Raw genomic sequence first — 114,987 nt, 5'->3', positions numbered from 1 at the left:
GACGGACGAGGCGGGTGGTGCTGAGGAGGAGAACGCGGTTACGCGAGGGCCGGCTCGGCGTTGTCGCCGGTCAGGCTCAGCAGCTCGTGGGCGATGGCCGCCTCCCGCTGGGCCCGCAGCTCGGTCAGTTCCTGCTCCAGGCGGCGCACCTTGGCACGCAGGACCGCGTTCTCCTCGAGTACGCGGAGCTCCGCGGGGGACACGACGGAACCGAACAGGGCCTTGGCCATGGCGGAAACGGCCTTTCCGACAGCGAGAGGGGGTGCCCGCCGCCCCGGGAGGTCGGTCGGCGCGGGCTTCGTGTCCCCAGGGTGACAGCCCCCGACACGCAGGTCAACGCCAAGACTGGAGCGTCATCGTGTCGGGGGGATGTCGTCTCCGTCACGCGGTGGTGAAGCCGCGGACCCCCTGCACCACGCGGTCCTCCTGCACCGTCCCGGTCACCCGGCCGGGGGCGTCCGGGCCGCTCAGCGCGGCGACGACGGCGCGCACGTCGTCGGCCGGTCCCTCCAGCTCGACCTCGACGCGGCCGTCGGGCAGGTTGCGCGCCGAGCCCGACAGGCCGGTGGCCTCGGCCAGGCCGCGGACGAACCAGCGGTAGCCGACGCCCTGCACGCGGCCGGAGACGAGCACGCGCACGCGGACGGCGTCGCTCACGACCGCCTCGCGCGCGGGCGCGGCTGGCACTGCGGGCAGCTGTAGCTCGACCGGTTCATGAACGACTCCCGGAGGATCGGCGTCCCGCACCGCGGGCAGGGCCGGTCGGCCTGGCCGTAGACGGCGAGGAAGCGGGAGAAGTAGCCGCTCTGCCCGTTGACGTCGACGTACAGCGAGTCGAACGAGGTGCCGCCCTGCGCCAGCGCCTCGCCGAGCACGCTGCGCACGCCGTCGAGCAGGTCCGCGACCTGGGTGCGGGTCAGCCGGTCGGTGGGCCGCGCGCCGTGCAGGCGGGCCCGCCACAGCGCCTCGTCGGCGTAGATGTTGCCGACGCCGCCGATCAGCGTCTGGTCCAGCAGCGCCCGCTTGACCTCGGTGCGTCGCCGGCGCAGCGCGGCGCTGAAGCCGGCCTCGTCGAAGGAGGTGTCCAGCGGGTCGATGGCGATGTGCGCCAGCCGCTGCGGGATGCGCTCCCCGTCGGCGTCCTCCACCGCCAGCCCGCCGAACGTGCGCTGGTCGACGAAGCGCAGCTCGCGGCCGCCGTCGGTGAAGGTGAACCGGGCGCGCAGGTGGGTCTCGTCGGGCTGGGAGCGCTTCTCCACCAGCAGCTGCCCGCTCATGCCGAGGTGGGCGACCATCGCCCGGCCGGCGGGCGTGCCGTCGTCCTCGGTGAGCGGCAGCCACAGGTACTTGCCGCGGCGGTGCGCGGCACCGAACGTGCGGCCGGTCAGCGCCGCGACGAAGTGCTCGGCGCCCTCGAGGTGCCGGCGGACCGCGCGCGGGTGGTGCACCTCGACGGCGGCCACGGTGCGCCCGGCGACCCAGCGCTCCAGTCCGCGCCGGACCACCTCGACCTCGGGCAGCTCGGGCACGGGTCAGTCCCCGGCGGCCACGGGTTCGGCGGAGACGGCGCGCCAGGCGGCCTCGGCGGCCTCCTGCTCGGCGGCCTTCTTGGTGCGACCGGTGCCCTTGCCCCGGACGATGCCGGCCAGCGACACCGCCGCGGTGAACGTCTTGGCGTGCGGCGGGCCCTCGTCGGTGACGTCGTAGACGGGGGCGCCCAGGCCGCGGGCGGCGCCGAGCTCCTGGAGGCTGGTCTTCCAGTCCAGGCCGGCCCCGCGGGTGGCGGACTCGACCAGCAGCGGGTCGAACAGCCGGTGCACGACGGCCGCCGCGACCTCCAGGCCCACGCCCAGGTGCACCGCGCCGATCAGCGCCTCGAGCGCGTCGGCGAGGATCGAGTCCTTCTCCCGGCCGCCGGTGGTCTCCTCGCCGCGGCCGAGCAGCAGGTGCGGCCCCAGGCCGCCGTCGCCGAGCCGGCGGGCGACCCCGGCCAGCGAGGTCATGTTGACCACCGACGCGCGCAGCTTGGCCAGCCGGCCCTCGGGCAGGTCCGGCTGGCTGCGGTAGAGCTCGTCGGTGACGACCAGGCCGAGCACCGCGTCGCCGAGGAACTCCAGCCGCTCGTTGGTGGGCAGGCCGCCGTGCTCGTAGGCGTAGGAGCGGTGGGTCAGCGCCAACCCCAGCAGGCCGCCGGGCAGCTCGATGCCGAGGGCGTCGAGCAGCCAGGCGGCCGCGGAGTCGGCGTGCGCCGGTCCCGCCGGCGAACCGCCGTCGGGGACGACCGGCGGGCGGGCGGCGCTGCCCACGTCGTGCCGGGTCAGACCGAGAGGACCTGGCGGCCGGCGTGCTGGCCGCAGTTCGGGCAGGCCTGGTGCGGCGGCTTGAGCTGGCCGCAGGCGCGGTTCGGGCAGGGGGCCAGCGTGGGGGCGCTCGCCTTCCACTGCGACCGGCGGGCGCGGGTGTTGGCGCGGGACATCTTCCGCTTCGGGACGGCCACGATCAGTTCTCCTCAGGGTCGCCCGGACGGTCGGTGACCGCTCCGGTGGTGAAACGGCCGGCGAGGCCGGCCCAGCGGGGATCGACCAGCTCGTGCGAGTGGTCGTCCGGCAGGTCGTCGAGGCGCTGGCCGCAGCCGGAGCACAGGCCGGCGCAGTCCTCGGTGCAGGTGGGCGAGAGCGGCAGGGCGAGCACGACGGCGTCGCGCACCATCGGCTGGAGGTCGATGCGCTCGCCCTCGACGAGGCGGACCTCGTCCTCCTCGCTGGTGGCCTCGGTGGTGCTGCCCGGGTAGGCGAACAGCTCCTGGACGTCGAGGTCGTAGGTGTCCTCGACCGGGTCCAGGCACCGGGCACACTGGCCCTCGACCGGGACCTCGACGTCGCCGGAGACCAGCACGCCCTCCATCACCGACTCCAGCCGCAGCCGCAGGTGGACCGGCGCGCCCTCGGGGACGCCGATCAACTCCAGCCGCCAGCCGTCGGGGGCCGGGATGGTGCGGTCGAGCTCCTGCATCGAGCCCGGACGGCGGCCGAGCTCGCGCAGTTCCACGGCCCAGGGGTCGGCAGCGGGGCGCCGGGCGTCGGAGGACGCGGCGCCGGGGCGGCGGTCGGCAGGTGCGGCAGGCATGTCGGTACTCGCGGTCGTCAGGTGGGAGGGGATCCGGCCGGGCGCGGACACCGGTGGTCGGACCAGCAACCGAGACTACCCGATCCCGCGCCGACGCCGTCCGGCCCTGGCGAGGTGCTGGAACGGCCACCCTTCAGGGGCCCGCGCCGAGCGTGCGAGGCGTGGGGGGAAGGGTGGTCCTCCTAGGGTTCCCGCAGCGTCTCGCGGGCCTTCTCCACCGAGCGCAGCATCCGCTCGAGGGTGGTGCCGAAGTCGGCCAGCCGGGTGTCGACGTACTCGTCGACCTCGGCGCGCATCCGGTCGACCTCGGCGACGGTCTGCGCGCCGAGCTCGTCGGAGCGGGCGACCGCGCCGCGGTAGACCTCGGTCTCGCTGACCAGCCGCTCGTGCTCGGCCTGCGCGGCGGCGAGCACCTCGGCGTGCTGCGCCTGGGCGTCGGCGAGCACCGCCTCGTGGTGGGCCTGCGCCTCGGCGACCAGCCGGTCGGCCTCCGCCTCGGCCCGGGTGAGCAGGTCCTCGGCCTCGGCCTGGGCGCGGGCGAGCAGCTCGTCGCGCTGCCGCCGGGCGGTGCCGAGGACCTCTTCGCGCTGCCGGCGGGCGGAGGCGACCAGCCGGTCGGCCTCCTCGCGGGTGCGGCCGGTGAGCTGCTCGGCCTCGGCCTGCGCCTGCTCGAGGATCTCGGTGCGCTGCTCGACGATGGCGCCGGCCGCGTGCACCTCCTCGGGCAGGTTCTCCCGCAGGTCGTCGAGCAGGTCGAGCAGGTGGTCGCGCGGCACCATGCAGGAGCCGGACATGGGCACGCTGCGCGCGCTCTCGATGACCCGGCTGAGCTCGTCGACGACCTCGTAGAGCCGGTAGACGACCTCGGTCACGACACCGCCCCGTCGTCGCGCTTGGCCAGCAGTCGCTCGAGGACCGCCTTGGGCACCAGCCGGGAGACGTCGCCGCCGAAGGTGGCGATCTGCTTGACCAGGCTGGAGGACAGGTGGCCGACCTGCGGCGCGGTGGGCACGAACAGCGTCTCGACGCCGGCCAGCTCGCGGTTCATCTGCGCCATCTGCAGCTCGTACTCGAAGTCGCCGACCGCCCGCAGGCCCTTGACCACCACCGGGATGTCGTGGCTGCGGCAGTAGTCGACGAGCAGGCCGCTGAAGCTGTCGACGACGACGTTGGGCAGCTCGGCCACCGCGTCGCGCAGCAGCTCCATGCGCTCGTCGACGGAGAACAGCCCGGCCTTGCCGGGGTTGACCAGGACGGCGACCACGAGCTCGTCGTACAGCGCGGCGGCCCGGGTGATGACGTCGACGTGGCCGTTGGTGACCGGGTCGAACGACCCGGGACAGACCGCTCGCCTCACGGGAGGCGACCGTACCGGAGCAACGCCTCCCCGTAGCGGCGGTCGCGGATCCCGGTCAGCGGTGTCGGCCACTCCCAGGGCTCCTCGCGGGAGGACCGCTCGACGACGACGACCGCGTCCGGGGCGAGCCACTCCCCCGTCACCAGCGCACTCAGCACGCCGCGCACCTCCTCGGCCGGGACGGCGTAGGGCGGGTCGGCCAGCACGAGGTCGAAGCGGGCCGGCGGCGCGCCGCCGACGACGGTGGGCACCGACCCGGCGACCACCCGCGCGCCGGGCAGGCCGACGGCGGCGACGTTGGCGCGCAGCACCGGCAGCACGCGGGGGCCGTTCTCGACGAGGACCACCTGCGCCGCGCCGCGGGACAGCGCCTCCAGCCCGAGCGCGCCGGAGCCGGCGTAGAGGTCGAGGACGGCGGCGCCGTCGAGGTCGAGCAGGGTGCCCAGGCTGTTGAACAGCCCCTCGCGGGCGCGGTCGCCGGTGGGCCGCACCCCGCTGGGCGGCACCTTGAGCCGCCGGCCCCCGGCCGCGCCGGAGATCAGGCGGGTCATGCCTTCTCGAGGTAGTCGGCGCGCTCGTCGGTGGCCAGGGCGGCGACCTCGGCGGCCAGGCCCGGGTGGTCGGCCAGCCCGCGCTCGGTGGCCAGCAGCGCGGTCGCCTCGGCGCGGGCGGTGGCGATGAGCTCCTCGTCCTCGAGCAGGGACAGCAGCTTGACGGTGGAGCGCCGCCCGGACTGCGCGGCGCCGAGGACGTCGCCCTCGCGGCGGGTCTCGAGGTCCACGCGGGCGAGCTCGAAGCCGTCGGAGGTGCCGGCGACCGCGGCCAGCCGCTGCCCGGTCGCCGTCGTCTCGCGGGCCTCGGTGACCAGCAGGCACAAGCCGCGGTGTTTACCGCGGGCGACGCGGCCGCGCAGCTGGTGGAGCTGGCTGACGCCGAAGCGGTCGGCGTCCATGACCACCATGACGGTGGCGTTGGGCACGTCGACGCCGACCTCGACGACGGTGGTGGCGACCAGGACGTCGACCTCGCGGGCGGCGAAGGCCCGCATGGTCGCCTCCTTGGCCTCGGGCGTCATGCGGCCGTGCAGCACCGCCAGCCGCAGCCCGGCGAGCGGGCCCTCGCTGAGCGCCTCGGCGACGTCGAGCACGGCCAGCGGCGGGCGCCGGTCGCCGTCGCCGCCGCTCTCCTGCGGGGCGTCGGCCTCGTCGGGCTCGTCCTCGCTGCCGGTGTCCTCGTCGCCGATCCGCGGGCAGACGACGTAGGCCTGCCGCCCGGCGGCGACCTCCTCGCGCAGCCGCTCCCAGGCGCGGTCGAGCCAGGCGGGCTTGTCGCTGACGGGGACCACCGAGCTGGCCACCCCGCCGCGGCCGCTGGGCAGCTGCCGCAGCACGGAGGTCTCCAGGTCGCCGTAGACGGTCATCGCGACGGTGCGCGGGATCGGCGTGGCGGTCATGACCAGCACGTGCGGCGGCCGGTTGCCCTTGGCGCGCAGCGCGTCGCGCTGCTCCACGCCGAAGCGGTGCTGCTCGTCGACGACGACCAGGCCGAGGTCGGCGAACTCGACGCCCTCCTGCAGCAGCGCGTGGGTGCCGACGACGATCCCGGCGCTGCCGTCGGCCACCGCGGCGCGGGCGGCGCGGCGGGCGGCGGCCTTGAGCGAGCCGGTGAGCAGCACGACCCTCGTGCCGGCGGGGTCGCCGTCGAGCTCGCCGGCGCGGGCCAGCGGGCCGAGCATCGCAGCGATGCTCCGGGCGTGCTGCGCGGCGAGGACCTCGGTGGGTGCCAGCAGCGCGGCCTGCCCGCCGGCGTCGACCACCTGCGCCATGGCGCGCAGCGCGACGACGGTCTTGCCGGAGCCGACCTCGCCCTGCAGCAGCCGGTGCATCGGGTGCTCGCGGGACAGCTCGGCGGCGAGCTCCTCCCCCACCTGCCGCTGCCCCTCGGTCAGCTCGAAGGGCAGCGCGGCGTCGACGGCGTCGAGCAGGCCGCCGCTCCGGCGCGGGCGGGCGGTGCCCGGCTCCAGGGCCGCGGCCCGGCGGCGGGCGCCCAGCACCAGCTGCAGGACCAGCGCCTCGTCCCACTTGAGGCGCTCCTCGGCGCGCTCGACGTCCTCGTCGCTGGTGGGGCGGTGCACGTCGAGCAGGGCGGCGGGGAGGCTGAGCAGCCCGTGGCGGCGGCGCAGGTCCTCGGGCAGCGGGTCCTCGACGAAGCCGAAGCCGCCGGAGGCGTCGAGCAGCAGTCGCACCGACTTCTGGATCACCCAGCTGGAGACCTCCTTGCTCGCCGGGTAGATCGGGATGAGCGCGCGGGCCCAGTCCTCGTCGTCGTCGCCGGTGATCAGGTGGAAGTCGGGGTGCGCGAACTGCTTGGTCCGGCGGTACTCGCCGACCGTGCCGGCGAACAGGCCCCAGGCGCCCTCCTCGAGCTTCCCGAACTTCCGGTTGAAGAAGACCAGCTGCATCTCGCCGGCGCCGTCGCCGACGGTGACCTCGGTGAGCGTGCCGGGCCGGTTGCGCATCCGCCGGCTGGTGACCCGCCGGACCTGGGCGAGCACGGTCACGCGGTCGCCGACCTGCAGGTCGTCGAGGCGGGTCATCTCGCCGCGGCGGGCGTAGCGGCGGGGGTAGTGGCGCAGCAGGTCGCGGACGGTGCGCAGCCCGAGCGACTCGGCCATCGCCTTCGCGGTCTTGGCGCCGAGCACGCGCGCGAGGTCGGTGTCGAGGGTCACCGCCATCGGGCTACTCCACCCCCACCTGCAGCGGCAGGACCGCGCCGGCGTCGTAGCGGACCACCTCGACGGTCGGGTGGACGGCGGCCAGGTGCGCGCAGACGGCGTCGCCGAGCACGGCGTCCGGCCCGACGACGAGCGTGGCCATCTCGCCGCCGGCCGACAGCAGCCGGTCGAGCAGGTCGCAGGCGACCGCGGCGAGGTCGCGCCCGATCACCACGACGTCGCCCTCCGCCGAGCCCAGCGCGTCGCCGGGGTGGCAGAACCCGGCGCTGGTGAGCGCCTCCTGCTCGGCGACGGTGACCTCGGCCCAGCGGGTGGCCGCGGCGGCCTCGGCCATCGCGATGACGTCGTCGCCGAAACGGCGGGCGGGGTCGGCGACGGCGATGGCCGCCAGGCCCTGCACCGGCGAGCGGGTGGGGACCACGGCGACGTCGCGGCCGGCCGCGCGGGCCCGCTCGGCGGCGCGCGCGGCGACCGGGGTCAGCGCGGGGTCGTTGGGCAGGACGACGACGTCGCAGGCGGCCGAGACGAGCACCTCGTCGAGCAGCTCGTCCTCGTCCACGCCGTCGGGCCCGCAGGTGACCACGCGGACGCCCTCGCCGGAGAACAGCTGCGCGAGGCCCTCCCCTGGCACGACCGCGACGACGGCGCGCCGGCCGGGCACCGGGGCGGGCGGGCGGACCGGCGCCAGGGGGGTGACGGTGATCCGGTGCGGCCGGCCGGCCTCGATGCCGGCCTCGATCGCGCCGCCGACGTCGCTGGTGTGCACGTGCACGTTCCACTGCCGGCCGGTGGGGGTGTCGACGCCCACGACGACCAGGCTGTCGCCGAGGGCGGCCAGCCGGGACTGCAGGACGGTGACGGCGGCCTCGTCGGCGTCGGCGAGCAGGTACTGCACCTCGCTGCCGGGGCCCGCCGGCGGCTGCGCCGGGACGGTGGCGGGGTCGGCGGGGTGCGCGGGGCGGGGCACCAGCGGCGGGCGCGCGGGCTCGACGCCGGTGACGGTGGCGACCAGGGCGTCGAGGACCAGGCAGAGGCCGGCGCCCCCGGCGTCGACCACGCCGGCGTCGCGCAGCGCGTCGAGCTGGCCGGGGGTGGCCTCCAGGGCCGTGCGGGCGCCGTCGGCGGCGGCGGTGACGACGTCGGCCAGGGCGGTGCGGCCCTCGGCGACGGCGGCCACGGCGCACTCGGCGCCCGCGCGGGCGACGGTGAGGAAGGTGCCCTCCTCCGGGTCGGCGACCGCGGAGTAGGCGGTGTCGGCGGCCTTCTGCAGGGCCGCGGCCAGCGCGGGGCCGTCGGCGGGCTCCTGGCCGGCGAGCTGGTCGGACAGGCCGCGCACCAGCTGGGCGAGGATGGTGCCGCTGTTGCCGCGGGCGCCGAGGACCGCGCCGCGGGTGAGCGCGGTCCAGGCCGGCTCGCGTCCCCCGGCGGCGTCGAGCTCGGCGACCGCCGCCTGCGCGGTGAGCAGCAGGTTGGTGCCGGTGTCGCCGTCGGGCACCGGGAAGACGTTGAGGTCGTCGAGGCTGTGCCGTCCCGCGGACAGCGCGGTGACCGCGGCGCGGCACCAGCGACCGACCGCGGCGTCGTCCAGCGCCTGCAGCACGGCCGGAGGGTACCCGCGGAGACGGACGGACCCGGTCCCGTGGCGGAGCCGGACCCGGTCCTCCTGCCACCTCGGCGACGGCTCCGCGGAGGAGCGGTTATGCTGGACGACGGTCTCGCGGTCGCCGCCTGTGCGCCGCCGTCTGAAAATCGATTCTCTGGGAGTGATCCACCGTGGCTGCCGTGTGCGATGTCTGTGGCAAGGGGCCCGGTTTCGGTATGTCGGTGTCGCACTCGCACCGCCGCACGCCGCGCCGTTGGAACCCGAACATCCAGTCGGTGCGGGCGCTCGTCGCCCCCGGCAACCGCAAGCGGATCAACGCCTGCACCTCGTGCATCCGCGCGGGCAAGGTCGTCCGCGCCTGATCGCCGGGCCTCCTGACGGAGGCCGCCGCTCGCCGAGGACCCCGGAGGTCGCCGACCTCCGGGGTCCTTCGCGTGCGCGGACGGCTAGCGCGCGCCGATCCCGCGGGCCCGCGCCGCGGTGACCACCAGGTCCACCACGGCCCCCAGCGGCAGCGCCGTCCCGTCGACGACGAGGTGGTAGTGCCGGGCAGCCGCCGGGTCGCACCGGTAGAAGTGCCGGACGTAGGCCTCGCGGGTGGTGTCGTTGGCCTCGAGCTCCCGCCGCAGCTCGTCCGCCGGGCGGCCGTAGCGCGCCACCGCCGCCCGGAGCCGGGCCTCCGGCGGGCCGTCGAGCCGCACGTGCAGGGCGTCGGGCCGGTCGCGCAGCACCAGCGCCCCGGCGCGGCCGAGCACCACCCCGCCGGCGCCGTCGGCGATCTCGCGCAGCACCCGCTCGGTGTGCTCGCGGTAGGCCCGCTCGTCGGGCTGCGTGGTCGCCGGCACGACGCCGCCGACCGGGTCGGGCATGGCCCCGAGCGAGGCCACCAGCCGCCACAGGCCGCGCACGACCCGCTCGTCGTTGGCCTCGGCGTCGTCCTGGGAGACGCCGAGCCGGCCGGCCACCTGGGCCGGGATCGCCCGGTCGTGGAAGGCCAGGCCGAGCCGCTCGGCGACGGCGGGGCCGACCTCCGGCCCGCCCGCGCCGTAGGACGCGGAGATCGTCACGACGCCCACGGCCGCTCCTCCTCGCCGACGAGGTCCCCGTCGATGCGCCGGCCGAGGAACACCGCCCCGGCCTCACCGGCGTAGATGCCGTACCCCGGGACGGGCGTGTATCCCATCGCCGCGTACAGCGCGAGCGCCTCGGGCTGGCGATCGCCGGAGTTCAGCACGACCGAGCGGTACCCCGAGGCGCGCGCGGAGTCCTCGAGCGCGGTGACCAGCACCTGGGCCAGGCCGCGCCGGCGGAAGCGCGGCACGACGTACACGCGCTTGACCTCGACGGCGGCGGGGTCGTCGCCCTCGCCGTGCCGGCGCCACGCGCCGCAGCCGGCCGGCTCGCCGTCGACCTCGGCGACGAGGAACAGCCCGGCCGGGGGCACGAACTCGGCCGGGTCGACGGCGGCGCCGTCCGGGCCGCCGTAGCGGACCACGTACTCCTGCTGCACCCGCTCGACGAGGTCCCGGGCCAGCGGGTCGTCGTAGGGCACCGCGCGCAGCCGCGCGACCGACCCGTCGCGCAGCCGCACCTCAGCCGAAGTGGACATGCCCGGTCCCCTCCGCGCCGACCGCCACCGCGACGTCGGCCGCGGGCTCCCCGCTGACGGACACGCCCGGCTCCCCCTCCTCGACCCGCCCGATCGGCACCCACCCCTCCGGCAGCGCCGCGGCCGGCGGGAAGGTGGCCAGCAGCGCGTGGTCCTCCCCGCCGGTGAGCACCCAGGCCAGCGGATCGGCCCCGAGGGCCGCCGCCACCTGCTGCAGCGGACCGGGCGGCTCCAGCGTCGCACGCACCAGCGCGGCCCGGTCGACGTCCAGGACGACGCCGCTGTCGGCGGCCAGGTGCCCGGCGTCGGCGAGCAGGCCGTCGCTGACGTCGCACATGGCCGTCGCGCCGGCGTCGGCCGCGGCCGGCCCGGCGAGGTACGGCGGGGTGGGGCGGCGGTGCGCGGTCACGGCGGCCAGCGGGCTGCTGAAGCCGCGGCGCAGCACGGCCAGCCCGCACGCCGACCAGCCCAGCCGCCCGGCGACGGCCAGCACGTCCCCGGGCCGGGCCCCCGAGCGCAGCACCGGCGCCCGGCCGCCGAGGTCGCCCAGCGCGGTGACCGACAGGACGACGGCACCGCTGTCGGGCGCCGAGGCCACGGTGTCCCCGCCGACGACGGCGGCGCCCAGCGGCGCGCACTCGGCGGCCATCCCGGCGGCCACGCCCTCCAGCCACGAGGTGGGCGTGTCGGCGGGGCAGGCCAGCCCGACCAGCAGCGCGGTGGCCACCCCGCCCATCGCGGCGACGTCGGCGAGGTTCGCGGCGGCGGCCTTGTGCCCGACGTCCTCGGCCGAGGACCAGTCGCGACGGAAGTGGCGGCCCTCGACGAGCACGTCGGTGGTGGCGACCACCCGGCCGTCGGGGACCCGCAGCACCGCGGCGTCGTCGCCGGGGCCGACCTGCGCGACCCGCGCTGCGCCGGCGCGGGCGACCACCCGGGCGATGACGCCGAACTCCCCCACGACCCGCACGCTGTCGGCGGGGTCCTCGCGCGGCACCAGCGGACGGGGCCGTGTCACAGGCCACCCCGGGTCGCTGGGGTACGTTGCGCTCCGGTCCGTCTGCCGGTGGCAGGCAGCCACCCGCAGAGCCGTCCGAGGAAGGTCGTCCCGTGGTCCACGCCTACATCCTGATCCAGACCGAGGTCGGCAAGGCCGCCCAGGTGGCGTCCACGATCAGCGAGATCGCCGGCGTGACCAAGGCCGAGGACGTCACCGGCCCCTACGACGTCATCGTCCGCGCCGAGGCCGAGACCGTCGACGAGCTGGGCCGCCTGGTGGTCGCCCGCGTCCAGTCGGTCGACGGCATCACGCGCACGCTGACCTGCCCCGTCGTCAACATCTGAGCCGCTGAGCGAGGACACCCCCGCCCCGGACCCGGCACCGGCGCCCGCGCGCGACCCGCTGCGCCGGCTGGCGCTGGTCGCGACCGCCGTGATCGTGCCGGTGCTCGTGGCGCTGCTGGTCCTGGTCCGCGTGGTCGGCGGCGACGAGGACGACGGCGACGAGCCGGTCGCCGACGTCAGCGGCGCTCCCACGCAGCAGCGCGCCGAGGACCTCCCGGTGCTGCCGGTCCAGGTCCCGCCGCCGACGCCGGAGGCCGACGCGACCTGCCCGGCGCTGATGTCCGGCCTCCCCCTGGACCTGACCGGGGAGCCGCAGCGGCTGGTCGACTCGGACACCCCGTACGCCGCCGCCTGGGGCGAGCCGCCGGTCGTGCTGGTGTGCGGCGTGCCGCAGCCCGCGGGCCTGGTCGCCGGCGAGGGCCTGCTGCAGATCGACCGGGTCACCTGGTTCGTCGAGCAGGCCGAGGAGGCGACGACCTGGACCGCGGTCGACCGCGCCGCCTACGTGCAGGTGACCTTGCCGCCCGACGTCGACAGCGCCCCGGTCACCGTGCTCAGCGGCGTCATCGCCGACACCCTGCCACCGCGCTGAGGTCCCTCAGACGGCCGGGAGCCGCTCCAGCTGGGCCCGGACGGCGGCGTGCACCTCGTCGCCCGCCGCCTCTCCGGTGGCCGCCACGGCGGTCACCCCGACGCTGAACACCCCGTGCGCGCACCAGGCGAACGCCGCCGGGCCGGACAGCCCGGTCGCCGGGTCGACCTCGGCGACGGTGAGCAGGCTGCAGCCCTCGGGCAGCGACGACGGGTCGTGCCGCAGCACGCCGTCGTAGAGCTCGGCGTCGTTGCCGGCGAGGTCGTGCGCGTAGGCGGCGGCGCCGGCGGGGTCGGCGAACTGGTCGAGGAAGACGCTGGTGAGCGGGCCGGCCGTGGCGCCCCAGAAGCGCTCCCAGCCGTGCCGGTAGCCGTACTCGCGCAGCACCGCGCGCTCGCGGGCGGGGTCGTCCGAGTAGGTGGCCACGTCGTCGACGGTCTTGGCGCCGGCGGGGGGCTGCAGGTCGGCGTCGGCGATCCGCGGGAGGCCGGAGGGCACCTCGTCGAGCAGCAGTTCCTCCAGCTCCTCGACGCCCTCCGGCGTGGCGGGGGCGGGCGCGGGGGTGGCGCTGGTCGGCGTGCAGCCGGTGGCCGGCACGAGCGACACCAGCCCGGCGAGGACGGCCGCGAGCCGGCCCGGGGTCACCGGGGGGTCCGCTGGTCCCCCGGCCGGCCCGCACGGGTCAGTGCGGAGGTGACCAGCCGGTCCACCAGCTCGGGGTAGGACACCCCGCTGGCCGCCCACATCCGCGGGAACATCGAGATGGGCGTGAAGCCCGGCATGGTGTTGACCTCGTTGACGACCAGCCGCTCGCGGCCGTCGGGCCCGGTGCCGAGGAAGAAGTCCACCCGCGCGAGGCCCTCGCAGTCCAGGGCGAGGTAGGCGCGGCGGGAGGCCTCCTGCACCATCCGCGTCTGCTCGGGCGTGAGGTCGGCCGGGACGTCGAACTCGACGGCGTCCTCGAGGTACTTGGCGTCGAAGTCGTACCAGTCGGTGCCCGGCTTGAGCCGGATCTCGGCCGGCAGGCTGGCCTCCGGCGGCCCGCCGTCGCGGCCGGCGAGCACGCCGCACTCGATCTCCCGGCCGGGCACGGCGGCCTCGACGACGACCTTCGGGTCGACGGCGGCCGCGGTGGCCACCGCCTCGGGGAACTGCGCCCAGTCGGTGACCCGGGTGATGCCGATGCTGGACCCGGCGCGCGAGGGCTTGACGAACACCGGCAGGCCCAGCCGCTCGCGGTCCGCGGCGGTCAGCAGGTCCGGGTCGGCCGACAGGGCGCCCTCGGCGTCGCGGAGCACCACGTGGTCGCCCTGCGGCAGCCCGGCGGCGGCCAGGAGCTTCTTGGTGAACTCCTTGTCCATCGACGCGGCGCTGGCGAACACGCCCGACCCGACGTACGGGAGCCCGCTCATCTCCAGCAGCCCCTGGATGGTGCCGTCCTCGCCGTAGGCGCCGTGGAGCACGGGGAAGACGACGTCGACCTCGGTGAGCACCGGGCCGATCGCGGCGGCCGGCTCGAGCACGGCCAGCCCGCGCCCGGCGGGGTCGCCGACCAGCGACACCGCCGTCCCGCCGGTGACCTCGGGCAGCCGGCCGCCGTCGATGGCCAGCCGCTGGCCCTCGTCGGGGAGCACCCAGCGGCCGTCGCGGGCGATGCCGACGGGGACCACCTCGTAGCGCTCCCGGTCCAGCGCCGCCATCACGCTCCCGGCGCTGACGCAGGAGATGGCGTGCTCGGCGCTGCGCCCCCCGAACACGACCGCGACGCGCACCTCGCCCGTTCCGCTCATCGCGGCCGACCCTAGTCGACCGCCTCCGCGCGTCCCTCCGGCTCCCACGGGGCCGGCACGCGTGCCGTGTGGGAACCTCGACGGCGATGCGGGAGAACGCGGCCCCTCCGGTGGACCCCCGACCTCCGGCGACGACGGCGCACCAGGGGGACGCAGCCGTGCGCCGGCACCCGCTCCCCCTGCGGCTGGCCGGCGCGGCGGTGCACGCCTACACGGCGCTGGGCTCGGTGCTGGCGCTGCTGTTCGTGCTGGCCGCGATCGAGGGCGAGGTCGAGGCCGCGCTGTGGATCGGGCTGGCGGCGCTGGTGGTCGACGGCACCGACGGGATGCTGGCCCGGCGCGCGCGGGTCAAGGAGACGATCCCCTGGTTCGACGGCTCGCTGCTGGACAACATCGTCGACTACCTGACCTACGTCTTCGCCCCGGTCGTCCTGCTGTGGACCACCGGCGTGCTGCCGCACGGGCCGGTGGGCTGGGTGCTGGCCGCGCTGCCGCTGCTGGCGTCGAGCTACCAGTTCTGCCGGGTCGACGCGAAGACCGACGACCACACCTTCCTCGGCTTCCCGAGCTACTGGAACGTCGTCGCGTTCTACGCGGTCGTGCTCGACCTGTCGCAGGTGGCCGTGGCCGTGGTGCTCGTCGTCTGCTCGGTGCTGGTGTTCGTGCCGGTGCGCTACCTCTACCCGTCGCGGACCGAGGCGCTGTGGCAGGTGAGCATGGCGCTGACCGCCGTCTGGTTCGTGTCCTACGCCGTGCTGGTCGCCCAGCTGCCCGACCCGAACCCGTTCGTCGTCGCGCTGTCGTTCGCCTACGTCGTCTACTACCTGGCCTTCAGCGGCTGGCTCACCGCCCGCGCCGCCCACCGCCGCCGCCGGGATGCCCGCGCCGCCAGGTGAGGTGCTGGACCGGCCCTCCTGCAGGGGCCCGCGCCCAGCGGAGCGAGGGGTGGGGGGGGGGCAGGAGGGCCCTCCTAGAAGGGGGCGCGGACGACCAGCTCGACGTTGCGGTCGGCCGGCGTGCCGGCCAGCGGCGAGCCCAGGCCCGCGTACGGCACGTTGGCCGCCAGCTCGCGGTGCAGCGCCGCCAGCGCGGCGGGGTCCCCGGCGGCCGGGTCGTCGGCGGCCGGCGGCCGGGCGGGGCTGTCGTGGTCGACCATCGTGCAGACCAGCGACAGGGTGCCGTCGCCGTTGTCGAGCAGCTCCACCAGCCGGGCCTGCCCGGGCCAGTCGACGACGGCGCAGGTGGTCACCTCCCACAGCCCGCGGCCGGGCTCGTGCGGGTGCGCCCACGGCCGCACCTCGCTGACGTGCGTGTGCCCGTTGAGCCACAGCACCACGTTCGGGTACCGGTGCAGCAGCGCGAGCAGCTCGGGCGCGCCCAGCGCGGTGTCGCCGGCGGCCGGCTGCCCGCCCAGGGCGTCGGAGCGGGTGAGCGTGCCCGACCCGTGGTGCGAGAGCAGGACCACCAGCCGGTCGGCGTTGCCGGTGGCCACCCGCCCGCCGTCGGGACCGGGCGCCGACGACGACACCTCGCGCAGCCGCTCCTCCAGCCACCGCGCCTGCGCCGCGTCGACCGAGCCCGCGGCGCCGCCGGTGACCCGGGTGGTGTCCAGGCAGACGACGCGCACGCCGGGCAGCCCGTCCCAGGCGTAGTAGGCGGTGCCGTCGCGCAGGTTCTCCTCGGTGAACCCGTGGCCGGCCGGTGCCCCGCCGTCGGAGAGGTGCGCGGCGACGAAGGACCGGCGGTCGATGAACCGGCGGTCGGCCACCGGCGTCACCGGGCGGGAGGTGGCGGTGGTGAAGACCTCGGAGCGGTGCGTGAACAGGCGCAGCGCGTCGTCCAGCGGCAGGGCGGGGTCGACGTCGACCGGCTTGCGCCCGGCGCCGAGGACGGCGGCCAGCGCGGGCGTGGGGACGCCGACGCCCTGGATGAGCGCCTCGTGGTTGCCGTGGCAGCCCAGCCACGGCAGCCGCAGCCCCTCGGCGGCGAAGGCCGCGAACGCCGCCTCCAGCAGCCCGGGGCGGGCGGGGAAGCCGAACCGCTCGTGGTGGACGCCGCCGTCGTCGTCGGGCCGCCAGAACAGGTCGTGCGGCCACCCGGAGGCCTGCACGCCGTCGTAGGCGGTCAGCCCGGCCCCGGGTGAGACCACTCCCCCGCGGAGGACGGCGAGGTACAGCTCCAGCTCGTTCCACTGCGCGTTGTCGATGGCATCGCCGGTGGTGACCACCACCTGCAGCGGCTGGCCGGTCCGCGGCGCCCCGGCCAGGCCGTTGAGGGTGCGCACCAGCGCGTCGACGGCGTGCGCGGTCAGCGCCTCCTGCGGCCGGTGCATGGGCACGAGGGCGCGCATCCGCGGGTCGGCCTCGAAGCGGTGGAAGAACTCGAAGCGGGCCGGCGAGCAGACGTCGGCCAGCTGCAGGTCGGTGACGTGCGCGAGGCAGGCGACCGCCCGCACGCCCCGGCGCGGCGGCTCCCACGCCGGCCCGACCAGCTCGCGGCGCACCCGGTGCGGCTCCCCGGCCGCCCACGCGAGCGCCCGGTAGTCGCCGTCCCGGCCGGCGTGCAGCACGGGGCCGGCCGCGAGGACGCGGTCGAGGGTGGTGCGGCTCATCCCGTCAGACGGCGTCGAGCGCGGCGGTGAGATCGGCGACGACGTCATCGGTGTCCTCGATGCCGCAGGAGAAGCGCAGGAAGCCCCCCGGGACGGCGTCCCCGCCCCACTGCGCCCGCCGGTCGACGGTGCTGTGCACGCCGCCGAAGCTGGTCGCCGCGGTCCACAGCCGGCTCGCGGCGAGGAACCGCGACACCGCGTCCTCGTCGGCGAGCTCGGCCGAGACGACGCCGACCGGCCGCAGCATCTGCCGGGTGGCGAGCTCGTGGGAGGGGTCCGAGGGGAGCCAGGGCCACCGGACGCCGGTCACCGCCGGGTGGCCGGCGAGGACCTCGGCCACCGCCGCGGCGGTCTGCGCCTGGCGGGCGAGCCGCAGGTCCAGCGTGCTCATCGACCGGTGCCCGAGCCACGCGTCGAACGCGCCGGGCGTGCTGCCGGTGTGGTCGCGCCAGCCCTTGAGCCGGTCGAACACCTCCCCGGAGGTGGTGCTCACGTGGCCGAGCAGCAGGTCGCTGTGCCCGGTGAGCGCCTTGGTGTCGGCGCCCACGGTGAGGTCGGCGCCCAGCGCCAGCGGTCGCTGGCCGAGCGGGGTGGCGGTGGTGTTGTCGACGGCGAGCAGCGCCCCGGCCGCCCGGGTCGCGCAGGCCACCGCCGCGATGTCGCAGACGTCGAGCTGCGGGTTGCTCGGGGTCTCGAGGAGGACCATCCGGGCGCCGTCGAGGTCCCCGCGGGCGGCGACGTCGCCGATCCCGCTCGTCGGCACGTACTCCACCCGGACGCCGAGCCGTTCGAGCTCGTCGCGGGCGAGCAGCCGGGTCGCGTAGTAGCCGTCGGCGGGCAGCACCAGGCGGTCGCCGGCCGACACCAGCGCGGTCACCGCCGCGGTGACCGCGGCCATGCCGGTGGAGAAGGCGAGGCACCGGCCGCCGTCGAGCTCGCCGACGGCCTCCTCGAACGCCCGGAACGTCGGGTGCTCGGTGCGGGCGTAGGCGTCGGCGCCGTCGGCGCGCGGCGGGCGGTCGCCGAGGTGGAAGGGGGCGGCGAACACCGGCGAGGGGCGCAGCGGGGTGCCCGGCACCGGCGGGGCGTCGCCCGCCCGGACCGAGCGGGTGCCGTCGCCCCACCCAGCGGGGAGCGTCGTCACTCCGGCTCGGCCCGGGGGTGCGTCGTCACTCCGGCTTCGCTTCCCGACTCATGATCTCCTTCACCATCTGCGCGGCCGGCACGCCCTCGTGGCAGACCCGCACGACCGCCTCGGTCACCGGCACGTCCACGCCGTGCGCCCGGGCCAGGTCCAGCACCGGGCGGCAGCTCTTGACCCCCTCGGCGGTCTGCCGGGTGGTGGCCTGCACCTCCTCCAGCGACAGGCCCCGTCCCAGCTTCTCCCCGAACGTGCGGTTGCGCGACAGCGGCGAGCTGCAGGTGGCCACCAGGTCGCCCAGCCCCGCCAGCCCGGCGAAGGTCGAGGACTCCGCACCCAGGGCCACGCCCAGGCGGGTGGTCTCGGCCAGGCCGCGGGTGATCAGGGAGGCCCGGGTGTTGTCGCCGAATCCCATCCCCTCGGCGATGCCGCAGGCCAGTGCGATGACGTTCTTCACCGCGCCGCCGAGCTCGCAGCCGACGAGGTCGGAGTTGGTGTACGGCCGGAAGTAGACGGTGTGGCAGGCGGCCTGCAGCGCGGCGGCCCGGTCGGCGTCGGTGCAGGCGATGACGGTGGCGGCCGGCTGCTCCTCGGCGATCTCCCGCGCCAGGTTCGGCCCCGACAGCGCCGCCACCCGGTCCGGGCCCGCGCCGGTGACCTCGCAGATGACCTCGCTCATCCGCTTGGTCGTGCCGAGCTCGACGCCCTTCATCAGCGACAGCAGCGTCGCGTCCGGGGGCAGCAGCGGCGTCCACTCGAGCAGGTTGGTGCGCAGCGACTGGGAGGGGACGGCGAGCACCACGACGTCGGCGCCGTCGAGGGCCTCCGCGGCGTCGGGGGTCGCCGTCAGCGCGCGGGGCAGCGGCACGCCCGGCAGGTACTCGGCGTTCTCCCCGGTCTCGGCGATCGCCCGGGCCAGCTCCGGCCGGCGGGCGTGCAGGGACACCGTGCAGCCGGCGTCGGCGAGCACCTTGGCGAAGGTGGTGCCCCAGGAGCCGGCGCCCAGGACGGCGGCGCGGGTGCCCCGTCCGAGGCGGTCCAGCTCGCTCACGCAGCGCTCCCCGGGAGGTCGCCGGGCAGCGACCGCCCCGGCCGGGGGGCGAACGAGGCGGGGGCCGGCTCACCCCGGAGGCCGGACAGCAGGTCGCGCACCCGGCCCATGATGAGGTCCGTGGTCTCCCGGAGCAGGTCCGGGGTCAGCGGCCGGCCGGCGCGGACCTCGGCCCGCAGCGCGGACAGGTCGACCGGCTCCCCGACGGCGTAGTCGGCCGGTGCCCGGAAGCGCAGGTGCAGCTTCCTGGTGTGGTAGTCGTGCACCCGGTGCGGGCCCCACTGGGCCACCGGCAGCACCACCGCGTCGGTGGTCAGCGCCAGCCGCGCGACGCCGGTGCGCGCCTGCATCGGCCACCAGTCGGGGTCGCGGGTCACCGAGCCCTCGGGGTAGATGACGACGACGTTGCCCGCCTCCAGGTCGGCCGCCGCGGCGGCCAGGGAGCCGCGGGCGTCGGCGGAGCCGCGGGCCACCGGGATCTGCCCGGCGTGCCGGAGGATCTTCCCGACGACGCCCTTGAACACGGCCTGCTTGGCCAGGAAGTGCGGCACCCGCCCGTTGTCGTAGACCAGCCGCGCGCAGGCCAGCGGGTCGAGCACCGACACGTGGTTGGCCACCAGCAGCACCGGCCCGGTGCGCGGCAGCCGGTCGCCGTCCCGGTAGCGCAGCCGGAACACCAGCGACGTGGTCGGGTAGATGAGCGCGACCGCCAGCTTCAGCGACCACGGCAGCCGGCCACGCTCGTGCAGCGCGCGCCGCTGTACCGCAGTGGTCCCGGAGGACTGCTCCTCGGTCACCGGCACACCTCCGCTCGGTCGTGACGACCGGCACATGATCGACCCTGCGGCCGGTCCGGGTGCGCACCGGGGTCCTCCGGCGTCCGCGGCGGGCCGTGGCGGTGTGCTCACATGGTGCCCGTGCGGTGGTCCCTGATCGTCCCGGCGAAGCGGCTGTCCGCGGCCAAGACCCGCCTCGTGCCGCTGACCGGCGGCGGTCCCGGGCTGCACGCGGACCTGGTGCTGGCGCTGCTGGCCGACACCGTCGCCGCGGCCCGCGCCTGCCCCGCGGTGGCCGACGTCGTCGTCGTGACCGACGAGGACCGCGCGGCCGCCACCGTCCGGGCGCTCGGCGCGCGCACGGTGCCCGACGAGCCCGACCGCGGGCTCAACCCGGCGCTCGCCCACGGCGCCCGGGCCTGCGGCGGGCGCGCCGTCGCCGCCCTGTCGTCGGACCTGCCGGCGCTGCGGCCGGCCGAGCTGGCCGCCGCCCTGGCCGCGGCCGCGGCGGCGCCGCGCTGCTTCGTCGCCGACGCCGCGGGCACCGGCACCACCCTGCTCACCGCGGCCGGCGTGCCGCTGGACCCGCGGTTCGGCCGGGACTCCGCCGCCGCGCACGCCGCCGCCGGCGCGGTGCCGCTGGCCGGCGACTGGCCGGGACTGCGCCGCGACGTCGACACGCCCGCCGACCTGGCCGCCGCCGCCGGCCTCGGCGTCGGGACGGCGACGGCGGCGCTGCTGCCGCGGCTCCCGCGCCCGGCCGCCTGACGGGACCGCGCAGGGGCACCGGTCGTTCACGTGCGTGGGGCACGATGAGCGCCGTGGCAGCCGAGACGACGTCCTCGATCACCGGGCCCGAGACGCCCGTGCCCGCGGAGCAGCCCCCGCTGCTCGCGGACCGCTTCCTCAACCGGGAGCTGTCCTGGCTGGACTTCAACGCGCGGGTGCTCGAGCTGGCCGAGGACGCGTCGATGCCGCTGCTCGAGCGGGTCAAGTTCCTGGCGATCTTCGCGGGCAACCTCGACGAGTTCTACATGGTCCGCATCGCCGGGCTGAAGCGGCGGCTGAGCACCGGGCTGACCGTGCGCTCCCCCGACGGGCTGACCATCCGCGAGCAGCTCGCCCGGGTCACCGAGCGCACCCAGGAGCTGGTGCACCGGCACGCCGACTGCTTCGAGCGGGACGTCACGCCGCGGCTGGAGGCCGAGGGCATCCGGATCGTGCACTGGGACGACCTCGCCGAGACCGAGACCCGGCGGCTGCGCGAGTACTTCCGCGACCAGGTGTTCCCGGTGCTCACCCCGCTGGCCGTCGACCCGGCGCACCCGTTCCCCTACATCAGCGGCCTGTCGCTCAACCTCGCCGTCGTGGTGCGCGACCCGGAGACCGGCGCGCCGCGCTTCGCCCGGCTCAAGGTGCCCAACAACGTGCCGCGGTTCGTGCCGGTGGGGCCGGTCGACTCCCAGGCGACGTTCCTGCCCCTCGAGGACCTCATCGCCGCGCACCTGTCGCTGCTGTTCCCCGGCCTCGACGTCATCGACCACCACCTGTTCCGCGTCACCCGCAACGCCGACCTGGAGGTGGAGGAGGACCGCGACGAGGACCTGCTGCAGGCCCTCGAGCGGGAGCTCGCCCGCCGCCGGTTCGGCCCCGCGGTCCGGCTCGAGGTCACCGAGACGATGGACCCGCAGATCCTCGACGTCCTCGTCTCCGAGCTCGAGGTCAGCCCGCAGGACGTCGTCACGGTGCCCGGGCTGCTGGACCTCGCCTCGCTGTGGGCGCTGTACGACATCGACCGCCCCGAGCTCAAGGACGAGCCGTTCGTACCGGCCACCCACCCGCGGCTGTCGGAGGGCGAGACGCCCAAGAGCGTGTTCGCCACGCTGCGCGAGGGCGACGTGCTGGTCCACCACCCGTACCACTCGTTCGCCACGAGCGTGCAGCGCTTCATCGAGCAGGCCGCCGAGGACCCGCACGTGCTGGCGATCAAGCAGACGCTGTACCGCACCTCCGGCGACTCCCCGATCGTCAACGCGCTGATCACCGCCGCGGAACTCGGCAAGCAGGTGGTCGTCCTCGTCGAGATCAAGGCGCGCTTCGACGAGGAGGCCAACATCACCTGGGCCCGGTCGCTGGAGCGGGCCGGCTGCCACGTCGTCTACGGCCTGGTGGGCCTGAAGACGCACTGCAAGACGGCGCTGGTGGTGCGCCGGGAGAACGGCGTCATCCGCCGCTACGTGCACATCGGCACCGGCAACTACAACCCGAAGACGGCGCGGCAGTACGAGGACCTCGGCATCCTCACCGCCGACCCGCGGGTGGGCGCCGACCTCACCGACCTGTTCAACGTGCTCACCGGCTACTCGCGGCAGACCACCTACCGGCAGCTGATGGTGGCGCCGCACGGGATCCGCGCCGGGCTGGTGGAGAAGATCCGCCGGGAGGCGCGGCACGCCGCCGAGGGCCGCCCGTCGGGCATCCGGTTCAAGGTGAACTCGCTGGTCGACGAGCGGGTCATCGACGCGCTCTACGAGGCCTCCGGCGCCGGGGTCCCGGTCGAGCTGTTCATCCGCGGCATCTGCACGCTGCGCCCGGGCGTGCCCGGGCTGAGCGAGACGGTCCGGGTGCGGTCGATCGTCGGCCGGTTCCTCGAGCACTCCCGGGTGATGGCGTTCGAGAACGCGGGCGAGCCGGAGTGGTGGCTCGGCAGCGCCGACCTCATGCACCGCAACCTCGACCGCCGGGTCGAGGTGCTGCTGCGGGTGTGCGACGACACGGCCCAGCGGGAGCTGCAGGCGTTCTTCGACGCCGCCATGGCCCCCGGCGTGCGCTGCTGGGAGCTCGGCTCCGAGGGCCAGTGGACCCGCACCGGCACCCGGGACTACCAGGCCGCCCTCATGCACCGGGTGACCGAGCATGCCGGCTGAGCGGACGGCGGTCGTCGCGGCCGCCGGCGGGGTGGTGTGGCGGCCGGCCGCCGACGGCGGCGTCGAGACCGTCCTCGTGCACCGGCCGCGCTACGACGACTGGTCGCTGCCCAAGGGCAAGCTCGACGCCGGGGAGAACGCCCTGTCCGCCGCGGTGCGGGAGGTCGTCGAGGAGACCGGCCTGCACATCGCGCTCGGCCGCCGCAGCCTGCGCACCCGCTACGAGGTCGCCGCCGGGCCCAAGCACGTGGACTACTGGCTCATGCGGGCGGTCGGCACCGAGCACCCGTTCGAGCCCAACGACGAGGTCGACGAGCTGCGCTGGCTGCCCCTCGACGACGCCTCCGCGCTGGTCACCCACGAGCACGACCGGCGCGTGCTGGCCGACCTCGCCCGTGACGACGTCCCGCGGGCGCCGACGCTGCTGCTGGTGCGCCACGCCAAGGCCGGCAGCCGCAGCGACTGGGACGGCCCCGACGACGAGCGGCCGCTGGAGACCAAGGGGTGGCGGCAGGCGCAGCAGCTGGCCGACGTCCTGCCGGCGTTCGGGCCGGTCGAGCTGCTCACCGCCCCGCGGGTGCGCTGCCGGCAGACCCTGGAGCCGCTGGCCGAGCGGACGGGCCTGCCCGTGCGCGACCTGCCGGAGCTCGGCGAGGAGGAGTTCGCCGCCGACCCGCAGGCGGGCCTGGCCGTCGTCGAGCGGCTGCTGGAGCCGCGGGAGGGCGCCGGGGTCACCGTGGTGTGCAGCCAGGGCGGGGCGATCCCGTCGGTGCTGATGAGCCTCGGCGTCCGGTGGGAGGGCGTCGCCGGGCGGCTGTACCCGCCGGCGGCCAAGGGCAGCGTGTGGGCGCTGGGCGGCCGCCCCGGCGCGCTGCTGGCCGACTACTACCGCGACCTCGGCCCGGACCCCGACGCCCCCGAGTGAGGGGCGCCGGGGCCCGCGGGCGTCAGGCGGGGAGGGCCGGGAGCGCCTTCGGCAGCCAGGACGGGCGCTGCGCCTCGTAGGCCTCGATGTCGGCCAGGTGCCGCTCGGTGAGGCCGACGTCGTCGAGCCCCTCCAGCAGCCGCCAGCGGATGTAGTCGTCGACCTCGAACGGCACCGTGGTGTCGCCGTAGGTGACCGTCTTGGCCTGCAGGTCGACCGTCACCGGCAGCGCCGGGTCGGCCTCGACCGCCTGCCACAGCGCCTCGACGTCGGCCTGCGGCAGGACGACGGTCAGCAGGCCCGACTTGGTCGAGTTGTTCCGGAAGATGTCGGCGAACCGCGAGCTGATCACGACGCGGAAGCCGCCGTCGAGCAGCGCCCAGCAGGCGTGCTCCCGCGAGGAACCGGTGCCGAAGTCGGGGCCGGCCACCAGGATCGAGGCGTCGGCGTGGTGCGGCTGGTTGAGGACGAAGTTCGGCTCGTTGGTGCGCCAGGCGACGAACAGGCCGTCCTCGAACCCGGTGCGGGTGATCCGCTTCAGGTACTCGGCCGGGATGATCTGGTCGGTGTCGACGGCGCTGCGGCGGAGCGGGGCCGCGGTGCCGGTGTGCGTGGTGAACGGCTGCATCTCAGACTCCAGCGGGGACGTCGGCGAGGTCGGCGGGGGCGGTCAGCCGGCCGGTGAGCGCGGTGGCGGCGGCGACGGACGGCGACACGAGGTGCGTGCGCCCGCCCTTGCCCTGCCGGCCCTGGAAGTTGCGGTTGCTGGTCGACGCCGACCGCTCCCCCGGCTCGAGCTGGTCGGGGTTCATGCCCAGGCACATCGAGCAGCCCGCGCCGCGCCACTCGGCGCCGGCCTCGGTGAACACCCGGTCCAGGCCCTCGGCCTCGGCCTGCAGCTTGACCCCGATCGACCCGGGGACGACGAGCATCCGGGTGTGGGCGTCGATCCGCCTGCCGCGCAGCAGCTCGGCGGCGGTGCGCAGGTCCTCGATCCGGCCGTTGGTGCACGAGCCGAGGAAGACGGTGTCCACCTCGATCTCGCGCAGCGGCGTGCCCGGGGTGAGGCCCATGTAGGCCAGCGCCTGCTCGGCGGCGCGGCGCTCGTTGTCGTCGGCGAAGTCGGCCGGGTCGGGCACCCGCTCGGTCAGGGGCAGGCCCTGGCCGGGGTTGGTGCCCCAGGTGACGAACGGCGAGAGCTCCGCGGCGTCGAGGACGACCTCGGTGTCGAAGACGGCGCCCTCGTCGGTGCGCAGCGTCCGCCAGTGGGCGACGGCGGCGTCCCAGTCGGCGCCCTGCGGGGCGTGCGGGCGGCCCTGCAGGTAGGCGAACGTCGTCTCGTCGGGGGCGATCATCCCGGCGCGGGCCCCGGCCTCGATCGACATGTTGCAGATCGTCATCCGGGCCTCCATCGACAGCGCCTCGATGGCGCTGCCGCGGTACTCGATGACGTGGCCCGCGGCGCCGTTGGTGCCGATCCGCGCGATGACGGCGAGGATGACGTCCTTCGACGAGACGCCCTCGGGGAGCTCGCCGTTCACCGTGACCGCCATCTGCTTGGGCCGGTACTGCGGCAGCGTCTGGGTGGCCAGCACGTGCTCGACCTCGCTGGTGCCGATGCCGAACGCCAGCGCGCCGAACGCGCCGTGGGTGGAGGTGTGGCTGTCGCCGCAGACGATCGTCGTGCCCGGCTGGGTAAGCCCCAGCTGCGGGCCGATGACGTGCACGATGCCCTGGTCGCGGTCGCCCATCGGGGCCAGCCGGATGCCGAACTCCGCGGCGTTCCTCCGCAGCGCCTCGACCTGCGCCCGGCTGACCGGGTCGGCGATCGGCGCGAGGACGTCGAGCGTCGGGACGTTGTGGTCCTCGGTGGCCATGGTGAGGTCGGGCCGGCGGACCGGGCGGCCGGCGGCCCGGAGCCCGTCGAACGCCTGCGGGCTGGTGACCTCGTGCACGAGGTGCAGGTCGATGTAGAGCAGGTCCGGCTCGCCCGCGGCACTGCGCACGACGTGGGCGTCGTAGACCTTCTCCGCCAGGGTCTTCGGCACGGGGTCCCTCCCGATCGGGTCATCCCACGGTGGCGTCTCATTGAGTGGGATGGGAGTATCGCTGTGTGGGACAGCCTAACCCCGTCGCCGTTCTGGACAAAGCAGTGGCCATCCTCCGCGCCGTCGCGCAGGAGCCGGCGGCGCTCGCCGACCTCGTCGCGCGCACCGACCTGCCGCGGGCGACCGCCCACCGGCTGGCCGTCGCGCTCGAGGGCCACCGGCTGCTCCGGCGCACCCCGGCGGGCACCTGGGCGCCCGGTCCCGCCCTGGCCGAGCTCAGCCACGGCAGCGCCGACCTGGCCCGGGTCGCCGGCCGGCACCTCGCGGCGCTGCGCGACGCCAGCGGGGAGAGCGCCCAGTTCTACGTCCGCGAGGGCGGGTCGCGGGTGTGCGTCGCCGCCGCCGAGCGGGCGCACGGGCTGCGCGACACGGTGCCGGTGGGCGCGCGGCTGCCCATGACGGCGGGGTCGGCGGCGCACGCGCTGCTGGCCTTCGCGCCGCCGGAGGAGGTCACGCCGCTGCTGCCGCAGGCGAGCTTCACCGCCCGCACCCTGCTCGACGTCCGCCGGCGCGGGTGGGCGCACAGCGTGGCCGAGCGCGAGGCCGGGGTCGCCTCGCTGTCGGCGCCGGTGCGCGACCCGGCGGGCGCCGTGCTCGGCGCGGTGTCGATCTCCGGCCCGGTCGAGCGGCTGGGCCGCCGGCCGAGCCCCGAGGTGGTCGGCGCGGTCCTGGAGACGGCGGCGGCGATCGCCCGCGCCGCCTCCTAGGAGGTTCTCCCCGGCGGCCGCGGGGCGGAGACTCCTCCCATGACCGCCACGGAGCCCCGGCAGCGCGGGCGGGCCCGGATCGCCGGGCCCGGTGAGGGCATCGGCCTGGACGAGCTCGCGCTGGCCACCCGCAACCACGGCCTGCCGCTCGAGGCGCTGCGCTACGACGTCACGCCGCCGGGCCTGCACTACGTGCTCACCCACTACGACATCCCCGCCGTCGACCCCGCCACCTGGCGGCTGGAGGTCACCGGCGCGGTCGAGCGGCCGCTGCGGCTGGACCTCGACGACCTGCGCCGGCGGCCGGCGGTCACCGCGCGCGTGCTGCTCGAGTGCGCCGGCAACGGCCGCGCCCGGCTCGAGCCCCGCCCGGTCAGCCAGCCGTGGCTGCTCGAGGCCGTCGGCAACGCCGAGTGGACCGGCACGCCGCTGGCGCCGCTGCTGGCCGAGGCCGGCGTCTCCCCCGCCGCGGTCGACGTCGCCTTCACCGGCGCCGACCACGGGGTCGAGCGCGGCGTCGAGCAGGACTACACCCGCGGCCTGCCGCTGGCCGAGGCGCTGCGGCCCGACGTGCTGCTGGTGTGGGCGGTCAACGGCGCTCCCCTGCCGCCGCAGCACGGGGCGCCGCTGCGGCTGCTGGTGCCCGGCTGGTACGGCATGGCGCACGTGAAGTGGCTGACCCGGGTCGAGGTGCTCGAGCACCCCTTCGACGGGTTCCAGAACGCGACGGCCTACCGGCTGAGGACCGAGGCGCACGAGGCCGGCGTGCCGGTCACCCGGATCGCGCCCAGGGCGCTGCTGGCCCCGCCCGGCTTCCCCGACTTCATGACCCGTGAGCGGTTCCTGCGGCCCGGCCCGGTGACGCTCACCGGCCGGGCGTGGTCCGGCCGCGCCCCGCTGACCGGCGTCGAGGTGAGCACCGACGGCGGGGCCACCTGGACACCGGCCGACCTCGCGCCGCCCGACCCGGCGCACCCGCACGCGTGGCGGGCGTGGACCTGCACCTGGGACGCGGGGCCCGGCGGGTACGAGCTGGTCGTGCGCGCCGCCGACGCCGAGGGCCCGCAGCCGGTCGAGCAGCCCTGGAACCGCCAGGGCATGGCCAACAACCTCGTGCAGCGGGTGCCGGTCACCGTCCTCGACGACTGAGCCGGCCGGGACGACCGGGCCGGCGGGCCGCCCGGGATACGCCCCGTCGCGTATTCCGCGCGGTCCGGCGCGGGCGGACCGTCGTGGTCCCCGGTCACCCACCGCCGGGTCGGCGCATCCCAGGGACGGCCCCGTGCCGCACCCGGAGGGGCCTCCCGATGACCACCGCCACGCACGGCCCGGCCGCCGCCTGGGCCGCCGCCCACCGCTCCCTGCTCGTCCTCTTCACCGTCGTGGCCACGCTCGCCGTCGTCGCGGCCGTCACCCTGACGGTGCTGCTGGCCACCGACGACCCGGCCCCGGTCGCGCCGTCGCCGGCGCCGGCCGAGGAGGCCTGCGCCCTGCCCGGCGCCATGACGGTCGCCCTCGCCAAGCCGTTCTGCTGACGGCTCCGCGACCGGACCAGCGCGGCCGGACCAGCGCGGACCGGGTCAGCGCGGACCGGGTCAGCCGCTCCACCGCACCACCGGCTGACCCGGCCCCGGCCCGTACGGCAGGCACCGGGCGGCCGCCTCGGCGACGGTGTGCGTCCCGCACTTCTCCCGGATGTGCTCGGTGTGCTTGCGCACCGTGCCGACGGCGATGCGCAGCGCCGCGGCGATCTCCTCGGCGTACAGCCCCGCGCCGGCCAGGCCGAGGACCTCCCACTCGCGCGCGGTCAGCCGCGGCACGCCCGCCCGGCGGTGCTCGGCATCCAGCCACAGCTCCAGCAGGTGCGGCCGGGCCAGCTCCAGCAGCCGCCGGTCCCGCTCGCCGAACGGGGTGCGGCCGGAGCGGAGGAACAGCAGCACCGGCGCCTCGCCGAGCGGCGCGCGCAGCGGCACCACCAGCTCGCCGGGCACGTCGGTGGTCACCTCGGGGTGCTGCGGGCCGCCGCCGTCGCCCGGGGAGAGGTCCGCGGACGACAGCACGCGGCGCAGGACGCGCTGGGGCTGCGGCCCGACCAGCGGCGAGCGCAGCCCGCCGGAGGAGCCGGTCAGCGCGTCCTCGCCGGCGCGCTCGACGCCGCGGGTCCCGTCGGCCAGCACGCCCTGGACGACGACGGTCCGGAGGTCCCGGTGGTCGACCAGCCGGGCGGTCAGGTCGAGGTCGGCGGGGACCAGGCGCAGCAGCCCCTCGAGCAACTCCCAGGGCAGCACCGGCCCGGGGTCGAGGGCCCGCGCCGCCCGGAGCAGGGCGAGCAGGTCCTCGGCGTCCCGCGCGCGCAGGTGCCCCGAGGCCATGGCGGACCCCCCGTCGGCCGTGCCGGTCACGCTAGGCCGCCCGGCGGCGCCCGCGGGATACGCACTCTGACGTATTCCGCCCGCCGCGGCGGAGGCGCAGCGTCGTCGTCCCCGGGTGTGCCACGCCCGGGCCCGGCGCCTCAGGGGCGGCACGGCCGCACCCGGAGAGGGGCTCCCGATGACCGTCCCCGTCCACCACCCGGCCGGCGCGTGGGCCTCCACGCACCGCATGCTCATCGCCGTCGTCGCCGTCCTCATGGCGGCCGCCGTCACCGTCGGCATCGTCCTGCTCGTGCAGCTGAGCAGCGACGAGCCCGTGACCGGGACGACGCCCCCGGCCGTCCCCGTCGAGGACACCGGCGGCGTCCCGCCCTCCGTGGAGACGTGCACCAACCTGAACGGCGTGCAGTCGGTGGCCGCCGCGCTGCTCTGCTGAGCGGCGCCCGGGCCCGCCGTCCGTGGGGGACGGCGGGCCCGGGGGGTCAGTGCCCGGGGACCGTGCGGCCGCTGCCGTCGTCCTCGGGGTCCTGCCGGTCCGGCGGGGCCTCGACGACGATGGGGCGCAGCCGCGACCACAGCGCGAACGCGGCCGCGAACACGAGCATGGCCAGGCCCGCCCACAGGTTGGCGTTGACGTCGCCGGTCTTCTCCTGCTCGGCCGGCGAGTTCCCGAACAGGCCCGCGAGGACCAGCACGACGCCGTAGAAGCCGATGAGTGCGGCGATGACGTTGCGGACGTCGAACGCGCCCGCCTGGTGCGCCGGAGCGCCGGAGCGCGAGGTGCTGCTGCTCATGACCGGACTCCTGCCGTCAGCGGAAGATGACATTGAGGATGATGACCATCACCAGCGAGATGCCGGCGAGCTTGGTCGGCGACTGGTACCAGGGCAGCCGGTGCGCGTCGGGGTCGGTCCGCTGCTCCTTCGGGGTCTCGGAGTAGACCAGCCCGGCGAGCTGGGCCACCGGCTTGGGCGCGGTGACCTGGCTGACCACGACGCTGACCACGATGTCGACGAGGAACGCGGCGCTCGCGGCGACGAAGCTCGCCCCCTGACCGCTGAGCGGGAGCACGCCCAGTGACGCCGTCCCGAACGCGTCCTCGCTGAGGAACGCGACCGTGACCGCGGCCAGCGTCCCGGACACCAGGCCCGCCCAGCCCGCGGTCGGCGTCATCCGCTTCCAGAACATGCCGAGGATGAACGTGGCGAACAGCGGGGCGTTGAAGAAGCCGAACAGCGTCTGCAGGTAGTCCATCAGGTTCGTGTAGCCCGACGCGATGATCGCCGTCCCGATGGCGGCCACGGTGGCGCCGACGGTCGCCCACCGGCCCACGACCAGGTAGTAGTGGTCGGGCCGGTCCTTCTTCACGTACTGCTGCCACAGGTCGTAGCTGAAGACCGTGTTGAAGGCGGAGATGTTGGCCGCCATGCCGGCCATGAAGGCCGCCAGGAGGCCGGCGAGCGCGACACCGAGCAGGCCGTTGGGCAGGGTGTCGCGGATCAGCATGAGCAGCGCGTTGTTGTAGTCGAACTCCGCGTCGGCGTTGGCACGGGCCTCGATGACCTCCGGCACCAGGACCGTGGCGATGATGCCCGGGATCACCACGATGAACGGCACGAACATCTTCGGGAAGGACCCGATGACCGGCGTGCTGCGCGCCGCGGACATCGACTTGGTCGCCATCGCCCGCTGGACCTCGACGAAGTTCGTCGTCCAGTAGCCGAACGACAGCACGAACCCGAGGCCGAAGACGATGCCGATCACCGACAGGACCGGGTTGCTGATCCCCGACAGCTCCGTGGCCGGCCACGAGCTGAGCTCCTCGGCGCGTCCGGCGTCGGTGACCTTGTCGACCAGACCGTCGACGCCGCCGACGCGGTGCAGGCCGATGAGGGTCAGCGGCAGCAGCGCGGCGATGATGACGAAGAACTGCAGGACCTCGTTGTAGATCGCCGCCGACAGCCCGCCGAGGGTGATGTAGCTGAGCACCACGGCCGCCGCGACGATCAGCGACACCCACAGCGGCCAGCCGAGCAGGGCGTTGACGATCGTGGCCAGCAGGAACAGGTTGATGCCGGCGATGAGGATCTGCGCGGTGGCGAAGCTGAGCGCGTTGACGAGGTGGGCGCCGGTGCCGAACCGGCGGCGCATGAACTCCGGGACGCTGCGGACCTTCGACCCGTAGTAGAAGGGCATCATCACCACGCCCAGGAACAGCATGGCCGGGACCGCGCCGATCCAGAAGTAGTGCACGGTGCTCATGCCGTACTGCGCGCCGTTGGCCGACATGCCGACGATCTCGACCGCGCCCAGGTTGGCCGAGATGAACGCCAGGCCGGTGATCCAGGCGGGCAGCGAGCGGCCCGACAGGAAGAAGTCCAGGCTGTCGGACACCCGCCGGCGGGCGGCGGCGCCGATCATCAGCACGACGGCGAAGTAGACGGCCACCAGCAGGTAGTCGACGAACCCCGCGTCCAGTCTCAGGTCGTCCACTCGGGCCTCCCTCGGGTCAGGTCAGGACAGGCGGCGGGCCCCCGCGGAGGGGACCACGACGTAGGAACGGGTGGCGCCGGCGCGCCCGGTGACCGCGGCGGCGACGTCGTCGACGGCCGCGGCGTCGACGAGCGCGACCGCGCTCCCGCCGAAGCCGCCGCCGACCATGCGCGCGCCGTGCGCCCCGGCGGCCAGCGCCGTCTCGACGATCGCGTCGAGCTCGGGCACCGACACCTCGAAGTCGTCGCGGAGTGAGGCGTGCCCGGCGGTGAGCACCGGGCCGACCTCCCGAGGGTCGCCGCCGGCGCGCAGCAGGCCGACGACCTCCTCCACGCGGGCGTCCTCGGTGACCACGTGGCGGGCCCGGCGCAGCAGCAGCGCGCCGCGCCCGGTGCTGTCGTCCAGCGCCGCGAGGGCGTCGACGCCGGGCACCTCGCAGAGCAGGCCGACGCCGAGCCGCCGGGCGGCCTCCTCGCACTCGCGGCGCCGGTCGCCGTAGCCGCCGTCGGCGTGGCTGTGGGTGGTGCCCGAGTCGACCACCAGCAGCGCCAGGCCGGCCGCCTCCAGGTCGAGGGGCACCTGCTCGCTGCCGCGGTCGCGGGTGTCCAGGTACAGCGCGTGCCCGGCGGTGCACAGCACCGACGCGGACTGGTCGAGGATCCCGGTGGGCGCGCCGACGAAGTCGTTCTCGGCCCGCCGGGCGACGTCGACCAGCTCGTCCGGGCCGAGGTCGAGGCCGAGCAGGTCGCGCAGGGCCACGGCGACGGCGCACTCCAGCGCCGCCGACGACGACAGCCCCGCGCCGGCCGGGACGTCGCCGTCGACCAGCAGGCTCAGGCCCCCGGGCACCGCCTCGCGCAGCTGGTGGACGACGCCGGCCGGGTAGCCGGCCCAGCCGCCGGGGGTGCCGGGCTCGAGGTCGGCGACCGCGACGTCGGCGTCGGCGCCGGGGTGCTGGGCGGAGACGAGGACGAGGCGGCCGTCGTCGCGGCGGGCGACCGCGGCGCGGGTGGTGTGCGGCAGGGCGACCGGCAGCACGTGCCCGCCGTTGTAGTCGGTGTGCTCGCCGATGACGTTGACCCGCCCGGGCGCGGCCCAGACACCCTCGGGCGGGGCGCCGAACCGCTCGGTGAACGCGGCGACGGCGCGGGCCGCGGCCTCCTCGTCGGTGGGCAGCCCGCTCACGGGACCACCACGTTCCGCAGCTGCTCGGCGACGTCCTCGGGGTTGGTGTCGGTGATGAACGCGCCCATGCCCGACTCCGAGCCCGCCAGGTACTTGAGCTTGCCCGGCGCGCGGCGCAGCGAGAACAGCTGCAGGTGCAGCCACCAGTCCTCGCGGCCGGTGCGCACCGGCGCCTGGTTCCACGCGGCGATGTAGGGCATCGGGGTGTCCATGCGGTGCGCGAAGCGCCCCAGGACGTCGAGGTAGACCTCGGCCAGCGCGTCCCGCTCCGCGTCGTCGAGGGCGGGCAGGTCGGGCACCCGGCGGGTGGGGAACAGCTGCACCTCGTAGGGCCAGCGCGCCGCGGCCGGGACGAAGGCCACCCAGTGCTCGTTCGCCGCCACCACCCGCGGCCCGGTGCGCTCGGACTCCACGACCTCGGCGAACAGGTCCCCGCCGGTCTCCTCGCGGTGCCGGCGCACCGAGGCGAGCACCTTCTCCACCCGCGGGGTCACGAACGGGTAGGCGTAGATCTGCCCGTGGGGGTGCGACAGCGTCACCCCGATCTCCTCACCCGAGTTCTCGAAGCAGAAGACCTGCTCGACACCGTCGATGCCGCCGAGCTCCGCGGTGCGGTCGGCCCAGACGTCGATCACCAGCCGCGCGCGGTCGCGGCCCAGCCCGGCGAAGCGCTGGTCGTGGTCGCTGGTGAACAGCACCACCTCGCAGCGGCCGAACCCGGGGCGCAGCTCGGCCAGCGGGGCACCGGGCGCGGTGGGCGGCACGTCGCGGTCGACGGCGGTCGCCAGCGACGGGAAGCGGTTCTCGAAGACGGCGACCTGGTAGTCGGCCTCGGGCACCTCGGTGGGGCGGCCGGGCCGCGACGGGCACAGCGGGCACTGGTCGGCCGGCGGCAGGAAGGTGCGCGTCTGCCGGTGGGCGGCGATCACGACCCACTCGCCGAGCAGCGCGTCCCGGCGCAGTTGCGAGTGGGTGCCGACGGGGGGCAGGTCGCGGGTGTCCTCGGCGACGCGGGCGGGCGTGCCGTCCGCGTCGAAGTAGACGATCTCGCGGCCGTCGGCCAGCCGTCGACTGGTCCGGATCACCAGGTCCGCCTCCGTTCCCGGCCCGGGATGGGGCCCTGGGAACGCTACGTCCGCTCGCGATCATGGGCCACTCGGGGCCCGGAACGGCGCAGGGCCCCGGCCGGGTGGCCGGGGGCCCTGCTGCGCTGGTAGCCCCGAAGGGATTCGAACCCTCGCTACCGCCGTGAGAGGGCGGCGTCCTGGACCGCTAGACGACGGGGCCGGACGGTGACCATCCTGCCACGCCCCGCACCGGCACCCGCGACCGGGTCCGGGCGGCCGGACCCGGGAACGGCGAGAGCCCCCGGTCGCTGACCGGGGGCTCTCGCTGCGCTGTAGCCCCGAAGGGATTCGAACCCTCGCTACCGCCGTGAGAGGGCGGCGTCCTGGGCCGCTAGACGACGGGGCCGTGCGGTGGTGCTGGTCGTGCTGTTGAGGAGGTGGTGCTTCCTCGCTGGGGTACCAGGACTCGAACCTAGACTAACGGAGCCAGAATCCGTCGGGCTGCCAATTACCCCATACCCCAAGGTTTGGCGGGCACCTCGCGGCGCCGGAGAAGACGATACCCGACGTTCCCGGAGCACGTGTCACCACCCCCCGGTCCGCGGGTCGGCGGCCGGGACGCGCAGGTCCTGGGCCCCGGTCAGGGTCTCGACCCGCAGCCGGCGGCGGGAGGCGGCCACGACCGCGACGTAGGCACCCATCGACACGAGCGTGACCAGCAGGTACAGCAGCCCGACGCCGGCCGGGACCTCCTCCGTGGCGACGTCCTCGCCGAGCGTCCCGGCCAGGAGGAACACCAGCACGTTGTTGACCGCGTGCAGCACGATCGCCGCCTCGAGGCCGCCGGTGAGGAAGACCACTGCCGAGGCGGCCAGCCCGAAGGCGAACCGGTCGAGGAAGGTGACGACGTCGCCCGGCGCGTGGGCCAGCGAGAACAGCGCGGCGGTGACCACGGCGGCCACCACCGCGCCCGTGCGGGGGCTGCGGATCCAGCCGGCGATCGCCTGGCTCAGGTAGCCGCGGAAGACGTACTCCTCGGCTGCCGACTGCAGCGGTGTGGTGAGGACCACGACCAGCAGCAGCCAGGCCAGGTCGTCGACCGGCCCGGTGACCTCGCCGTCGTCGAGCAGGTAGCCGAGGGTGACCGAGAGGGCGATGCCGACGCCGAGGGTGGCCAGCGCGCGCAGGGTGAGCGGCGCGAACAGCCGCCAGCGCAGCCGGGCGAGCACCGAGGACGACCACCCCGGCGCCATGCCGTGGGCGGCCACCCAGGCCAGCCAGACGATGGGGATCGCCACGATCAGCGAGAGGTTGGTGAGCAGCAGCACGCCGGGGTCGACCAGGTCGAGCAGCTGCAGGTCCGGCGAGACGCCGGTGAGGAGCACGGCGAGGACCACGACGAACGCGGCGACCCCGTAGGCGACGGTGAACAGCAGCAGGCCCAGCAGCGGCCGCCACCAGCCCCAGTCCCGCGCGCGCATCGCGAGCAGGTAGGGCTGCGGCTCGTCGTGCGGCGGCGTCCCGGGCGGCGGCGCCAGCGCGACACCGGGCGGGAACGGCGCGGGCGGGAACGGGGCGGGCGGGAACGGGGCGTACGGGTGGGGGCCGGGCGGGAACGGCCCCGGGGGGAACGCACCGTGCCCGGCCGGGCCGTGCGGGCCGGGCGGCAGCGGCACCGGACCCAGCGGCCAGGGCACCGGCCCGGGCCCTCCTCCCCCGGCCGGCGCCCACGGGGCCGCCCCCGAGCCGTACGGCGTGCCCGGGACCTGCGGCGGCGCCCCGTACGGGCCGGTGGGCGGCGGGCCGGTGTAGGGCTCGTCCTCCGGGGCCGGCGGGCGGTCCGGGGGCGGCGGTCCCCAGGGCGGGACGGTCACCCCGCCGTGTCCCCCGTCGGGCCCCCCGTCGTCGCCCGGGCCGCCGCCAGCCGGGCCAGGGTGCGCTCGCGGCCGAGCAGCTCGATCGACTCGTACAGCGGCGGGGAGACCGTGCGGCCGCTCACCGCCACCCGCACCGGCCCGAACGCCTGCCGCGGCTTGCGGCCCAGGCCCTCGACCAGTGCCGCCTTGAGCGCCTGCTCGATGCCGGCGGGGCTCCAGTCGGCCAGGTCGCGCAGCGCGTCGGCGGCGGCGTCGAGCACCGCGGCGTCGTCGGGGCGCAGGTTCTTGGCCGCCGCGGCCGGGTCGACGGCCACCTCCTCGGTGAAGAGGAAGCCGAGCAGGCCGACGGCGTCGGAGAGGACGACCGTGCGCTCCTGCGCCATCGGGGCGATCGCGCGCAGCACCCGGTCCTGCTCGGCCGTCGGCGGGTCGGTGACCAGCCCGGCGCCGGCGAGGAAGGGCACCACGCGGGCCACGTACTCCTCCACCGGCAGCTCGCGGACGTGCGTGGCGTTGATCGCCTCGGCCTTCCTGACGTCGAAGCGCGCCGGGTTGGCGCTGACCCGGGTGACGTCGAAGGCCGCGACCATCTCGGCGGTGGAGAACACGTCGCGGTCCTCGGCGATCGACCAGCCCAGCAGCGCCAGGTAGTTGGCGAACCCCTCGGGCAGGAAGCCGCGCTCGCGGTACACGTCGACGTTGGACTGCGGGTCGCGCTTGGACAGCTTCTTGTTGCCCTCGCCGGTGACGTAGGGCAGGTGGCCGAAGCGCGGGGTGCCGCCGGCGACGCCGACGTCCTGCAGCGCCGCGTAGAGGGCGAGCTGGCGGGGGGTCGAGGACAGCAGGTCCTCGCCGCGCAGCACGTCGGTGATGCCCATCAGGGCGTCGTCGACGGGGTTGACGAAGGGGTACAGCGGCACGCCGTTGCCGCGCACGAGGACGAAGTCGGGCACCGAGCCCGCCGCGAAGCGGACCTCGCCGCGGACCAGGTCGGTCCACACCAGGTCCTCGTCGGGCATCCGCAGCCGCAGCACCGGGTCGCGGCCCTCGGCGCGGAAGGCGGCCTTCTGCGCGTCGGTGAGGAAGCGGTCGGCGTTGTCGTAGCCGAGCTTGGGGTCCTGGCCGGCGGCCAGCCGCCGCGCCTCGACCTCCTCGTTGGTGGAGAAGGACTCGTACGCGTGCCCGGCCGCGAGCAGCTTCGCCGCGACCTCGCGGTAGACCTCGTGCCGCTCCGACTGCCGGTAGGGGCCGTGCGGGCCGCCGACCTCGGGGCCCTCGTCCCAGTCCAGGCCCAGCCAGCGCAGGCAGTCCAGCAGGTGCCGGTAGGACTCCTCGGAGTCGCGGGCCGCGTCGGTGTCCTCGATGCGGAAGACGAACGTGCCGCCGGTGTGCCGCGCGTGCGCCCAGTTGAACAGCGCGGTGCGCAGCAGGCCGACGTGCACCATCCCCGTCGGCGAGGGGCAGAAGCGGGTGCGGACGGTGCTCGTCGGGGTGGTCATCGCGCACCGCCCGCGGTGGAGGCGGTGTCCGCGCCGCTGACCCCGTTGGTCAGCGTGCCCAGGCCGTCGATCGAGCACTCGACCCGCTGCCCGGGCCGGATCGGCCCGACCCCGGCCGGGGTGCCGGTGAGGACGACGTCGCCGGGCAGCAGCGTCATCACCTGCGAGATGTAGCTGACCAGCGTCGGGACGTCGAACAGCAGCTGGCTGGTGCGCCCGGCCTGCCGCGGCTCGCCGTCGACGGTGCAGGTGATCTCCAGGTCGGCCGGGTCCTTGCCCAGGCCGCGCAGGTCGGTCTCGATCCACGGGCCCAGCGGGCAGAACGAGTCGAAGCCCTTGGCGCGGGTCCACTGCCCGTCGGCCCTCTGCATGTCGCGCTCGGTGACGTCGTTGGCGATCGTGTAGCCGAAGACGCTGCCCGGGACCTGCTCGGGGGTCAGGTTGCGGGCGCCGCGGGCGCCGATGACGACGGCGAGCTCGACCTCGTGGTGCACGTTCGTGCTGCCGGCGGGGATGCGGATGGCGTCGCCGGGGCCGATGACCGACGTCGAGGGCTTGAGGAACAGCAGCGGCCGCTCCGGGGCGTCGCCGGTGTTCATCTCCTTCACGTGGTCGGCGTAGTTCTTGCCGACGCAGACCACCTTGCTCGGCAGGATCGGCGAGAGCAGCCGGACGTCGGCCTGGGCGAACCGCTGGCCGGTGAAGGAGATGGTCCCGAACGGGTGGCCCTCGATCTGGGCGACCTGGCCGTCGCCGTCGAGGACTCCGAAGGACATGCCCGAGGGCGAGGCGAAGCGGACGATGCGCACGACGTCGAGGCTACTGACCCCGCGCGCCCCCGCCGCCCGCCCTACGGTGACCGGGTGGCCTGCCGCCTGAGCGAGATCGTCGTCGACAGCCGGGACCCCGAGGCGCTCGCCGCCTGGTGGGCCGAGGTGCTCGGCTACCGGGTGCTCGGCCGCGACGACGACGGGGCGGTCGAGATCGGCCCGGAGGCCGGTTTCGGCGGCGCCGCCCCCACGCTGGTGTTCGCCCCCGTCGCCGAGCCCGCCCCCGGCAAGCCGCGGCTGCACCTGGACGTCAACGCCACCGACCGTGACCAGGACGCCGAGCTCCAGCGCCTGCTGGACCTGGGCGCCACCCGGGCCGACGTCGGGCAGACCGGGGAGGAGAGCTGGCACGTGCTCGCCGACCCGGAGGGCAACCCCTTCTGCCTGCTGCGCCGCCGGCTCGACCCGCTGTGACCCTCGCCCCGCTCCGACCCTCGACCCGCTCCGACCAGAGGAGACCCCGTGATCCTGATCGTCATCAAGTTCCCCGTCCGGCCCGACAAGATCGACGAGTTCCGGGCCAAGGCCGACGAGTACGCGGCGGCGGTGAACGCCGAGGAGGGCAGCCTGTTCTTCGAGTGGTCCCGCAGCGTGCTGGACCCGAACACGTTCGTCTGCATCGAGGGCTTCCGGGACGCCGACGCCGGCGCCTCGCACGTGGCCACCCCGCACGCCAAGGCCGCCTTCGACTGGATGTCGGACCTCGTGGCCGAGCAGCCGCAGATCATCTACATCGACGAGCCGTCGGTCCCCGGCTTCGGCCCGATGGGCGAGGTCGAGCCGAGGAGCTGACGCCGCGCGCCGAGCACACGGCAGTGGCCCCCTCCCCCGCCGGGAGGGGGCCACTGCCGTGTCGTCGGCCCGGTGGTTGACCCCGGCGCGGCGACGGCGCGACAGTGACCGGGTGACCCGCGCGCTCGCGGTGCTGACCCTGCTGGCGCTGCTCACCGTCGCGGTCGAGGCCACCGACGACCCCCACCCGCTGCTCGCCGTCGCCCTCGGGACGACGTACGCGGCGCACAGCCTGGTGGCGTTCCCGTGGCTGTCCCGCCAGCCGGCCCCGCGCCGGTACTGGCTGACCGCCGGGCACGTCTGCCTGCAGCTGCCGCTCGAGGTCCTGCTGTTCGGCGCGGCGCACGCCGGCGTCGGGGCGACGCTGCTGCTGCTCGTGCTGGTGGCCCAGTGCGTGCTGCTGCTCCCCCTGCCCGCCGCCGCGGCGGTCACGCTGCTCGTGCCGCTGGTGCACCTCGGGATGGGGTGGGCCGACTTCGCCCGCAACGCGCTCGGGCTGCTCGGCGCCGCGGTGTTCACCGCCGTCGTGACCGCCCTGCTGCAGCAGGCGCAGCGGGCGCGGGCGGAGCTCGCCGAGGCCAACGAGCTGCTCCGCGGGTACGCCGCCCAGGCCGGGGAGCTCGCCACCACGCGCGAGCGCAACCGGCTGGCCCGCGACATCCACGACGGCCTCGGCCACCACCTGACCGTCGTGCAGATGCAGGTGCAGGCCGCCCGCGCGGTGCTGCCGACCGATCCCGCGCGCGCCGACGAGGTGCTCGCCAAGGCCCAGTCCCAGGCGAGCGAGGCGCTGGCCGAGGTGCGCCGGTCGGTGGCCACGCTGCGGGCGCCGGTGCCCCGACCGCCGCTGCGGGTGGCGCTGGAGACGCTGACCGGCGAGGCCGCGGCCGCGGGACTCCCCGCCACGCTCGAGGTCACCGGGCCCGAGCGACCGCTGCCGGAGGAGACCGAGGAGTCGCTGTTCCGGTCGGCGCAGGAGGGCCTGACCAACGTGCGCAAGCACGCCGGGGCCACCTGCGCGCGGGTGACGCTGACCTACGGCGGGGACGGCACCGTCCGGCTGGCGGTCCGCGACGACGGCCGCGGCATCCCCGACACCCCCGGGGACCGGCCCACCTTCGGCCTGCTCGGGCTGCGCGAGCGCGCCGCCCGGGTGGGCGGCCGGGTCACCGTCGGGTCGTGCGGCGGGGCGGGCACCGAGCTGCTGGTCGAGGTGCCCGGGTGAGCGCCGTCCGCGTGCTCGTCGTCGACGACCAGGCGCTGTTCCGGGAGGCGCTGGTCACCCTGCTCGGCGCGCGGCCGGAGGTCGAGGTCGTCGGCGAGGCCGGCGACGGGCACGAGGCGCTGGAGCGGGCGGCGGCCGTGCGTCCCGACGTCGTCCTCATGGACCTGCACATGCCGGTGCTGGACGGGATCGGCGCGACCCGCCGGCTGCGGGTGGAGCAGCCGCACGTCCGGGTGCTGGCGCTGACCACGTTCGACGACGACGAGGACGTCTTCGCCGCGCTCCGGGCCGGCGCGCTGGGCTACCTGCTCAAGGACGTCTCCTCCGACCGCCTGGTCGAGGCGGTGCTGTCGGCCGCCCGCGGCGAGTCGGTGCTGCAGCCGTCGGTCGCCGCCAAGGTGGTCGCCCGCCTCGCCCAGCTCGACGACGCCCCGCGGCCGCGGCCCCAGCCGCTGGTCGTGCCGCTGTCGGACCGCGAGCTCGACGTCCTCCGGCTGCTGGCCGAGGGCCGCAGCAACCGGGAGATCGCCCGGGCGCTCTACCTGGCGGAGGGCACGGTCAAGAACCACGTGACCAACGTGCTGGGCAAGCTCGGCGCCCGGGACCGCACCCAGGCGGCGCTGCGCGCCCGCGCGCTGGACCTGGTCTGAGGCCGGTCACGCCGGACCGTGACCGGCGGCCGTGACCTCCGGCACGTGGCGGGGACGGCGCGGCGCCCGACCCTCCCTGCATGACGACGCAGACCCCTCCCGAGCAGACCCCCGCCCGCACCCGGCACACCTGGCACCTGGTCCGCCACTACCTGGAGATGGTCGTGGCGATGGTCGCCGGCATGGTGGTCCTCGGCCCGGTCGGGACCTGGCTCTGGCCGGCGCTGGACGACCGCGCCGACGTCCACGCGATCGTGATGGCGACCGAGATGGCGATCGGGATGGCCGCCTGGATGCGCTTCCGCCGGCACGCCTGGCCGGCGATCGCGGAGATGTCCGCGGCGATGTACGTGCCGTTCGTCGTCCTGCTGGTCCCGTACTGGACCGGGACGATCTCGGCGTCGACCCTGTTCACCGCCGGGCACGTGCTGATGCTCCCGGCGATGGCGCTGGCGATGTGGTGGCGCCTGGACGAGTACGCCCACCACTGACACCGTCGGCCTACCGGCCGGCACCGCGGCCAGGTGCCGTCCCGGCCCGCGCCGAGCCCACCCCCGCATCCCGGTCGGGAGGCCTCCGGCCCCGCGACCGGGATGCGGCCTAACGGTGGCGGACGGCGTAGGTCAGCGCGTCGACCAGCGCGTGCCAGGAGGCCTCGACGATGTTGTCGTGGACCCCGACGGTGGTCCACTCCCCCACGCCGTCGGTGGTGTCGACGAGCACCCGGGTGGTGGCGCTGGTGCCGCCCTTCCAGCCGAGGATGCGGACCTTGTAGTCGGCCAGCGAGACGTCGGCCAGCCGCGGGTACCGGCTGACCAGCGCCTGGCGCAGCGCGTTGTCCAGCGCGTTGACCGGGCCGTTGCCCTCGCCGGTGCTGATGATCCGCTCGCCGTCGACGTGGACCTTCACCGTCGCCTCGCTCATGACGACGCCGTTGGCCCAGTGCTCGACCGTCGTCCGGTAGCTCTCCAGCTCGAACAGCGGGGCGGGGGCGCCGGGCAGCTGGGAGCGCAGCAGCAGCTCGAAGGAGGCGTCGGCGGCCTCGAACGACCAGCCCTCGGCCTCGAGCACCTTGACCTGGTCCACCACCCGGCCGACGGCGTCGGCGTGCCCCTCGAGGTCGACGCCGAGCTCGCGGCCCTTGAGCTCCACCGAGGCGCGGCCGGCCATCTCGGTGACCAGGATGCGCATGTCGTTGCCGACGACGGCCGGGTCGAGGTGGTTGTACAGCTCGGGGCTGACCTTGATCGCGCTGGCGTGCAGGCCGGCCTTGTGCGCGAACGCCGAGGCGCCGACGAAGGGCTGGTGGTCGTCGGGGGCGATGTTGGCCAGCTCGGCGATCGCGTGGCTGACCCGCTGCAGCTCGGCCAGGCACTCCGCGGGCACGACCGGCAGGCCCATCTTGGTGACCAGGTTGGCCACCAGCGCGAAGGTGTCGGCGTTGCCGGCCCGCTCGCCGTAGCCGTTGGCGGTGCCCTGCACGTGGGTCACCCCCGCCTCGACGGCGGCCAGCGAGTTGGCGACGGCGCACCCGGTGTCGTCCTGGCAGTGGATGCCCAGCCGGCCCTCCACCCGCGACCGGACGTCGGCGACCACCCGGGCCACGCCCATCGGCAGCATCCCGCCGTTGGTGTCGCACAGGACGCCGACCTCCGCGCCCGCGCCGAACGCGGCCCGCAGCACCGCGACGCCGTAGTCGGGGTCGGCGGCGTAGCCGTCGAAGAAGTGCTCGCAGTCGAGGAACACCCGCCGGCCGTGGGAGACCAGGTACGCGACGGTGTCGGCGACCATCGCGAGGTTCTCCTCGAGCGTGGTCCGCAGCGCCTCCCGCACGTGCCGGACGTCGGACTTGGCGACCAGGCAGACCACCGGCGTCCCGGCGTCGAGCAGCGCGCGCACCTGTGGGTCGTCCTCGACGCGGACGCCGGCCTTGCGGGTGGCGCCGAACGCGACCAGCACCGCGTGCCGCAGCTTGAGCTCGCTGCGGGCGCGGGCGAAGAACTCGGTGTCCTTGGGCAGCGCCCCCGGCCAGCCGCCCTCGATGTAGCCGACGCCGATCTCGTCGAGCAGCCTCGCTGTGGCGAGCTTGTCGGCGACGGAGAAGCTGATCCCCTCGCGCTGGGCGCCGTCGCGCAGCGTGGTGTCGAAGACGTGGAAGTCGGTGCTGACGGCGGTCGGGCTGTCGGTGGCCACGGGTGCTCCCGGGGGTTCGACGGCGATCAGGCCCCTGACACGAAGAAGACCCCCCGGGTACGGAGGGTCTGCGCGCGGTCGGGGGTGCTGACCGCGCGCTAGGCGATGATGATCGTGCCGGACAGGTGCATCGCGGCGGAGTCTAGCCCCGCTGCCCGCACGCCGCGGTGCCCGACCTCACCGTGCAGGGCGGGGCCGGGCACCACCCGGTGCGGTCCGTGCCGGTCGGCGGCCGGGCGACCCGCCGGTTCAGCCGCCGGCGAGGGCGGCCAGGCGGTCGCCGACCTCGGCGGTGCGGACCTGGGACTGCGGGTCGCGGGTCGACAGGTCGAAGGCCACGGCGGCGTTCACCTTGCGGGCGAGGTCGCCGGAGCCGAGGTGCTCGAGCAGCAGGCCCACCGACAGCACGGTCGCCGTCGGGTCGGCGATGCCCTTGCCCGCGATGTCCGGCGCCGAGCCGTGCACGGGCTCGAACATGCTCGGGTTGGTGCCCGAGGCGTCGAGGTTGCCGCTGGCGGCCAGGCCGATGCCGCCGGTGACCGCGGCGGCGACGTCGGTGACGATGTCGCCGAAGAGGTTGTCGGTGACGATGACGTCGTAGCGGCCCGGGTCGGTGATGAAGAACATCGACGCCGCGTCCACGTGCTGGTAGGCCACGGTGACCTCGGGGAACTCCGCCGACACCTCCTCCACCGTCCGCGACCACAGCGACCCGGCGTGGGTGAGCACGTTGGTCTTGTGGATCAGCGTGAGGTGCCGGCGCGGTCGCGCGGTCGCCCGCTCGAAGGCGTAGCGGACGACCCGCTCGACGCCGAAGGCGGTGTTGAGGCTGACCTCGGTGGCCACCTCGTGCGGGGTGTCGCGGCGCAGCACGCCGCCGTTGCCGACGTAGGGGCCCTCGGTGCCCTCGCGCACGCAGAGCATGTCGATGGTGCCGGGGTCGGCCAGCGGGCTGCGGACGCCGTCGTAGAGCTTGGCCGGGCGCAGGTTGACGTGGTGGTCGAGCTCGAAGCGCAGCCGCAGCAGCAGCCCGCGCTCGAGGATGCCCGGCGGCACGCCCGGGTCGCCGATCGCGCCGAGCAGGATCGCGTCGTGCCCGCGCAGCTCCTCGAGCACGGAGTCCGGGAGCAGCTCGCCGGTCCGCTGCCAGCGGGCGGCGCCGAGGTCGTAGGGCGTCGTCTCCAGGCCGGGGGCGACGGCGCCCAGGACCTTGAGGCCCTCGGCCACCACCTCGGGACCGATGCCGTCCCCTGCGATCACAGCCAGGCGCATGGCGACGACCCTAGGTCAGCGCGGCTCGAGGTCCGCGGAGCGGGCCTCGCGCGCCCCGATCCGGCCGGCGATGTCGGCGAGCAGGTCGGCGGCCACCGGGCTGTCGACGACGACCGCCATGAGCGCCTCGCCGCCGCGGGTGGTGCGGCTGACCTGCGCCCCGGCGATGTTGATCCCCGCCTCCCCCAGCGCCGCGCCGACGGTGCCGACGACGCCGGGCCGGTCGGTGTAGACGAAGAACAGCAGGTGGCCGGACAGGTCGAGGTCCATGTCGAAGCCGTCGACCTCGACCAGCTTGGGCACCTGGTTCTTGCCGAACAGCGTGCCGGAGACGCACACCTCGCGGCCGTCGGCCATCGCGCCGCGCACGCGCACGAGGTTGCGGTAGTCGGGGCTGTCGAGGTCGCTGGTGAGCGTCACGTCGAGGCCGCGCTGCTGGGCGAGCAACGGCGCGTTGACGTAGGTGACCTGCTCCTCGACGACGTCGGCGAAGACGCCCTTGAGCACGGCCAGCTGCAGCACCGAGTCGTCGAACTCGGCGAGCTTGCCGCGGACCTCGACGGTCACCGACTGGGCCAGCCCGCCGGCGACGGCGGTGAAGACCGTGCCCAGCCGCTCGGCCAGCGGCAGGCCGGGCCGCACGTCCTCGGCGACGACGCCGCCGGCCTGGACGTTGACCGCGTCCGGTACGAACTCGCCCTGCAGCGCCAGCCGCACCGAGTGGGCGACGGCGGTGCCGGCCTTGTCCTGCGCCTCCGTCGTCGAGGCGCCCAGGTGCGGGGTGACGACGGTGTTGCGCAGCGCGAACAGCGGGCTGTCGGTGGTGGGCTCGGTCGCGAAGACGTCGATGCCCGCGGCGCCGACCTGGCCCGAGCGCAGCGCGTCGGCGAGCGCGGCCTCGTCGACCAGCCCGCCGCGGGCGGCGTTGACGACGATCACCCCGCGCTTGGTGGTGGCCAGCTCCTCGGCGCCGATCAGCCCGAGGGTCTCCGGCGTCTTGGGCAGGTGGACGGTGATGAAGTCGGCCTCGCGGAGCAGCTCCTCCAGCGACACCATCCGCACGCCGAGCTGCGCCGCCCGGCCGGGCTGGATGTAGGGGTCGTAGGCGACGAGCGTGGTGCCGAAGGCGGCCAGCCGCTGGGCGACCAGCTGGCCGATCCGGCCCAGCCCCACGACGCCGACCACCTTGTCGGTGACCTCGACGCCCATGAACCGCGACCGCGCCCACCGCCCCTCGCGCAGCGACGCGTCGGCCGCCGGGATCTGCCGGGCGGCGGCCAGCAGCAGCGCGACGGCGTGCTCGGCGGCGCTGACGATGTTCGACGTCGGGGCGTTGACCACCAGGACGCCGCGCGCGGTGGCGGCGGCGACGTCGACGTTGTCCAGGCCGATGCCGGCGCGGGCCACCACCTTGAGGTTCGGCGCGGCGGCCAGGGCCTCGGCGTCGATCCGCGTGGCGCTGCGGATCATGACCGCCGCCGCGTCGGCCAGCGCCGGGAGCAGCGCGGACCGGTCGGCGCCGTCGACGCGGCGGATCTCGACCTCGTCGCCGAGCACCTCCAGCACGCTGGGGGCCAGTTCCTCGGTGATCAGGACGACGGGCGCGCTCGCGGTCACGGGTCCACAGCCTAGGGAGACGGGTGGCCGGGCGGGGTCCCGCGTCGGGGGCCCGTGATCACCGGGCGGTGACGGTACGCACCAGCCGCCACGACACCCCCGCCCCGGGGGGAGGGCCGCTTGCCCTGCCGGGTGGCCCCCCGCACGCTGGGGCGCGACGCGCCGGGACGAGCCGGCGCCTCCGGAGGAGACCATGACCGACTTCAGCAAGGACAGCGGCGGGGCCTCGGCCTCCGGCCAGGGTCAGCCCCAGGACCCGTCGTACGGCCAGCAGTACGGGCAGCAGGGCCAGGGGCAGGAGCAGCAGGGCTACGGCCAGCAGTACGGCCAGGCGGGCTACGGGCAGCAGGGCCACGGCCAGACCCAGCCGTACGGCCAGCAGGGCTACGGCCAGCAGGGCTACGACCAGCAGGGCTACGGGCAGCAGGGTTACGGGCAGGCCCAGCCCTACGGGCAGCAGTACGGCCAGTACGGGCAGACGGCGCCCTACGGCCAGCAGTACGGGCAGTACGGCCAGGGCGCCGTCCCGGCCAAGCCCGGCGGCGTCGTGACCGCGGCCGTCCTCGGCTTCGTGCTGGGGGCGATCGGCGTCCTGATCAGCCTGTTGCTGGTCTTCGCGGGCGCCGTGGCCAGCAGCGCCGGCGACGAGCTGGACAGCGAGATCCCCGGCTTCGGGTCGGTCGCCGGCGCGGTCGGCGGCGTGATCCTGGTCTTCGGCCTGGTCGCGCTGGTCTGGACCGTCGTCATGATCTGGGGCTCGGTGTGGGCGCTCACCGGGCGCAGCCGCGTGATGCTCCTGGTCGGCGGCTCGATCGCCCTAGCCTTCACCCTGTTCGGCCTGATCGGCAACCTCGCCGACGCCGACACCGCCGGTGCCGGCGGGATCGTCACCAGCCTGCTGTTCTTCCTGGCCGCGCTGGCGATCGTCGTGCTGCTGTCCATGAAGCCCGCCGCGGCCTTCTTCGCGGCGCACCGCGCCCGCCGCGGTCGCTGAGTCCGCCCGTGGGGGGACGCCGCGTCGGCGGACCCCCACGGACGTCAGCGGGCCCCTACACTCCGCCGCCGACCGCCGACAGGGCGGAGCCACCTCCAGGAGGAACCCGAGCATGACCAGCCCCAGCTTCGACAAGAACACGCCGCCGGGGGGTCAGCCCGGGTACGGCGCGCCCGGCGCGCAGCCCTACGGCCAGCAGCCCTACGGCCAGCAGTCCTACGGGGCCCAGCCCTACGGCCAGCAGCCGCACGGCAACCCGGCCCCCTACGGTGGCGGCTTCGGCGGCCCCTCCCCCTACGGCGGTTCCCCGGCCGGCCAGCGTCCCGGGCAGGTCACCGCGGCCGCGGTGATCGGCGTCGTCATCGGCGGCCTGGGCTCGCTGTTCGGCCTGCTCGCCATCCTGGGGATCGGCCTGCTGTTCGCGCTCAGCCCGCTGCTCGGGATCGTCACCCTGCTGGCGGTCGCCACGGCCGTCGTCGTGCTGGTCGGCGGTATCCAGGTGCTCACCGGCAAGTCGCCTCGGCTGCTGCTCCTCGGCAGCTACGCCTCGATCGGCATCCAGCTGCTGACGCTGATCATCTCGCTGGCCGTCGGCGGCGGGTTCGAGTTCTCGGCGCTGCTCGGCTTCGTGCTGCCGGGCCTGATCGTCTTCTTCCTGCAGCAGCCGCAGTCCAAGCAGTACTTCGCCTCGCGGGGCCTGGCCTACTGACCTCCCCCGCAGACGACGACGGCCCCCGCTGCCAGCAGGCAGCGGGGGCCGTTCGCGTTGCCGGACGCTACGAGCGGGCGGCGGTGCCGGTGTAGTCGTCGGAGGCCGACACCCAGCTCATCAGGCCGCGCAGCTTGCGGCCGGTCTCCTCGATGGGGTGCGCCTCGGCCTCGGCGCGGCGGCGCTTGAAGTCCGGCGCCCCGGCGTCCTGGTCGGCGATGAAGGCCGCGGCCCACGAGCCGTCCTTGATCGCGGCGAGGACCTCCTTCATCGACTCCTTGACGCGGGCGTCGATGACCTTCGGGCCGGAGGTGTAGTCGCCGTACTCGGCGGTGTCGGACACCGACCAGCGCTGCTTGGCGATGCCGCCCTCGTACATGAGGTCGACGATGAGCTTCAGCTCGTGCAGGCACTCGAAGTAGGCGACCTCGGGCTGGTAGCCGGCCTCGGTGAGGGTCTCGAACCCGGCGGTGATCAGCGCGCTGGCGCCGCCGCACAGGACGGCCTGCTCGCCGAACAGGTCGGTCTCGGTCTCCTCGGCGAACGTCGTCTTGATGACGCCGGCGCGGGCGCCGCCGATGGCCTTGGCGTAGGACAGCGCGAGCTGCAGCGCCTGCCCGCTCGCGTCCTGCTCGACGGCGACCAGGCACGGCACGCCCTTGCCGTTCTCGAACTCGCGGCGCACGAGGTGGCCGGGGCCCTTGGGCGCGACCATCGCGACGTCGACGCCGGCCGGGGGCTTGATGTAGCCGAAGCGGATGTTGAAGCCGTGACCGAAGAACAGCGCGTCGCCGTCCTGCAGGTTGGGCTCGATCGACTCGCTGTACAGCGTCCGCTGCACGTGGTCGGGCGCCAGGATCATGATCAGGTCGGCCTCGGCGGCGGCCTCGGCCGGCGTGACGACCCGCAGGCCCTCGGCCTCGGCCTTGGCCCGGCTCTTGCTGCCCTCGGGCAGGCCGACGCGGACGTCCACCCCGGAGTCCCGCAGCGACAGGGCGTGCGCGTGGCCCTGGCTGCCGTAGCCGATGACGGCGACGGTGCGCCCCTGGATGATCGACAGGTCGGCGTCGTCGTCGTAGAAGATCTCGGCCATGCGGTACGTGCTCCTTCGGTTGTTCTCGTGCGGGGCGTGCGGGGGCTAGGCGCTGCGGTCGACCGGGCGCAAGGTACCGGCGCCGCTCATCGAGCGCGGACCCCGGCCGAGGGCCACGGTGCCCGACTGCGCCATCTCCTTGATCCCGAGCGGGGCGAGGACGGCGAGCAGGGCCTGCAGCTTGTCCGGGGTGCCGGTGGCCTCGAGGGTCACGGTGTCGGTGTTGACGTCGACGACGCGGGCGCGGAACAGCTCGGCGGTCTGCAGCACCGTGGTGCGCTCGGCCATCGGCGCGCGCACCTTGACCAGCAGCAGCTCGCGCTGGACCGCGGCGCCGCCGTCGAGCTCGACGATCTTGATGACCTCGACGAGCTTGTTGAGCTGCTTGGTCACCTGCTCCAGCGGCGCCGACTCGGCGTCGACGACGATCGTCATCCGCGACAGGTCGGGGTTCTCGGTCGGCCCGACGGCCAGCGACTCGATGTTGAACGCGCGCCGGCTGAACAGCGCCGAGACGCGGGCCAGCACACCGGCCTTGTTCTCGACCAGGACCGACAGGGTGTGGCGGGTCATCTGAGGGGAACCTGCTTCCGATTCGTCGTTCGGCCCCGTTCCAGGGGCCCGCCGCGAGCGTGCGAGTGGCGGGGAGGAACGGGGTCCTCCATCAGACCTGGCCGTCGCCGAAGACCGGGCGCAGGCCGCGCGCGGCGAGGATGTCGTCGTTGCTGGCGCCCGCGGCGACCATCGGCCACACCTGCGCGTCGTGGCCGACGACGAAGTCGATGACCACCGGGGCGTCGGTGATCGCCATGGCCTTCTCGATGACGGCGTCGACGTCGTCCTTGGACTCGCAGCGCAGGCCGACGCAGCCCAGCGCCTCGGCCAGCATCACGAAGTCGGGGATGCGCACCGGCTTGGGCCGGCCCTCGTCGTCCACCGGGTGCAGCTTGGTGTTGGAGTAGCGGCCCTCGTAGAACAGGGTCTGCCACTGCCGGACCATGCCGAGGTTGCCGTTGTTGATGACGGCGATCTTGACCGGGATGCCCTCGATGGCGCAGGTGGCCAGTTCCTGGTTGGTCATCTGGAAGCAGCCGTCGCCGTCGATCGCCCACACCGTGGTCTCGGGGCGGCCGTACTTGGCGCCCATGGCCGCGGGGACGGCGTAGCCCATCGTCCCGGCGCCGCCGCTGTTGAGCCACGTGCCCGGCTTCTCGTACCTGATGAACTGCGCGGCCCACATCTGGTGCTGGCCGACGCCGGAGGCGTAGATCGCGTCCGGGCCGGCGATCGCGCCGAGCCGCTCGATGACGTACTGCGGCGACAGCGAGCCGTCCTCGGGCCAGTCGTAGCCCAGCGGGTAGCGGGCCCGCCAGTCGTCGAGCTGCGCCCACCAGGCGGCCAGGTCGGGCGTGCGGCCGGCGGCGTGCTCGGAGCGCAGCGCGGTCACGAGCTCCGCGATCGTCTCCTTCGCGTCGCCCACGATCGGCACGTCGGCCCGGCGGTTCTTCCCGATCTCGGCGGGGTCGATGTCGGCGTGGACCACCAGCGCGCCGGGCGCGAAGGAGGACAGCTGGCCGGTCACCCGGTCGTCGAAGCGGGCGCCGAGGGCGACGAGGACGTCGGCCTTCTGCAGCGCGGTGACCGCGGCGACGGTGCCGTGCATGCCGGGCATGCCCAGGTGCTGCGGCGAGCTGTCGGGGAACGCGCCGCGGGCCATGAGGGTGGTGACGACCGGCGCCCCGGTGAGCTCGGCGAGCTCGGCCAGCTCCTCGGTGGCGCGGGCCTTGAGCACCCCGCCGCCGACGTAGAGGACCGGCCGGCGGGCACCGGCGATCAGCGCGGCGGCCTCGCGGACCTGCTTGCCGTGCGGGCGGGTGGTCGGCTTGTAGCCGGGCAGGTCCAGCCGCGGCGGCCAGGAGAAGTCGGTGGTCGCCTGCAGCACGTCCTTGGGGATGTCGACCAGGACCGGGCCGGGGCGGCCGGTGGCGGCCAGGTGGAACGCCTCGGCGATCCGCTGCGGGATCTCCGCCGGGTCGGTGACCAGGAAGTTGTGCTTGGTGATCGGCATCGTGATGCCGCGGATGTCCGCCTCCTGGAAGGCGTCGGTCCCGATCGCGCCGCTGGGCACCTGGCCGGTGATCGCGACGATCGGCACCGAGTCCATGTAGGCGTCGGCCAGCGGGGTGACCAGGTTGGTCGCGCCCGGGCCGGAGGTGGCCATGCAGACGCCGACCCGGCCGGTGGCCTGCGCGTACCCGGTGGCCGCGTGCCCGGCGCCCTGCTCGTGCCGGACGAGGACGTGCCGCACGCGCGAGTCGAACAGCGGGTCGTAGGCGGGCAGGATCGCGCCGCCCGGGATGCCGAAGACCACCTCGACGCCCACGGCCTCGAGCGAGCGGACCAGGCTCTGCGCGCCGGTGATGCCGGTCGCGGGCTCGGCGGCGGACTCGGCGATCGAGCGGGCCGTCGTCTCGACACCGGTGAGGGCCGCGGCGGCCTCTCGGGTGGCGGACTCGCTCGGGGTGCTGGTCATGCGGGGCGTCTCCTGTGCCGGACGGGCGGGACGGGCGTGCGGTTCCGGGTGTCTGCTCGGTGTCACCCGGGTGCGGGGAGGGTCCCGGCTGTCCACCGGGCCGGCCCCGCCCCGGGCCTCGTGCCAACAAAAAACCCCTCGTGCCGTGGGCACAGAGGGGCATAGCGCGTCGGTCGGGCGACCGGCGCGCTAGGCGACTACGAGGAGCAGGCGGGCGGAGGTCACGCGGACACTGTGCGCCTCGACCGCCGCGACGTCAACCAGGCCGTCCCACACAGTGGACTCGTGTCGTCCATGTCATGGGACGGGGACGGGCACCGGGTCGTCCGGCAGGGCGGGGTCGAAGGCGTCGACGAGCGCCGGCAGGGCGGCGCTGGGGACGGGCCGGCCGATCAGCCAGCCCTGGAGGAACCGGCAGCCCAGTGCGGTGAGGACGGCCATCTGCTCGCGGGTCTCCACCCCCTCGGCGACGACGTCCATGCCGAGCGTGCGGCCGAGGTCGACGACGCTGCCGACCAGCGCCGCGCCGCGGGGGTCGGTGTCGATGCCGGACACGAAGCCGCGGTCCATCTTCAGCACCTGCACGGGCAGCCGGGCGAGGTAGGCCAGCGACGAGTAGCCCTTGCCGAAGTCGTCGAGGGAGACGATGCAGCCCAGCGCGGACAGCTCGGCGAGCTCGGCGAGCAGCCGCTCGTCGTCGTCCATGAGGACGCTCTCGGTGACCTCGACCATCAGCAGGTGCGCGGGCAGGCCCGAGCGCTGCAGCGCGCGGGTGACGTCCTCGACCAGGCAGCGGGCCTGCAGGTGGCGCACGGAGATGTTGACGCCGAGCTTGAGGTCGCGGCCCTGCGCGACGAGGCGGGCGTGCTCGGCGGTCGCCGCCTGCAGCACCCACCGCTGCAGCGGCACGATCAGCCCGTCGTCCTCGGCGAGGCCGATGAACTCCTCCGGCGGCACGGGGCCGAGCACCGGGTGGTCCCAGCGCACCAGGGCCTCGACGCCCAGGACGCGGCGCTCCTCCACCCCGGCCACCGGCTGGTAGACCACCCGCAGCTGACCCCGCTCGATGGCGGCGGGCAGGTCGCGGGCCAGCCGGCTGCGCCGGGCGGACTCCTCCACCAGCGCCTCCCCCGAGGCCCGGACGCCGTTCTTGCCCTGCGCCTTGACCGTGCGCAGCGCGAGGTCGGCCTCGCGGACGGTCGCCGAGGCGTCGGCGCCGGCGACCACCTCGGTGACGCCGACGCTCGCCGAGGTCCGCAGCACCGGGCCGGCGCCCTCCGGGTCGCCGGGGGCGGCGTAGCGCTGGGTGCGGTCCAGCCGCGCGACCAGCCGCTCGGCCAGGGCCAGCGCCTCGTCGGGGCCGGCGTCGACGACGAGGGCGAACTCGTCGCCGCCCAGCCGGGCGACCAGGTCCCCGGCGCGGGCCGCGGCGCGCAGGGAGTCGGCCACCTCGCACAGCAGCCGGTCCCCCGCGTCGTGCCCGGCGACGTCGTTGACCGCCTTGAAGCCGTCGAGGTCGAGCAGCAGCACGCAGGAGCGCCGGCCGCGGGAGGCCTGGGTCAGGGCGCCGTCGAGGGCGGCCATGAAGCGGGCGCGGTTGGGCAGCCCGGTGAGCGAGTCGGTGTAGGCCAGCCGCTCGAGCTCGCGCTGCCCGGCGCGGCGCTCGGTGACGTCGCGCAGGTGCAGCACCAGCCCGTCGCCGGACCGGCGGCCCGCGGCGGGCGCGGCGCCGGACACCTCGACGTCGCGCCAGGTGCCGTCGGCGGCGCGCAGCCGGCCGGTGGCCGGCAGGCCGTCGGGCGTGCCGTCCCGCAGAGCGGCGGAGACGCGGTCGACCAGGTCCCGGTCCCCCGGGTGCAGCAGGCCGACCAGCACCTGGCCGACCAGGTCCTCCTCCGCGACGCCGAGCCGCTCGGCGACCGGGCCGGTGGCGGAGGTGACGCGGCCCGGGCCGTCGAGGACCAGCGTGACGGCGTCACCGCTGTGCACCAGCGCGCGGAACCAGCCCTCGGTCCGCTCCAGGCGGCGGGTCAGGGCCGCGGCGTCCAGGGCCCAGAACAGCGTCCGCGCCGAGGTGAGCAGCACGAGGACGACGGTGGCGGCGGCCTCGGCCGCGGGCAGCGGGCGGCCGGCGACGGCGCCGCCGGCGACCGCGAGCAGCGCGGCGGTGGCCGCGCCGTGGGCGAGCACGCCCCCGCGCAGGGGCAGCGTGCGGCGGCCGGCGTCGGCGGCGGCGTGCGCGCCGGCGTCGGCGGCGGCGTGCGCGCCGGCGTCGGCGGCGGCGTGCGCGCCGGCGTCGGCCCGGGCCGCACGCAGGCCGGCGGCGAGCATGGCCAGCCAGCCGAGCACGACGACCACGTCCCAGCCCGGGGCGGTGCCGGCCGAGGTGCGGCCGAGCGCGCCGCCGACCGCGACCAGCGCCATGGCGACGAAGGCGGCGAGCAGCCAGCCGGCGGCGCGGCGGCGGCCCTCGGGGACGGCGGTGAGGGTGACCAGGCCGATGCCGCACAGGAGCGCCCCGACCAGCGGGTAGCCGGCCGCGACCAGGCCGCTGCCCGGCCCGGAGGTCCGGGCGACGAGGTCGCCGAGCAGCACGCAGCCGAGCAGGGCCACGGCGACGGTGACGACCACGCCGTCGAGCAGCACCCGCGTGCCGAGCCGCCGGCGCGACCGCGGCGGCAGCAGCAGGACGGCCGCCGAGACGGCGACCGGGACGCCGAGCAGCGTCGGGAGGTCCTCGACGCCACCGGCGGCGAGGTCGCGACCGGGCCCGGCGAGAGCCAGTGCCTGGCCGAGGGCGAGCAGCGCGCCGGCGGCGGACAGCGCCCGCCAGGGCCGGCCGGCGCGGCCCGGCAGCCGGGCGGCGTCGCGGGCGAGCACCACGGCCGAGGTGGCGGACGCCGCCCCGAGCAGGGCGGGCACCAGCCAGGCGTCCGCACCGGTGAGCAGGCCGGCGACGGCGACGGCGCCGAGGACCGCCAGCAGGACCTGGACCGCCGGGGCGGCGCGGTCAGCCACGGCGGCCGGCCCGGACGGTGGAGGGCTCGCCCGGCGCCGGGACCGGGTCGGCCGACGAGCCGACCCGCCCCGGCCACAGCAGGCCGGCGCCGCCGCGCAGCAGGTCCACGAGGTCGGCCAGCGGCAGCGGGCGGGACAGCAGGAAGCCCTGCGCCTGGTCGACGCCCAGGCCGCGCAGCACGCCGAGCTGGGCCGGCGTCTCGACGCCCTCGGCGACGACCTGCAGCCCCAGGGACCGGCCGACGGTCACGACCGCCTCGCACAGCGCGCGGCTCTGCCGGTCGCGGTCGACGCGGGAGACGAAGGACCGGTCGAGCTTGAGCACGTCGACCGGGAGGCGGGTGAGCAGGCCCAGCGACGACGAGCCGGTGCCGAAGTCGTCCAAGGCCACGTGCACGCCCATGAGCCGCAGCGCCTCGGCGTCGACGGCCACCGAGTCGCCCTCGGCCAGCACGGTCGACTCGGTGACCTCCAGGACCAGCCGCTCGGGCGCCAGGCCGGAGGCGGACAGCGCCCCGGCGACGTCGTCGACGAGGGTGCGCTCGGCCACGTGCGCGGCGGAGACGTTCATGCCGATCCGCAGGGGCCCGCCGTCGCCGGCCGGCAGCACGGCGGCGGCCGCGGTGATCTCCCGCAGCGCCCAGCGCTGCAACTCGCCGACGACCCCGGCCCGCTCGGCGATCGGGACGAACTCCCGCGGGGAGACCTCCCCCAGCTCCGGGTGCCGCCAGCGCAGCAGCGCCTCGACGCCGGAGACCCGCTTGTCGGCCATCGACACCACCGGCTGGAACGCCAGCCACAGCTCCCCGCGGCCGGCGGCGCCGGGCAGGTCCGCGCGCAGCCGGTCGCGGCGGGCGGCGGCCGCGCCGAGCGCCGGGGTCCAGCACGTGGCGCGCGCCGAGCGGGAGGCCCGGGCGGCCGCGACCGCGAGCTCGGCGCGGGCGCCGACCTCGGCGACGCCGGTCCCCGGCTCGACGACGACCACGCCGACGGCGGCGGTGAGGTCGAAGACGCCGGCGGCGGTGGTCACCGGCTGCTCGAGCACGGCCAGGCAGCGGTCGGCGAGCAGCGCGGCGGTGTCGCCGTCGCCCTCGGCCAGGACCGCGAAGGTGCCGCCGACCAGGCGGGCGACGACCTCGTCGCCGCGCACGGCGGCGCGCAGCCGCCGGCCCAGCTCGACGAGGACGGCGGCGACGGCGTCGCGGCCGGCGTGCTCGCGGACCTCGTCCAGGCCGGCGACCTCGACGAGCAGGACCGCGGACCCGGCGCGGGTGGTCGCGGGCTGCAGGGCCGCGTCCCAGCCGGCCCGGTTGGGCAGGCCGGTGAGCGCGTCGGTGAACGCGAGCTCCTCCAGCGCCCGCTCGCGGGCCACCCGCTCGGTCACGTCGCGGCAGTGCAGCACCACCGAGGCGACCGCGGGGTCGGTGCGCAGGTCGGAGACGCTGGCCTCGAGACAGCGCCGCGCGCCGCCCGCGTCGCGGACGTGCAGCGTCACCAGCCCGTCGGTGCCGGTGTCGGCACCGGTGTCGAGGACCCGGCGCAGCGCGGCGGCGTCCGCGGGCTCCAGGGTCCCGGGCCGGCCGGCGGCGCCGGAGAGCACGTCGCGGCCGACGAGCTGCTCCGGCGTGGCGCCGACCAGCGCGGCCATCGCCGGCGAGACCCAGCCGACGCGCAGCCGGGCGTCGAGGACGAGGACGGCGTCGCGGCCGGAGTGCAGCAGGTTGCGGAAGTAGGCCTCGTCGCGGCGCAGCCGGGCGCCGCGCTGGTGGTCCTCGCGGGCGGTGACCCAGCGGTGCGCAGCCGCCAGGCCCACGCAGGTCAGCGCCCCGGCGAGGGTGAGCACGGTCGGCCGGGTGCCCAGCGCCAGCGGCACGACGACGAGCGCGACCACGGCCACCAGCGCCAGGTGCGGCAGCACCGAGCGCAGCAGGTCGGTGCGGCCGTCGGCCGCCCGGCGGGGGACGTCCGGGCCGGTGCCCGGGTCGAGCAGGCGGGCGAGCACCAGCAGCGCCAGGCCGACGACGACGGCCACGCGGGTGGCCGGGACGACGTCGTGCGCGCCGAGCAGCGCCGCGGAGGTGGCGGTGCCGCGCGCGGCGCAGAGCAGGACGAGGCCGCCGAGCAGCACCGCGGCCATGCGCCGGCGGTGCGCCTCGACCGCCCCGAGGACGGTGAGGCCGGCGGCCATGGTGGCGGCCGCGGCCACGACCGCGGCGCCGAGGACGAGCTGGGCGCCCAGGGACAGCGCGGTCCAGCTGTTGCCCGGGCCGACCAGCAGGAACTGCATGACGGCGAGCGCGGCGACGCCGAAGAGGGCGAGCTCGAGCGTCGTCCGCCGGCAGGTGCGCCGCAGGCTGGACCGCTCGACCATGCCGAGCACGGCCACGACCACGAGGACGTAGCCGGGGACGGTGGGCAGCCAGCGCAGCACCACCGCGGACAGCACGGTCCCCGGCCGGGCCGCGGTGGTGAGGACCAGGCCGAGGGCGGGGAACAGCGCCGCGACGGCAAGCACCCGCCACGGCGGGGCGGAGGGGTCACCGGGCCGGCTCAGCGCCAGCAGCGCGAGCGCTGTGAGCAGCCCGGCCAGGCCGGTGACGGCGTCGGAGACCGGGTCCAGCGCGGGCACGGCGACCGCCAGGGCGCACGCCGCTGCGGCCGGCACGGCGCACGCCAGCAGCCACCTGATCCGCCTGTCCACACCGGGGGTGTCGGCAGCGGTGCTCCCCGGGGACAGGCCCCGGGGAGCACCCTCACCCCATCGGGGTGCCCGCGGCTAGCTGCAGATCGCGCCGTTGGCCGCGGAGCCGACCAGCTTGGCGTACTTGCCGAGGACGCCGGTGGTGTAGCGCGGGGGCAGCGGCGCCCAGTCCGCGCGGCGGCGGGCCAGCTCGTCGTCGTCGACCAGCAGGTCCAGCGTGCGGGTGGTGAGGTCCAGCCGGACCGGGTCGCCGTCGCGGACCAGCGCGATCGGGCCGCCCTCGGTGGCCTCCGGCGCGACGTGGCCGATGCACAGGCCGGTGGTGCCACCGGAGAACCGGCCGTCGGTGAGCAGCAGGACGTCCTTGCCCAGGCCCGCGCCCTTGATCGCGCCGGTGACGGCGAGCATCTCGCGCATGCCCGGGCCGCCCTTGGGCCCCTCGTAGCGGATGACGACGACGTCACCGGCCTGCAGCGTGCCCTCGGTGACCGCGTCCATGGCGCCCTGCTCGCCGTCGAAGACCCGCGCGGTGCCCTCGAAGACGTCGCGGTCGAAGCCGGCCGACTTCACCACGGCACCCTCCGGCGCCAGCGAGCCGTGCAGGATCGTCAGGCCGCCGGTCCGGTGGATGGGCTGCGCCATCGCGTGGATGATCGCGCCGTCGGGGTCCGGCGGGGCGATCTCGGCGAGGTTCTCGGCCATCGTCTTCCCGGTCACGGTGAGCGTGTCGCCGTGCAGCAGGCCGGCGTCGAGCAGCGCGCGCAGCACGACCGGGACGCCGCCGATGCGGTCGATGTCGGTCATGACGTACCGGCCGAAGGGCTTGACGTCGGCCAGGTGCGGCGTGCGGTCGCCGATCCGGTTGAAGTCGTCGAGGGTGAGCTCGACCTGCGCCTCGTGCGCGATGGCCATGAGGTGCAGGACCGCGTTGGTGGAGCCGCCCAGCGCCATGACCACGGTGATCGCGTTCTCGAACGCCTGCTTGGTCATGATCTGCCGCGCGGTGATGCCCTTGCGCAGCAGGTCCACCACGGCCTCGCCGGAGGCGACGGCGAACGCGTCGCGGCGGCTGTCGGGCGCCGGCGGGGCGGCGCTGCCGGGCAGGCTCATGCCCAGCGCCTCGGCGACGCTGGCCATGGTGTTGGCGGTGTACATGCCGCCGCAGGAGCCCATGCCGGGGCAGGCGGCCCGCTCGACGGCGGCCAGCTCGTCCTGGGTGATCAGCCCGCGGGCGCAGGCGCCGACGGCCTCGAAGACGTCGATGATCGTCAGGTCGTCGCGGTCGCCGAGCTTCCCCGGCAGCGTCGAGCCCGAGTAGAGGAAGACGCTGGCGAGGTCCAGCCGGGCGGCGGCCATGAGCATGCCGGGCAGGGACTTGTCGCAGCCGGCCAGCAGCACCGAGCCGTCGAGCCGCTCGGCGAACATCACCGTCTCCACGGAGTCGGCGATGACCTCGCGGCTGACCAGCGAGGCGCGCATGCCCTCGTGGCCCATGGAGATGCCGTCGGAGACCGAGATGGTGCCGAACTCCAGCGGGAACCCTCCGGCGGCGTGCACGCCCTCCTTGGCCCGCTTGGCCAGCCGGTCCAGCGAGAGGTTGCACGGGGTGATCTCGTTCCACGAGGAGGCCACGCCGATCTGCGGCTTGTCCCAGTCGTCGTCGCCCATGCCGACGGCGCGCAGCATCGCCCGGGCCGGGGCCCTGGTGATGCCGTCGGTCACCTCGCGACTGCGCGGCTTGACGTCGGCGGTGGTGCGGGGGTCGTCCACGGTCGTCACGCCGCGAGCGTAGGCGCGGTCCCGGGGCGCTCCCAGACGCCGTCGATACTGGTACCGACACCACCACCCGGGAGCCGCCGTGTCCGCCACCGCCCGCCGGGAGCTCGGCGAGTTCCTCCGCTCGCGCCGCTCCCAGGTCGACCCGCGCGACACCGGCCTGCCCGTGGGCGGCCCCCGGCGCACGCCGGGGCTGCGCAGGGAGGAGGTCGCGCTGCTGTCCGGGGTGAGCTCCACCTGGTACACGTGGCTGGAGCAGGGCCGCGACATCCGCCCGTCCCGCCAGGTGGTCGACGCGCTCGCCCGCACGCTGCGCATGACGCCGGCCGAGCACGGCTACGTGCTGCGGCTGACCGGCCACGGCGGCGCCGCCCCCGGCGACCCCGACGGCGGGATGCCCGGCCACGTGCAGCGCCTGCTGGACGCGCTGGGCCCCTCCCCCGCCTACGCGATCACCGCCGACTGGTGGATCGCCGGGTGGAACCGCGCCTACGAGCGCTTCTACCCCGGGGTGGCCGCCGCCCCCGCGGACCGGCGCAACCTGCTGGAGCTGGTGTTCACCGACCCGGCGGTGCGGGCGCTGCTGGCGGACTGGGCCGGGGACAGCCGGCGGTTCCTCACCCAGTTCCGCGCCGAGGTGGGCCCGCGGCTGGCCGACCCGGCGGTCGTCGACCTCGTCGCCCGGCTCGAGGCGGCCAGCCCGGAGTTCCGCGCCGGGTGGGCCAGCCACGACGTCGACCGGTTCAGCTCCGCCGAGCGCCGCTTCGAGCACCCCGAGGTGGGCAGCCTGCTGCTCGAGCACCACCAGCTCACGCCCGCCGACGCCCCCGGGCTTCAGCTGGTCGTCTACACCGCGGCCGAGGGCAGCGAGAGCGCCGGGCGGCTGCGCGCGCTCGCGGGCTAGGCGGCCGGCGGCGCGGGGACGTCGAAGCGGCCGCCGGACCACCCCGCCAGCCGCGGCAGGTCGCGGGCGCGCAGGACCGGCAGCCGCACCTCCCCGCCGCCGGTGGTGACCAGCACCAGCCGGGCGTTGCGGCCCACGCGGATGCCGGCGAGGTCGTCCCAGGGCACCCGGCGCTGCCCGAGCAGCCCGCGCGTGGTGATCGCCTCCTCGTCGACGTCGACGCCCACCCGCAGCACCCAGACCGCCGCCAGCAGCGGCAGCAGGAGGACCAGCGCGGCCCACGGCGAGGCGGCGGCGAAGGGCAGCACGCAGACGGCGAGGAAGACGACGGGGAGCAGCGCGACCCGGCTCAGCCGCATGCGCGCGAGGGTTGCCACGTCCCCATGATCCCGCGCCGCCGGACCACCATCCCGGGGTCCGGCGTCAGTAGTCGCCGACGAGGTCGGTCAGGGGCTCCCCGGCCAGCACCCGGCGCAGCTGCGCGAGGACGGCGGCCTCCGCGCGGGCGGCGGTCTGCGGCACCGCCCCGCCCACGTGCGGGGTGAGCAGCAGTCCCGGCGCCGACCACAGCGGGTGCCCCTCGGGCAGCGGCTCGGGCTCGGTGACGTCGAGCGCGGCGCGCAGCCGGCCCGCGGTCAGCTCGGCCACCAGCGCGTCGGTGTCGACGACGACCCCGCGCGCGGCGTTGACCAGCAGCGCCCCGTCCTTCATCGCGGCGAGGAACTCCGCGTCGACCAGGCCGGTGGTCTCCGGGGTCACCGGCACGACGAGGACGACGACGTCGGCGCGGGGCAGCAGCCTCGGCAGCTCGTCGGTGCCGTGGACGCCGTCGCGGGCGCTGCGCGCGACGTAGGTCAGCTCGACGTCGAAGCCGGACATCATGGCGCCGACCCGGCGGCCGATGTCCCCGGCGCCGACGACGAGCACCCGCGCGCCGACCAGCGAGGAGAACGTGCCCGGGCTCCACCGGCCGGCGTCCTGCGCGCGGACCAGGTCGGGCAGGCCGCGCTGGGCGGCCAGCGTCGCGGCCAGCACCCACTCGGCGGTCGACGGCGTGTGCGCGCCGCGGGCGTTGCACAGCACGACGCCCTCGGGCAGCCGGCCGACGAAGCGCTCGGCGCCGGCGCTGAGCAGCTGGACCAGCCGCAGCCGCGGGGTCGCGGCGAGCAGGGCGTCGTCCGGGCCGCCACCGCTGCGCGGCACCCACACCTGCGCCTGCCCGGCCTCCTCCGGCGGCGGCCCGTCGGGGTCGGCGCGGACGGCGCGCACGCGCGGGGACAGCGCCTCCACCGCCGCGACCATCGCCCGCGAGGGCACCAGGACGGTCAGGGTCTCGTCGGGGCCGACGACGTCGGTGCCGCGGATCTCGGGAGCCACGGCCCCCGACCCTAGGAGGCGCCGGCGGCGACCTCCGGGCCGGGAACCGCCTGCGGCGCGAGGCCCTGGGCGGTGGCGATCCGCGCGTCCTCGGGCCGGACCACCGACAGCTGGGTGGACTCCGGGGGCAGCACCGTCTGGAACAGCCAGTCGGCCGCGACCCGCACCCGGTTGGCCATCGCCGGCATCGCGTAGAGGTGGTAGCCGCGGGTGACGACCTTGGCCAGCGGCCCGGTCAGCGGCACCCCCAGCGGCCGGGCCACGGCGTCCCAGCCGCCGAGGTCGGCGACCAGGCCGAGGTCGCGGTGCCGGTACCGGCGGGGCCGGCCGACGCCGAGGCTGGCGGCGACGTTGCGGCCGAGGACGGCGCCCTGCCGCTGGGCGTGCTGCGCCGTCGGCGGGGTGTCCGGCAGCTCGCCGTCCTGCTCCCCGGCGGCGAGGTCGGGGACGGCGGCCGCGTCGCCCGCGGCCCACACGCCGGCCACGCCCGGGACGGCGAGGTCGGGGTCGACGGCGAGCCGGCCCCGCCGCAGCGGCAGCCCCAGCCGGCCGACCAGGGGGTGCGCGACGACCCCGGCGCCCCACACCAGCGTGCGGGTCGGGATCGTCTCGCCGTCGGTGAGGACGACGGCGTCCTCGTCGGCGGTGACCACCGAGGTGCGGAGCCGGACGTCGACCCCGCGGCGGGCGAGCACGTCCAGCGCGCGGCGGCCGAGCTCGGGGCCCAGCTCCGGCAGCACCGCGGGCGCGAGGTCGACGAGCACCCACCGCACCTCGGCGGCGCGGGTGCGGTCCCACCGGCTCTCGATCCGGCGCAGCCAGCGCTGGGTCTGGGCGACCACCTCGGTGCCGGTGTAGCCCGCTCCGACGGCGACCACGGTGAGCCGCGCGGCGCGCTCGGCCCGGCCGGCCGGGGTGTCGGGCAGGGCGTCGGCGAGGTCGAGCTGCTCGAGCAGGTGGTCGCGGAGGAACACCGCCTCGACCAGGGTCTTCAGCGCCCGGCCGTGCTCGGGGACGCCGGGGACGGGCACCTGGCGGGTCACCGCGCCGGGCGTGAGCAGGAGCCGGTCCCACGACATCGCCGTCGGGGTCCCGTGCGCGGGCCGCAGCGTGAGCGAGCGCGCGGCCAGGTCCACGTCCTCGACCCGGCCCAGCACCAGGCGCACCCGGGGCAGCAGCCGCCGCAGGGAGACCGCGATGTGCCGCGCCTCGACCACGCCGGTGGCCACCTCGGGCAACAGCGGGCTGTAGAGCAGGTAGTCCGTCGGCGTGACCAGGACCAGGTCGGCGGCGTCCGGCGGGAGCAGCCGCTGCAGCTTGCGCAGGGCGGTGAGCCCGGCGAAGCCGCCGCCGACCGTGACCACCCGCGGCCGCCCGCCGCCGTCTCCCGCGATCCGCATGCCGGCCTCCGCTGCTCGCCCGGGTGAGGTCGGCAACCTACCGGGGACCGGCACCGCTCCGGGGCGCTGCGCGCGTGCCGGACGGCGCCCGGCGTGCGGCTGCCGGCGGCGTCCCGCCCGTACTGTGGAGCGGGTGAGGCGGCAGGGGGGACGGCGCGGCGCCGCGGCGGGCTGCGCGGTCGCGCTGGCGCTCGTACTCACCGGGTGCGGCGAGGACGGCTACGAGCCGGCCGGGCCGTTCCGGCCGCTGCCCGAGGGGGCGCCGCCCGAGGTCGGGCCGCCCACCGAGTCCTCCCCCGCGCCCTCGCCCGGCGACCCGGCCGACCCCGGCTCCGGCTCCACCGCCGGCGACCCGAACGTCGTCGCCACCGACCTGGTCGTGCCCACCGGGCTGGTCGTGCTGCCCGACGGCAGCGCCGTCGTGGGCGAGCGCGAGACCGGCCGGCTGCTGCACGTCTTCCCCGACCGCTCGCCGGCGCAGGAGCTCATGGTCCTGCCCGGCGTCGACACCGGCGGCGACGGCGGGCTGCTCGGCCTGGCGCTGTCCCCCACGTTCGACGAGGACGGGCTGTTCTACGCCTACGTCTCGACGACCACCGACAACCGCGTCGTCCGCTTCCCGCTCGGCGGCACCCCGAACCCGGTGCTCACCGGCATCCCCCGCGGCGAGGTGCACAACGGCGGCGGGCTCGCCTTCGCCCCCGACGGCACCCTGTTCGTCGGCACCGGCGACACCGGCAACCCCGCGCTGGCGCAGGACCCGGCCTCCCTCGGCGGCAAGGTGCTGCACGTCGACGTGTTCGGCCAGCCCGCGACCGCCTCGGGCCCGGTCCACAGCCGGGGCTTCTCCGACGTCACGGCGGTCTGCCCGTCCGGCGACGAGGCGGGCACGCTCTACGCCGTCGACGAGTCCACCGCCGGGCCCGACGAGCTCAACGAGCTGGTGGAGGGCAGCGACCACGGCTGGCCGGCCGCGGGCCCCGGGACGATCGCGCCGCTGTTCGAGGTCGGCAACGCCGAGGGCGGCCTGGGCGGCTGCACCGCCGCGGGGACCACGGTGTTCCTCGGCGCGCTCGACGGCCAGCGGGTGCACGTCGTGCAGCTCGACGGCGACGGCGGGATCAGCGAGGACCCGACCGAGCTCATCAGCGGGAGCTACGGCCGGCTGCGCACCGTCGTCCTCGACAGCGAGGGCGGGCTGTGGGTGACCACGTCCAACCGGGACGGCATCGGCGCCCCCGCCGAGGACGACGACAAGGTGCTGCGGATCCTGCCGCCGTCGTCGACCGGCTCCTCCCCGGTCTGACCGGGCACTTCCGCGGATCTGCACGGCGCAGATCCGCGGAAGCGCACGCAGGTCAGCTGCCGAGGACGCGCTCCTCGAGCATCCGCCGCACGGTCGGGGCGTCGGCCTGGCCGCGGGTGGCCTTCATGACCTGCCCGACCAGCGCGCCGAGCGCCTGGACCTTGCCCGAGCGCACCTTGTCCACGACGTCGGGGGCGCCGGCGATCGCGGCCTCGACGGCGGCGACGAGCTCGTCGGACTCCCCCATCACCGCCAGGCCGCGGGCCTCGACGACGGCGCGCGGGTCGCCCTCGCCGGCCAGGACGCCGTCGAGCGCCTGCCGGGCCAGCTTGTCGTTGACCGTGCCCTCGGCGACCAGCGTCGTCAGCTCGGCGACCTGGGCGGGGGTGACGGCGAGGTCGGCGAGCTCGACGCCGGCGTCGTTGGCCCGGCGGGCGAGCTCGCCCAGCCACCACTTGCGGGCGTCGGCCGGCGTGGCCCCGGCGGCGACGGTCTGCTCGACCAGCCCGAGCGCCCCGGCGTTGACCAGCCAGGTCATCTCGGTGGCCGACAGCCCCCACTCCTCCTGCAGCCGGCGGCGGCGGGCGGCGGGCAGCTCGGGCAGCCCGGCGGCCAGCTTCTCCACCCACTCGGCGTCGGGCGCGAGCGGCACCAGGTCGGGCTCGGGGAAGTACCGGTAGTCGGTCGCCTCCTCCTTGCTGCGGCCCGGCGAGGTGCTGCCGGTGTCCTCGTGGAAGTGCCGGGTCTCCTGCAGCACCCGCCCGCCGGCGTCGAGGACGGCGGCCTGCCGGCGCATCTCGTAGCGCACCGCCCGCTCCACCGACCGCAGCGAGTTGACGTTCTTGGTCTCGGTGCGGGTGCCCCACTCCAGGCTGCCGATCGGCGCCAGCGAGGTGTTCACGTCGCAGCGCAGGCTGCCCTGCTCCATCCGCACGTCCGAGGCGCCGAGGGTCTGGATGATCTCGCGCAGCTCGGTGACGTAGGCGCGGGCGACCTCGGGGGCCTTGGCGCCGGCGCCGGCCACCGGGCGGGTGACGATCTCGACCAGCGGGATGCCGGCGCGGTTGAAGTCGACCAGGGAGTGGTCGGCGCCGTGGATGCGGCCGGTGGCGCCGCCGACGTGCAGGTTCTTGCCGGTGTCCTCCTCGAGGTGCACCCGCTCGATCTCCACGCGGTAGGTCTCGCCGTCCACCTCGACGTCGAGGTGCCCGGCGGTGCACAGCGGCTCGTCGTACTGGCTGGTCTGGAAGCCCTTCGGGATGTCCGGGTAGAAGTAGTTCTTCCGGGCGAAGCGCGACCAGGACGCGATCCGGCAGCCCAGGGCCAGGCCGATCCGGATGGTCGACTCGACAGCCGCGGCGTTGGCCACCGGCAGCGAGCCGGGCAGGCCGAGGCAGACCGGGCAGGTCTGGGTGTTGGGCTCGGCGCCGAACGTCGTCGAGCAGCCGCAGAACATCTTCGACTCGGTGCCCAGCTCGACGTGGGTCTCCAGGCCGATCACCGGCTCGTACCGGGTGAGGACGTCGTCGAAGTCGACGAGGGACTCGGTCACGGGGTGGGCCCTCCCTTCGGGGTGGTGCTGCGGCCGGTGACCCAGGCACCGAGGCCGGTCAGCACGCCCAGGACGATGAAGACGGCGAAGACGGCCCGGCCGGTGGTCAGCCACAGCACCAGTCCGGCGAGGATGACGAACGCGGTCAGGCCCCACGCGGCCTTGAGCGCGCCGTTCACGCGGCACGCTCCGGGAGCCGGTCGGCGAGCGGCGCGCCCTGGGCGGCCTCGACGGCGGCGGCGACGCGGTAGCAGCGGTCGTCGGACAGCGCCGGCGCCATCACCTGCAGGCCGACCGGCAGCCCCTCGGACAGCCCGCACGGCACCGAGATGGCCGGGACGCCGGCCAGGCTCGCGGGCAGCGTGCACAGGTCGGCCGCGTACATGGCCAGCGGGTCGTCGACGCGGGCGCCCAGCGGCCAGGCCACCGTCGGGCTGGTCGGGCTGACCAGCACGTCGACGCCGCCGTCGAAGGCGGCGGAGAAGTCGCGGGTGATCAGCGAGCGGACCTTCTGCGCCTGGCCGTAGTAGGCGTCGTAGTAGCCCGCCGACAGCGCGTAGGTGCCGAGGATGATCCGGCGCTTGACCTCGGCGCCGAAGCCCTGCTCGCGGGTGAGCGCCATGACCTCGTCGATGTCGCGGGTGCCGTCGTCGCCGACCCGGATGCCGAACCGCATGCCCTCGAACCGGGCCAGGTTCGACGACGCCTCGCTCGGCGCGATCAGGTAGTACGCCGGCAGCGCCAGCCCGAACGAGGGGCAGGACACCTCGCGCACCTCGGCGCCGGCCGCCTCCAGCAGCGCGACCGCCTCGGCGAACCGCTCGAGCACGCCGGCGTCGTAGCCCTCGCGCGCGCCCTCGCCGCCCAGCTCCCGGACGACGCCGACCCGCAGGCCGGACAGGTCGCCGCCGGCGCCGCGGCGGGCCGCCTCGACGACGGTGGGCACCGGGGCGTCGATGCTCGTGGAGTCGCGCGGGTCGTGGCCGCCGATCGCCTCGTGCAGCAGGGCGGCGTCCATGACCGTGCGGGCCATCGGGCCGGCCTGGTCCAGGCTCGAGGAGAACGCGATCAGGCCGTAGCGCGACACCGAGCCGTAGGTGGGCTTGTGGCCGACCAGGCCGGTGACCGCGGCGGGCTGGCGGATCGAGCCGCCGGTGTCGGTGCCGAGCGCGAAGGGGGCGAGCCGGCCGGCGACCGCGGCGCTGGAGCCGCCCGACGAGCCGCCGGGGATGCGGTCGCGGTCCCACGGGTTGCGGGTGACCCGGTACGCGGAGTTCTCGGTGGACGAGCCCATCGCGAACTCGTCCATGTTGGTCTTGCCGAGCAGCACCGTGCCGGCCTCGTGCAGCCGGGTGGCGACGGTGGCCGAGTACGGCGGGCGCCAGCCCTCGAGGATGCGCGAGCCGCTGGTGGTGGGCACGCCCTCGGTGACGAAGACGTCCTTGAGGGCCACCGGGATGCCGGCCAGGCCGGTGCCGGCGGTGCCCGAGGCGTCGATCTCGCCGGCCCGCTGCAGCGCGGCCTCGGCGTCGACGTGCAGGTAGGCGCCGAGGTCGCCGTCCTCGGCGGCGATCCGGTCGAGGTGGGCGCGGGTGACCTCGACGGCGGAGGTCTCGCCGGCGGCGAGCGCGCTCTGCAGCGCGGTGACCGGCAGCGCGGTGAGGTCGCTCACTCCTCCTCCCCCAGGATGCGCGGCACGCGGAAGCGGCCGTCCTCGGCGGCGGGCGCGCCGGCCAGGACGGCGTCGCGCGGCAGGCACGGGGTGGCGACGTCGTCGCGCAGCACGTTGGTCAGCGGGACGGCGTGGGTCATCGGGGCGACGTCCTCGACGTCGGCGCGCTGCACCTGGGCCACCGCGTCGAGGACCGCGCCCAGCTGGCCGGCGAAGCGGTCGAGCTCCTCGTCGGTGACGGCCAGCCGGGCCAGTCGCGCGAGGTGCGCGATGTCCTGACGGCCGAGGGCGGGTGACGCTCCGCGGTCGGGCGTGGTCGGGCTCATGCTCGGGGAGGACTCCTGTCGTCGGCGCCGGCCGGCGCCAGGGACGCAACCCGTTCACTGTACGTGGGGCGGGTCGGGCGCCGGTCCGGCCGGACGCGGTGCTCGACCGCGGGCTGCGCATGCGGGAAGCTGCTGCGACCACGATCGACGGAGATCGGCTCACCTCGTCGCCTGCGGAGGCACCCGTGTCCTATCTCCTGCGCCTGGTCGTGCCCGACCGCCCCGGTCTGCTCGGCGCCGTGGCCACCGCCCTGGGCACGGCGGGCGTCGACATCGTCTCGCTCGACGTGCTCGAGCGCGGCAACGGTGTCGCCGTCGACGACGTCGTGGTCGACCTCCCGCCCGGCCGGCTCCCCGACAGCCTGATCACCGCCGTGCAGTCGGTGCCCGGCGTGCAGGTGGAGGCGCTGCGCCCGTTCGCCGGGCCGCTGGACACCCACCGCGAGCTCGACCTGCTCGAGGGGCTGGCCCGGGCCGCCGAGGGCACCGCGGTCAAGCTGCTGGCCGCCGAGCTGCCGCGGGTGTTCCACAGCGGCTGGGCGGCGGTGCTGCACGCCGGCGACGACGGCGGCTGCGAGGCGCTGGCCGCCTCCGACGCGGCGCCGGCGTTCGAGGGCATGCGGCTGCCGTGGCTGCCGCTGGCCTCGCCGCGGCTGCTGCCCAGCGAGGACGACTGGCTGCCCGAGCGCTGGCGGGACCTGGCCGTCGAGATGATGGCCGCGCCCTTCGGCGACCCGTGCACCGCCGTCGTCCTGGGGCGCTCGGGCGGGCCCGCCTACCGCCGCTCGGAGCTGCTGCGGCTGACCCACCTGACCGGGATCGCGGCGAGCGTCGCCCACCTGCCGCCGGCCTGACTCACTCCCCTGCCGGCTCGCTCCCGTCGCCGACGGTCGCGACGGCGCGGGCGGCCTCGGGGCCCTCCTCGAGCAGCACGCGCAGGCCGTCGTCGTCGAGGATCGGCACCTTGACCTGCACGGCCTTGTCGTACTTGCTGCCGGGGTCGGCGCCGACCACCACGAACCCGGTCTTCTTCGACACCGAGCCGGTCACCTTGCCGCCGCGCTCCTGGATCGCGGCGACCGCCTGGTCGCGGCTGTAGTCCCGCAGCGAGCCGGTGACGACGACGGTGACGCCGGTCAGCGGCCCGGGCGGGGCGTCCTCGCCGGCGTCGGCCAGCTTCACGCCGGCCCGGCGCCACTTCTCCACGACCTCGCGGTGCCAGTCGACGGCGAACCAGTCGCGCACCGAGCGGGCGATGGTGGGGCCCACGCCGTCGGCGGCGGCGAGCTCCTCCTCCGACGCCTCGGCGATCCGGTCCAGCGAGCGGAAGTCGCGGGCCAGCGCCTGCGCGGCGGTCGGGCCGACGTGCCGGATCGACAGCGCGACCAGCACCCGCCACAGCGGGACGTCCTTGCGCGACTGCAGGTTGGCCAGCAGCCGCTGCCCGTTCGCCGACAGGGTGCCGTCCTTCTTCGTGAAGAAGGACGTGCGGCAGAGCTTCTCCTCGGTCAGGTCGAAGACGTCGCCCTCGTCCTCGAGCAGGTGCTCGGCCAGCAGTGCGATCGCGGCCTCGTAGCCGAGCACCTCGATGTCGAACGCCCCGCGCCCGGCGACGTGGAACACCCGCTCCCGCAGCTGCGCGGGGCAGGACCGCGCGTTGGGGCAGCGGATGTCGGCGTCGCCCTCCTTCTCGTGCCGCAGCTCGGTGCCGCACTCGGGGCAGTGCGTCGGCATGACGAACTCGCGCTCGTCGCCGGTGCGCGCGGCGACCACCGGCCCGAGGACCTCGGGGATGACGTCGCCGGCCTTGCGGATGACGACGGTGTCGCCGATGAGCACGCCCTTGCGCTTGACCTCGCTGGCGTTGTGCAGCGTGGCCAGCTGCACGGTGGAGCCCGCGACCTTGACCGGCTCCATGTAGGCGAACGGCGTCACGCGGCCGGTGCGCCCGACGTTGACCCGGATGTCGAGGAGCTTGGTGGTGGCCTCCTCCGGCGGGTACTTGAACGCGGTCGCCCACCGCGGCGCCCGCGAGGTGGAGCCCATCCGCCGCTGCAGGGCGATCTGGTCGACCTTGACGACGACGCCGTCGATCTCGTGCTCGACCGAGTGCCGCTGCTCGCGGTAGCGCTCGATGTAGGCCCGGACGCCCTCGAGGTCGTCGACCACCTCGAAGCGGTCGCTGGTGGGCAGGCCGAGCTCCCGCAGCCGGGCGTAGGCCTCGGACTGGTTCTCCGGCTGCCAGCCGTCGTGCACGCCGAGCCCGTGCACGATCATCCGCAGCGGCCGGGAGGCGGTGATCCGCGGGTCCTTCTGCCGCAGCGAGCCGGCGGCGGCGTTGCGCGGGTTGGCGAACGGGGCCTTGCCCTGCTCGACCATGCTCGCGTTGAGGTCGGCGAAGGCGGCGACCGGGAAGTAGATCTCACCCCGGACCTCCAGCTGCGCGGGGAGGTCCTCGCCGGTCAGCTGCTGCGGGACGTCCTGCATCGTGCGGACGTTGGCGGTGACGTCCTCGCCGGTGACGCCGTCGCCCCGGGTGGCGGCGCGGACCAGGCGCCCGCGCTCGTAGAGCAGCGCGACCGCCAGGCCGTCGATCTTGAGCTCGCACAGGTAGCGGGCGCCGGTGCCGACCTCGCGCTCCACCCGGGCGGCCCAGGCCGACAGCTCGTCGCTGTCGAAGACGTTGTCCAGGCTCTGCATGCGCTCGAGGTGCTGCACCGGCGCGAAGGTGGCGGCGAACCCGCCGTTGACCTTCTGGCTCGGCGAGTCCGGCGTCACCAGCGCCGGGTGCGCGGCCTCGATGGCCTTGAGCTCACCCATGAGGGCGTCGTACTGCCCGTCGCTGACCAGCGGCTCGTCGCGCACGTAGTACGCGAAGGCGTAGCGGTCGAGCTCCTCGGACAGGTCGCGGTGGCGCGTGCGCGCGTCGTCCGGGACCTCGGTGAGGTCCTCCCGGTCGGCGACCGCGGCGACCTGCGGGGTGTCCAGCTCGGCGTCCGTGCTCACGCGGGCACGGTATCCGCCGGGTGTGACTCCGGTGCCGGTCCGCCCGATCGGGTGTCGGTCACTCGGGCAGCAGGTACCGCGCGGCCTCGCGGACGTGGGCCATCGCCGCCCGCGCGTAGGCGGGGCTCGCGCCGGCCAGGCCGCAGGCCGGGGTGAGGGTGACCGCCTCGTGCAGCGTCTCGGCCGGGAAGCCGAGCTCGCGCCACCAGGCGCGCAGCCGCGAGGCGGTGGCCTTCGGCGCGGGCAGCGGCGCGTCGGTCCCGGGGACGACGCCGGGCAGCAGGTGGGTGCCGGTCTCGACGGCGGCGCCGACGGCGTCGAGGTCCTGGACCAGCCCGAGGTCGAACGACAGCCCGGCCGCGCCCGCGGCGCGCAGCAGGTCCAGCGGCGCCCGGTTCGCGCAGCAGTGCACGACCACCGGGCCGGGCAGCGCGGCCACGACGGCGCCGAGCTCCGCCTCGACGTCGGGCGCGGCGACGGCGGGCAGCCGGCCGAAGCCGCTGGCCGTCGGCAGCGCGCCCTGCAGGACCGCCGGCAGCGAGGGCTCGTCGAGCTGGACGACGACCTGCGCGCCGGGCACCCGCGCGGTCACGGCGGCGACGTGCGCGGCGATGCCCTCGGCCAGCGACTGCCCGAGGTCGCGCCGGGCGCCGGCGTCGACGACGGCCCGCTCGCCGCGCTCCCGCTCGAGGCCGGCGGCCAGCGTCCACGGCCCCGCGGCCTGCACCTTGAACGGGCCGCGGTGGTCGCCGGCGACGTCGTGCAGGGCGTCGAGGTCGCGGGCGAGGAACTCCTGCGCGCGGCGCAGGTCCCGGCCGGGGCGCGGTACGAGGCGCCAGCCCGCGGGGGTCAGGTCGACGGCGAGGTCGACGAGGAGGGCGGCGCTGCGGCCGAGCAGGTCGGCGCCCGCGCCGCGGGCGGGCAGCTCGGGCAGGTGCGGCAGGCCGGGCAGCTCCCCGAGGACGACCCGCAGGGCCTCGGTCGGGTCGGTGCCGGGCAGCGACCCGACGCCCGAGGCCGGCCCCCACGGTGCGGGAGCCGGCCTCGGGTCGGTGCTGGTCGGGTCGGGCTCGGTCGGGGTGGCCACGGCGGCGACGGTAGTACCGCCGCCGCCGTGACCTCCCCTCCCGGTCAGGCGGCGCAGCTGGGCGTCGTCACCGGGATCGCGTGGTCGCCCGCGGGCGGCGTCAGCGGGCTGTTGGCGCGCAGGTAGTCCTCCGACGTGTCCACGTCCACCGGGCCCGTGACCTGGTTGGTCCCTGTCCGGAACGCGGTGAAGGAGTCCCCGCCGCCGGCGAGGAACGAGTTCGCCGCGACCCGGTAGGTGCCGGTCGGGCTCACCGGGGTGCCGTTGATGGTGATCGAGCAGTCGAACACCCGGTCCCCGTCGGCCCGGCTGCGGTCGTACTCGTAACGGAAGCCGTCGGAGGTGGACAGGACCAGGTCCTGGGACCCGTCCGGGAGCCCGCGGAACTGCTGCTCGAGCACGTCGTCGATCGCCGCGCCGGTCAGCGTGATCGTGTTGACGGTGTTGCTGAACGGCTGGACGTCGAAGAGCTCCCGGAAGGTGACCTCACCGGCAGCGATGTCGGTCCGCAGACCACCGGGGTTCATGAAGGCGACCACCGGGGACAGCAGCTCCGGTCGTGCCTGTGCCCCGGCCAGTTGCGCGTTGGCGACGAAGGTCCCCAGGACCGACTCGTCGTTGCGGACGACGGTCACGCCGTCCGCGGCCCGCGCCCGCAGCAGCGGGCCGCTGACAGTGCCGACGACCACGTTGCCGGGCTCGGCGGCGCGGGCGTTCCAGTAGTCGACGATCGACTGCACCTCGGGGTCGGCAGCCTCGCGGGTCACCGGCACGTTGGTGGCCGCGTAGGCGGCCGAGGCGCGGTTGACGTCGCCGGTGGTCCGGCTGATGGGCAGCCGGATGTCGGTCACGAGACGGCCGTAGAAGCCGGCCTGGGTGACCAGTCGCGGCGTGCCGTCCGGATCGTCCAGGCGGCAGTTGTAGGCGTTGTGCGTGTGGGCGCTGATGATGAGGTCGACAGCGGACGACGTCCGGTTGTTGATGTCGACGATCGGGCCCGACAGACCGGTGCAGCCGTTGACGAAGGGCTGGGCGTTCGGGTCGGTGACCGTGCCGCCCTCGTGGATCAGCACGCCGATGGCCTGGATGCCCTGCCGCTGCAGCTCGGGGACCCAGCGGTTGATCGCCTCGGCCTCGTCGATGAACGTGACGTCGGTGATGCCGGTCGGCGACACGATGGTCGGAGTGGTCTCGGTGACCACCCCGATGAGCGCGAAGCGCTGGTTCGCCGGCGTCTGGAAGACCTGGTACGGCGGCAGCATCGGCTGGCCGGTGGCCTTGTCGATGACGTTGGCGGCCAGGTACGGGAACTCGGCGCCGTGGAAGGCGTGCTCGCCCTCGCCGAAGCAGCCGTCGACGCCCGGGGTGATGCCCTCGCAGGCCTCGACGTCGTCGCTGTACGTGCCGTCCGTGGCGGCGGAGATGCGGCGCAGCTCCTCGGTGCCCCGGTCGAACTCGTGGTTGCCCACCGACGAGACGTCCAGGCCCATGGCGTTGAGCGCCTCGATCGTCGGCTCGTCCTTGAAGACGCTCGACTCGAACGGCGAGGCGCTGACCAGGTCACCGGCACCGACGAACAGCGAGGTCGACGGCCCCTGCGTCGTGTCCTTGAACGCGGACTCGAGCCGCTGCACGGTGGCCGCGATCTGTGCCGCACCGCCGACCGGGACGGTGACGTCGTCGGAGTTGCCGTAGGTGCCGTTCGGCCCTGGGGAGGTCGCCAGCGAGCCGTCGGTCCCGGTCTGCGGCGTGATCCGGCCGTGGAAGTCGTTCATGGCCAGCAGCTGGACGGTCACGTCCTTGGGCGCGGCCTGGGCCGTGCTCGGGACGGCCACCAGACCGGCCGTGGTCGCCACCGCGACGGCGGCGGCGAGGGAGAAGCGCGTTCGGCGCAAGGAGTCCTCCGGAGGACATGCGGAGCAGGCCACCGGAGACGGCGGCCCGGGCGGGGTGGTGAGCCGAGCTGCGTAGCCGTGCTCGGGAAGCGGCTCGGACGACACCGTAGGTGACGGACGGTTCCGACACCAGGCCCTCCCGGTGATGATCAGGTGTCCGGCGATCAGCCGGAGACGGTCCCCTGACCGAGCACCAGGTCGCCCCGCTCCGGGTCGGGCGCGTAGAGGACGGCCGACTGCCCGGGCGCGACGCCGCGCTGCGCCTCGTCCAGCGCGATGACCAGGCCGCCGTCGGCACCGGCGGTCACCGTGCACGGGACGGCGGTGGCGTGGGCCCGCAGCTGCACCTCCGCGCGCAGCGGGAGCTCCGGGGCCGCCCCGGTCCACGTCGGCCGGCCGGTGCGCACCTCGGCGACGCCGGCGAGCTCGGCGGTCCCCACCGTCACGGTCCGGGAGACCGGCTCGATCGACAGCACGTAGCGCGGGCGCTGGTCCCCGGCGGCGATGCCCAGCCCGCGCCGCTGCCCGACGGTGAACCCGTGCGTGCCCTCGTGCGTTCCGACGGTGGCGCCGGTGGCGGCGTCGACGACCGGCCCGGGCGCCGTCCCCAGCCGCCGGGTGAGGAAGCCGCGGGTGTCGCCGTCGGGGATGAAGCAGATGTCGTGCGAGTCGGGCTTGGTGGCGACGGCGAACCCGCGCTCGGCGGCGATCGCGCGCACCCGGTCCTTGGTCATCGACCCCAGCGGGAACACCGCCCCCGCCAGCTGGCCGGGGGTGAGCACGCCGAGCACGTAGGACTGGTCCTTGGCCGCGTCCACCGAGCGGCGCAGCCGGCCGTCCTCCAGCCGCGCGTGGTGGCCGGTGACGACGGCGTCGAAGCCGAGCGCCAGCGCCCGGTCGAGCACCGCGGTGAACTTGATCCTCTCGTTGCACCGCAGGCACGGGTTGGGCGTGCGGCCGGCGGCGTACTCGGCGACGAAGTCCTCGACGACGTCCTCGCTGAACCGCTCGGCGAGGTCCCAGACGTAGAACGGGATGCCGAGCTCGTCGGCGACCCGCCGGGCGTCGTGGGCGTCCTCGACGCTGCAGCAGCCGCGGGCGCCGCTGCGCAGCGTCTGCCGGTCCGGCGAGAGCGCGAGGTGCACCCCGGTGACGTCGTGGCCGGCGTCGACCGCCAGCGCCGCGGCGACCGCGCTGTCCACTCCCCCGCTCATCGCGGCGAGCACGCGCACGGCGCTACCTCCCCGCCCCGCGGGCACGCTCGACCACGGGGGCGATCACGGCCAGCAGCGCGTCGACGTCGGCGTCGGTGCTCGGCGAGCCCAGGCTGAACCGCAGCGAGCTGCGGGCCCGCGCGGCGTCGGCGCCGACGGCGGTGAGCACGTGGCTGGGCCGGGCCACCCCGGCGCTGCACGCCGACCCGGTCGAGCACTCGATGCCGCGGGCGTCGAGCAGCATGAGCAGCGCGTCGCCCTCGGCACCGGGGAAGGACAGGTGCGCGTTGCCCGGCAGCCGGCCGGGCCCGCCGGCGACGACGTCGTCCAGCGGGGCGCCGTTGAGCTCGGCGTCGGGGACCTGCTCGAGCACCCCGGCCACCAGCCGGTCGCGCAGCGCGGCCAGCCGGGCGGCGCGCTCGGGCCGGGAGCCGACGGCGGTGGTCGCGGCGACGGCGAGGCCGACGATGGCCGCCACGTCGAGGGTGCCCGAGCGGACGTCGCGCTCCTGGCCGCCGCCGTGCAGCAGCGGCATGCACTCGGCGTCGCGGCGCAGCAGCAGCACGCCGGCGCCCATCGGGCCGCCGAGCTTGTGGCCGGTCATGGTGAGCGCGTCGACGCCGCTGGCGGCGAAGTCCACCGGCACCTGGCCGACGGCCTGCACCGCGTCGGTGTGCAGCGGCACCCCCACCGCGTGGGCGACCTGCGCCAGCGCGGCGACGTCGCTGACCGTGCCGATCTCGTTGTTGGCCCACATGACGCTGGCCATCGCGACGTCGGAGCCGTCGCCCAGCGCCTCGGCCAGCGCCTCCGGCGTCACCCGCCCGGTGGGCCCCAGGCGCAGCCAGGTGACCTCCGCGCCCTCGTGCTTGGCCAGCCACTCGGCGCTGTCGAGGACGGCGTGGTGCTCGGCCGGGCTCACCACGAGCCGCCGCCGGCGCGAGTCGGCCTCCCGCCGCGCCCAGTACAGGCCCTTCACCGCGAGGTTGTCGCTCTCGGTCCCACCCCCGGTGAACAGCACCTCCGACGGGCGGGCGCCCAGCGCCTCGGCCAGCCGCTCCCGGGACTGCTCGGCGGCCCGCCGCGCGGCCCGGCCGCTGGCGTGCAGCGAGGAGGCGTTGCCCACCCGGCCGAGCTGCTCGGTCATCGCGGCCAGGACCTCGGGGAGCACCGGCGTGGTCGCCGCGTGGTCGAGGTAGGTCACTCCGCCCAGGTTAGTCGCGCACGACGGACCCGCTCGGGTGACGCCGGTGACCCCGCGAACGGCGACGGGCGCCGACCCCCGTGGGGATCGGCGCCCGTGGCGACGTGCTGGAACGGCCCCCGCAGGGGTCCTCCCGCTACTTGCGGGCGGCGATCTTCTCGGTGGCGGCCGGGACGACCTGGAACAGGTCGCCGACGACGCCGAAGTCGGCCAGCTCGAAGATCGGGGCCTCGGGGTCCTTGTTGACGGCCACGATCGTCTTCGAGGTCTGCATGCCGGCGCGGTGCTGGATCGCGCCGGAGATGCCGACGGCGATGTAGAGCTGCGGCGAGACGGTCTTGCCGGTCTGCCCGACCTGGAAGCTGTGCGGGTAGAAGCCGGAGTCGACCGCGGCACGCGAGGCACCGACGGCGGCGCCGAGCGAGTCGGCCAGGGCCTCGATGATCGAGAAGTTCTCGGCGCTGGCCACACCGCGGCCACCGGAGACGACGATCGAGGCCTCGGTCAGCTCGGGCCGGTTGCTCTTCTGCTCCACGACCCGGTCGACGACGCGGGTCTGCTTCGCCTGGTCGGACAGGCTGACCTCGACCGGGACCTCCTCGCCGGCGGCGGGGGCCGGCTCGGGGGTGACCGAGTTGCCGCGCAGCGTGTAGACCGGGGTGCCGGTCGTCACCTTCGAGTGGACGATCTGCTGGCCGGCGAAGACCACCTGGGAGGCGGTGCCGTCGGCGGCGATCTCGCTGACGTCGGTCAGGAAGCCGCTGCCGGTCTTGAGCGCCAGCCGCGCGGCGATCTCCCGGCCCTCCGGGGAGGACGGGATGACGACGGCGGCCGGGGACGCCTGCTGCACCAGCTGGGCGAGCACCTCGGCCTTGGGGGCGACGAGGTACTCGTCGATCTCCGGGGACTCGGCGACGTAGACCTTCGCCGCGCCGTACTGGGCGAGCTGCTCGCGGGCGCCGGCGGCGACGCCGGGGCCGCCGGCGACGACCGCCGAGACCTCACCGAGCGCGCGTGCGGCGGTGAGGGCCTCGAGGGTGCCCTTGCGGACGGTGCCGTCGGCCGGGTTCAGCTCGACGAGGACCAGGACCTCTGCCATGGCTGTTCAGTCTCCTCTTCGCTTCGGATCCGGGCCGGGTCAGACGAGCTTCTGGCTGGCGAGGAAGCCCACGAGCTCCTCGGCGCCGTTGCCCTCGTCGGTGACCTTGACGCCCTCGCCCTTCGGCGGGCGGCCGGCGAAGTCGAGGACCTGGCTGGTGGCGGTGGCGAGGCCGACGGCCGAGGCGTCCACGCCCAGGTCGGCCAGCGACCGGCTCTCCACCGGCTTCTTCTTCGCGGCCATGATCCCCTTGAAGGAGGGGTAGCGCGGCTCGTTGATGGTGTCCCAGGTGGACACGATGGCCGGCAGCGGGGCCTCCAGGGCCCAGTAGCCGCCGTCGGTCTGCCGCTCCACCTTCACCGTCGAGCCCTCGACGGTGAGCTTGCGGGCGCCGGAGACCTGCGGGATGCCCAGCCGCTCGGACAGCAGCGCCGGCATGACGCCCATCTGGCCGTCGGTCGACGTGGCGCCCATGAGGACCAGGTCGTACTCGAGCTGCTGCAGCGCCGCGGCGAGGACCGCCGAGGTCTGGATCGCGCACGAGCCGTGGATGGCGTCGTCCTGCACGTGGACGGCCTTGTCCGCGCCCATCGACAGGGCCTTGCGGATGGCGTCGGTGGCGCTGCCCGGGCCGACGGTCAGCACGGTGACCTCACCGCCCTGCGCCTCCTTGACCTGCAGCGCCTCCTCGATCGCGTACTCGTCGATCTCGTTGATGACGTTGTCCGCGGTGGCGCGGGCGACGGTGTTGTCCGACGGGTCCAGCGAACGCTGGGTGCCCGAGTCGGGGACCTGCTTGACCAGAACGACGATGTTCATCGCCAGACCTACCTCCGCAGTCGGTCATGGGGGACGCGGGCCGCGGCCCGCCTGGCTCCGATAGTGGAGGTTACTGCGGGGTAACGGGGCGGCGGACCTGGGTGCCGGTGAGCCCGGTCACGCCGTCCAGCGGCCGGTGGCGGTGAACTCCTCGAGGACCGCCCGGTGGGGCGCGAGGTCCAGTCCGTGCTCGGCCACCCAGACGTCGGAGTGGTAGGTGTGCGCGTACCGCTCCCCGCCGTCGCAGAGCAGGGTGACCACGCTGCCGGTCCGCCCCTCGGCGACCATCTCCGCGACCAGCCGGAACGCGCCCCACAGGTTGGTGCCGGTCGAGCCGCCGGCCAGCCGCCCGGTCACCCGCTCCAGGTGCCGCACCGCCGCCAGCGACGCGGCGTCGGGGACGCGGATCATCCGGTCGACCACCGACGGCAGGAACGACGGCTCGACCCGCGGCCGGCCGATCCCCTCGATCCGCGACGGCATCCCCGTCGTCCAGGCCGGCTCGTCCTCCACCCAGCCGGGGAAGAACGCCGAGTTCTCCGGGTCGACGACGGCCAGCCGGGTGGGGTGCCGCCGGTAGCGCAGGTAGCGGCCGAAGGTCGCGCTGGTGCCGCCGGTGCCCGCCCCGACGACGACCCACTCCGGCACCGGGTGGCGCTCCAGGGCCATCTGCTCGAACACCGACTCGGCGATGGTGTTGTTGCCGCGCCAGTCGGTGGCCCGCTCGGCGTTGCTGAACTGGTCGAGGTAGTGCCCGCCGCACTCGGCGGCCAGCCGGCGCGCCTCGTCGTAGACGTCGGGGGCGCGGTCGACGAAGTGGCAGCGCCCGCCGGCGAACTCGATGAGCGCGACCTTCTCCGGGCTGGTCGAGGCGGGCATGACCGCGACGAACGGCAGGCCCAGCATCCGGGCGAAGTAGGCCTCGCTGACCGCCGTCGACCCGCTGGAGGCCTCGACGACGGTGCTGCCCTCGGTGATCCAGCCCGAGCACAGCGCGTGCAGGAACAGCGAGCGGGCCAGCCGGTGCTTGAGGCTGCCGGTCGGGTGGGTCGACTCGTCCTTGAGGTAGAGGTCGACGCCCCACTCCGGCGGCAGCGGGTAGACGAGCAGGTGGGTGTCGGCGCTGCGCACCGCGTCGGCCTCGACGACGGCGATCGCCCGCTCCACCCACGCCCGCCCGGCGGGGTCGGACCGGTCGACGTCGGTGACCTCGGGGTTCGGGCGCTCGCTCACCCGGTCATCCTCGTGCACCTCAGCCGGCGGCCGGGACCTCCCCCGCGGGCTCGACCAGCGCGGGGCGCTCGGCCGGGGTGACCGTGACCGCCGTCCCGGGCGTGAGGCCCTGGCTCCCGGCGCTGGGGACGTCGGCCCGCACCTCGACGCCGTCGGGCAGCGCGACCGCCAGCCGGGTGGTGGCGCCGGAGAACGTGCGGGTGACCACCCGGCCCACCCCGCGCGGGTCCTCGACCACCTCCAGCGCCTCGGGCCGCACCAGTGCGAACGCGGGGCCCGACGGCGGGACGGCGCCGAGCACCTCGCGGCGCACGCCGAGGAACTCGACGTCGCCGTCGCCGAGGACGGCCGGGATGCGGTTCATCGTGCCGACGAAGCCCGCCACGAACGCCGTCGCCGGGCGTTCGTAGAGGTCGTCGGGGGTGGCCACCTGCTCCAGCCGACCGGCGCGCATGACGCCGACCCGGTCGGCCACCGACAGCGCCTCGGACTGGTCGTGGGTGACGAACACGGTGGTGATGCCGAGCTCCAGCTGGATGCGGCGGATCTCCTCGCGCAGCTGCACACGCACCTGGGCGTCGAGCGCCGACAGCGGCTCGTCGAGCAGCAGCACCTGCGGCGCCACGGCGAGCGCGCGGGCCAGCGCCACCCGCTGCTGCTGGCCGCCGGAGAGCTGGTGCGGGTAGCGCTGCCCGCGGTCGGCGAGCCCGACCAGCTCCAGCAGCTCCGCGGCCCGCCCGGCGCGCTCCTCCCTGCCGCGGCGGCGCACCCGCAGCCCGAAGGCGACGTTCTCGGCCACCGTCATGTTCGGGAAGAGGCTGTAGGCCTGGAACACCATCCCGACGTCGCGCTTCGACGGCGGGATGCCGGTGACGTCGCGGCGGTCGAACCACACCCGGCCGGCGTCGGGCACCTCGAAGCCGGCGATCGCGCGCAGCGCCGTCGTCTTGCCGCAGCCCGAGGGCCCCAGCAGGGCGAGGAACTCCCCGCCCGCGATCTCCAGGTCCATCCCGTCGAGGGCGAGGACCGAGCCGTAGCGGCGGGTCAGGCCCTCGAGCCGGACGGCGACGCCGGGTGCCTCCCGGAGGTCGGCGGGGGCGGCGGCGCGGACGGCGGTCATGCGGGGTCCTCCTCGCGGCGCCGGCGGTCCAGCGCGGAGATGAGCAGCAGCAACACCCAGGTCAGCAGCAGCGAGAGCACCGACACCGCCACCGACAGCCGCGGCTGCGAGCCGGAGATGCGCACGATCCAGGTGGGGAAGGTCTCGAAGCCGAGGATGTTGGCGACGGTGAACTCGCCCAGCACCAGCGCCAGGGTGAGGAAGGCGGCGTTGAGCACCGACGTCCGCAGCACCGGCAGGACGACCGAGGCCATCACCCGGGGCCACGAGGCGCCGAGCACCCGCGCGGCCTCGGTGAGCGTGCGCAGCTGGGCGCCGCGGACGCCGGCGTCGAGCGCCCGGTAGACGAACGGCAGCGCCAGCACGACGTAGACCAGCACCAGGATCCACGGCAGCGCCGGCTCCTGGAGGGCGAAGAACGCCTCGGCGAGCGGGGTGCCGTAGAAGTGGTCGGGCGCCCAGGCCAGCACGCTGCGCACGCCGACCACCAGCGCGATCGGCGGCAGCAGCAGCGGCACGAGGGTGAGGAACTCGACCAGCGGGCGCAGCCGCGGCAACCGCAGCTCCACGAGCACCACGGTGGGCACCACGAGCAGCAGCGCGATCGCGACGGTGAGCACCCCGAGCAGCAGCGAGCGGCCGAAGTTCTCGGCGAACCCCTCGGCGCCCGGGATGCTCGTGTAGGCGTCGGCGGTGACCCCGTCGCGGCCCCGGACGGTGAACCACAGCGAGGCGCCCAGCGGCACGAGGAAGTACAGGGCGAGGACGGCGAACACCGCCCAGCGCCACCGGCCGCGGCCGCGCCGGGGGTCCCGGACCGGGGTCTCCGGCTCGACGCCGCCGGCGCCGGCCACCGCCGCGGTGGGGGCGCCGGCCGTCGCCGCGCTCACGCCAGCCACCGCGACGTGCGCCGCTGCACCCAGGTGTAGAAGACCATCACCAGCCCCACGAGGACGACCATCCCCAGGGCCAGCGCCTTGCCGAGGTTCTCCGCGCCGACGACCACGTTGCTCGACAGCGAGTCGGCGATCTGCAGCGTCACCAGCGGCAGGCTCGAGCCGACCAGCGCCTTGGCCGTGGCGTAGGCGGCGAACGCGGAGGCGAACAGCAGCATCGTGGCGCCGAGCACCGGGGGCAGGAGGACCGGCCCGCCGACGTGGCGCCAGTACTGCCAGCGGCTGGCGCCGAGGACGTCGGCGGCCTCGCGCCACTGCGGGCGCAGCGCCTCGACCGCCGGGACGATGGTCAGCACCATCAGCGGCACGAGGAAGTACAGGTAGACCACCGCCAGGCCGGTCATCGAGTACAGCGAGAAGCCGTCGAGGCCGAGGGTGTCGGTCAGCAGCGCGGTGACCACGCCGGAGGTGCCGATGGTGGCGATGAAGGCGAACGCCAGCGGGATGCCGCCGAAGTTGGCCAGCACGCCCGAGGCGGTGAGCACCAGGCGGCGCAGCAGCCGGCCGCGGCGGGTGCCGACGACGGCGAAGGCCAGCGCCAGCCCGAGCACCGCGCCCAGCACCGCGGTGACCGCCGACAGCCGCAGGCTGCCGAGGTAGGCGCGGGCGTAGGCGCCGTCGGTGATCGTGCCCAGGTTCGCCGTCGACCAGCTCTCCTCGAAGGTGACCGGGTCGGTGGCGCGGAACGCCTCCACGGCGAGCACGCCGACCGGCAGCAGCAGGAACACCGCGACGTAGAGCAGGAACGGCAGGACGCCCAGCGCGGGCAGCAGCGCGCCGCGCCGGCGTCCCCTGCGGGACGCCGGCGCGGCGGGAGCGGGTGCGGTGCTCAGCCGGAGATCTCCTGGTTCCACCGGGTGGCGACCACCTGCTGGGCGGCGGTCTCCTGCTCCTGGGTCGGGAACTCCGCGGTGCCCTCGACCGGCGGCAGGGCGGCCAGCGCCTCGGCGTCGGCGGTCCCTGCCTCCTCCATCACCGGCAGCCGCACCGGCCGGGCGCCACCGGCCAGGTACAGGTTCTGGCCGCGGTCGCTGTAGAGGAACTCCTGCCACAGCCGCGCGGCGGCCGGGTGCGGGGCGTAGGCGCTGATCGCCTGGCTGTAGTAGCCGCCGAACAGCCCGTCGGAGGGGACGGCGACCTGCCAGTCGACGCCCTGCTCGGCGAGGGTGCCGGTCAGGCCTGCGTTGAGGTAGTCCCAGTCGATCGCCAGCGGCGTCTCGCCGCTCTGGATCGTGGCCGGGGTGATCTCGACGGGGTTGAAGTTGCCGACCTCCTTGACCTGGGCGAAGAAGTCGATGCCCGGGCCGATGTCGTCGAGGCTGCCGCCGTTGGCCAGCGACGCCGCCCAGACGCCGGCGAACGCCGCCGCGGCCTGGGTCGGGTTGCCGTTGAGCGCGACCTGGCCGGCGTACTGCGGGTCGAGCAGGTCGGCGAAGCTGGTCGGGCACTCGGCGATCACGCTGGCGTTGCAGCCGATGGAGATGTAGCCGCCGTAGTCGTTGTACCAGTGCCCCTCGGGGTCCTTCTGGCCCTCGGGGATGTCGTCCCAGGTCTCCACCTGGTAGGGCGCGAGCAGGTCCTGGGCCTGGGCCTGGCGGGCGAAGGCGGTGCCCAGGTCGAGGACGTCGGGCGCCCGGTCCTGGCCGCGCTGGCTCTCGACGGCGTTGAGCTCGTCCTGGCTGGACCCGTCGGGCGAGGCGCTGTTGACGGTGATCCCGTACTCCTCCTCGAAGGCGGAGATGATCTCGCCGTAGTTCGCCCAGTCCGGCGGCAGCGCGATGACGTTGAGCTCGCCCTCGGCCTGCGCGGCCTCGACGAGGGCGTCCATGCCCCCGAGGTCCTCGGCGGAGCGGGCACCGGCCGCGTCCGAGCCGCCGCCACCCCCTCCCGAGCCGCCGTCGTCGCCGCCGCCGCAGGCGGTCAGCACGAGGGTCGCGGCCGCCAGGACGGTCGCGGTCCTCAGGGTGGGGGTGGATCGCACGGGGTCCTCCTCGGGAGCTGTCGGACGGCCCCGGCCGGCAGGGCGGTGCGCCGTGCGGGGGGCCCGACGGATGGTGGCAGAACCGGACCGTCCGCAGGGCCGGTTCCGGTGACGGTCCGGGGAACGTTCGGGAGACCGCGGGGGTCAGCGCCCGGTGAAGGTCGCCTTGCCGGGCCCGCTCTCGAGGAAGGAGCGCATCCCGGTCTTCTGGTCCTCGGTGTCGAACAGCTCCGCGAACAGCCGGCTCTCCAGGGCCAGGCCCTGCTCGATCGGCCCGTCGAGGCCCTCGTCGATCGCCTGCTTGGCCGCGGCCAGCGCCAGCGGCGGCCCGGCGGCGAGCTTGCGCGCCATGGCGACGGCGGTGTCGTACACCTCGGCGTCCGGGACGACGGCGTCGGCCAGGCCCATCTCCAGCGCCTCCTCCGCGCCGACGTGCCGGCCGGTGAAGACGAGGTCCTTGGCCCTGGCCGGGCCGACCAGGCGGGCCAGCCGCTGGGTGCCGCCGGCGCCGGGGATGACGCCGAGCAGGATCTCGGGCTGGCCGACCTTCGCGCCGGCGCCCATGACCCGGAAGTCGGCGCACAGCGCGAGCTCGTAGCCGCCGCCCAGGGCGTAGCCGGTGATCGCGGCGATGACCGGCTTGGGGATGCGGGCGACGGTGGTGAAGCTGTGGGTGAGCTCGCGGCCCCAGGCGACCATCGAGGAGCCGGTCAGCTGCGACATCGCCTTGATGTCGGCGCCGGCGGCGAACACCCGCTCCCCGCCGTAGAGCACGACGGCGCGCACGTCGGCGCGCTCGGTCGCCTCGATCGCCGCGGCCCGCACCTCGGTGTACAGCTGCTCGTCGATCGCGTTCATCTTGGGCCGGTCGAGGCGGATCGTGCCCACCCCGTCCTCCACCGACAGGGTCACGAACTCGGGCGCTGCCATGCACGGCCTCCAGCGAGGGGACGACGTCGTCGCCTGGACCCTAACCAGAGGGCCGCGGGTCACCCCCGTCGACGGGCGGTGTAGCGGCCGTCGGAGCGCTCGAGCGCCAGCGGCAGGCCGAACGTCTCCGACAGCAGCTCGGCGGTGATCACCTGCTCCAGCGGGCCGGAGGCGACCACCGCGCCCTGGCGCAGCAGCAGCGCGTGCGTGTACCCGGGCGGGATCTCCTCGACGTGGTGGGTGACCAGCACCTGCGCCGGGGCGTAGAGGTAGGTGGCGAGGTCCGACAGCCGGCCCACCAGGTCCTCGCGGCCGCCGAGGTCCAGGCCCGCGCCGGGCTCGTCGAGCAGCAGCAGCTCCGGGTCGGGCATCAGCGCGCGGGCGATCTGCACCCGCTTGCGCTCCCCCTCGCTGAGGGTGCCGAAGGGCCGGTGCGCGATCCGCTGCACGCCCCACTGCTGCATGAGCGTCGCGGCGCGGGTGAGGTCGTGGATGTCGTAGCGCTCCCGCGCGCGGCCGACGATCGCGTACCCGGCGGACAGGACGACGTCGCCGGTGCGCTCCCCCGCCTCGATCCGCTGCGCCAGCGCCGCGCTGGTCAGGCCGATCCGCGGGCGCAGCTCGAAGACGTCGACCGCGCCCATCGTCTCGCCCAGCAGCCGCACCTCACCCCGCGTCGGGTGCATGTGCGCCCCCGCCAGCTGCAGCAGCGTCGTCTTGCCCGCGCCGTTCGGGCCCAGCACCACCCACCGCTGCTCGGGCCGGACGAGCCAGTCCACCCCCCGCAGCAGGTGCGACTGCCCGCGGACGACGTCCACGCCGCGCATCTCGACGACCGGTTCTGCTCCGCCGACGGCGGCACTGCTGGACACGACCCCATCCAACCAACCCGCCCGCCTGCACCCGGGGAGGTGGCGGTCTTGGCACGATCGCCCGGTGACCACCAGCGAGGACGTCGAGGTCTGGCCGGGCTCCCCCGCTCCCCTGGGCGCGCACTGGGACGGCACCGGCACGAACTTCGCGCTGTGGTCGGCCGGCGCCACCGCCGTCGACCTGTGCCTGTTCGACGACGGCGGCTTCGAGCACCGGCACCGGCTGCAGGAGACCACCCACCAGGTCTGGCACGGGCGGCTGCCCGGCGTCGGCCCCGGCCAGCGCTACGGCTACCGGGTGCACGGGCCCTGGGACCCCGGCGCCGGCCACCGGTGGAACCCGGCCAAGCTGCTGCTGGACCCCTACGCCCGCGCCGTCGACGGCGACCTGACGCTGCACCCGGCGCTGTTCGCCTACCGCGCCGACGGCCCCGACACCGGCCCGGCCGACCCGCGGGACTCCGCGCCGTACGTGCCGCGCGGCGTCGTCGTCCACGACTCCTTCCCCTGGGACGGCGACCGGCGGCCGGCCACCTCGTGGTCGGACACCGTCGTCTACGAGGTGCACGTCAAGGGCGCGACCATGCGCCACCCGGGCGTGCCGCCGGCGCTGCGCGGCACCTACGCGGGCCTGGCGCACCCGGCGTTCGTCGAGCACCTGGTGGGCCTGGGCGTCACCACCGTCGAGCTGCTGCCGGTGCACCACTTCGTCAGCGAGCCGCACCTGCTGCGCCGCGGGCTGACCAACTACTGGGGCTACAACACCCTCGGCTACTTCGCCCCGCACGCCGCCTACAGCTCGGCCGGGTCCAGCGGGGCGCAGGTCACCGAGTTCAAGGCGATGGTCAAGGCGCTGCACGCGGCCGGCATCGAGGTGGTCCTCGACGTCGTCTACAACCACACCGCCGAGGGCGACCACACCGGGCCGTCGCTGTCGCTCAAGGGCATCGACAACGGGGGCTACTACCGGCTCAACGGCGAGAACCGGGCCCGCTACACCGACTACACCGGCTGCGGGAACACCCTCGACGTCCGCCGGCCGCAGGTGCTCGCGATGCTCATGGACTCCCTGCGGTACTGGGTCACCGAGATGCACGTCGACGGCTTCCGGTTCGACCTCGCCGCCGCGCTGGCCCGGTCCTTCCACGACGTCGACCGGCTCTCGGCGTTCTTCGACGTCGTCCACCAGGACCCCGTCGTCAGCCAGGTGAAGCTCATCGCCGAGCCGTGGGACATCGGCGAGGGCGGCTACCAGGTGGGCAACTTCCCGCCGCTGTGGACCGAGTGGAACGGCCGCTACCGCGACACGGTGCGCGACGTGTGGGCCGGCTCCCACGTCGGCGTGCGCGACCTGGCCTACCGGCTGACCGGCTCCTCGGACCTCTACCGCTCCGACGGCCGCCGCCCGTTCGCCAGCGTCAACTTCGTCACCGCCCACGACGGGTTCACCCTCACCGACCTGGTCACCTACGAGCGCAAGCGCAACGAGGCCAACGGCGAGGACAACCGGGACGGCGAGAGCCACAACCGCAACTGGAACTGCGGCGTGGAGGGGCCCACCGACGACCCGGGGGTGCAGGCGCTGCGCGCCCGCCAGGTGCGCAACCTGCTGACGACGCTGCTGCTGTCGACCGGCGTCCCGATGCTCACCGCCGGCGACGAGCTCGGCCGCACCCAGGGCGGCAACAACAACGCCTACTGCCAGGACAACGCGGTGTCCTGGATCGACTGGGACGCCGCCGACGGGGACCTGCTCGCCTTCGTCCGCCGGCTGCTGCGGGTGCGCCGCGACTCGCCGGTGCTGCGCCAGGAGGCGTTCTTCGAGGGCCACGAGATCCCGGGCACCGGCGGCACCCGCGACGTGGCCTGGTTCGCCCCCGGCGGCGGGCAGCTGACCACCGCGGACTGGTTCGACACGGGCCTGCAGACGGTCGGCATGTACCTCGACGGCCGCGGCATCCGGCACCGCGACGAGCGCGGCCGCCCGGTGGTCGACGACTCCTACCTCGTCCAGCTGCACGCCGGGCCGGAGCCGGCGACGGTGCAGCTGCCGGGGGCGCCGTGGTCCGACGGCTACGAGCTCGTGCTGAGCACCGAGTACCCGACCGGGACGCCGCCGCGGCCGGCCGTCGTCGCGCCCGGGGCGATCGAGGTGCCGCCGCGCACCGTCTGGCTGCTGCGCGTCCTGCGCCGTCCGCAGGATCAGGCGAGCTGATCGTGCGGCGTCCTGGCTCACCGTCGACGCCGAGCCAGGACGCGTTCCGGTGGGCCAGGACGCGTTCCGGTGGGCCAGGACGGCCCCGCAGACGGCGAGAGCCCCGGTCCCTGAGGGGCCGGGGCTCTCGCCGTGTCGTTCAGTCCTGGGGCTGCTCGTAGGTGATGACCGTCCAGCCGAGCAGGAGGCGGTCGCCGTCGGAGAGCGGGTGGGCGACGCCCGGCTCGAGCTGGGTCCACTCGGTGGCCTCGGGACCCGCGACGTGGGTGCCGTTGAGCGAGCCGAGGTCGGTGAGGGTGACCTCGCGGCCGGAGCGCTGGATGGCCGCGTGCGCCGAGGACAGCACGTTCTGCGTGTCGGCGATCGGCACCGGCCGGGCGTTGCCCGCGGTCACCAGCTCGTGGCTGTCGGGGCGGCGGCCGAGGACGAGGTCCTCGTCGACGGTGACGACCAGGCCGTCGTCGAAGCGCAGCACCGGCGCGGCGGCGGCGTCGGGCTTCCAGAACGCCGTCTCCTCCCCGCCGTCGTCGACGCGGGTGGACCCCTGCCCCGACGCCGAGGACCCGACCGAGGCACCGAAGGACGGCGCGGCGGCGAAGCCCGCGTCCGAGCCCGCGCTGAACGACGACGCCGGCGTGTGGGTGGCCGGCGGGACGGCGGCCGGGGCGGAGGAGGCCGCCGCGAGCTGCAGCAGCGCGCCGGCGCCGGGGACCGCGCCCTCGACGAGGTCGTAGGCGACGCCCGGCGGCATCTGCGGGGTGGCCTGGCCCGGGCCGACGTAGAGCGTGGCGCCGAGCGGGAACCCGGCGGCCAGGCTGCACCCGTCGGCCGGCTGGCCGGAGACCGGGACGCCGTCGACGGCCGGCTGGCCCTTGCCGGACCACAGCGCGACGCCGGTACCCGTGCCACCGCTGGTGTCGACGAGGACGAGCGCGAAGGAGGCCGAGCCGCCCCCGAGCGCGGGCACCTGAGCGGCGACCGCCGCGAGGACGCGGTCGGCGCCGGGGCCGGACACGCCCAGGCAGGCGTGCAGGGCGGCGACCAGGGCCGGCGAGCCCGGTGCGTCGACCCAGAGCAGTCCCCCGCCGCGACGGGCCACGAGGGCGTCTCCGGGCAGGACTTCACAGCGGTCGGGCATGCGCGCCAGCCTAGTGACCGCGCGCCGCCGTGCGTGGTCCGGCCGCACCGCCACGCCGCCCGTGGGGACGCTGCGACCGGCGTGACGGATGAGCCTCCGGCTACGCCGAACGCACCAGGCCCAGCTCCGCCGGGTCGGCCAGGTGCTCGGAGTGCGGCAGCACGCGCACCGTGTACCCGAACGCGCCGGTGCGCTCGAGCGGCAGCGTCGCGGTGAACCAGTGCCGCGAGCCCTCGGTGTGCTCGTGCCGCATCGGCACCGTCGTCACCTCGTGCAGGCCGTCGGCGTCGTCGACCCGCCCGTAGGCCGCCTGCACCTCGACGTCGGCGGGGGTGAGGTGCGGCAGCTCCACCTCCGCGCGCAGCGCCAGCGTCGAGCCGATCTCCGGGGTGTCGCCGGCGCCGGTGGCCTCGACGTGCGCGACCCGCACGCCCGTCCAGTTCTCCAGCAGGTGCGCCCGCCACTGCGCCTCGGCCCGCGCCGGCGCGTACCCGCTGTCGGCCATGGTCCGCGACGAGCCCGCCGCCGGCACGTACAGCCGCTCGACGTAGTCGCGCACCATCCGGGTGGCGAGCACCTTCGGGCCGGTCTCGCGCAGCGTGTGCCGCACCATCTCGACCCAGCGGGTGGGGATGCCGTCCCGGTCGGTCTCGTAGAACCGCGGCAGCACCTGGGTGGACAGCAGGTCGTAGATGGCCCGCGCCTCGACGTCGTCGCGCCGCTCGTGGTCGGTGACGCCGTCGGCGGTCGGGATCGCCCAGCCGTTCTGGCCGTCGAACCACTCGTCCCACCAGCCGTCGCGGATGGAGAGGTTGAGCCCGCCGTTGAGCGCGGCCTTCATGCCCGAGGTGCCGCAGGCCTCCAGCGGCCGCAGCGGGTTGTTCAGCCAGACGTCGCAGCCCCAGTAGAGGTAGCGGGCCATGCCGATGTCGTAGCCGGGCAGGAACGCGATGCGGTGCCGGATGGCGGGGTCGTCGGCGAACTTCACCATCTGCTGGATCAGCTGCTTGCCGCCGTCGTCGGCCGGGTGGCTCTTGCCGGCGATGACCAGCTGGACCGGCCGCTGCTCGTCGAGCAGCAGGGCCCGGAGCCGGTCGGGGTCGCGCAGCATGAGCGTCAGCCGCTTGTAGGAGGGCACCCGGCGGGCGAAGCCGATGGTGAGGACGTCGGGGTCGAAGGCGGTGTCGGTCCAGCGCACCTCGGCCTCGGCCGCGCCGCGGGTGCGCGCCGTCTCGCGCAGCCGGCGGCGCACCTCCTCGACCAGCCGGCCGCGCAGCATCCGGCGGGTGTTCCACAGCTCCAGCGCCGGGATCCGGTCGACGCCGTCGAAGGACGCCGGCCCGGTGCCCTCGAACGGGTCGCCGTCGCTGGAGGTCTGGGTGCCCAGCTCCACCAGCTCCCGGGCGGTCCAGGTGGGCGCGTGCACGCCGTTGGTGATCGAGGTGATCGGCACGTCGGCCTCGTCGAAGCCGGGCCACAGCGGGTTGAACATCGACCGGCTGACGTGCCCGTGCAGCCGGCTGACCCCGTTGGCCCGCTGCCCCAGCCGCAGGCCCATGTGCGCCATGTTGAACTTCGTCGGGTCGTCCTCGGCGCCGAGCGGGATGAGGTGCTCGAGCGGGACGCCGAACCCGGCGAAGTACCGCTCGATCAGCGCCCGCGGGAACCGGTCGATGCCGGCGGGCACCGGCGTGTGCGTGGTGAACACCGTGCCGGCGCGGACGGCCTGCAGCGCCTCGGCGAAGGACAGCCCGTGCGACTCGGTGAGCTCGCGGATCCGCTCGACGCCCTGGAAGCCGGCGTGGCCCTCGTTGGCGTGGAACACCTCGGGCTGCGGGGTGCCGGTGAGCTGGCAGTAGGCGCGCAGCGCCCGGACGCCGCCGATGCCGAGCAGCATCTCCTGGCGCAGCCGGTGGTCCTCGTCGCCGCCGTAGAGCCGGTCGGTGACCCCGCGCTCGGCCGGGGCGTTCTCCTCGATGTCGCTGTCGAGCAGCAGCAGCGACACCCGGCCCACCTGCGCCCGCCACACGTGCGCGTGCAGGGTGCGCCCCTCGGGCAACGGCACGGTGATGACGACGGCGGACCCGTCGGGCTGGCGCAGCAGCTTGACCGGCAGGCCGTGCGGGTCCAGCGACGGGTAGTGCTCGAGCTGCCAGCCGTCGGCCGACAGGCCCTGCTCGAAGTAGCCGGCCCGGTACAGCAGGCCGACGCCGATCAGCGGGACGCCGAGGTCGGAGGCGGCCTTGAGGTGGTCGCCGGCGAGGATGCCCAGGCCGCCGGAGTACTGCGGCAGCACCTCGGTGATGCCGAACTCGGCGGAGAAGTAGGCGATGCTGCGCGGCGCCTCGGGGCCCAGCGACTGGTACCAGTGCTCCGAGGACAGGTAGTCGTCGAGGTCGTCGACGACGTCCTGGAGGCGGCGGAGGAACCGGCGGTCGGTCGACAGCGTGGCCAGCCGCTCGGCCGACACCTCGCCCAGGACCTTCACCGGGTCGTTGTTGCAGGTCCGCCACAACTCCGGGTCCAGCGCCTCGAACAGGTCGCGGGTCTCCGGGTGCCACGACCAGCGGAGGTTCATGACCAGCTGGGACAGCGGCATGAGGGCCTCGGGCAGGGCCGCCCGGACGGTGAACCGACGCAGAGCTCGCACGCGGGGAGCGTAGCCAGCACGGCGCGTCCGGACAGGTCGGGCGCACCACACGGCCGGGGACCGGGCACCCGGCCGGGGACGTCTCGGCGGCCGAGGTGTGACCGGTGCCGGAGGTGGATAGCGTGGCCGGGATGACTCGCCGCGCTGACCTCCGCCTCGGCATCACCGATGTCGCCCCCGTCGTGTCCTGCGGGTCGTTCTCGGCCCGCGCCGTGGTCGGCGAGCACCTGCCGGTCACCGCCACCGTCTTCCGGGAGGGCCACGACGCCGTCGCGGCCGACGTCGTCTGGACCGCTCCGGACGGCACCCGGGGACCCCTCAACCGCATGCGCCGCTTCGGCGCGGAGCCCGACCGGTGGATCACCACCGTGGTGCCCGACCGGGAGGGACGCTGGACGTTCCGGGTCGAGGCGTGGAGCGACCCGCTGGCCACCTGGCACCACGCCGTCGAGGTGAAGATCGAGGCCGGCCAGGGCCCCGGGGAGCTGGCCAACGACCTCGAGGAGGGCGCCCGGCTGCTCGAGCGGGTCGCCGAGGGTGCCGACGACGAGTGGCGCGGCCGCCTCGGCGACGCCGTCGCGGCCCTGCGCGACACCTCGCGCACGCTGCCCGACCGGGTCGCGCCGGCGCTGGCCGCCAGGGTGCAGCGCTACCTCGACGAGCACCCGGTCCGCGAGCTGGTCACCCCCACGCCGGAGTACGAGGTGTGGGTCGACCGGCCGCGCGCGCTCTACGGCTCCTGGTACGAGTTCTTCCCCCGCTCCGAGGGCCCCGTCGTCGGCGGCGTCCCCGCGCACGGCACGTTCCAGACCGCCGGCGACCGGCTGCCGGCGGTCGCCGAGATGGGCTTCGACGTCGTCTACCTGCCGCCGATCCACCCGATCGGCAAGGTCAACCGCAAGGGCCCGAACACGCCGCAGTTCCCCGGCGGCAACCCGCACGAGGTCGGCCCCGACGACGTCGGCTCGCCGTGGGCGATCGGCAGCGACGAGGGCGGCCACGACGCCGTCCACCCGCAGCTGGGCACGCTGGAGGACTTCCGCGCCTTCGTCACCCGCACCCGCGGCCTGGGCATGGAGGTGGCGCTGGACCTGGCGCTGCAGGCCGCGCCGGACCACCCGTGGGTCAAGGAGCACCCGGAGTGGTTCACCACCAAGCCCGACGGGACCATCGCCTACGCGGAGAACCCGCCGAAGAAGTACCAGGACATCTACCCGGTCAACTTCGACAACGACCCCGAGGGCATCTACGCCGAGGTGCTGCGGGTGGTGCGGGTCTGGATGGACGCCGGCGTGCGGATCTTCCGGGTCGACAACCCGCACACCAAGCCGCTGGACTTCTGGCACTGGCTGATCTGGAAGGTCAAGGAGACCGACCCGGACGTGCTCTTCCTCGCCGAGGCGTTCACGCGGCCGGCGATGATGCACCAGCTGGCGCGGATCGGGTTCACCCAGTCCTACACGTACTTCACGTGGCGGACCGCGCGCGGCGAGATCGAGGACTACGGCCGCGAGCTCGCCACCAACGCGCACTACATGCGGCCGAACTTCTTCGTGAACACCCCGGACATCCTGCACGCGAGTTTGCAGTACGGCGGCCCGCCGATGTTCAAGATCCGCGCGGTGCTCGCGTCGATGATGAGCCCGACCTGGGGCGTCTACTCCGGGTTCGAGCTCTACGAGCACGTGGCGGTGCGGCCGGGCAGCGAGGAGTACCTCGACAGCGAGAAGTACCGGCTGCGCCCGCGCGACTGGGCCGGCGCCGAGGCGGCCGGCCGCAGCCTGGCGCCCTACCTGCGCAGGCTCAACGAGGTCCGCCGCGCGCACCCGGCGCTGCAGCAGCTGCGGACGCTGCGGTTCCACCCGGTCGACAACCCGAACCTCATCTGCTTCTCCAAGACCGACCCGGGGTCGCAGGACGCCGTCCTCGTGGTCTGCGCCCTCGACAGCCAGAACCGGCAGATCGGGACGACGGCGCTGGACATGCCGACCCTCGGGCTGGACTGGCACGAGCGGTTCGGCGTCACCGACGAGATCACCGGCGCCCGGTACGACTGGGGTCAGTTCAACTACGTGGAACTGGACCCCTACTGGGAGCCGGCGCACGTGTTCTCGGTCCACCTGCCCCGGCCGGTGACCTGGCCGCCGCCGGTCAGCTGATCCCCTCCCCACCCACGACGACCAGCGAGGGCTCCCCGCACCGATGACGCTCCCCGTGCCCGCTCCCGACAGCGGCGCATCCGGCCTGCCCGCACGCGGCACCGACCCGCTGTGGTTCAAGCGCGCCGTGTTCTACGAGGTCCTGGTCCGCGGCTTCGCCGACAGCAACGCCGACGGCGTGGGCGACCTCCGCGGCATGATGGACAAGCTCGACTACCTGCAGTGGCTCGGCGTCGACTGCCTCTGGCTGCCGCCGTTCTTCGCCTCGCCGCTGCGGGACGGCGGCTACGACGTCAGCGACTACACCGCCGTGCTGCCGGAGTTCGGCGACATCGACGACTTCCGCGAGCTGCTGCACGCCGCCCACGCCCGCGGCATCCGCGTGATCATCGACTTCGTCATGAACCACACCTCGGACCAGCACCCCTGGTTCCAGGCCAGCCGCAGCGACCCCGAGGGCCCCTACGGCGACTTCTACGTGTGGGCCGACGACGACACCGGCTACGCCGACGCGCGGATCATCTTCGTCGACACCGAGTCGTCCAACTGGACGTTCGACCCGGTGCGCAAGCAGTACTTCTGGCACCGCTTCTTCTCGCACCAGCCGGACCTCAACTTCGAGAACCCGAAGGTGCAGGAGGCGATCATCGACGCCCTGCGCTTCTGGCTGGACCTGGGCATCGACGGCTTCCGGCTGGACGCCGTCCCCTACCTGTTCGAGGAGGAGGGGACGAACGGGGAGAACCTCCCCCGCACCCACGAGTTCCTCAAGCACGTGCGCAAGGTGGTCGACGCCGACTACCCCGACCGCGTGCTGCTGTGCGAGGCCAACCAGTGGCCGGCCGACGTCGTCGAGTACTTCGGCGAGGACGGCGACGAGTGCCAGATGGCCTTCCACTTCCCGGTGATGCCGCGCCTGTTCATGGCCGCCCGCCGGGAGCAGCGGTTCCCGATCTCGGAGATCATGGCCCAGACGCCGCCGATCCCCGACAACTGCCAGTGGGGCATCTTCCTGCGCAACCACGACGAGCTGACCCTCGAGATGGTCACCGACGAGGAGCGCGACTACATGTGGGCGGAGTACGCCAAGGACCCCCGCATGAAGGCCAACATCGGCATCCGCCGCCGGCTGGCGCCGCTGCTGGAGAACGACACCAACACCCTCGAGCTGTTCAACGCGCTGCTGCTCTCGCTGCCCGGCTCGCCGGTCCTGTACTACGGCGACGAGATCGGCATGGGCGACAACATCTGGCTCGGCGACCGCGACGGCGTCCGCACGCCGATGCAGTGGACGCCCGACCGCAACGGCGGCTTCTCCACCGCCGACCCGCAGCGGATGTACCTGCCGCTGAACCAGGACCCGGTCTACGGCTACCAGACCACCAACGTCGAGGCGCAGCTGCGCAACACCAACTCGATGCTGCAGTGGATCCGCCGGATGATCGCCGTCCGCAAGGAGCACCCGACCTTCGGCCTGGGCAGCTACGAGGAGGTCGGCTCGCGCAACCCCACGGTGCTGTCGTTCGTCCGCGAGTTCGGCGACGACGTGGTGCTGTGCGTCAACAACCTGTCCCGCTTCCCGCAGCCGGTGGAGCTGGACCTGCGCCGGTTCGAGGGCTACACGCCCATCGAGCTCACCGGCCGGGTCGAGTTCCCGCAGATCGGCGTGCTGCCGTACATGCTCACCCTGGCCGGGCACGGCTTCTACTGGTTCGAGCTGGCCAAGCCGGTGGAGCCGGTCGAGGAGCCGGCCGCCGAGCCGGAGGGCGCCACCAGCCCGGTCGCCGACTCGCTGCTGGCCGCCGGCCTGGTCAGCGAGGCCGAGGAGATCCCCGGCGACAGCGACACCCGGACCGGCGACGACGTCCCGCCCAGCAGCGGAGGACCCCGATGAGCGGAGCAGCCGAATGAGCAAGGCCCTGGCCGACGTCCTGCGCGAGTGGATGCCGCACCAGCGCTGGTTCGGTGGCAAGGGCCGGGAGTGGGCCGACGTCACCGAGGAGGGCTTCTTCCTCTCGCGGTCCGAGCCGGTCCTGTCGGTGCACCGCGTGCGGGTGACCTACGCCGACGGCGCCGTCGAGACCTACCTGGTGCCGCTGTCGTGGCGGGCGCACCCGGAGGAGGAGCTGTCCTCGGCGCTCGTGGGCGCCGTCCCGGCCAAGGGCGCGGACGGCACCGACCGGGAGAACTACGCCTACGACGCGCTGCGCGACCGCGACGCCACCCCGCCGTGGCTGACGCACCTGGTCGCCGCCTCGACGGTGGGGCCGATGCACTTCCACCCCGCCGGGGTCGCGCCGATCCCCGAGGGCGTGCCGGGTGACGTCGTCTCGACCGAGCAGAGCAACACCTCGCTGGTCTACGGCCAGGACGCCATCTTCAAGCTGTTCCGCCGGCTCGAGCCCGGGCTCAACCCCGACGTCGAGATCGGCCAGGCGCTGCGCAAGACGGAGAACCCGCACATCGCGCCGCTGCTCGGGTACATCGAGATCGACGACCCGGACGGCGGCGAGCCCGCGACCGCCGCGATGCTGCAGACCTTCGTCCGCGGCGCCAGCGACGGGTGGCGGCTGGCCACCGCCAGCGTCCGCGACCTCTACGCCGAGGGCGACCTGCACGCCGACGAGGTCGGGGGCGACTTCGCCGCCGACAGCGAGCGGCTGGGCGCGGCGACCGCCTCGGTGCACGGCGACCTCGCCCGCGTCCTGGACACCGAGCCGGCCGACCGCGAGTGGTTCGCCGCCACCGCGCGGGCGATGACCGGCCGGCTGGAGGCGGCGCTGGCCGTCGTCCCGCAGCTGGAGGAGCACCTGGAGGGCCTGCGCGCGGTGTACGCCGCGGTGGCCGACAGCCCGGAGGAGGTGGTGCGCCAGCGGGTTCACGGCGACTTCCACCTGGGCCAGGTGCTGCGGACGGCGACCGGCTGGGTGGTGCTCGACTTCGAGGGCGAGCCGGCCCGGCCCCTGGCCGAGCGGCGGCAGCTGGACAGCCCGCTGCGCGACGTCGCGGGGATGCTGCGCAGCTTCGACTACGCCGCCCGGCACATGCTCGTGGAGCAGCCCGACGACCCGCAGCGCGCCTACCGGGCGCAGGAGTGGGCCGAGCGCAACCGCGGCGCGTTCTGCGCCGGCTACTCGGCGGCCAGTGGGATCGACCCGTGCGGGGACTCCCCCCTCCTGCGGGCCTTCGAGGCGGACAAGGCGGTCTACGAGTGCGTCTACGAGGCGCGCAACCGGCCGAACTGGCTGATGATCCCGCTGCACTCGCTGTCCCGGCTCACCGCCGCGAGAACCTGACCCCCACACAGACGACGCAGCACCAGACGACGCAGCACCAGACGACGCAGCAGACGACGAAGAGGACGGCAACGCGACGATGACGACGAGCGACCCGACACCCGCGAGCGGGGCGGCCGCGGAGACCGCCGACTCGCCGGCCACCAAGGAGCAGCTGCAGCGGGCGGTCGACGAGATGACCACCCAGGCCCAGGCCGCCGAGGCCGAGCCGGTCGTGAACCCGACCCCGGCGCGCAAGCGGGCGCCGGCCAAGAAGGCCGCCGCGAAGAAGGCCCCGGCCAAGAAGGCCACCGCGAAGAAGGCCGCCGCCGCGGACGCGGCCACCGCTGCGGTGGCCGGCGGCGACGGCGCCGCCGAGCCCGCCGCGGCGGAGAAGACCACGAAGCGGGCCGCGAAGAAGGCGGCGCCGGCGGCCGACGGCGAGGCGCCGGTCAAGGCCACCCGCAAGCGGGCGCCGCGCAAGACGGCCGCGGAGAGCATCGCCGAGCCCGCCGCCGAGGTCGTCGCCGAGCAGGGCGGCACCGCGGCGCCGGTGGTCGCGCCTGCGCCGATCGCCGAGCCCGGCTCCCCCTCGGGCGCGCCCGCCGGCCAGCCGGAGCCGCCCTCGCCGGACCCGTCCGAGCCCTCGACGCCGCAGGCGCCCGAGGAGGGCACGGCCGCCTCGGGAGGCGCGGCCGCCTCCCCCTCCGCGAGCACCGCGGTCGCGCAGGCCCCGGAGCCGACGCCGCCGGGCGTCGAGGAGGGCGGCCTCACCAGCGGTGCCGGCGGCGGGGGCGAGCACGACGCCCCCGAGCAGGTCAGCGAGGAGGACCTGCGGGCGATCGTCGACGGCTGGTCCCGCGACCCGCACCGGGTGCTCGGCGCGCACGCCGCCGCCGAGGGCTGGGTGGTGCGCACGCTGCGGCCCGACGCGTCCGCGGTGGTCGTCGTCGACCAGGACGACTCCCGCTACGAGGCCCGGCGGATCCACGGCGGGGGCATCTACGAGGCCACCCTGCCGCAGCAGCCCGGGGACTACCGGCTCGAGGTGACCTACGGCGGGGACACCTTCACCGTCGACGACCCCTACCGCTGGATGCCCACGCTCGGCGATCTCGACATGTACCTGATCGGCGAGGGCCGGCACGAGCGGCTGTGGGAGGCGCTCGGTGCGCACGTGCGGCGCTACGAGACCCCGCGCGGCGCCGTCGAGGGCGTCTCCTTCGCCGTCTGGGCGCCCAACGCGCAGGGCGTGAAGGTCACCGGCGACTTCGACTACTGGGAGGCCCGCGCCTACCCGATGCGCCAGCTCGGCTCGATCGGCGTCTGGGAGATCTTCATCCCGGGCGTGCAGGCCGGCACCCGGTACCGCTTCCACGTCCTGGGCGCCGACGGCGTCTGGCGGGAGAAGTCCGACCCGATGGCCTTCGCCACCGAGGTGCCGCCGGCCAACGCCTCCGTCGTCGTCGAGTCCTCCCACGAGTGGAACGACGACGCGTGGCTGGCCGAGCGCGCGCGCGGCAACTGGCACGAGCGGCCGATGAGCGTCTACGAGGTGCACCTGGGCTCGTGGCGGCAGGGCCTGTCCTACCGCCAGCTGGCCGAGGAGCTCGTCGACTACGCCGTCGCCGCCGGGTTCACCCACCTGGAGTTCCTGCCGGTCGCCGAGCACCCGTTCGGCGGCTCGTGGGGCTACCAGGTCACCAGCTACTACGCCCCGACGTCGCGGTTCGGCAGCCCCGACGACTTCCGCTACCTCGTCGACCGGGCACACCAGGCCGGCCTCGGCGTCATCGTCGACTGGGTGCCGGCGCACTTCCCCAAGGACGCCTGGGCGCTGGGCCGGTTCGACGGCACCGCGCTCTACGAGCACGACGACCCGCGCCGCGGCGAGCAGCCGGACTGGGGCACGTTCGTCTTCAACTTCGGCCGCACCGAGGTGCGCAACTTCCTGGTCGCCAACGCGCTGTTCTGGGCCCAGGAGTTCCACGTCGACGGGCTGCGGGTCGACGCCGTCGCCTCGATGCTCTACCTCGACTACTCGCGCGAGGACGGCGAGTGGGTCCCCAACGTGTACGGCGGGCGGGAGAACCTCGAGGCGGTGTCGTTCCTGCAGGAGGTCAACGCCACCGTCTACCGCGAGGTGCCGGGCGTGGTGACCATCGCCGAGGAGTCGACCGCCTGGCCCGGGGTCACCCGGCCCACCTACCTCGGCGGCCTGGGCTTCGGCTTCAAGTGGAACATGGGCTGGATGCACGACTCGCTGGCCTACGTCCAGCGCCAGCCGGTGCACCGCAGCTACCACCACAACCAGCTGACGTTCTCGATGATGTACGCCTACTCCGAGAACTACGTGCTGCCGATCAGCCACGACGAGGTCGTCTACGGCAAGGGCTCGCTGCTGCGGAAGATGCCGGGTGACCGGTGGCAGCAGCTGGCCGGCGTGCGCGGCTACCTCGCCTACATGTGGGCCCACCCCGGCAAGCAGCTGCTGTTCATGGGCTCGGAGTTCGCCCAGGACGGCGAGTGGGCCGAGAGCCGCTCGCTGGACTGGTGGCACCTCGACGACCCCGCGCACCGCGGCGTCCTGCAGCTGGTCACCGACCTCAACGCCCGGTACCGGGAGACCGAGGCGCTGTGGTCGCTCGACGTCGACCCGGCCGGCTTCCAGTGGATCGACGCCAACGACGCGTCGGGCAACGTCATCACCTTCCTGCGCTACGGCCGGCCGAAGGTCGCCGACGTCCCGACGCCGACCGAGGCCGCCGAGAGCGGCACCGAGGCCGCGGTCGTCGAGGGCAGCGGGCAGACGCCGGGCCAGGTGCTCGCCGTCGTCTGCAACTTCGCCGGCACCCCCCACCACGGGTACCGGATCGGCCTGCCGCGCGGCGGGCGCTGGCGCGAGGTGCTCAACACCGACGCCGAGGGCTACGGCGGCTCCGGGGTCGGCAACTACGGCGGGGTCGACGCGGTCGAGGAGCCCTGGCACGGCCAGCCGTTCTCGGCCACCGTCTCCGCGCCGCCGCTGGGCACCCTCTGGCTGCTGCACGAGGGCTGAGCCACCGGCCGTCGTCGCGCGCGGACCCGTTCCCCGCTGCCGCCTGCCCGTGCATCATGGCCCGGCTCCGCGCCCCGGTGGCGCGGACCGGCCCCGGCTCCCTCGGGCGCCCGCACCCCGGCAGAGAAGGAACCCCAGCTCCATGAGGCATGGTCTGCGCCGCGCGATCGTCGCGGCAGCGGCGGGCAGCGTGCTGCTCACCGGTTGCTCGAGCACCGTCGTCGGCGCCGCCTCCCGCGGGCCGAGCGTCCCGGTCGACGTGTCCGACGACGAGTTCCCGATCACCGGTTCCGCGGACACCGAGGCCGACCGGCTGGCGCGCAACGCGCTGGCCGACCTCGACACCTTCTGGAGCGAGGCCTACCCCGAGTTCTTCGGCGAGGAGTACCAGCCGATCACCGGCGGCTACTTCTCGGTCGACTCCACGAACATCGACGAGTCCGCCTACCCGAGGACCGGCATCGGCTGCGAGCGGGCGCCCGAGGACCCCGACGGCGTGGCGAACAACGCCCACTACGACCCCAACTGCGACGCCGTCGCCTACGACCGCGCGCTGCTCGACCAGCTCAGCGCCGAGTTCGGGCCCTACCTCGGCCCCGCCGTCATGGCGCACGAGATCGGCCACGCGATGCAGGGCCGGTTCGGCTTCGCCGACTCGACGATCGTCGTCGAGACGCAGGCCGACTGCCTGGCCGGCGCCTTCACCCGGTGGGTGATCGACGGCAACGCCGAGCACATCGCGCTGCGCGTCTCCGAGCTCGACCAGGTGGTGCTCGGGTTCATCGGCCTGCGCGACCCGGTCGGGTTCTCCCCCGACGACGACCGGGCGCACGGCTCGGGCTTCGACCGGCTGTCGGGCTTCTACGCCGGCTACGACGGCGGCGTCGGCACCTGCCGGGACGACTTCACCGAGCAGCGGCTGTTCGTCGCCACCGAGTTCCTCACCGAGGACGACCTCGACAACGAGGGCAACGCCCCGTACGAGGACATCGCCGGGCTGACCGAGCAGTCGCTGCCGCTGTTCTACGAGCAGGTGTTCCCCGGCCTCGGCCAGGACTTCACCGCGCCGACCGTCCAGGTCTTCGACGGCACCGCGCCCGACTGCGGCGACATGGGCGCCGAGGACCGCGACCTCGGGTTCTGCGAGGCCGACGGCACCGTCTACGTCGACGAGACCGACCTGCTCGGCCCGGCGTACGAGGGCATCGGCGACTTCGCCGTCGCCACCGCCGTCTCCCTCGCCTACGCCCAGGCCGCGCGCGCCGAGCTCGGCCTGTCCATCGACGACGCCACCGCCGTCAGCTCCGCGGTCTGCCTGACCGGCTGGTACGCCGGGCGGTTCTGGACCGGTGACTTCCAGGACGTCGGCGCCCTGTCCCCCGGCGACGTCGACGAGGCGGCGATCTTCCTGCTCACCTACGGCCAGCAGGAGAGCGTCTTCCCGAACACCGACCTGTCCGGCTTCGAGATGGTCGACGCCTTCCGCGACGGCTTCCTCAACGGGGGCGCCGGCTGCGAGATCGGTCTCTGACAGCGCACCACCCGTGACGGCGCCCGTCTCCCCGGAGGAGGCGGGCGCCGTCCGCGTTCACGCAGGCCGATGGCGGGTAGAGGCTCCCGCGATGGACCTCCGCACGCGCTCCCGGGGCGCACTCGCCGTCGTCGTGGCGCTCGGCGTCCTCCTGACGACGGGGTGCTCGTACGTCGTCATCGGGCAGGCGCGGTCGCAGGGGGCGCCGTCGCAGTCGGTCGGCGACGACACCCTGCGCGTCGTCGGCGCCACCGACGGGCCGATCGACACCCTCGCCCGCAACGCCCTCGCCGACCTCGAGACGTTCTGGTCGGACACCTTCCCCACCGTCTACGGGGAGCCGTTCCAGCCGCTGACCGGCGGCTACTTCAGCGTCGACCCGAACGACGTCGACCCGGCGGCCTACCCAGAGGGCATCGGCTGCGGCACCGACCCGCGCGACCTGGAGAACAACGCCTTCTACTGCTCCTCGCAGGGCGTGCCCAACTCCGACTCGATCAGCTACGACCGCGCCTTCCTCGGCGAGCTGGCCGCGCAGTACGGCGAGGTCCTGCCGCAGCTGGTCATGGCCCACGAGTTCGGCCACGCCGTCCAGGCCCGGGTCGGCTACCCGCAGACCTCGATCGCCACCGAGACCCAGGCCGACTGCCTGGCCGGCGCGTGGACCGCCTGGGTGGCCGACGGCAACGCCGAGTTCTCCTCCGTCGACACCACCGACCTCGACCAGCTGCTGCGCGGCTACTTCCTGCTGCGCGACCCGGTGGGCACCGGCACCGGCGAGCAGCAGGCGCACGGCTCCTACTTCGACCGCGTCTCGGCGTTCCAGGAGGGCTTCGACGACGGCGCCGAGGCCTGCCGCGACCGCTACGGCCCCGACCGCGTCTTCACCCAGGGCGAGTTCACGTCCGACGAGGACTTCGCCAACCAGGGGAACGCGGACCCCGCCACCACCCAGCGGATCATCGAGCAGTCCCTGCCGGAGTTCTGGACCCGCGCGTTCACCGAGGTGCTGGACGCCGAGTTCACCGAGCCGCAGCTGGAGACCACCGCGAGCCCGCCGGACTGCGCCCCGGCCGACGTCGCGCTCGTCTACTGCCCCGACAGCGGGAACTCCGGGCTGGTCGCCTACGACCGGGACTTCGCCGGGCAGGCCTACGAGCTCGGCGACTTCGCCGTCGTCACCGGGGTGGCCATCCCCTACGCGCTGGCGGCGCGCGACCAGCTCGACCTGTCCACCGGGGACACCGCCGCCCTGCAGTCGGCGGTGTGCCTGACCGGCTGGTACTCCGCGCAGGTCTACAACAACCAGCTCGAGTCGGTGCGGATCTCACCGGGTGACATCGACGAGAGCGTGCAGTTCCTGCTCACCTACGGCAACGACCCCGACGTGCTCGCCGACGTCGACCTGACCGGCTTCCAGCTCGTCGACGTGTTCCGCGCCGGGTTCCTGCAGGGCGCCGGCGCCTGCGACGTCGGGGCCTGAGCCCCCGTCCTCCGAGCCGGCCCCCCTGCAGGGCCCCGCGGCGAGCCTGCGAGCGGTGGGGGCAGAGGGCCCCCCTAGTACAGGGCGGCCATGAGCTGGCGCCGCGCCGCGACCACCCGCGGGTCCTCGGCGCCCACGACGTCGAACAGCTCGACCAGGTGCCTGCGCGCGGCGTCGCGGTCCTCGCCGGCGGTGCGGCGGACCACGTCGACCAGGCGGGTGAAGGCGCCCTCGACGTCGCCGGTGCCCAGCAGGAAGTCGGCGGCCCGGGTCTGGGCGGCGACGTCGTCGGGGGCGGCGTCGGCCTCGGCGAGCGCGTCGGGGCCCGCGGCGTCGGCGCGGCGGAACAGCTGCACCTGGCGCAGCGCGAGGCCGGCGACCGGGTGGTCGGGCTCGGCGTCGACGATCGCCCGGTAGGCGGCCTCGGCGGCCTCCAGGTCCCCGCGCTCGAGCGCGGCCTCGGCGGCGTCCAGGCGCGGGTCGTCGAGGCCCTCGTCCTCGGCGCCCTCCGCGCCGGGCACCGCGCCGCCGGTGGTGGCGCGCACCAGCTCGGTGACGAACTGGCGGGCCTGCTCCTCGGGGATGGCGCCGGTGAACTCGGCGACCAGCTGCCCCTGCCAGACGGCCTTGACCGCCGGGATGCCCTGCACCCGCAGGCCCTGGGCCAGCGCCGGGTTGGCGTCGACGTCGACCTTCGCCAGGACCCACGAGCCGCCGCCCTCGGCGGCCAGCCGCTCGAGGACCGGGGACAGCTGCTTGCACGGCCCGCACCACTCGGCCCACAGGTCGAGGACGACCGGCACCTGGAAGGAGCGGTCGAGGACCTCGGTCTGGAAGGTGGCCTCGGTGACGTCCACGACGGCCGAGCCGGGGGCACCCGCCGGCGCGGCGGCGCTCGGCGGCGGGGCGGCCTGGGCCCGCGCGGCGGCCTCGGAGCGCGCCTTGACGGCGGCGAGGTCGACCGCACCGGCCAGGGAGGCGGCCAGCTGTGCCTGCTGGGCCTGCGCGCGCGGGTCGGGGCGTCCGGGACGGGTGGGCTGCATGCCGTCCATGATCCCACCGGCAGGCCGGTGTGGTGTCAGCCCTCGGCGGACGGGGCCGGGTCGACGTCCGCGACGTCGCCGGCGCCGAGGCGGACGCGGCGCAGCAGGTCGAACAGCTGCGCCTGCTCGGCCTCGGGCAGGTCGCCGAGACCGAAGTCGAGGGCCATCAGCTGCCGGGTGGCCACCTCGACGACCTCGCGGCCGCGGTCGGTGATGCCGGCCAGGACGCCGCGGCCGTCGGCGGGGTTGGGCCGGCGGTCGACGAAGCCGGCCGCGACCAGCCGGTCGATCGCGTTGGTGACGCTGGTCGGGTGCACCATCAGGCGGCTGCCGATCACCTTCAGCGGCAGCTGCCCGGTGCGGCTGAAGGTGAGCAGCACCAGGACCTCGTAGCGGGCGAAGGTCAGCCCGTGCGGGCGGAGCACCTCGTCGAAGCGGGCGAGCAGGATCTGCTGGACCCGGAACACCGACGTCGCGGCGCGCATCGCCGAGGCGGGCCCGAAGCGCTGCTCCCAGGTCTCCCCCGCGCGCTCGATCGGGTCGAACGGCAGCCCCAGCGCCCGGACCATGCGCCCGACGCTACCTGCCCCGCGCCGCTCCCCCGCCCCGGACGCCGAGTGGTCACCCGGACGCGCCACGTCGACCTGCTGCAGTCTCAGCCGCCCTGAGACGACACCAGGTCGACAACGGGCGCCGTGCCTGTGGACGGCGTCAGCGCGGCACGGGCCCGCTCGGCCATCCTCCGGCGGTGCCCATCCGACCCGCCCGACCCGCCCGGCTGCACGGCCGGGTCTTCCGCGGCTCGTCCCAGGTCGCCGCCGGTCGCCTGACCCGGGGACAGCTGCGCAGCACCGCCTGGCAGCGCCTCTTCCGCGACGTCTACGCGTGCTCGTCGGTCGCGGTCACCCACGAGGTGCGCGCCGGGGCGGCGGCCCTCCTGCTCGTGCCGGGCGCGGTGGTCTCCGGCCGGAGCGCCGCCGTCCTCTGGGGTGTGGACGCCGCCGGACCGGACGACGACGTCGAGCTCACCGTGCCGCCCGGGTCGTCGGCGTCGACGGCCCCGGGCGTCCGCGTCCGCCGGTGGGCGCTGTCGGCGGACGCGGTGACCACCCGCCGCGGCATCCCGGTGACCACCGCGGCGACCACCGCGGTCGACGTCGGCCGGGGCCCCGGACCGCTGGAGGAGTCCGTCGCGCTCGTGGACGCCCTGGTCGCCTGCCGGGCGACCGACCTGGCCACCGTTCGGGCCGCCGCGGCGGCCGCGACCGGACCCGGCTGCCGGCGTGCGCGGCGCGTCGCCGACCTGGCCGACGGGCTCGCCGGCTCACCGCAGGAGACCCGGCTGCGGCTCCTCCTGCACGGCACCCGCCTCCCCCGGCCGCTCGCACAGCACACCGTGCTCGACGCCGACGGCGGGTTCGTGGCCCGGGTGGACTTCGCGTGGCCGGAGCAGCGACTGGCCGTCGAGTACGAGGGCCGGTGGCACGGCCGTCCGCAGCAGGTGGCCCCGGACCGCGCCCGGCTCAACCGGCTCACCGCGGCCGGGTGGCGGGTGGTGTTCGTGACCGCCGAGGACCTGCGGGAACCGGACGTCCTGGTCGCCCGCATCGCCGCCGCGCTGATGACGACGGCGCCGCTCGTCGACCTGCGGTCACCTCGCTGGCGCTGAGACAGCCGCAGGTCGACAACGGGCGCCACCGCCGCTGCCGGAGGGAGGCTCAGGCGGCGGGGCGGAGGCGGGGCACCTCGCGGACGCCGAACACCTCGCGCAGCGCCACCTGCGCGGCGTTGTCCCCGCAGGCGCCGTGCACCGCGGGACCGGGCGGGGTGGCCGAGGAGGCGAGGTACACGCCGTCGACCGGCGTCTTGTACGTGTTCCACCGCGGCACCGGGCGGAACAGCATCTGCCGCAGGGTCGCCTGGCCGTTGGAGATGTCCCCGCCGATGTACATCGGGTTCCACGCCTCCATCTGGACGGCGTTCTTGGTGACACGGTCGACGATCGTGTCCTTGAAGCCCGGCGCGAACCGCTCGACCTGGTCCTCGATGGCCGCGGTCATGTCGACGTCGGAACCGTGCGGCACGTGCACGTAGGCCCAGAACACGTGCCCACCCGCGGGGGCGCGCGTCGGGTCGGGCACGGTCGGCTGGACGGCGAGCACGTACGGGCGCTCGGCGGCCCTCCCCTGGTTCGGCGCGCGCTCGCCGGCGATCGTCTCCTCCAGCGTCCCCGCGACGTGCAGCGTCCCGGCCCGCCGGACGTCGGGGTTGGTCCACGGCACCGGCTCGGACAGGATCCAGTCGATCTTGAAGACGCCGGCGCCGTGCTTGTACCGCCGCACCCACCGCCGGTAGCCCTCGTTCACCCGGTCGCCGGCCATCGACACGAACGCCTCGGGCGAGGTGTCCAGCAGCACCGCCGGGACGCCGTCGAACTCGCGCAGGTCGGTGACCAGGTGTCCGGTGACCACCTCCCCGCCCTGCTGCTCCAGCGCGGTGACCATCGCGTCGGCGAGGTGCTGCGACCCGCCCTCGACCAGGGGCCACCCGACGTGGTGGCCGAGCATCGTCAGCAGCATCCCGAGCGCGGACGTCAGCGGCTGGCTCAGGTCGAGCATGCCGTGCGCGGCGGCCCCGCCCAGCAGCGCGCGCGCCTCGTCGGTCCGGAAGTACCGGTGCGCCAGCCAGCTCACGTTCGGCAGCCCGTTGAGCCCGAAGTGCACGATCTGCGGCACGCTGCGGGTGGGCAGCCGCCGCAGCCGGCTGGTCAGGAAGAAGTCGACGACGTCCTGCCCGTGCTCCACCAGCGGCTCGAACAGCCGGCGGTAGGCCGCGCCGTCGGGCCCGAGCGCGTCCGCGGTCTCCTCCAGCGAGCGGTACTGGACCGCGGCCCGCCCGCCGTCCAGCGGGTGCGCGAAGTTGACCTCCGGCTGCACCAGCCGCACGCCGCGGCTGGGCAGGTCGAACTCGCGGAAGAACGGCGCCGCCGCGGCCATCGGCTGCACGATCGAGCAGACGTCGTGCCGGTACCCCGGCCGCATGAGCTCCTCGGTCCGCATCCCGCCGCCGGGCTTGTCGGCCGCCTCGACCACCTGCACGCGCAGGCCGGCGGCGGCCAGCCGGAGGGCGGCGGCCAGGCCGTTCGGCCCGGCCCCGACGACGACGGCGTCCGGCTTCCCGTTCACCGGGCCAGTCTGCCCGGGGCAGGTCAGAGCTGCGCGAGGAGCCGGTCGGCCGCGCGGTAGGGGTCGGTCGCCCCCGCCACCACCTCGCCGGCCAGCGCGGCCAGGGCCGCGGACCCGCGCACCTCGCCGATCCGCGCGCGCAGCCCGGCCAGCGCGATCGCCTCGATCTCCCGGGCGGCCCGCTCGGCCCGGCGCCGGGTGCCCTCACCGGAGTCGGTGAGCCACCGCCGGTGCGCCTCGACCTCGGCGAGGACCCGGTCGATCCCCTCGTCGCGGGCGGCCACGGTGCGCAGGATCGGCGGCTTCCACGCGCCCGGACCGGCGTGCCGCCCGCCGAGGGACTGCGCGTACCGCAGGTCCCGCACGGTGGAGTCGGCGCCGTCGCGGTCGGCCTTGTTGACGACGAGGACGTCGGCCACCTCGAGGATCCCGGCCTTCGCCGCCTGGATGCCGTCGCCCATGCCCGGCGCGACGAGAACCAGCGTGGTGTCGGCCAGCGACGCGATCTCCAGCTCCGACTGCCCCACCCCGACGGTCTCCACCAGCACGACGTCGCAGCCGGCCGCGTCCAGCACCCGCAGCGCCTGCGGCGTCGCCCAGGCCAGCCCGCCGAGGTGCCCGCGGGAGGCCATCGAGCGGATGTAGACCCCGGGGTCGCCGGCGTGGTCCTGCATCCGCACCCGGTCGCCGAGCAGCGCCCCGCCGGAGAACGGCGACGACGGGTCGACGGCGAGCACGCCCACCCGCTTCCCGGCCGCCCGCAGCGCGCGCACCAGCGCCGTCGTCGTCGTGGACTTGCCCACCCCCGGGGAGCCGGTCAGACCGATGACCTGCGCGTGCCCGGTGTGCGGGGCCAGTGCGGCGGCGACCTCGCGCAGCACCGGGCTCGCGTCCTCGACCAGCGAGATGAGCCGCGCCACCGCGCGGGCCTCGCCGTCGCGGGCGCGGGCGACCAGGTCGGGGACGTCGACAGCGCGCCGGCCCCGCCGCCCGCGGGGGGCGACGGGGCCGGGCGTCTGTACAGCCGTCCCCTGCGGGGACTCCGTCACGCCGAGGCGGGAGCGGGCACGTGCAGGATCAGCGCGTCGCCCTGGCCGCCGCCGCCGCACAGCGCGGCGGCGCCGACCCCGCCACCGCGGCGGCGCAGCTCCAGGGCGAGGTCCAGCACGATGCGGGCGCCGCTCATGCCGACCGGGTGGCCGAGGGCGATGGCGCCGCCGTTGGGGTTGACCTTCTCCGGGTCGATGCCGAGCTCGCGGGTGGACACGATGCCCACCGCCGCGAACGCCTCGTTGAGCTCGACCAGGTCGAGGTCCTTCGGGTCGATGCCCTCGCGCGCGCAGGCCTTCTGGATGGCCCGCGACGGCTGGCTCTGCAGCGTGGCGTCCGGCCCGGCGACGACGCCGTGCGCGCCGATCTCCGCGATCACCGTGCAGCCGAGCTCGGCGGCCTTCTCCGCGGACATGACCACGACCGCGCACGCGCCGTCGGAGATCTGCGAGGCGGTGCCGGCGGTGATGGTGCCGTCCTTGGCGAAGGCCGGCTTGAGCTTGGCGAGGGTCTCGACCGTGGTGTCGGCGCGGATGCCCTCGTCCTCGCGGAACTCGATCGGGTCGCCCTTGCGCTGCGGGATGAGGACGGGGGTGATCTCCTCGTCGAAGACCCCGTTCTTCGCGGCGCGGGCGGCCTTCTGGTGGCTCTCCGCGGCGAAGGCGTCCTGCTCCTCGCGGGTCAGGTCGTACCGCTCGTTGGCCCGCTCGGTGAGGGCGCCCATGGCGATCTGGTCGAAGGTGTCCGACAGCCCGTCGTGGGCCATCGAGTCGACGAGCGTGGCGTCGCCGTACTTGGTGCCGGTTCGGGAGCTGGGCAGCAGGTGCGGCGCCTGGGTCATGGACTCCATGCCCCCGGCGACGACGACGTCGAACTCGCCGGCGCGGATGAGCTGGTCGGCCAGGGCGATCGCGTCGAGGCCGGACAGGCAGACCTTGTTGAGCGTGAACGACGGCACCGACATCGGGATGCCGCCGGCGACCGCGGCCGGGCGGGCCGGGTTCTGGCCGGCGCCGGCCTGGATGACCTGACCCATGATCACGTAGTCGACCTGGTCGCCGGAGATGCCGGCGCGCTCGAGGGCGGCCTTGATGGCGATGCCGCCGAGGTCGGCGGCGGAGAAGTCCTTGAGGGAGCCGAGGAGCCGGCCCATGGGGGTCCGGGCGCCGCTGACGATGACCGAGCGGGACATGCTGCCTCCAGTGCGGGTCGCCGTCGTTGGCGACCGCGGGTCGGGCCGCGCCGGGCGGACGGGTCGCGGCGGTCGGGCTGCGGCACAGGATAGATCGGTTCTCCAACCGGGGTCGACGCCCTGCGCCGACCCGGTCGCCCGCGGCGACCGGCGGCAACGGACCGGCCGTCCTCGGGGGCGGCCCGGCCGGGCTGCCCCGCCCTGCACCCCGAGGGCGTGATGGTGGCCACACCAGGGAGTCGTCTCAGACGTCTTGCGTCAGGATGACGCGGTGACCGCCGACGCGTCTGCTCCCGCGGGCCTGCCCGCCGAGCTCTTCACCACCATCGACCACGTGGGCATCGCCGTCCCCGACCTCGACGAGGCGATCGCCTTCTACGCACAGGCCTTCGGCGTGCGCTCCGTGCACGAGGAGACCAACGAGGAGCAGGGCGTCCGCGAGGCGATGCTCGCCGTCGGCTCCGGCGACACCCGCATCCAGCTGCTCGCCCCGCTGACGCCGGAGTCGACGATCGCCAAGTTCATCGGCCGGTCGGGCCCGGGCCTGCAGCAGCTCGCCTTCCGCGTCGACGACGTCGAGGCGGTCAGCGCCACCCTGCGCGAGCGCGGCCTGCGGCTGCTCTACGACACCCCCAAGCGCGGGACGTCGGACAGCCGCGTCAACTTCGTGCACCCCAAGGACGCCGGCGGCGTGCTCGTCGAGCTGGTCGAGCCGGCCCGCACCCCGCACTGAGCCCCCGGGGCCAGCCCCACCCCGACCTGCGCACGACCCGCGGGTTACCGGCCGGTAACCTGCCGCGCACCCGCCCTACCACCCCTCCGAGCCGACGAAGACCCGGGAGAGACACGTGGACGAGATCAGGGACGCCATCCTCGCCGACCAGCTCAGCGACATCGGCGGTCTGCCGGTGCCGGAGTCCTACCGGGCGGTCCTCGTCCGCAAGGACGAGCAGGACATGTTCGCGGGGATGCCCACCAAGGAGAAGGACCCGCGCAAGTCGCTGCACGTGGAGGAGGTCGCCACCCCGGAGCTCGGCCCGGGCGAGGCGATCGTCGCCGTGATGGCCTCCTCGGTGAACTACAACACCGTCTGGACGTCGATCTTCGAGCCGGTCAGCACCTTCGGGTTCCTCGAGCGCTACGGCCGCCAGAACGACCTCACCAAGCGGCACGACCTGCCCTACCACGTCGTCGGGTCCGACCTGGCCGGCGTCGTCCTGCGGGTGGGCCCCGGCGTGAACAAGTGGAAGCCCGGCGACGAGGTCGTCGCGCACTGCCTGTCGGTCGAGCTCGAGGACCCGGCCGGCCACGACGACACGATGATGGACCCGCAGCAGCGGATCTGGGGCTTCGAGACCAACTTCGGCGGCCTCGCCGAGCTCGCGCTGGTCAAGAGCAACCAGCTCATGCCCAAGCCCGCGCACCTGTCCTGGGAGGAGGCGGCCGCCCCCGGGCTGGTCAACTCCACCGCCTACCGCCAGCTGGTGTCCCGCAACGGCGCGGACATGAAGCAGGGCGACGTCGTCCTGATCTGGGGCGCCTCGGGTGGCCTGGGCTCCTACGCCACCCAGATGGCCCTCAACGGCGGCGCCATCCCCGTCTGCGTGGTCTCCAGCCCGGAGAAGGCCGACATCGTCCGGAAGATGGGCGCCGAGCTGGTCATCGACCGCTCCGCCGAGGGCTACCGGTTCTGGAAGGACGAGCAGACCCAGGACCCCAAGGAGTGGCAGCGGTTCGGCAAGCGGATCCGCGAGCTGACCGGCGGGGACGACGTCGACATCGTCTTCGAGCACCCCGGCCGCGAGACCTTCGGCGCCAGCGTCTACGTCGCCAAGAAGGGCGGCACGATCGTCACCTGCGCCTCCACCAGCGGCTACATGCACTCCTACGACAACCGCTACCTGTGGATGAACCTCAAGCGGATCGTCGGGTCGCACTTCGCCAACTACAAGGAGGCGTGGGAGGCCAACCGGCTCATCGACAAGGGGCTGATCCACCCGACGCTGTCGAAGACCTACGCGATGGACGAGGTGGGCCAGGCCGCCTACGACGTCCACCACAACCTCCACCAGGGCAAGGTCGGCGTGCTGACCCTCGCCCCGGAGGAGGGCCTCGGCGTCAAGGACGCCGAGAAGCGGGAGCGGCTCCTGCCCGCGATCAACCGCTTCCGCGGCATCTAGTTCCAGCAGCCCCTGGACGGGGGTGCCCGGGCGCCGGCCGGCGTCCGGGCACCCTGGGGGGAGCCGCCTCGTTGTCCGACGGGGCGCGGTCCGGGGGCCCACCGGCACCACCCGGGGCGCCACACGCCGAACGGCGGGACCCGCCTCGACACGCTGACGCCCCTCCCCCGACTCTGCGAGGATGACCCGCATGACCGATCCCCGCCGCGACCTGCTGCCGATGCGCGAGGCCCAGCACTCGTTCGACGTGGTGCTGCGGGGTTACGACCGCCACCAGGTGGCCGAGACCATCGAGCGCCTCGAGGCCGACATCCGGGTCGCGCTGGCCGACCGGGACGCCGCGGCCGCGCGCGTCAACGACCTCGCCGGCCAGCTGTCGGCGATGCACGCGGAGATCGACCAGCTGCGCCGCAAGGCCGCGAACTCGGGCCCCGCCACGTTCGAGAACATGAGCGAGCGCATCTCGCACATGCTCCGGCTGGCCGAGGAGGAGGCCGCCGACATCCGCGCGACCGCCGAGCAGGAGGCCCGGGCGCTGCGCGAGCAGACCGCCGCCGAGGAGCGCGCGATGCTCGAGCGGCACGCGGCGGGCCAGGCCGAGGTGGAGCGGATGCTCGCCGAGGCCCGCCAGAACGCCGAGCAGATCGCCAGCAAGGCGCAGATCCGCGCCGACGAGCTGGTGGCCAAGGCGCAGGAGAAGGTCGCCCGGCTCGACGCCGAGTCGCAGGCCCGCCGCGCCAAGGTCGAGGAGGACTTCGAGATCGCGCAGCGCGCCCGCCGCGCCGAGGCCGCGCGGATCGAGGAGGAGCGCGACCAGCAGTCGGTGCGCGCCGCGCAGGAGCGCGTCGCCGCCGCGGAGGCGCACGCGGCCGCCGTCGTCACCGACGCCGAGGCCTCCGCCGCCGCCGTCCGCCGGGTGCGCGACGAGCTCACCGCGCGGCTCAGCGAGGCCCGGCGGGTGCTGTCCACCCTGCCCGACCTGGCCGACCGGCCCCAGCCGCAGGCGCAGCGCCCGGGCCAGCCGGGGCAGCAGGCCGCCCGCCCGCCGGCCGCCCCGCAGCCGGCGGCCCCGGCCCCGCAGTCGTCGCCGTCCCCGCAGGAGCAGCAGCTCGCGGCTCGCCGCGACGCCGACGGCCCGCAGACCGCGGTGCAGCCGGCCGTCGGCCGTCCCGCCGGGGAGCCGCAGACGCTCGTGCAGCCCGCCGTCGGGCCGCAGACGGCCGTGCAGCGTGCAGTCGGCCCGCAGAGCGGTGGGCAGCCGGCCGCACCCCGCCCGACGCCGCACACCCGGCCCGCCGAGGCCCCGGCCGGCGAGGCCGCCGCGGCCCGGCAGCCCACCCGGCCGTCGTCGCCGCAGACGATGCCCGCCGTGCAGCCGCCGGCCGGGCAGGAGTCGGCGCCCGGCCGGCCGTCGGCGGCGGAGACCCAGCAGATCCGCCCGGTGCACACCGCGGGCCAGGAGGAGGGCCGGCCGGCCGACGGGTCGAGCCGCGCGGAGCAGCCGTCCCCCGAGGGCGCCCCGGAGCCCCAGGGCCCGCAGACCGCGGTGCAGCCCGCCGTCCGCAGCGGCGACACCGGCGGCCAGCCCGCCGTCCCCGGGCGTCGCTGACCTGCTGCCCGCGCGCCGCGGACCGCGGCGGGGTAGGCAGGAGGCGTGACAGACGCGTCCGGACCGGTCACTCCCGGTCCGGACGCACCGCGCGAGGGGCGTGCCCGGCACCGGCACCGCGCGCGACCCGCGGGCCCGCGGCGTCCCGCCGTGCGCGGCACGCTGCTCGCCGCGGGCCTGGCCGTCCTCGTCGGCGGCGTGGGACTGGGGCAGGCCGCGCTCGGTCGCGACGACGCCGGCCCGGCGGCGCACCCGTCCGCCGCGAGCACCCCGGGTCCGGGCGACGACGCGACTCCCCCGGACGGCGCCGAGCCGGTGGCCGGCTGGCTCGGCGCCGCGCTGCCGCCGCAGACCCCCCTGGCCGCCACGGCCGCCGTCCGGCGGGAGCTGACCGACGCCGGCGTCCCCGCCGGCCGGCTGCGCCCGGCCGAGGACGGCGTGCCGCCCGGCGCACTGCTCGCCGTCGTCGGGGCCGCGCCGGCCGGCTCGCGGGTGGTGGCCCGCTTCGACCGGCACGGGGACGGCAGCGAGCTGCTCGTCGTCGACCCCGCGCCCGGCGAGCCCACGGCCGGGGAGGTCGCCCGCCGGCAGGACCTCGCGCAGGCGCTGCACGCCAACCCGACCACCCGGGCCGAGGGGGCCGCGGCCGCCGTCCTACAGGACGCCGCCGTCGACGAGCGGCTGCTCACCGTGCTGGCCGCCGTGGCCGCCGCCGACGGCGTGGGTGTCGCGGCGTTCCCCGCGCTGCCGGGCGAGGAGGGCGGCGCGACGCCGGCCCGCCGGGCGCTCGTCGACGCCGTCGGCGGCGCGCCGGTGCCCGGGGACCCCGAGGCCACCGAGCGGCTGCGGGCGTGGCTCGCCGCCCAGCTCCCGCCGTTCGCCCCCGACGACGTCGAGGTGACCGACGCCGGGGTGCTCGTGTCCTTCCGCTACGTCTCCGCGCCGGAGGCCCTGGTGACCGCCGCCACCGGCTGACGGCGCGCCCGGCGGACCCCGCGGGTGTGGCCCGCGGACCCGCGAGGTAGACGTTGGGTCATCCCCTGACGACGGCGGGGTCCGACGCTGCACCGGGAGGCGCGAGTGAGCAGGACGAGCCGGGTCCTGGCGGTGGTGGCCCTGACCGCGGCGGGAGCGGGACTGCCCGCCGGCCCGGCGGCCGCGGACGACGGCGGTCTGCTCCGGCTGGCGCACCTGTCCCCTGACACCCCGGCCGTCGACGTCTACGTCGACTCGGTCGCCGACCCCGCGGCCGGCCAGGTGTTCCCCGCGGTCGGCTACGGCGCGGTGTCGGACTACCAGCCCGTCCCCGCCGGCACCTACGCGGTGAGCATGCGCGCAGCCGGCGCGGACCCGGGGAGCCCGCCGGTGCTCTCGACGACGGTGCGGGTCGGCGCGGACAGCGCGCACACCGTGGCCGGCGTCGGCACCTTCGCCGACCTGGGCCTCGAGGTGCTCGACGACGACCTCACCCCGCCGCCGCCGGGCACCGCGCGGCTGCGGGTCGTCGCGGCGGCAGCCGGCGCGCAGGCCCTCGACGTCGCCGTCCGCGGCGGGCCGTCCCTGGCCGCCGGCCTGGCGTTCGCGGACACGACCGGCTACGTCGACGTCCCCGCAGGCGCCACGGCGGTCACCGTGACGCCGCAGGGCGGCCAGGCCACGGACCTGCCGGTGCAGGTCGACGCCGGGTCGGTGTACAGCGTGCTGGTGCTCGACCGGGCCGGCGGCGGGCTGACCGTGCGGACCGCCCTCGACGCCGCCGGTCCCGGGGTCGTCCCCTCGGGCGGGGTGGAGGCCGGTGCCGGCGGCGCGGCGGACGACCCCTCGCTGCCCGCGCCGGTCACGGCCACCGTCCTCGCCGCCGCCGCGGGCCTGGTCCTGCTCAGCACGCGGCGGGCGGCCGCCGGCGCGGCTCCGGGCCGGCACGCCGCGGGCCGCCGGCGCCGGTGAGCGGGTCGGCCGCCCGCCACCGCGCTCCCGTCCGCCGGTCCCGGCACCGCGCGCCCCGCTGGAGCCGGGGAGGCCTGCTGCGGCTGGCGCTGGCCCTCCTCGCGCTCGCCGCGGGGGCGGTCGCCCTGCTGGAGCCGGCCGCTCCCCCGCCGGCCGCCGCCGGGACGCCGGCCGCGACCGTCCCGGGGCCGGTCGTGCTCGCCCAGCGGTCCGCCCCGGCGGCCGTGCCGCCGGTCCGGGTGCGGGCGCCGGCGATCGGTCTCGACAGCGGGCTGGCCGGCCTGGGCCTCGACGCCGCCGGCGCGCTGGCGGCCCCGGCCGACCCCGCGACGGCCGGCTGGTACACCGGCGGCCCGGTGCCGGGCGACGTCGGCCCGGCGGTGCTGGCCGGGCACGTCGACTCCCGCAGCGGCCCGGCGGTCTTCTGGCGGCTGCGCGAGCTCACCCCCGGGGACGCGGTGCTCGTCGACCGCGCCGACGGCAGCACGGTGGCGTTCACCGTCACCCGGGTCGAGCGGCACCCGAAGGACGCCTTCCCCACCGACGCCGTGTACGCGCCGACGGCGGACGCCCAGCTGCGCCTGGTCACCTGCGGCGGCGCCTTCGACCGCACGGTGCGCAGCTACGAGGACAACGTCGTGGTCTTCGCGACCGCGACGGCCTGAGCCCTCGTCAGCGGCGGCGGTCGCGGGCCTGCCAGCAGGCGGTGTGCCAGTGCCGGCGCAGGTCGGCGGCGGAGTCGGTGTCCCAGGGCTCGAGGTCCGAGTCGCGGGCGTAGGCCGGCCAGCTGACCACGTGCGGCGTGCCCGGCCGGATCTCCTGGTCGCAGCCCGGGCAGCGGTACGGCTTGGTGCTCGCCGCCCCGGTCAGCCGGCGGACGACCCAGTCGCCGTCCGCGGCCTCCTCGACGTCCTCGCGCCGACGCGCGAGCGGGGGGGGGGGGGGGGGGGCGCCCCCCCCGGCCCCCGGGGCCCCCCCCGGGCCGCCCGCCGCGGCGCGCGTGGACGCCACACCCCGCCCGG

Annotated in this window: 103 protein-coding genes and 3 tRNA genes; 35 read left to right on the top strand and 71 right to left on the bottom strand. The window is 75.4% G+C overall.

Annotation, left to right across the window (positions count from 1 at the left end; all coding sequences use genetic code 11):
- Positions 1-38: 38 nt before the first annotated feature.
- From ACI8AR_RS08990 to ACI8AR_RS08940, 11 genes are all read right to left on the bottom strand, one after another.
- The gene (locus ACI8AR_RS08990) at positions 39-230 is read right to left on the bottom strand and encodes a hypothetical protein (RefSeq protein WP_456929224.1); all 192 of its coding nucleotides are present in this window, start codon (positions 228-230) and stop codon (positions 39-41) included.
- A gap of 151 nt (positions 231-381) precedes the next feature.
- On the bottom strand, positions 382-657 hold the full coding sequence (locus tag ACI8AR_RS08985; protein ID WP_457050709.1) for an acylphosphatase: 276 nt from the start codon (positions 655-657) through the stop codon (positions 382-384).
- Positions 654-1,529: a bifunctional DNA-formamidopyrimidine glycosylase/DNA-(apurinic or apyrimidinic site) lyase gene (gene mutM, locus ACI8AR_RS08980; protein WP_457050708.1), complete on the bottom strand. Its 876-nt coding sequence runs from the start codon at positions 1,527-1,529 to the stop codon at positions 654-656. Before mutM ends, ACI8AR_RS08985 begins: the two co-directional genes overlap by 4 nt.
- A gap of 3 nt (positions 1,530-1,532) precedes the next feature.
- Positions 1,533-2,306 carry a ribonuclease III gene (gene rnc, locus ACI8AR_RS08975; protein ID WP_457050707.1) on the bottom strand — a complete coding sequence of 258 codons (774 nt, stop codon included), beginning with the start codon at positions 2,304-2,306 and terminating at the stop codon, positions 1,533-1,535.
- Positions 2,307-2,317: 11 nt separating this feature from the next.
- On the bottom strand, positions 2,318-2,497 hold the full coding sequence (gene rpmF / locus ACI8AR_RS08970) for a 50S ribosomal protein L32 (protein ID WP_089402499.1): 180 nt from the start codon (positions 2,495-2,497) through the stop codon (positions 2,318-2,320).
- Positions 2,498-2,499: 2 nt separating this feature from the next.
- Positions 2,500-3,126 carry a YceD family protein gene (locus tag ACI8AR_RS08965; RefSeq protein ID WP_457050706.1) on the bottom strand — a complete coding sequence of 209 codons (627 nt, stop codon included), beginning with the start codon at positions 3,124-3,126 and terminating at the stop codon, positions 2,500-2,502.
- A 182-nt stretch (positions 3,127-3,308) separates the two neighbouring features.
- A complete protein-coding gene (locus tag ACI8AR_RS08960) occupies positions 3,309-3,998 on the bottom strand; it encodes a hypothetical protein (RefSeq protein WP_457050705.1) in 690 nt (229 codons plus the stop codon).
- On the bottom strand, positions 3,995-4,483 hold the full coding sequence (gene coaD / locus ACI8AR_RS08955) for a pantetheine-phosphate adenylyltransferase (protein WP_457050704.1): 489 nt from the start codon (positions 4,481-4,483) through the stop codon (positions 3,995-3,997). Before coaD ends, ACI8AR_RS08960 begins: the two co-directional genes overlap by 4 nt.
- A complete protein-coding gene (gene rsmD / locus ACI8AR_RS08950; protein WP_457050703.1) occupies positions 4,480-5,034 on the bottom strand; it encodes a 16S rRNA (guanine(966)-N(2))-methyltransferase RsmD in 555 nt (184 codons plus the stop codon). Before rsmD ends, coaD begins: the two co-directional genes overlap by 4 nt.
- Complete coding sequence (recG, locus tag ACI8AR_RS08945; protein WP_457050702.1) at positions 5,031-7,217, bottom strand: ATP-dependent DNA helicase RecG; 2,187 nt, start codon at positions 7,215-7,217, stop codon at positions 5,031-5,033. The genes rsmD and recG overlap by 4 nt, the downstream gene beginning before the upstream one ends.
- Positions 7,218-7,221: 4 nt before the next feature.
- On the bottom strand, positions 7,222-8,817 hold the full coding sequence (locus tag ACI8AR_RS08940) for a DAK2 domain-containing protein (protein ID WP_457050701.1): 1,596 nt from the start codon (positions 8,815-8,817) through the stop codon (positions 7,222-7,224).
- A gap of 173 nt (positions 8,818-8,990) precedes the next feature.
- On the opposite strand from ACI8AR_RS08940, the gene rpmB reads away from it, so the two are divergent.
- Positions 8,991-9,182 (top strand): 50S ribosomal protein L28, encoded by a 192-nt coding sequence (rpmB, locus tag ACI8AR_RS08935; RefSeq protein WP_073421792.1) that lies wholly within the window; start codon positions 8,991-8,993, stop codon positions 9,180-9,182.
- Between the two features lie 84 nt (positions 9,183-9,266).
- Here the strand turns inward: rpmB and ACI8AR_RS08930 are convergent, their stop codons facing one another.
- From ACI8AR_RS08930 to ACI8AR_RS08920, 3 genes are read right to left on the bottom strand one after another with little or no spacing between them, the layout of a single operon-like run.
- The gene (locus ACI8AR_RS08930; protein WP_457050700.1) at positions 9,267-9,896 is read right to left on the bottom strand and encodes a cytidylate kinase-like family protein; all 630 of its coding nucleotides are present in this window, start codon (positions 9,894-9,896) and stop codon (positions 9,267-9,269) included.
- Positions 9,884-10,429: a GNAT family N-acetyltransferase gene (locus ACI8AR_RS08925; protein ID WP_457050699.1), complete on the bottom strand. Its 546-nt coding sequence runs from the start codon at positions 10,427-10,429 to the stop codon at positions 9,884-9,886. Before ACI8AR_RS08925 ends, ACI8AR_RS08930 begins: the two co-directional genes overlap by 13 nt.
- The gene (locus ACI8AR_RS08920; protein ID WP_457050698.1) at positions 10,413-11,447 is read right to left on the bottom strand and encodes a thiamine-phosphate kinase; all 1,035 of its coding nucleotides are present in this window, start codon (positions 11,445-11,447) and stop codon (positions 10,413-10,415) included. Before ACI8AR_RS08920 ends, ACI8AR_RS08925 begins: the two co-directional genes overlap by 17 nt.
- A gap of 92 nt (positions 11,448-11,539) precedes the next feature.
- Here ACI8AR_RS08920 and ACI8AR_RS08915 point away from each other — a divergent pair, with 92 nt between their 5' ends.
- Complete coding sequence (locus tag ACI8AR_RS08915) at positions 11,540-11,773, top strand: Lrp/AsnC ligand binding domain-containing protein (RefSeq protein WP_091212468.1); 234 nt, start codon at positions 11,540-11,542, stop codon at positions 11,771-11,773.
- An 88-nt stretch (positions 11,774-11,861) separates the two neighbouring features.
- Positions 11,862-12,365 carry a DUF3515 domain-containing protein gene (locus ACI8AR_RS08910; protein WP_457050697.1) on the top strand — a complete coding sequence of 168 codons (504 nt, stop codon included), beginning with the start codon at positions 11,862-11,864 and terminating at the stop codon, positions 12,363-12,365.
- A gap of 6 nt (positions 12,366-12,371) precedes the next feature.
- On the opposite strand, the gene ACI8AR_RS08905 is transcribed toward ACI8AR_RS08910, so the two are convergent.
- Positions 12,372-13,010, bottom strand: a complete 639-nt coding sequence (locus ACI8AR_RS08905; protein WP_457050696.1) for a hypothetical protein — start codon at positions 13,008-13,010, stop codon at positions 12,372-12,374.
- Entirely contained in the window at positions 13,007-14,155 is a 1,149-nt protein-coding gene (locus ACI8AR_RS08900; protein ID WP_457050695.1) for a D-alanine--D-alanine ligase family protein, read from the bottom strand. The genes ACI8AR_RS08905 and ACI8AR_RS08900 overlap by 4 nt, the downstream gene beginning before the upstream one ends.
- Positions 14,156-14,313: 158 nt before the next feature.
- Here ACI8AR_RS08900 and ACI8AR_RS08895 point away from each other — a divergent pair, with 158 nt between their 5' ends.
- Positions 14,314-15,051 (top strand): CDP-alcohol phosphatidyltransferase family protein, encoded by a 738-nt coding sequence (locus ACI8AR_RS08895; RefSeq protein WP_457050694.1) that lies wholly within the window; start codon positions 14,314-14,316, stop codon positions 15,049-15,051.
- A gap of 74 nt (positions 15,052-15,125) precedes the next feature.
- Here ACI8AR_RS08895 and ACI8AR_RS08890 read toward each other — a convergent pair whose 3' ends face one another.
- The 4 genes from ACI8AR_RS08890 to ACI8AR_RS08875 are packed head-to-tail and all read right to left on the bottom strand — an operon-like array spanning position 15,126 to position 19,755.
- The gene (locus ACI8AR_RS08890; RefSeq protein ID WP_457050693.1) at positions 15,126-16,766 is read right to left on the bottom strand and encodes a TIGR03767 family metallophosphoesterase; all 1,641 of its coding nucleotides are present in this window, start codon (positions 16,764-16,766) and stop codon (positions 15,126-15,128) included.
- Positions 16,767-16,770: 4 nt separating this feature from the next.
- Positions 16,771-17,910 (bottom strand): cystathionine gamma-lyase, encoded by a 1,140-nt coding sequence (locus ACI8AR_RS08885; protein ID WP_457050692.1) that lies wholly within the window; start codon positions 17,908-17,910, stop codon positions 16,771-16,773.
- A gap of 25 nt (positions 17,911-17,935) precedes the next feature.
- A complete protein-coding gene (locus tag ACI8AR_RS08880; RefSeq protein ID WP_457050691.1) occupies positions 17,936-18,958 on the bottom strand; it encodes an NAD(P)H-dependent glycerol-3-phosphate dehydrogenase in 1,023 nt (340 codons plus the stop codon).
- Complete coding sequence (locus ACI8AR_RS08875) at positions 18,955-19,755, bottom strand: lysophospholipid acyltransferase family protein (RefSeq protein WP_457050690.1); 801 nt, start codon at positions 19,753-19,755, stop codon at positions 18,955-18,957. The genes ACI8AR_RS08880 and ACI8AR_RS08875 overlap by 4 nt, the downstream gene beginning before the upstream one ends.
- A 111-nt stretch (positions 19,756-19,866) precedes the next feature.
- Between ACI8AR_RS08875 and cofC the strand changes: the two genes are divergently transcribed.
- From cofC to ACI8AR_RS08860, 3 genes are read left to right on the top strand one after another with little or no spacing between them, the layout of a single operon-like run.
- Entirely contained in the window at positions 19,867-20,502 is a 636-nt protein-coding gene (gene cofC / locus ACI8AR_RS08870) for a 2-phospho-L-lactate guanylyltransferase (RefSeq protein WP_457050689.1), read from the top strand.
- Positions 20,503-20,555: 53 nt separating this feature from the next.
- The gene (locus ACI8AR_RS08865; RefSeq protein ID WP_457050688.1) at positions 20,556-22,661 is read left to right on the top strand and encodes an RNA degradosome polyphosphate kinase; all 2,106 of its coding nucleotides are present in this window, start codon (positions 20,556-20,558) and stop codon (positions 22,659-22,661) included.
- Entirely contained in the window at positions 22,651-23,586 is a 936-nt protein-coding gene (locus tag ACI8AR_RS08860; RefSeq protein WP_457050687.1) for an NUDIX hydrolase, read from the top strand. The genes ACI8AR_RS08865 and ACI8AR_RS08860 overlap by 11 nt, the downstream gene beginning before the upstream one ends.
- A 22-nt stretch (positions 23,587-23,608) precedes the next feature.
- Here the strand turns inward: ACI8AR_RS08860 and leuD are convergent, their stop codons facing one another.
- Positions 23,609-24,214, bottom strand: a complete 606-nt coding sequence (gene leuD / locus ACI8AR_RS08855; RefSeq protein WP_457050686.1) for a 3-isopropylmalate dehydratase small subunit — start codon at positions 24,212-24,214, stop codon at positions 23,609-23,611.
- 1 nt (position 24,215) lies between these two features.
- The gene (gene leuC, locus ACI8AR_RS08850; RefSeq protein ID WP_457050685.1) at positions 24,216-25,634 is read right to left on the bottom strand and encodes a 3-isopropylmalate dehydratase large subunit; all 1,419 of its coding nucleotides are present in this window, start codon (positions 25,632-25,634) and stop codon (positions 24,216-24,218) included.
- A 104-nt stretch (positions 25,635-25,738) separates the two neighbouring features.
- Between leuC and ACI8AR_RS08845 the strand changes: the two genes are divergently transcribed.
- The 3 genes from ACI8AR_RS08845 (at position 25,739) to ACI8AR_RS08835 (ending at position 27,936) form a co-directional block, all read left to right on the top strand.
- Positions 25,739-26,401: an IclR family transcriptional regulator gene (locus ACI8AR_RS08845; protein WP_457050684.1), complete on the top strand. Its 663-nt coding sequence runs from the start codon at positions 25,739-25,741 to the stop codon at positions 26,399-26,401.
- Between the two features lie 39 nt (positions 26,402-26,440).
- A complete protein-coding gene (locus ACI8AR_RS08840; RefSeq protein WP_457050683.1) occupies positions 26,441-27,550 on the top strand; it encodes a sulfite oxidase in 1,110 nt (369 codons plus the stop codon).
- A 158-nt stretch (positions 27,551-27,708) separates the two neighbouring features.
- On the top strand, positions 27,709-27,936 hold the full coding sequence (locus ACI8AR_RS08835; RefSeq protein ID WP_456935871.1) for a hypothetical protein: 228 nt from the start codon (positions 27,709-27,711) through the stop codon (positions 27,934-27,936).
- Between the two features lie 60 nt (positions 27,937-27,996).
- Here the strand turns inward: ACI8AR_RS08835 and ACI8AR_RS08830 are convergent, their stop codons facing one another.
- A complete protein-coding gene (locus ACI8AR_RS08830; protein WP_457050682.1) occupies positions 27,997-28,773 on the bottom strand; it encodes a helix-turn-helix domain-containing protein in 777 nt (258 codons plus the stop codon).
- A gap of 178 nt (positions 28,774-28,951) precedes the next feature.
- On the opposite strand from ACI8AR_RS08830, the gene ACI8AR_RS08825 reads away from it, so the two are divergent.
- The gene (locus ACI8AR_RS08825; protein WP_457050681.1) at positions 28,952-29,209 is read left to right on the top strand and encodes a hypothetical protein; all 258 of its coding nucleotides are present in this window, start codon (positions 28,952-28,954) and stop codon (positions 29,207-29,209) included.
- A gap of 46 nt (positions 29,210-29,255) precedes the next feature.
- Here ACI8AR_RS08825 and ACI8AR_RS08820 read toward each other — a convergent pair whose 3' ends face one another.
- From ACI8AR_RS08820 to ACI8AR_RS08775, 10 genes are all read right to left on the bottom strand, one after another.
- Positions 29,256-29,567 (bottom strand): hypothetical protein, encoded by a 312-nt coding sequence (locus tag ACI8AR_RS08820; RefSeq protein ID WP_456935874.1) that lies wholly within the window; start codon positions 29,565-29,567, stop codon positions 29,256-29,258.
- A 16-nt stretch (positions 29,568-29,583) separates the two neighbouring features.
- Positions 29,584-31,266 (bottom strand): sodium:solute symporter family protein, encoded by a 1,683-nt coding sequence (locus tag ACI8AR_RS08815; protein ID WP_457050680.1) that lies wholly within the window; start codon positions 31,264-31,266, stop codon positions 29,584-29,586.
- A 21-nt stretch (positions 31,267-31,287) separates the two neighbouring features.
- Positions 31,288-32,451: a galactokinase gene (gene galK, locus ACI8AR_RS08810; RefSeq protein ID WP_457050679.1), complete on the bottom strand. Its 1,164-nt coding sequence runs from the start codon at positions 32,449-32,451 to the stop codon at positions 31,288-31,290.
- Positions 32,448-33,536: a galactose-1-phosphate uridylyltransferase gene (galT, locus tag ACI8AR_RS08805; protein ID WP_457050678.1), complete on the bottom strand. Its 1,089-nt coding sequence runs from the start codon at positions 33,534-33,536 to the stop codon at positions 32,448-32,450. Before galT ends, galK begins: the two co-directional genes overlap by 4 nt.
- A gap of 126 nt (positions 33,537-33,662) precedes the next feature.
- A tRNA-Glu gene (locus ACI8AR_RS08800) sits at positions 33,663-33,738 on the bottom strand.
- A gap of 113 nt (positions 33,739-33,851) precedes the next feature.
- Positions 33,852-33,924, bottom strand: a tRNA-Glu gene (locus ACI8AR_RS08795).
- A gap of 45 nt (positions 33,925-33,969) precedes the next feature.
- Positions 33,970-34,041, bottom strand: a tRNA-Gln gene (locus ACI8AR_RS08790).
- Between the two features lie 61 nt (positions 34,042-34,102).
- Complete coding sequence (locus ACI8AR_RS08785; RefSeq protein ID WP_457050677.1) at positions 34,103-35,215, bottom strand: CPBP family intramembrane glutamic endopeptidase; 1,113 nt, start codon at positions 35,213-35,215, stop codon at positions 34,103-34,105.
- Between the two features lie 173 nt (positions 35,216-35,388).
- Positions 35,389-36,894, bottom strand: coding sequence for a glutamate--tRNA ligase (gene gltX / locus ACI8AR_RS08780; protein ID WP_457050676.1), 1,506 nt, complete (start codon positions 36,892-36,894; stop codon positions 35,389-35,391).
- Positions 36,891-37,703 (bottom strand): fumarylacetoacetate hydrolase family protein, encoded by an 813-nt coding sequence (locus tag ACI8AR_RS08775; RefSeq protein ID WP_457050675.1) that lies wholly within the window; start codon positions 37,701-37,703, stop codon positions 36,891-36,893. The genes gltX and ACI8AR_RS08775 overlap by 4 nt, the downstream gene beginning before the upstream one ends.
- 54 nt (positions 37,704-37,757) lie before the next feature.
- Between ACI8AR_RS08775 and ACI8AR_RS08770 the strand changes: the two genes are divergently transcribed.
- From ACI8AR_RS08770 to ACI8AR_RS08750, 5 genes are all read left to right on the top strand, one after another.
- Positions 37,758-38,138: a VOC family protein gene (locus ACI8AR_RS08770; protein ID WP_456935881.1), complete on the top strand. Its 381-nt coding sequence runs from the start codon at positions 37,758-37,760 to the stop codon at positions 38,136-38,138.
- Between the two features lie 48 nt (positions 38,139-38,186).
- Entirely contained in the window at positions 38,187-38,516 is a 330-nt protein-coding gene (locus ACI8AR_RS08765) for a putative quinol monooxygenase (RefSeq protein ID WP_456935882.1), read from the top strand.
- Between the two features lie 112 nt (positions 38,517-38,628).
- Positions 38,629-39,741 (top strand): sensor histidine kinase, encoded by a 1,113-nt coding sequence (locus ACI8AR_RS08760; protein WP_457050674.1) that lies wholly within the window; start codon positions 38,629-38,631, stop codon positions 39,739-39,741.
- Positions 39,738-40,391, top strand: coding sequence for a response regulator (locus ACI8AR_RS08755; protein WP_456935884.1), 654 nt, complete (start codon positions 39,738-39,740; stop codon positions 40,389-40,391). The genes ACI8AR_RS08760 and ACI8AR_RS08755 overlap by 4 nt, the downstream gene beginning before the upstream one ends.
- A gap of 80 nt (positions 40,392-40,471) precedes the next feature.
- Positions 40,472-40,882, top strand: a complete 411-nt coding sequence (locus ACI8AR_RS08750) for a hypothetical protein (RefSeq protein ID WP_457050673.1) — start codon at positions 40,472-40,474, stop codon at positions 40,880-40,882.
- A 109-nt stretch (positions 40,883-40,991) separates the two neighbouring features.
- On the opposite strand, the gene cimA is transcribed toward ACI8AR_RS08750, so the two are convergent.
- The 3 genes from cimA to serA form a co-directional block, all read right to left on the bottom strand.
- Positions 40,992-42,584, bottom strand: coding sequence for a citramalate synthase (gene cimA / locus ACI8AR_RS08745; RefSeq protein WP_457050672.1), 1,593 nt, complete (start codon positions 42,582-42,584; stop codon positions 40,992-40,994).
- A 249-nt stretch (positions 42,585-42,833) separates the two neighbouring features.
- Complete coding sequence (locus ACI8AR_RS08740; RefSeq protein ID WP_457050671.1) at positions 42,834-43,856, bottom strand: 3-isopropylmalate dehydrogenase; 1,023 nt, start codon at positions 43,854-43,856, stop codon at positions 42,834-42,836.
- 15 nt (positions 43,857-43,871) lie between these two features.
- Positions 43,872-45,473: a phosphoglycerate dehydrogenase gene (gene serA, locus ACI8AR_RS08735; protein ID WP_457050670.1), complete on the bottom strand. Its 1,602-nt coding sequence runs from the start codon at positions 45,471-45,473 to the stop codon at positions 43,872-43,874.
- Between the two features lie 193 nt (positions 45,474-45,666).
- On the opposite strand from serA, the gene ACI8AR_RS08730 reads away from it, so the two are divergent.
- Positions 45,667-46,467, top strand: a complete 801-nt coding sequence (locus ACI8AR_RS08730) for a hypothetical protein (protein WP_457050669.1) — start codon at positions 45,667-45,669, stop codon at positions 46,465-46,467.
- Positions 46,468-46,579: 112 nt separating this feature from the next.
- Positions 46,580-47,176 (top strand): hypothetical protein, encoded by a 597-nt coding sequence (locus ACI8AR_RS08725; RefSeq protein ID WP_457050668.1) that lies wholly within the window; start codon positions 46,580-46,582, stop codon positions 47,174-47,176.
- A 67-nt stretch (positions 47,177-47,243) separates the two neighbouring features.
- On the opposite strand, the gene ilvC is transcribed toward ACI8AR_RS08725, so the two are convergent.
- From ilvC to ilvD, 6 genes are all read right to left on the bottom strand, one after another.
- Positions 47,244-48,269 (bottom strand): ketol-acid reductoisomerase, encoded by a 1,026-nt coding sequence (gene ilvC / locus ACI8AR_RS08720; protein ID WP_457050667.1) that lies wholly within the window; start codon positions 48,267-48,269, stop codon positions 47,244-47,246.
- Positions 48,270-48,314: 45 nt separating this feature from the next.
- Positions 48,315-48,842 (bottom strand): acetolactate synthase small subunit, encoded by a 528-nt coding sequence (gene ilvN, locus ACI8AR_RS08715; protein ID WP_456929174.1) that lies wholly within the window; start codon positions 48,840-48,842, stop codon positions 48,315-48,317.
- 91 nt (positions 48,843-48,933) lie between these two features.
- Positions 48,934-50,802 carry an acetolactate synthase large subunit gene (locus ACI8AR_RS08710; RefSeq protein WP_457050666.1) on the bottom strand — a complete coding sequence of 623 codons (1,869 nt, stop codon included), beginning with the start codon at positions 50,800-50,802 and terminating at the stop codon, positions 48,934-48,936.
- A 297-nt stretch (positions 50,803-51,099) separates the two neighbouring features.
- Positions 51,100-53,820 carry a putative bifunctional diguanylate cyclase/phosphodiesterase gene (locus ACI8AR_RS08705; RefSeq protein WP_457050665.1) on the bottom strand — a complete coding sequence of 907 codons (2,721 nt, stop codon included), beginning with the start codon at positions 53,818-53,820 and terminating at the stop codon, positions 51,100-51,102.
- Positions 53,813-56,521 carry a putative bifunctional diguanylate cyclase/phosphodiesterase gene (locus ACI8AR_RS08700; RefSeq protein ID WP_457050664.1) on the bottom strand — a complete coding sequence of 903 codons (2,709 nt, stop codon included), beginning with the start codon at positions 56,519-56,521 and terminating at the stop codon, positions 53,813-53,815. The genes ACI8AR_RS08705 and ACI8AR_RS08700 overlap by 8 nt, the downstream gene beginning before the upstream one ends.
- 75 nt (positions 56,522-56,596) lie before the next feature.
- Positions 56,597-58,300 carry a dihydroxy-acid dehydratase gene (gene ilvD / locus ACI8AR_RS08695; protein WP_457050663.1) on the bottom strand — a complete coding sequence of 568 codons (1,704 nt, stop codon included), beginning with the start codon at positions 58,298-58,300 and terminating at the stop codon, positions 56,597-56,599.
- A gap of 79 nt (positions 58,301-58,379) precedes the next feature.
- On the opposite strand from ilvD, the gene ACI8AR_RS08690 reads away from it, so the two are divergent.
- A complete protein-coding gene (locus tag ACI8AR_RS08690) occupies positions 58,380-59,201 on the top strand; it encodes a helix-turn-helix transcriptional regulator (RefSeq protein WP_457050662.1) in 822 nt (273 codons plus the stop codon).
- Here ACI8AR_RS08690 and ACI8AR_RS08685 read toward each other — a convergent pair.
- Genes ACI8AR_RS08685 through ACI8AR_RS08675 form a run of 3 tightly spaced genes read right to left on the bottom strand, consistent with a single transcriptional unit; the run spans position 59,198 to position 61,978 of the window.
- A complete protein-coding gene (locus ACI8AR_RS08685; RefSeq protein WP_457050661.1) occupies positions 59,198-59,578 on the bottom strand; it encodes a PH domain-containing protein in 381 nt (126 codons plus the stop codon). The genes ACI8AR_RS08690 and ACI8AR_RS08685 overlap by 4 nt on opposite strands.
- A 46-nt stretch (positions 59,579-59,624) precedes the next feature.
- A complete protein-coding gene (locus ACI8AR_RS08680; protein WP_457050660.1) occupies positions 59,625-60,578 on the bottom strand; it encodes a 2-hydroxyacid dehydrogenase in 954 nt (317 codons plus the stop codon).
- Positions 60,579-60,589: 11 nt separating this feature from the next.
- Positions 60,590-61,978: an NAD(P)/FAD-dependent oxidoreductase gene (locus ACI8AR_RS08675; RefSeq protein WP_457050659.1), complete on the bottom strand. Its 1,389-nt coding sequence runs from the start codon at positions 61,976-61,978 to the stop codon at positions 60,590-60,592.
- A gap of 133 nt (positions 61,979-62,111) precedes the next feature.
- On the opposite strand from ACI8AR_RS08675, the gene ACI8AR_RS08670 reads away from it, so the two are divergent.
- Positions 62,112-63,284 (top strand): PQQ-dependent sugar dehydrogenase, encoded by a 1,173-nt coding sequence (locus ACI8AR_RS08670; RefSeq protein ID WP_457050658.1) that lies wholly within the window; start codon positions 62,112-62,114, stop codon positions 63,282-63,284.
- 52 nt (positions 63,285-63,336) lie between these two features.
- Here ACI8AR_RS08670 and gatB read toward each other — a convergent pair whose 3' ends face one another.
- The 4 genes from gatB to gatC are packed head-to-tail and all read right to left on the bottom strand — an operon-like array spanning position 63,337 to position 66,834.
- On the bottom strand, positions 63,337-64,836 hold the full coding sequence (gene gatB, locus ACI8AR_RS08665) for an Asp-tRNA(Asn)/Glu-tRNA(Gln) amidotransferase subunit GatB (RefSeq protein WP_457050657.1): 1,500 nt from the start codon (positions 64,834-64,836) through the stop codon (positions 63,337-63,339).
- Entirely contained in the window at positions 64,833-65,015 is a 183-nt protein-coding gene (locus ACI8AR_RS08660; protein ID WP_456929163.1) for a hypothetical protein, read from the bottom strand. Before ACI8AR_RS08660 ends, gatB begins: the two co-directional genes overlap by 4 nt.
- Positions 65,012-66,508 carry an Asp-tRNA(Asn)/Glu-tRNA(Gln) amidotransferase subunit GatA gene (gene gatA / locus ACI8AR_RS08655; RefSeq protein WP_457050656.1) on the bottom strand — a complete coding sequence of 499 codons (1,497 nt, stop codon included), beginning with the start codon at positions 66,506-66,508 and terminating at the stop codon, positions 65,012-65,014. Before gatA ends, ACI8AR_RS08660 begins: the two co-directional genes overlap by 4 nt.
- Entirely contained in the window at positions 66,505-66,834 is a 330-nt protein-coding gene (gatC, locus tag ACI8AR_RS08650; RefSeq protein WP_387992616.1) for an Asp-tRNA(Asn)/Glu-tRNA(Gln) amidotransferase subunit GatC, read from the bottom strand. The genes gatA and gatC overlap by 4 nt, the downstream gene beginning before the upstream one ends.
- A 185-nt stretch (positions 66,835-67,019) precedes the next feature.
- Between gatC and ACI8AR_RS08645 the strand changes: the two genes are divergently transcribed.
- The gene (locus ACI8AR_RS08645) at positions 67,020-67,688 is read left to right on the top strand and encodes an ACT domain-containing protein (protein ID WP_456935903.1); all 669 of its coding nucleotides are present in this window, start codon (positions 67,020-67,022) and stop codon (positions 67,686-67,688) included.
- A gap of 1 nt (position 67,689) precedes the next feature.
- Here the strand turns inward: ACI8AR_RS08645 and ligA are convergent, their stop codons facing one another.
- The 14 genes from ligA to ACI8AR_RS08575 form a co-directional block, all read right to left on the bottom strand.
- Positions 67,690-69,840, bottom strand: coding sequence for an NAD-dependent DNA ligase LigA (gene ligA / locus ACI8AR_RS08640; protein WP_457050655.1), 2,151 nt, complete (start codon positions 69,838-69,840; stop codon positions 67,690-67,692).
- A 58-nt stretch (positions 69,841-69,898) separates the two neighbouring features.
- Entirely contained in the window at positions 69,899-70,927 is a 1,029-nt protein-coding gene (locus tag ACI8AR_RS08635) for a methionine synthase (protein ID WP_457050654.1), read from the bottom strand.
- Between the two features lie 44 nt (positions 70,928-70,971).
- Positions 70,972-72,822 (bottom strand): bifunctional metallophosphatase/5'-nucleotidase, encoded by a 1,851-nt coding sequence (locus ACI8AR_RS08630; RefSeq protein WP_457050653.1) that lies wholly within the window; start codon positions 72,820-72,822, stop codon positions 70,972-70,974.
- A gap of 164 nt (positions 72,823-72,986) precedes the next feature.
- Positions 72,987-74,054 (bottom strand): tRNA 2-thiouridine(34) synthase MnmA, encoded by a 1,068-nt coding sequence (mnmA, locus tag ACI8AR_RS08625; RefSeq protein WP_457050652.1) that lies wholly within the window; start codon positions 74,052-74,054, stop codon positions 72,987-72,989.
- Positions 74,055-74,058: 4 nt separating this feature from the next.
- A complete protein-coding gene (locus ACI8AR_RS08620) occupies positions 74,059-75,240 on the bottom strand; it encodes a cysteine desulfurase family protein (protein ID WP_457050651.1) in 1,182 nt (393 codons plus the stop codon).
- Between the two features lie 136 nt (positions 75,241-75,376).
- Positions 75,377-76,339, bottom strand: a complete 963-nt coding sequence (locus ACI8AR_RS08615) for an electron transfer flavoprotein subunit alpha/FixB family protein (protein WP_457050650.1) — start codon at positions 76,337-76,339, stop codon at positions 75,377-75,379.
- A 39-nt stretch (positions 76,340-76,378) separates the two neighbouring features.
- Positions 76,379-77,158, bottom strand: coding sequence for an electron transfer flavoprotein subunit beta/FixA family protein (locus ACI8AR_RS08610; protein ID WP_457050649.1), 780 nt, complete (start codon positions 77,156-77,158; stop codon positions 76,379-76,381).
- 117 nt (positions 77,159-77,275) lie between these two features.
- Positions 77,276-78,391 carry an L-cysteine desulfhydrase Cds1 gene (gene cds1 / locus ACI8AR_RS08605; RefSeq protein ID WP_457050648.1) on the bottom strand — a complete coding sequence of 372 codons (1,116 nt, stop codon included), beginning with the start codon at positions 78,389-78,391 and terminating at the stop codon, positions 77,276-77,278.
- A gap of 19 nt (positions 78,392-78,410) precedes the next feature.
- On the bottom strand, positions 78,411-79,511 hold the full coding sequence (locus ACI8AR_RS08600) for an ABC transporter ATP-binding protein (RefSeq protein WP_457050647.1): 1,101 nt from the start codon (positions 79,509-79,511) through the stop codon (positions 78,411-78,413).
- The gene (locus tag ACI8AR_RS08595; RefSeq protein WP_457050646.1) at positions 79,508-80,401 is read right to left on the bottom strand and encodes an ABC transporter permease subunit; all 894 of its coding nucleotides are present in this window, start codon (positions 80,399-80,401) and stop codon (positions 79,508-79,510) included. Before ACI8AR_RS08595 ends, ACI8AR_RS08600 begins: the two co-directional genes overlap by 4 nt.
- Positions 80,398-81,321, bottom strand: coding sequence for an ABC transporter permease (locus ACI8AR_RS08590; protein ID WP_457050645.1), 924 nt, complete (start codon positions 81,319-81,321; stop codon positions 80,398-80,400). Before ACI8AR_RS08590 ends, ACI8AR_RS08595 begins: the two co-directional genes overlap by 4 nt.
- Positions 81,297-82,448 (bottom strand): ABC transporter substrate-binding protein, encoded by a 1,152-nt coding sequence (locus ACI8AR_RS08585; protein WP_457050644.1) that lies wholly within the window; start codon positions 82,446-82,448, stop codon positions 81,297-81,299. Before ACI8AR_RS08585 ends, ACI8AR_RS08590 begins: the two co-directional genes overlap by 25 nt.
- A gap of 144 nt (positions 82,449-82,592) precedes the next feature.
- A complete protein-coding gene (locus ACI8AR_RS08580; protein ID WP_457050643.1) occupies positions 82,593-83,378 on the bottom strand; it encodes an enoyl-CoA hydratase/isomerase family protein in 786 nt (261 codons plus the stop codon).
- A gap of 59 nt (positions 83,379-83,437) precedes the next feature.
- Positions 83,438-84,250, bottom strand: a complete 813-nt coding sequence (locus ACI8AR_RS08575; RefSeq protein WP_457050642.1) for an ABC transporter ATP-binding protein — start codon at positions 84,248-84,250, stop codon at positions 83,438-83,440.
- 64 nt (positions 84,251-84,314) lie between these two features.
- Here ACI8AR_RS08575 and glgX point away from each other — a divergent pair, with 64 nt between their 5' ends.
- The gene (gene glgX, locus ACI8AR_RS08570; protein ID WP_457050641.1) at positions 84,315-86,465 is read left to right on the top strand and encodes a glycogen debranching protein GlgX; all 2,151 of its coding nucleotides are present in this window, start codon (positions 84,315-84,317) and stop codon (positions 86,463-86,465) included.
- Between the two features lie 139 nt (positions 86,466-86,604).
- Here glgX and ACI8AR_RS08565 read toward each other — a convergent pair whose 3' ends face one another.
- Positions 86,605-87,603 carry an FHA domain-containing protein gene (locus tag ACI8AR_RS08565; RefSeq protein WP_456935918.1) on the bottom strand — a complete coding sequence of 333 codons (999 nt, stop codon included), beginning with the start codon at positions 87,601-87,603 and terminating at the stop codon, positions 86,605-86,607.
- Positions 87,604-87,703: 100 nt separating this feature from the next.
- The gene (glgP, locus tag ACI8AR_RS08560) at positions 87,704-90,253 is read right to left on the bottom strand and encodes an alpha-glucan family phosphorylase (RefSeq protein ID WP_457050640.1); all 2,550 of its coding nucleotides are present in this window, start codon (positions 90,251-90,253) and stop codon (positions 87,704-87,706) included.
- Between the two features lie 131 nt (positions 90,254-90,384).
- On the opposite strand from glgP, the gene ACI8AR_RS08555 reads away from it, so the two are divergent.
- The 6 genes from ACI8AR_RS08555 to ACI8AR_RS08530 all read left to right on the top strand — a co-directional run bounded on the left by ACI8AR_RS08555 (position 90,385) and on the right by ACI8AR_RS08530 (position 101,759).
- Positions 90,385-92,412 (top strand): alpha-1,4-glucan--maltose-1-phosphate maltosyltransferase, encoded by a 2,028-nt coding sequence (locus ACI8AR_RS08555; protein WP_457050639.1) that lies wholly within the window; start codon positions 90,385-90,387, stop codon positions 92,410-92,412.
- 55 nt (positions 92,413-92,467) lie between these two features.
- A complete protein-coding gene (gene treS / locus ACI8AR_RS08550) occupies positions 92,468-94,306 on the top strand; it encodes a maltose alpha-D-glucosyltransferase (protein WP_457050638.1) in 1,839 nt (612 codons plus the stop codon).
- 13 nt (positions 94,307-94,319) lie between these two features.
- Complete coding sequence (locus tag ACI8AR_RS08545; RefSeq protein ID WP_457050637.1) at positions 94,320-95,708, top strand: maltokinase N-terminal cap-like domain-containing protein; 1,389 nt, start codon at positions 94,320-94,322, stop codon at positions 95,706-95,708.
- A gap of 79 nt (positions 95,709-95,787) precedes the next feature.
- A complete protein-coding gene (gene glgB / locus ACI8AR_RS08540) occupies positions 95,788-98,745 on the top strand; it encodes a 1,4-alpha-glucan branching protein GlgB (protein WP_457050636.1) in 2,958 nt (985 codons plus the stop codon).
- Positions 98,746-98,887: 142 nt separating this feature from the next.
- On the top strand, positions 98,888-100,276 hold the full coding sequence (locus tag ACI8AR_RS08535) for a neutral zinc metallopeptidase (protein WP_457050635.1): 1,389 nt from the start codon (positions 98,888-98,890) through the stop codon (positions 100,274-100,276).
- A 91-nt stretch (positions 100,277-100,367) separates the two neighbouring features.
- Complete coding sequence (locus tag ACI8AR_RS08530; RefSeq protein ID WP_457050634.1) at positions 100,368-101,759, top strand: neutral zinc metallopeptidase; 1,392 nt, start codon at positions 100,368-100,370, stop codon at positions 101,757-101,759.
- 74 nt (positions 101,760-101,833) lie between these two features.
- Here the strand turns inward: ACI8AR_RS08530 and ACI8AR_RS08525 are convergent, their stop codons facing one another.
- Together ACI8AR_RS08525 and ACI8AR_RS08520 are read right to left on the bottom strand one after the other, a co-directional pair.
- The gene (locus ACI8AR_RS08525; protein WP_457050633.1) at positions 101,834-102,802 is read right to left on the bottom strand and encodes a tetratricopeptide repeat protein; all 969 of its coding nucleotides are present in this window, start codon (positions 102,800-102,802) and stop codon (positions 101,834-101,836) included.
- A 35-nt stretch (positions 102,803-102,837) separates the two neighbouring features.
- Positions 102,838-103,371, bottom strand: coding sequence for a MarR family winged helix-turn-helix transcriptional regulator (locus ACI8AR_RS08520; protein ID WP_456935927.1), 534 nt, complete (start codon positions 103,369-103,371; stop codon positions 102,838-102,840).
- Positions 103,372-103,550: 179 nt separating this feature from the next.
- Between ACI8AR_RS08520 and ACI8AR_RS08515 the strand changes: the two genes are divergently transcribed.
- The gene (locus tag ACI8AR_RS08515; RefSeq protein WP_457050632.1) at positions 103,551-104,471 is read left to right on the top strand and encodes a hypothetical protein; all 921 of its coding nucleotides are present in this window, start codon (positions 103,551-103,553) and stop codon (positions 104,469-104,471) included.
- A gap of 49 nt (positions 104,472-104,520) precedes the next feature.
- Here the strand turns inward: ACI8AR_RS08515 and ACI8AR_RS08510 are convergent, their stop codons facing one another.
- From ACI8AR_RS08510 to ACI8AR_RS08500, 3 genes are read right to left on the bottom strand one after another with little or no spacing between them, the layout of a single operon-like run.
- Complete coding sequence (locus ACI8AR_RS08510) at positions 104,521-105,987, bottom strand: phytoene desaturase family protein (RefSeq protein ID WP_457050631.1); 1,467 nt, start codon at positions 105,985-105,987, stop codon at positions 104,521-104,523.
- A gap of 23 nt (positions 105,988-106,010) precedes the next feature.
- Positions 106,011-107,036, bottom strand: a complete 1,026-nt coding sequence (gene meaB, locus ACI8AR_RS08505) for a methylmalonyl Co-A mutase-associated GTPase MeaB (RefSeq protein ID WP_457050630.1) — start codon at positions 107,034-107,036, stop codon at positions 106,011-106,013.
- Positions 107,033-108,229, bottom strand: coding sequence for an acetyl-CoA C-acetyltransferase (locus tag ACI8AR_RS08500; protein ID WP_456935931.1), 1,197 nt, complete (start codon positions 108,227-108,229; stop codon positions 107,033-107,035). Before ACI8AR_RS08500 ends, meaB begins: the two co-directional genes overlap by 4 nt.
- A gap of 271 nt (positions 108,230-108,500) precedes the next feature.
- Here ACI8AR_RS08500 and mce point away from each other — a divergent pair, with 271 nt between their 5' ends.
- From mce to ACI8AR_RS08470, 6 genes are all read left to right on the top strand, one after another.
- Positions 108,501-108,962, top strand: coding sequence for a methylmalonyl-CoA epimerase (gene mce / locus ACI8AR_RS08495; RefSeq protein WP_456935932.1), 462 nt, complete (start codon positions 108,501-108,503; stop codon positions 108,960-108,962).
- A gap of 115 nt (positions 108,963-109,077) precedes the next feature.
- On the top strand, positions 109,078-110,409 hold the full coding sequence (ccrA, locus tag ACI8AR_RS08490) for a crotonyl-CoA carboxylase/reductase (RefSeq protein ID WP_457050629.1): 1,332 nt from the start codon (positions 109,078-109,080) through the stop codon (positions 110,407-110,409).
- A gap of 190 nt (positions 110,410-110,599) precedes the next feature.
- Positions 110,600-112,018: a hypothetical protein gene (locus tag ACI8AR_RS08485; protein WP_457050628.1), complete on the top strand. Its 1,419-nt coding sequence runs from the start codon at positions 110,600-110,602 to the stop codon at positions 112,016-112,018.
- Between the two features lie 150 nt (positions 112,019-112,168).
- Entirely contained in the window at positions 112,169-112,993 is an 825-nt protein-coding gene (locus ACI8AR_RS08480) for a hypothetical protein (protein WP_457050627.1), read from the top strand.
- Positions 112,994-113,098: 105 nt separating this feature from the next.
- A complete protein-coding gene (locus ACI8AR_RS08475) occupies positions 113,099-113,965 on the top strand; it encodes a DUF4397 domain-containing protein (protein WP_457050626.1) in 867 nt (288 codons plus the stop codon).
- Entirely contained in the window at positions 113,962-114,630 is a 669-nt protein-coding gene (locus tag ACI8AR_RS08470) for a class F sortase (RefSeq protein ID WP_457050625.1), read from the top strand. The genes ACI8AR_RS08475 and ACI8AR_RS08470 overlap by 4 nt, the downstream gene beginning before the upstream one ends.
- A gap of 7 nt (positions 114,631-114,637) precedes the next feature.
- Here ACI8AR_RS08470 and ACI8AR_RS08465 read toward each other — a convergent pair whose 3' ends face one another.
- Positions 114,638-114,760 (bottom strand): hypothetical protein, encoded by a 123-nt coding sequence (locus ACI8AR_RS08465; protein ID WP_456929124.1) that lies wholly within the window; start codon positions 114,758-114,760, stop codon positions 114,638-114,640.
- Positions 114,761-114,987 lie beyond the last annotated feature (227 nt).

The sequence above is a fragment of the Geodermatophilus sp. SYSU D01036 genome (assembly GCF_054050435.1).
This window is presented reverse-complemented; position numbering and strand designations above follow the sequence as displayed.

Excerpts from the sequence above, each read along its gene's own strand:
- ACI8AR_RS08555 (WP_457050639.1), top strand. The coding sequence starts at position 90,385 with ATGACTCGCCGCGCTGACCTCCGCCTCGGCATCACCGATGTCGCCCCC.
- ACI8AR_RS08710 (WP_457050666.1), bottom strand. The coding sequence starts at position 50,802 with ATGACCAGCACCCCGAGCGAGTCCGCCACCCGAGAGGCCGCCGCGGCC.
- ACI8AR_RS08565 (WP_456935918.1), bottom strand. The coding sequence starts at position 87,603 with ATGCCCGACCGCTGTGAAGTCCTGCCCGGAGACGCCCTCGTGGCCCGT.
- ACI8AR_RS08860 (WP_457050687.1), top strand. The coding sequence starts at position 22,651 with ATGCCGGCTGAGCGGACGGCGGTCGTCGCGGCCGCCGGCGGGGTGGTG.
- ACI8AR_RS08525 (WP_457050633.1), bottom strand. The coding sequence starts at position 102,802 with ATGCAGCCCACCCGTCCCGGACGCCCCGACCCGCGCGCGCAGGCCCAG.
- ACI8AR_RS08545 (WP_457050637.1), top strand. The coding sequence starts at position 94,320 with ATGAGCAAGGCCCTGGCCGACGTCCTGCGCGAGTGGATGCCGCACCAG.
- ACI8AR_RS08740 (WP_457050671.1), bottom strand. The coding sequence starts at position 43,856 with ATGCGCCTGGCTGTGATCGCAGGGGACGGCATCGGTCCCGAGGTGGTG.
- ACI8AR_RS08840 (WP_457050683.1), top strand. The coding sequence starts at position 26,441 with ATGACCGCCACGGAGCCCCGGCAGCGCGGGCGGGCCCGGATCGCCGGG.
- ACI8AR_RS08835 (WP_456935871.1), top strand. The coding sequence starts at position 27,709 with ATGACCACCGCCACGCACGGCCCGGCCGCCGCCTGGGCCGCCGCCCAC.
- ACI8AR_RS08890 (WP_457050693.1), bottom strand. The coding sequence starts at position 16,766 with ATGAGCCGCACCACCCTCGACCGCGTCCTCGCGGCCGGCCCCGTGCTG.
- ilvC (WP_457050667.1), bottom strand. The coding sequence starts at position 48,269 with ATGGCCGAGATCTTCTACGACGACGACGCCGACCTGTCGATCATCCAG.
- ACI8AR_RS08610 (WP_457050649.1), bottom strand. The coding sequence starts at position 77,158 with ATGAACATCGTCGTTCTGGTCAAGCAGGTCCCCGACTCGGGCACCCAG.
- ACI8AR_RS08990 (WP_456929224.1), bottom strand. The coding sequence starts at position 230 with ATGGCCAAGGCCCTGTTCGGTTCCGTCGTGTCCCCCGCGGAGCTCCGC.
- ACI8AR_RS08580 (WP_457050643.1), bottom strand. The coding sequence starts at position 83,378 with ATGGCAGCGCCCGAGTTCGTGACCCTGTCGGTGGAGGACGGGGTGGGC.
- ACI8AR_RS08820 (WP_456935874.1), bottom strand. The coding sequence starts at position 29,567 with ATGAGCAGCAGCACCTCGCGCTCCGGCGCTCCGGCGCACCAGGCGGGC.
- ACI8AR_RS08485 (WP_457050628.1), top strand. The coding sequence starts at position 110,600 with ATGACCGATCCCCGCCGCGACCTGCTGCCGATGCGCGAGGCCCAGCAC.
- ACI8AR_RS08825 (WP_457050681.1), top strand. The coding sequence starts at position 28,952 with ATGACCGTCCCCGTCCACCACCCGGCCGGCGCGTGGGCCTCCACGCAC.
- recG (WP_457050702.1), bottom strand. The coding sequence starts at position 7,217 with ATGGCGGTGACCCTCGACACCGACCTCGCGCGCGTGCTCGGCGCCAAG.
- ACI8AR_RS08600 (WP_457050647.1), bottom strand. The coding sequence starts at position 79,511 with ATGACCGCCGTCCGCGCCGCCGCCCCCGCCGACCTCCGGGAGGCACCC.
- ACI8AR_RS08925 (WP_457050699.1), bottom strand. The coding sequence starts at position 10,429 with ATGTCCACTTCGGCTGAGGTGCGGCTGCGCGACGGGTCGGTCGCGCGG.
- ACI8AR_RS08750 (WP_457050673.1), top strand. The coding sequence starts at position 40,472 with ATGACGACGCAGACCCCTCCCGAGCAGACCCCCGCCCGCACCCGGCAC.
- leuD (WP_457050686.1), bottom strand. The coding sequence starts at position 24,214 with ATGCAGCCGTTCACCACGCACACCGGCACCGCGGCCCCGCTCCGCCGC.
- ACI8AR_RS08500 (WP_456935931.1), bottom strand. The coding sequence starts at position 108,229 with ATGTCCCGCTCGGTCATCGTCAGCGGCGCCCGGACCCCCATGGGCCGG.
- gatC (WP_387992616.1), bottom strand. The coding sequence starts at position 66,834 with ATGAGCCCGACCACGCCCGACCGCGGAGCGTCACCCGCCCTCGGCCGT.
- ACI8AR_RS08965 (WP_457050706.1), bottom strand. The coding sequence starts at position 3,126 with ATGCCTGCCGCACCTGCCGACCGCCGCCCCGGCGCCGCGTCCTCCGAC.
- ACI8AR_RS08900 (WP_457050695.1), bottom strand. The coding sequence starts at position 14,155 with ATGAGCGGAACGGGCGAGGTGCGCGTCGCGGTCGTGTTCGGGGGGCGC.
- ilvN (WP_456929174.1), bottom strand. The coding sequence starts at position 48,842 with ATGACCCGCCACACCCTGTCGGTCCTGGTCGAGAACAAGGCCGGTGTG.
- ACI8AR_RS08725 (WP_457050668.1), top strand. The coding sequence starts at position 46,580 with ATGACCAGCCCCAGCTTCGACAAGAACACGCCGCCGGGGGGTCAGCCC.
- gltX (WP_457050676.1), bottom strand. The coding sequence starts at position 36,894 with ATGACCACCCCGACGAGCACCGTCCGCACCCGCTTCTGCCCCTCGCCG.
- ACI8AR_RS08675 (WP_457050659.1), bottom strand. The coding sequence starts at position 61,978 with ATGCGGATCGCGGGAGACGGCGGCGGGCGGCCGCGGGTGGTCACGGTC.
- ACI8AR_RS08535 (WP_457050635.1), top strand. The coding sequence starts at position 98,888 with ATGAGGCATGGTCTGCGCCGCGCGATCGTCGCGGCAGCGGCGGGCAGC.
- rsmD (WP_457050703.1), bottom strand. The coding sequence starts at position 5,034 with ATGACCCGCCTGATCTCCGGCGCGGCCGGGGGCCGGCGGCTCAAGGTG.
- ACI8AR_RS08830 (WP_457050682.1), bottom strand. The coding sequence starts at position 28,773 with ATGGCCTCGGGGCACCTGCGCGCGCGGGACGCCGAGGACCTGCTCGCC.
- ACI8AR_RS08530 (WP_457050634.1), top strand. The coding sequence starts at position 100,368 with ATGGACCTCCGCACGCGCTCCCGGGGCGCACTCGCCGTCGTCGTGGCG.
- ACI8AR_RS08520 (WP_456935927.1), bottom strand. The coding sequence starts at position 103,371 with ATGGTCCGGGCGCTGGGGCTGCCGTTCGACCCGATCGAGCGCGCGGGG.
- cofC (WP_457050689.1), top strand. The coding sequence starts at position 19,867 with ATGGTGCCCGTGCGGTGGTCCCTGATCGTCCCGGCGAAGCGGCTGTCC.
- ACI8AR_RS08730 (WP_457050669.1), top strand. The coding sequence starts at position 45,667 with ATGACCGACTTCAGCAAGGACAGCGGCGGGGCCTCGGCCTCCGGCCAG.
- glgB (WP_457050636.1), top strand. The coding sequence starts at position 95,788 with ATGACGACGAGCGACCCGACACCCGCGAGCGGGGCGGCCGCGGAGACC.
- ACI8AR_RS08615 (WP_457050650.1), bottom strand. The coding sequence starts at position 76,339 with ATGGCAGAGGTCCTGGTCCTCGTCGAGCTGAACCCGGCCGACGGCACC.